The sequence below is a fragment of the Clostridium zeae genome (assembly GCF_017312485.1).
Taxonomy (GTDB): domain Bacteria; phylum Bacillota; class Clostridia; order Clostridiales; family Clostridiaceae; genus Clostridium_AR; species Clostridium_AR zeae.
This window is the reverse complement of record NZ_BMBA01000001.1, coordinates 1,787,817-1,903,159: the sequence shown is the minus strand read 5'-3', so window position 1 is coordinate 1,903,159 and position 115,343 is coordinate 1,787,817. Positions and strand designations below refer to the sequence as shown.

General features: G+C 30.7%; 104 protein-coding genes, 2 tRNA genes and 1 riboswitch. Of the genes, 85 read left to right on the top strand and 21 right to left on the bottom strand.

Going from position 1 to position 115,343, the window contains the following annotated elements:
* Positions 1-171: 171 nt before the first annotated feature.
* From recD2 to J3477_RS08685, 3 genes are read left to right on the top strand one after another with little or no spacing between them, the layout of a single operon-like run.
* Positions 172-2,406 (top strand): SF1B family DNA helicase RecD2, encoded by a 2,235-nt coding sequence (recD2, locus tag J3477_RS08695; RefSeq protein ID WP_206869377.1) that lies wholly within the window; start codon positions 172-174, stop codon positions 2,404-2,406.
* Between the two features lie 13 nt (positions 2,407-2,419).
* Complete coding sequence (locus J3477_RS08690; protein WP_206869376.1) at positions 2,420-3,448, top strand: hypothetical protein; 1,029 nt, start codon at positions 2,420-2,422, stop codon at positions 3,446-3,448.
* Positions 3,424-4,098, top strand: a complete 675-nt coding sequence (locus tag J3477_RS08685; RefSeq protein ID WP_206869374.1) for a ComF family protein — start codon at positions 3,424-3,426, stop codon at positions 4,096-4,098. Before J3477_RS08690 ends, J3477_RS08685 begins: the two co-directional genes overlap by 25 nt.
* A gap of 334 nt (positions 4,099-4,432) precedes the next feature.
* Here the strand turns inward: J3477_RS08685 and J3477_RS08680 are convergent, their stop codons facing one another.
* A complete protein-coding gene (locus tag J3477_RS08680) occupies positions 4,433-4,756 on the bottom strand; it encodes a tyrosine-type recombinase/integrase (RefSeq protein WP_206869372.1) in 324 nt (107 codons plus the stop codon).
* Positions 4,757-4,864: 108 nt separating this feature from the next.
* Between J3477_RS08680 and J3477_RS08675 the strand changes: the two genes are divergently transcribed.
* The 15 genes from J3477_RS08675 to prfB all read left to right on the top strand — a co-directional run bounded on the left by J3477_RS08675 (position 4,865) and on the right by prfB (position 20,361).
* Positions 4,865-6,009, top strand: a protein-coding gene (locus J3477_RS08675; RefSeq protein ID WP_206869370.1) for an IS3 family transposase whose coding sequence is annotated in 2 segments (ribosomal slippage) — positions 4,865-5,123 and positions 5,123-6,009 — 1,146 coding nt in all. Because the reading frame shifts where the segments join, the coding sequence is not laid out codon by codon here.
* 45 nt (positions 6,010-6,054) lie between these two features.
* Positions 6,055-6,312 carry a hypothetical protein gene (locus tag J3477_RS08670; RefSeq protein WP_206869369.1) on the top strand — a complete coding sequence of 86 codons (258 nt, stop codon included), beginning with the start codon at positions 6,055-6,057 and terminating at the stop codon, positions 6,310-6,312.
* Positions 6,313-6,400: 88 nt separating this feature from the next.
* Positions 6,401-6,949 carry a serine O-acetyltransferase gene (locus tag J3477_RS08665; protein WP_206869368.1) on the top strand — a complete coding sequence of 183 codons (549 nt, stop codon included), beginning with the start codon at positions 6,401-6,403 and terminating at the stop codon, positions 6,947-6,949.
* Positions 6,950-7,034: 85 nt separating this feature from the next.
* On the top strand, positions 7,035-9,059 hold the full coding sequence (locus tag J3477_RS08660) for a phage tail spike protein (protein WP_206869367.1): 2,025 nt from the start codon (positions 7,035-7,037) through the stop codon (positions 9,057-9,059).
* 13 nt (positions 9,060-9,072) lie between these two features.
* Positions 9,073-9,330: a hypothetical protein gene (locus tag J3477_RS08655; RefSeq protein ID WP_206869366.1), complete on the top strand. Its 258-nt coding sequence runs from the start codon at positions 9,073-9,075 to the stop codon at positions 9,328-9,330.
* A 13-nt stretch (positions 9,331-9,343) separates the two neighbouring features.
* Entirely contained in the window at positions 9,344-9,610 is a 267-nt protein-coding gene (locus J3477_RS08650) for a hemolysin XhlA family protein (RefSeq protein ID WP_206869364.1), read from the top strand.
* Between the two features lie 14 nt (positions 9,611-9,624).
* Entirely contained in the window at positions 9,625-10,506 is an 882-nt protein-coding gene (locus J3477_RS08645; protein ID WP_206869363.1) for a lysozyme, read from the top strand.
* A gap of 70 nt (positions 10,507-10,576) precedes the next feature.
* Complete coding sequence (locus J3477_RS08640) at positions 10,577-10,888, top strand: hypothetical protein (protein WP_206869362.1); 312 nt, start codon at positions 10,577-10,579, stop codon at positions 10,886-10,888.
* A 570-nt stretch (positions 10,889-11,458) separates the two neighbouring features.
* Positions 11,459-12,808: a radical SAM/SPASM domain-containing protein gene (locus J3477_RS08635; protein WP_206869361.1), complete on the top strand. Its 1,350-nt coding sequence runs from the start codon at positions 11,459-11,461 to the stop codon at positions 12,806-12,808.
* Positions 12,809-12,830: 22 nt separating this feature from the next.
* Positions 12,831-14,015 (top strand): MFS transporter, encoded by a 1,185-nt coding sequence (locus tag J3477_RS08630; RefSeq protein ID WP_206869360.1) that lies wholly within the window; start codon positions 12,831-12,833, stop codon positions 14,013-14,015.
* A gap of 234 nt (positions 14,016-14,249) precedes the next feature.
* Positions 14,250-14,408 carry a hypothetical protein gene (locus J3477_RS08625; protein ID WP_206869359.1) on the top strand — a complete coding sequence of 53 codons (159 nt, stop codon included), beginning with the start codon at positions 14,250-14,252 and terminating at the stop codon, positions 14,406-14,408.
* 155 nt (positions 14,409-14,563) lie between these two features.
* Positions 14,564-14,794, top strand: coding sequence for a helix-turn-helix domain-containing protein (locus tag J3477_RS08620; RefSeq protein ID WP_206869358.1), 231 nt, complete (start codon positions 14,564-14,566; stop codon positions 14,792-14,794).
* 837 nt (positions 14,795-15,631) lie between these two features.
* Positions 15,632-16,174, top strand: a complete 543-nt coding sequence (gene hpf, locus J3477_RS08615) for a ribosome hibernation-promoting factor, HPF/YfiA family (protein ID WP_206869356.1) — start codon at positions 15,632-15,634, stop codon at positions 16,172-16,174.
* Between the two features lie 278 nt (positions 16,175-16,452).
* Positions 16,453-18,963, top strand: a complete 2,511-nt coding sequence (gene secA / locus J3477_RS08610; protein ID WP_206869355.1) for a preprotein translocase subunit SecA — start codon at positions 16,453-16,455, stop codon at positions 18,961-18,963.
* Between the two features lie 284 nt (positions 18,964-19,247).
* Positions 19,248-20,361, top strand: a protein-coding gene (gene prfB / locus J3477_RS08605) for a peptide chain release factor 2 (protein ID WP_206869354.1) whose coding sequence is annotated in 2 segments (ribosomal slippage) — positions 19,248-19,325 and positions 19,327-20,361 — 1,113 coding nt in all. Because the reading frame shifts where the segments join, the coding sequence is not laid out codon by codon here.
* Positions 20,362-20,434: 73 nt separating this feature from the next.
* Here prfB and J3477_RS08600 read toward each other — a convergent pair.
* The gene (locus tag J3477_RS08600; RefSeq protein WP_206869353.1) at positions 20,435-21,787 is read right to left on the bottom strand and encodes a M28 family metallopeptidase; all 1,353 of its coding nucleotides are present in this window, start codon (positions 21,785-21,787) and stop codon (positions 20,435-20,437) included.
* A 163-nt stretch (positions 21,788-21,950) separates the two neighbouring features.
* Here J3477_RS08600 and J3477_RS08595 point away from each other — a divergent pair, with 163 nt between their 5' ends.
* Both J3477_RS08595 and J3477_RS08590 read left to right on the top strand, forming a co-directional pair.
* Positions 21,951-24,110 (top strand): Tex family protein, encoded by a 2,160-nt coding sequence (locus tag J3477_RS08595; protein ID WP_206869352.1) that lies wholly within the window; start codon positions 21,951-21,953, stop codon positions 24,108-24,110.
* A 214-nt stretch (positions 24,111-24,324) separates the two neighbouring features.
* Positions 24,325-24,439, top strand: a riboswitch (FMN riboswitch).
* A gap of 116 nt (positions 24,440-24,555) precedes the next feature.
* Positions 24,556-25,152 (top strand): ECF transporter S component, encoded by a 597-nt coding sequence (locus J3477_RS08590; RefSeq protein WP_206869351.1) that lies wholly within the window; start codon positions 24,556-24,558, stop codon positions 25,150-25,152.
* Positions 25,153-25,229: 77 nt separating this feature from the next.
* Here J3477_RS08590 and J3477_RS08585 read toward each other — a convergent pair whose 3' ends face one another.
* The 3 genes from J3477_RS08585 to J3477_RS08575 all read right to left on the bottom strand — a co-directional run bounded on the left by J3477_RS08585 (position 25,230) and on the right by J3477_RS08575 (position 27,755).
* Positions 25,230-26,231 (bottom strand): sensor histidine kinase, encoded by a 1,002-nt coding sequence (locus J3477_RS08585; RefSeq protein WP_371876581.1) that lies wholly within the window; start codon positions 26,229-26,231, stop codon positions 25,230-25,232.
* A gap of 94 nt (positions 26,232-26,325) precedes the next feature.
* On the bottom strand, positions 26,326-27,018 hold the full coding sequence (locus J3477_RS08580; protein ID WP_206869349.1) for a response regulator transcription factor: 693 nt from the start codon (positions 27,016-27,018) through the stop codon (positions 26,326-26,328).
* Between the two features lie 20 nt (positions 27,019-27,038).
* Positions 27,039-27,755: a M15 family metallopeptidase gene (locus tag J3477_RS08575; RefSeq protein ID WP_206869347.1), complete on the bottom strand. Its 717-nt coding sequence runs from the start codon at positions 27,753-27,755 to the stop codon at positions 27,039-27,041.
* Positions 27,756-28,364: 609 nt separating this feature from the next.
* Between J3477_RS08575 and J3477_RS08570 the strand changes: the two genes are divergently transcribed.
* Together J3477_RS08570 and J3477_RS08565 are read left to right on the top strand one after the other, a co-directional pair.
* Positions 28,365-30,035, top strand: coding sequence for a 2-oxoacid:acceptor oxidoreductase subunit alpha (locus J3477_RS08570; RefSeq protein WP_206869345.1), 1,671 nt, complete (start codon positions 28,365-28,367; stop codon positions 30,033-30,035).
* Positions 30,036-30,038: 3 nt separating this feature from the next.
* Positions 30,039-30,902: a thiamine pyrophosphate-dependent enzyme gene (locus J3477_RS08565; protein ID WP_206869344.1), complete on the top strand. Its 864-nt coding sequence runs from the start codon at positions 30,039-30,041 to the stop codon at positions 30,900-30,902.
* Positions 30,903-30,997: 95 nt separating this feature from the next.
* On the opposite strand, the gene rimI is transcribed toward J3477_RS08565, so the two are convergent.
* From rimI to J3477_RS08545, 4 genes are all read right to left on the bottom strand, one after another.
* On the bottom strand, positions 30,998-31,438 hold the full coding sequence (rimI, locus tag J3477_RS08560) for a ribosomal protein S18-alanine N-acetyltransferase (protein WP_206869343.1): 441 nt from the start codon (positions 31,436-31,438) through the stop codon (positions 30,998-31,000).
* A complete protein-coding gene (tsaB, locus tag J3477_RS08555; RefSeq protein ID WP_206869342.1) occupies positions 31,438-32,139 on the bottom strand; it encodes a tRNA (adenosine(37)-N6)-threonylcarbamoyltransferase complex dimerization subunit type 1 TsaB in 702 nt (233 codons plus the stop codon). The genes rimI and tsaB overlap by 1 nt, the downstream gene beginning before the upstream one ends.
* A complete protein-coding gene (gene tsaE / locus J3477_RS08550; RefSeq protein WP_206869341.1) occupies positions 32,136-32,597 on the bottom strand; it encodes a tRNA (adenosine(37)-N6)-threonylcarbamoyltransferase complex ATPase subunit type 1 TsaE in 462 nt (153 codons plus the stop codon). Before tsaE ends, tsaB begins: the two co-directional genes overlap by 4 nt.
* Positions 32,598-32,678: 81 nt before the next feature.
* Complete coding sequence (locus J3477_RS08545) at positions 32,679-33,914, bottom strand: HD-GYP domain-containing protein (protein ID WP_206869340.1); 1,236 nt, start codon at positions 33,912-33,914, stop codon at positions 32,679-32,681.
* Between the two features lie 140 nt (positions 33,915-34,054).
* Between J3477_RS08545 and J3477_RS08540 the strand changes: the two genes are divergently transcribed.
* From J3477_RS08540 to J3477_RS08450, 19 genes are all read left to right on the top strand, one after another.
* Positions 34,055-34,978: a metal ABC transporter substrate-binding protein gene (locus J3477_RS08540; protein WP_206869338.1), complete on the top strand. Its 924-nt coding sequence runs from the start codon at positions 34,055-34,057 to the stop codon at positions 34,976-34,978.
* Between the two features lie 302 nt (positions 34,979-35,280).
* Positions 35,281-35,901 (top strand): CBS domain-containing protein, encoded by a 621-nt coding sequence (locus J3477_RS08535; RefSeq protein WP_206869337.1) that lies wholly within the window; start codon positions 35,281-35,283, stop codon positions 35,899-35,901.
* A gap of 334 nt (positions 35,902-36,235) precedes the next feature.
* Positions 36,236-36,311 (top strand) — tRNA-Trp (locus J3477_RS08530).
* A gap of 842 nt (positions 36,312-37,153) precedes the next feature.
* Positions 37,154-38,077 (top strand): ABC transporter permease, encoded by a 924-nt coding sequence (locus tag J3477_RS08525; RefSeq protein ID WP_206869336.1) that lies wholly within the window; start codon positions 37,154-37,156, stop codon positions 38,075-38,077.
* Positions 38,078-38,092: 15 nt separating this feature from the next.
* On the top strand, positions 38,093-39,010 hold the full coding sequence (locus tag J3477_RS08520) for an ABC transporter permease (protein ID WP_206869335.1): 918 nt from the start codon (positions 38,093-38,095) through the stop codon (positions 39,008-39,010).
* Positions 39,011-39,023: 13 nt separating this feature from the next.
* On the top strand, positions 39,024-40,064 hold the full coding sequence (locus J3477_RS08515; protein WP_206869334.1) for an ABC transporter ATP-binding protein: 1,041 nt from the start codon (positions 39,024-39,026) through the stop codon (positions 40,062-40,064).
* 9 nt (positions 40,065-40,073) lie between these two features.
* Positions 40,074-41,048 carry an ABC transporter ATP-binding protein gene (locus J3477_RS08510; protein ID WP_206869333.1) on the top strand — a complete coding sequence of 325 codons (975 nt, stop codon included), beginning with the start codon at positions 40,074-40,076 and terminating at the stop codon, positions 41,046-41,048.
* A gap of 65 nt (positions 41,049-41,113) precedes the next feature.
* The gene (locus J3477_RS08505; RefSeq protein WP_206869332.1) at positions 41,114-42,772 is read left to right on the top strand and encodes a peptide ABC transporter substrate-binding protein; all 1,659 of its coding nucleotides are present in this window, start codon (positions 41,114-41,116) and stop codon (positions 42,770-42,772) included.
* A 187-nt stretch (positions 42,773-42,959) separates the two neighbouring features.
* Positions 42,960-43,035 (top strand) — tRNA-Trp (locus J3477_RS08500).
* A gap of 529 nt (positions 43,036-43,564) precedes the next feature.
* Positions 43,565-43,960, top strand: a complete 396-nt coding sequence (locus J3477_RS08495; RefSeq protein WP_206869331.1) for a hypothetical protein — start codon at positions 43,565-43,567, stop codon at positions 43,958-43,960.
* A 184-nt stretch (positions 43,961-44,144) separates the two neighbouring features.
* Entirely contained in the window at positions 44,145-44,342 is a 198-nt protein-coding gene (locus J3477_RS08490; protein ID WP_183278684.1) for an alpha/beta-type small acid-soluble spore protein, read from the top strand.
* 279 nt (positions 44,343-44,621) lie between these two features.
* Positions 44,622-44,840, top strand: coding sequence for a hypothetical protein (locus J3477_RS08485; protein ID WP_206869330.1), 219 nt, complete (start codon positions 44,622-44,624; stop codon positions 44,838-44,840).
* A 102-nt stretch (positions 44,841-44,942) separates the two neighbouring features.
* The gene (locus tag J3477_RS08480) at positions 44,943-46,082 is read left to right on the top strand and encodes a metallophosphoesterase family protein (protein ID WP_206869328.1); all 1,140 of its coding nucleotides are present in this window, start codon (positions 44,943-44,945) and stop codon (positions 46,080-46,082) included.
* Positions 46,072-48,849 (top strand): ATP-binding protein, encoded by a 2,778-nt coding sequence (locus J3477_RS08475; RefSeq protein ID WP_206869326.1) that lies wholly within the window; start codon positions 46,072-46,074, stop codon positions 48,847-48,849. The genes J3477_RS08480 and J3477_RS08475 overlap by 11 nt, the downstream gene beginning before the upstream one ends.
* 307 nt (positions 48,850-49,156) lie before the next feature.
* Positions 49,157-50,038, top strand: coding sequence for a metal ABC transporter solute-binding protein, Zn/Mn family (locus J3477_RS08470; protein ID WP_371876592.1), 882 nt, complete (start codon positions 49,157-49,159; stop codon positions 50,036-50,038).
* A 669-nt stretch (positions 50,039-50,707) separates the two neighbouring features.
* A complete protein-coding gene (locus J3477_RS08465; RefSeq protein ID WP_206869322.1) occupies positions 50,708-52,498 on the top strand; it encodes a MutS-related protein in 1,791 nt (596 codons plus the stop codon).
* A 223-nt stretch (positions 52,499-52,721) separates the two neighbouring features.
* Positions 52,722-53,678, top strand: a complete 957-nt coding sequence (locus tag J3477_RS08460; RefSeq protein ID WP_206869320.1) for a M28 family peptidase — start codon at positions 52,722-52,724, stop codon at positions 53,676-53,678.
* Positions 53,679-53,772: 94 nt separating this feature from the next.
* Positions 53,773-55,203 (top strand): transcriptional repressor LexA, encoded by a 1,431-nt coding sequence (gene lexA / locus J3477_RS08455; protein ID WP_206869318.1) that lies wholly within the window; start codon positions 53,773-53,775, stop codon positions 55,201-55,203.
* Between the two features lie 153 nt (positions 55,204-55,356).
* Positions 55,357-56,256: a 3'-5' exonuclease gene (locus J3477_RS08450; protein ID WP_206869315.1), complete on the top strand. Its 900-nt coding sequence runs from the start codon at positions 55,357-55,359 to the stop codon at positions 56,254-56,256.
* A 113-nt stretch (positions 56,257-56,369) separates the two neighbouring features.
* On the opposite strand, the gene J3477_RS08445 is transcribed toward J3477_RS08450, so the two are convergent.
* Positions 56,370-56,831, bottom strand: a complete 462-nt coding sequence (locus tag J3477_RS08445; protein ID WP_206869313.1) for a CAP domain-containing protein — start codon at positions 56,829-56,831, stop codon at positions 56,370-56,372.
* Positions 56,832-57,066: 235 nt separating this feature from the next.
* Here J3477_RS08445 and J3477_RS08440 point away from each other — a divergent pair, with 235 nt between their 5' ends.
* From J3477_RS08440 to J3477_RS08420, 5 genes are all read left to right on the top strand, one after another.
* Positions 57,067-57,480, top strand: a complete 414-nt coding sequence (locus J3477_RS08440; RefSeq protein ID WP_183278674.1) for a CBS domain-containing protein — start codon at positions 57,067-57,069, stop codon at positions 57,478-57,480.
* Positions 57,481-57,755: 275 nt separating this feature from the next.
* Positions 57,756-58,517 (top strand): peroxide stress protein YaaA, encoded by a 762-nt coding sequence (gene yaaA, locus J3477_RS08435; protein WP_206869311.1) that lies wholly within the window; start codon positions 57,756-57,758, stop codon positions 58,515-58,517.
* 327 nt (positions 58,518-58,844) lie between these two features.
* Positions 58,845-59,114, top strand: a complete 270-nt coding sequence (locus J3477_RS08430) for a metal-sensing transcriptional repressor (protein WP_183278672.1) — start codon at positions 58,845-58,847, stop codon at positions 59,112-59,114.
* A 10-nt stretch (positions 59,115-59,124) separates the two neighbouring features.
* Positions 59,125-61,563, top strand: a complete 2,439-nt coding sequence (locus tag J3477_RS08425) for a heavy metal translocating P-type ATPase (protein ID WP_206869309.1) — start codon at positions 59,125-59,127, stop codon at positions 61,561-61,563.
* A 91-nt stretch (positions 61,564-61,654) separates the two neighbouring features.
* The gene (locus J3477_RS08420; protein WP_206869308.1) at positions 61,655-61,852 is read left to right on the top strand and encodes a heavy-metal-associated domain-containing protein; all 198 of its coding nucleotides are present in this window, start codon (positions 61,655-61,657) and stop codon (positions 61,850-61,852) included.
* A 35-nt stretch (positions 61,853-61,887) separates the two neighbouring features.
* Here the strand turns inward: J3477_RS08420 and J3477_RS08415 are convergent, their stop codons facing one another.
* The 4 genes from J3477_RS08415 to J3477_RS08400 all read right to left on the bottom strand — a co-directional run bounded on the left by J3477_RS08415 (position 61,888) and on the right by J3477_RS08400 (position 65,063).
* Positions 61,888-62,889: a hypothetical protein gene (locus tag J3477_RS08415; protein ID WP_206869307.1), complete on the bottom strand. Its 1,002-nt coding sequence runs from the start codon at positions 62,887-62,889 to the stop codon at positions 61,888-61,890.
* Between the two features lie 186 nt (positions 62,890-63,075).
* Positions 63,076-63,735 (bottom strand): DUF1292 domain-containing protein, encoded by a 660-nt coding sequence (locus tag J3477_RS08410; protein ID WP_206869306.1) that lies wholly within the window; start codon positions 63,733-63,735, stop codon positions 63,076-63,078.
* Positions 63,736-63,759: 24 nt separating this feature from the next.
* On the bottom strand, positions 63,760-64,410 hold the full coding sequence (locus tag J3477_RS08405; protein ID WP_206869305.1) for a PspA/IM30 family protein: 651 nt from the start codon (positions 64,408-64,410) through the stop codon (positions 63,760-63,762).
* A 14-nt stretch (positions 64,411-64,424) separates the two neighbouring features.
* Positions 64,425-65,063, bottom strand: a complete 639-nt coding sequence (locus J3477_RS08400; RefSeq protein ID WP_206869304.1) for a hypothetical protein — start codon at positions 65,061-65,063, stop codon at positions 64,425-64,427.
* 738 nt (positions 65,064-65,801) lie between these two features.
* Here J3477_RS08400 and rpsA point away from each other — a divergent pair.
* Both rpsA and J3477_RS08390 read left to right on the top strand, forming a co-directional pair.
* Positions 65,802-66,962 carry a 30S ribosomal protein S1 gene (gene rpsA / locus J3477_RS08395; protein ID WP_206869303.1) on the top strand — a complete coding sequence of 387 codons (1,161 nt, stop codon included), beginning with the start codon at positions 65,802-65,804 and terminating at the stop codon, positions 66,960-66,962.
* 18 nt (positions 66,963-66,980) lie between these two features.
* Positions 66,981-67,487 carry a tetratricopeptide repeat protein gene (locus J3477_RS08390; RefSeq protein WP_206869301.1) on the top strand — a complete coding sequence of 169 codons (507 nt, stop codon included), beginning with the start codon at positions 66,981-66,983 and terminating at the stop codon, positions 67,485-67,487.
* Positions 67,488-67,533: 46 nt separating this feature from the next.
* Here the strand turns inward: J3477_RS08390 and pyk are convergent, their stop codons facing one another.
* Positions 67,534-68,952, bottom strand: coding sequence for a pyruvate kinase (gene pyk / locus J3477_RS08385; RefSeq protein ID WP_206869299.1), 1,419 nt, complete (start codon positions 68,950-68,952; stop codon positions 67,534-67,536).
* A 480-nt stretch (positions 68,953-69,432) separates the two neighbouring features.
* On the opposite strand from pyk, the gene J3477_RS08380 reads away from it, so the two are divergent.
* Complete coding sequence (locus J3477_RS08380) at positions 69,433-70,890, top strand: aminoacyl-histidine dipeptidase (RefSeq protein ID WP_206869297.1); 1,458 nt, start codon at positions 69,433-69,435, stop codon at positions 70,888-70,890.
* 355 nt (positions 70,891-71,245) lie between these two features.
* Positions 71,246-71,878, top strand: a complete 633-nt coding sequence (locus J3477_RS08375) for a C40 family peptidase (RefSeq protein ID WP_206869296.1) — start codon at positions 71,246-71,248, stop codon at positions 71,876-71,878.
* A 163-nt stretch (positions 71,879-72,041) separates the two neighbouring features.
* Here J3477_RS08375 and J3477_RS08370 read toward each other — a convergent pair whose 3' ends face one another.
* Entirely contained in the window at positions 72,042-72,875 is an 834-nt protein-coding gene (locus tag J3477_RS08370; protein WP_206869293.1) for a helix-turn-helix domain-containing protein, read from the bottom strand.
* Positions 72,876-73,113: 238 nt separating this feature from the next.
* On the opposite strand from J3477_RS08370, the gene J3477_RS08365 reads away from it, so the two are divergent.
* The 30 genes from J3477_RS08365 to J3477_RS08220 all read left to right on the top strand — a co-directional run bounded on the left by J3477_RS08365 (position 73,114) and on the right by J3477_RS08220 (position 102,958).
* Positions 73,114-74,856, top strand: a complete 1,743-nt coding sequence (locus tag J3477_RS08365; RefSeq protein ID WP_206869291.1) for an ABC transporter ATP-binding protein — start codon at positions 73,114-73,116, stop codon at positions 74,854-74,856.
* The gene (locus J3477_RS08360; protein ID WP_206869290.1) at positions 74,856-76,637 is read left to right on the top strand and encodes an ABC transporter ATP-binding protein; all 1,782 of its coding nucleotides are present in this window, start codon (positions 74,856-74,858) and stop codon (positions 76,635-76,637) included. Before J3477_RS08365 ends, J3477_RS08360 begins: the two co-directional genes overlap by 1 nt.
* Before the next feature lie 492 nt (positions 76,638-77,129).
* Positions 77,130-77,825: an SPOR domain-containing protein gene (locus J3477_RS08355; protein ID WP_206869289.1), complete on the top strand. Its 696-nt coding sequence runs from the start codon at positions 77,130-77,132 to the stop codon at positions 77,823-77,825.
* 423 nt (positions 77,826-78,248) lie between these two features.
* A complete protein-coding gene (locus tag J3477_RS08350) occupies positions 78,249-78,509 on the top strand; it encodes a DUF4321 domain-containing protein (protein ID WP_206869288.1) in 261 nt (86 codons plus the stop codon).
* Between the two features lie 11 nt (positions 78,510-78,520).
* Complete coding sequence (locus J3477_RS08345) at positions 78,521-79,090, top strand: Maf-like protein (RefSeq protein ID WP_206869287.1); 570 nt, start codon at positions 78,521-78,523, stop codon at positions 79,088-79,090.
* Positions 79,091-79,222: 132 nt separating this feature from the next.
* Positions 79,223-79,909, top strand: a complete 687-nt coding sequence (gene radC, locus J3477_RS08340; RefSeq protein ID WP_206869286.1) for a RadC family protein — start codon at positions 79,223-79,225, stop codon at positions 79,907-79,909.
* Positions 79,910-79,928: 19 nt separating this feature from the next.
* Positions 79,929-80,948 carry a rod shape-determining protein gene (locus J3477_RS08335; protein WP_206869285.1) on the top strand — a complete coding sequence of 340 codons (1,020 nt, stop codon included), beginning with the start codon at positions 79,929-79,931 and terminating at the stop codon, positions 80,946-80,948.
* A gap of 1 nt (position 80,949) precedes the next feature.
* Positions 80,950-81,804, top strand: a complete 855-nt coding sequence (gene mreC, locus J3477_RS08330) for a rod shape-determining protein MreC (RefSeq protein WP_206869284.1) — start codon at positions 80,950-80,952, stop codon at positions 81,802-81,804.
* A gap of 13 nt (positions 81,805-81,817) precedes the next feature.
* Complete coding sequence (mreD, locus tag J3477_RS08325) at positions 81,818-82,318, top strand: rod shape-determining protein MreD (RefSeq protein ID WP_206869283.1); 501 nt, start codon at positions 81,818-81,820, stop codon at positions 82,316-82,318.
* Positions 82,319-82,330: 12 nt separating this feature from the next.
* On the top strand, positions 82,331-85,174 hold the full coding sequence (locus J3477_RS08320) for a penicillin-binding transpeptidase domain-containing protein (protein WP_228731234.1): 2,844 nt from the start codon (positions 82,331-82,333) through the stop codon (positions 85,172-85,174).
* 278 nt (positions 85,175-85,452) lie between these two features.
* Positions 85,453-86,097 carry a septum site-determining protein MinC gene (gene minC / locus J3477_RS08315; protein WP_206869281.1) on the top strand — a complete coding sequence of 215 codons (645 nt, stop codon included), beginning with the start codon at positions 85,453-85,455 and terminating at the stop codon, positions 86,095-86,097.
* Positions 86,098-86,101: 4 nt separating this feature from the next.
* Entirely contained in the window at positions 86,102-86,899 is a 798-nt protein-coding gene (gene minD, locus J3477_RS08310; protein WP_206869279.1) for a septum site-determining protein MinD, read from the top strand.
* A gap of 12 nt (positions 86,900-86,911) precedes the next feature.
* A complete protein-coding gene (minE, locus tag J3477_RS08305) occupies positions 86,912-87,178 on the top strand; it encodes a cell division topological specificity factor MinE (RefSeq protein ID WP_206869277.1) in 267 nt (88 codons plus the stop codon).
* A 191-nt stretch (positions 87,179-87,369) separates the two neighbouring features.
* Positions 87,370-88,494 (top strand): rod shape-determining protein RodA, encoded by a 1,125-nt coding sequence (gene rodA, locus J3477_RS08300; protein ID WP_206869276.1) that lies wholly within the window; start codon positions 87,370-87,372, stop codon positions 88,492-88,494.
* Between the two features lie 15 nt (positions 88,495-88,509).
* Positions 88,510-88,872, top strand: coding sequence for a methylglyoxal synthase (mgsA, locus tag J3477_RS08295; RefSeq protein WP_206869275.1), 363 nt, complete (start codon positions 88,510-88,512; stop codon positions 88,870-88,872).
* Between the two features lie 264 nt (positions 88,873-89,136).
* On the top strand, positions 89,137-89,949 hold the full coding sequence (locus tag J3477_RS08290) for a M23 family metallopeptidase (RefSeq protein ID WP_206869274.1): 813 nt from the start codon (positions 89,137-89,139) through the stop codon (positions 89,947-89,949).
* 23 nt (positions 89,950-89,972) lie between these two features.
* Complete coding sequence (locus J3477_RS08285) at positions 89,973-90,833, top strand: M50 family metallopeptidase (protein ID WP_206869273.1); 861 nt, start codon at positions 89,973-89,975, stop codon at positions 90,831-90,833.
* 333 nt (positions 90,834-91,166) lie between these two features.
* Positions 91,167-93,020, top strand: coding sequence for a TIGR03960 family B12-binding radical SAM protein (locus tag J3477_RS08280; protein WP_206869272.1), 1,854 nt, complete (start codon positions 91,167-91,169; stop codon positions 93,018-93,020).
* The gene (locus J3477_RS08275) at positions 93,004-93,705 is read left to right on the top strand and encodes a TIGR03936 family radical SAM-associated protein (protein ID WP_206869702.1); all 702 of its coding nucleotides are present in this window, start codon (positions 93,004-93,006) and stop codon (positions 93,703-93,705) included. Before J3477_RS08280 ends, J3477_RS08275 begins: the two co-directional genes overlap by 17 nt.
* A gap of 16 nt (positions 93,706-93,721) precedes the next feature.
* A complete protein-coding gene (locus tag J3477_RS08270) occupies positions 93,722-95,155 on the top strand; it encodes an Rne/Rng family ribonuclease (RefSeq protein ID WP_206869271.1) in 1,434 nt (477 codons plus the stop codon).
* Positions 95,156-95,740: 585 nt separating this feature from the next.
* Positions 95,741-96,052 (top strand): 50S ribosomal protein L21, encoded by a 312-nt coding sequence (gene rplU / locus J3477_RS08265; protein WP_183278640.1) that lies wholly within the window; start codon positions 95,741-95,743, stop codon positions 96,050-96,052.
* A 1-nt stretch (position 96,053) separates the two neighbouring features.
* The gene (locus tag J3477_RS08260) at positions 96,054-96,425 is read left to right on the top strand and encodes a ribosomal-processing cysteine protease Prp (protein WP_206869269.1); all 372 of its coding nucleotides are present in this window, start codon (positions 96,054-96,056) and stop codon (positions 96,423-96,425) included.
* Between the two features lie 4 nt (positions 96,426-96,429).
* On the top strand, positions 96,430-96,729 hold the full coding sequence (rpmA, locus tag J3477_RS08255) for a 50S ribosomal protein L27 (protein ID WP_200269452.1): 300 nt from the start codon (positions 96,430-96,432) through the stop codon (positions 96,727-96,729).
* Positions 96,730-96,935: 206 nt separating this feature from the next.
* Positions 96,936-98,222 carry a GTPase ObgE gene (obgE, locus tag J3477_RS08250; RefSeq protein ID WP_206869268.1) on the top strand — a complete coding sequence of 429 codons (1,287 nt, stop codon included), beginning with the start codon at positions 96,936-96,938 and terminating at the stop codon, positions 98,220-98,222.
* A gap of 164 nt (positions 98,223-98,386) precedes the next feature.
* Complete coding sequence (gene yhbY / locus J3477_RS08245; RefSeq protein WP_206869267.1) at positions 98,387-98,689, top strand: ribosome assembly RNA-binding protein YhbY; 303 nt, start codon at positions 98,387-98,389, stop codon at positions 98,687-98,689.
* 6 nt (positions 98,690-98,695) lie between these two features.
* A complete protein-coding gene (gene nadD, locus J3477_RS08240; RefSeq protein ID WP_206869266.1) occupies positions 98,696-99,301 on the top strand; it encodes a nicotinate-nucleotide adenylyltransferase in 606 nt (201 codons plus the stop codon).
* A gap of 257 nt (positions 99,302-99,558) precedes the next feature.
* A complete protein-coding gene (yqeK, locus tag J3477_RS08235; RefSeq protein WP_206869264.1) occupies positions 99,559-100,149 on the top strand; it encodes a bis(5'-nucleosyl)-tetraphosphatase (symmetrical) YqeK in 591 nt (196 codons plus the stop codon).
* A gap of 222 nt (positions 100,150-100,371) precedes the next feature.
* Positions 100,372-101,598, top strand: coding sequence for an LCP family protein (locus J3477_RS08230; protein ID WP_206869262.1), 1,227 nt, complete (start codon positions 100,372-100,374; stop codon positions 101,596-101,598).
* 13 nt (positions 101,599-101,611) lie between these two features.
* On the top strand, positions 101,612-101,992 hold the full coding sequence (locus J3477_RS08225) for a RidA family protein (RefSeq protein WP_206869260.1): 381 nt from the start codon (positions 101,612-101,614) through the stop codon (positions 101,990-101,992).
* Positions 101,993-102,001: 9 nt separating this feature from the next.
* Entirely contained in the window at positions 102,002-102,958 is a 957-nt protein-coding gene (locus J3477_RS08220; protein ID WP_206869258.1) for an RluA family pseudouridine synthase, read from the top strand.
* A gap of 56 nt (positions 102,959-103,014) precedes the next feature.
* Here the strand turns inward: J3477_RS08220 and J3477_RS08215 are convergent, their stop codons facing one another.
* On the bottom strand, positions 103,015-104,316 hold the full coding sequence (locus tag J3477_RS08215) for a D-alanyl-D-alanine carboxypeptidase family protein (protein WP_206869257.1): 1,302 nt from the start codon (positions 104,314-104,316) through the stop codon (positions 103,015-103,017).
* Between the two features lie 148 nt (positions 104,317-104,464).
* Here J3477_RS08215 and J3477_RS08210 point away from each other — a divergent pair, with 148 nt between their 5' ends.
* Both J3477_RS08210 and J3477_RS08205 read left to right on the top strand, forming a co-directional pair.
* Positions 104,465-105,133: a ComEA family DNA-binding protein gene (locus tag J3477_RS08210; RefSeq protein ID WP_206869255.1), complete on the top strand. Its 669-nt coding sequence runs from the start codon at positions 104,465-104,467 to the stop codon at positions 105,131-105,133.
* A 153-nt stretch (positions 105,134-105,286) separates the two neighbouring features.
* On the top strand, positions 105,287-105,490 hold the full coding sequence (locus tag J3477_RS08205; RefSeq protein ID WP_371876579.1) for a DUF350 domain-containing protein: 204 nt from the start codon (positions 105,287-105,289) through the stop codon (positions 105,488-105,490).
* A gap of 156 nt (positions 105,491-105,646) precedes the next feature.
* Here J3477_RS08205 and pgmB read toward each other — a convergent pair whose 3' ends face one another.
* Positions 105,647-106,291, bottom strand: a complete 645-nt coding sequence (gene pgmB, locus J3477_RS08200) for a beta-phosphoglucomutase (RefSeq protein ID WP_206869253.1) — start codon at positions 106,289-106,291, stop codon at positions 105,647-105,649.
* A gap of 458 nt (positions 106,292-106,749) precedes the next feature.
* Here pgmB and J3477_RS08195 point away from each other — a divergent pair, with 458 nt between their 5' ends.
* The gene (locus J3477_RS08195) at positions 106,750-107,757 is read left to right on the top strand and encodes a LacI family DNA-binding transcriptional regulator (RefSeq protein WP_206869251.1); all 1,008 of its coding nucleotides are present in this window, start codon (positions 106,750-106,752) and stop codon (positions 107,755-107,757) included.
* Positions 107,758-108,089: 332 nt separating this feature from the next.
* Here the strand turns inward: J3477_RS08195 and glgP are convergent, their stop codons facing one another.
* Both glgP and J3477_RS08185 read right to left on the bottom strand, forming a co-directional pair.
* Positions 108,090-109,709, bottom strand: a complete 1,620-nt coding sequence (gene glgP / locus J3477_RS08190) for an alpha-glucan family phosphorylase (RefSeq protein WP_206869249.1) — start codon at positions 109,707-109,709, stop codon at positions 108,090-108,092.
* A 22-nt stretch (positions 109,710-109,731) separates the two neighbouring features.
* A complete protein-coding gene (locus J3477_RS08185; protein ID WP_206869248.1) occupies positions 109,732-112,026 on the bottom strand; it encodes a family 65 glycosyl hydrolase domain-containing protein in 2,295 nt (764 codons plus the stop codon).
* Positions 112,027-112,460: 434 nt separating this feature from the next.
* Between J3477_RS08185 and J3477_RS08180 the strand changes: the two genes are divergently transcribed.
* The gene (locus J3477_RS08180) at positions 112,461-112,952 is read left to right on the top strand and encodes a hypothetical protein (RefSeq protein WP_206869247.1); all 492 of its coding nucleotides are present in this window, start codon (positions 112,461-112,463) and stop codon (positions 112,950-112,952) included.
* Between the two features lie 122 nt (positions 112,953-113,074).
* Here the strand turns inward: J3477_RS08180 and J3477_RS08175 are convergent, their stop codons facing one another.
* Complete coding sequence (locus tag J3477_RS08175) at positions 113,075-113,821, bottom strand: TSUP family transporter (protein ID WP_206869246.1); 747 nt, start codon at positions 113,819-113,821, stop codon at positions 113,075-113,077.
* Positions 113,822-113,937: 116 nt separating this feature from the next.
* On the opposite strand from J3477_RS08175, the gene J3477_RS08170 reads away from it, so the two are divergent.
* The gene (locus J3477_RS08170) at positions 113,938-115,173 is read left to right on the top strand and encodes an MFS transporter (RefSeq protein ID WP_206869245.1); all 1,236 of its coding nucleotides are present in this window, start codon (positions 113,938-113,940) and stop codon (positions 115,171-115,173) included.
* Positions 115,174-115,343 lie beyond the last annotated feature (170 nt).

Here is a 115,343-nt window from a genome sequence, read left to right as displayed (position 1 = left end):
TAAACATATTTTTTATATTAGTCAAAAATCATTAACCTTTAATGCCTTGAAAGCATACATTTAGAAAGGCAACAATATTTACAAGTGAAATTATTCTGTAAATATTTAAATATTGTATGTTGTGATATAATCTATAATAGAATATTGTGAAATAAAACTAGGAGAGATAAAATGGAAGTTATAAGAGGTATTGTTGATACAATAGTTTATAAAAATGATGAGAATGGATATGTTGTAGCTAAAATAAAAACAGATAAGACCATTATAACTATTGTAGGAGTAATCCCTTATATTGGAGAAGGCCAAAATCTAGAAATGAAAGGTAATTGGGTTTTACATCAACAATTCGGAAGACAGTTTAAGGTTGAGGAATGTGATGAAATAATACCTAACACTGTAGAAGCAATAGAAAAGTATTTGGCATCAGGCTTAATTTACGGAATAGGTCCAATTACTGCTAAGAAAATTGTCGGCAGGTTCGGTGAAAAAACTTTGGAAATAATGGATAGTGATATTGAACGTCTTGGAGAGATAGAAGGAATAGGATCAAAAAAATTAGAGCTTATAATTGAATCTTATGTATCTCAAAGGGAACTTAAGAATATAATGATTTTCTTTCAAGCACATGGGGTTACAACGAATCAATGTATAAAGATTTATAAGAGATTTGGAGGGAGCTCAATAAATATTGTTAAGGAAAATCCTTATGTTTTATGTGAAGAGATAACTGGAATAGGCTTTAAAACATCCGACAAGATTGCAAGATCCTTAGGTGTTGAAGTTGACTCACCATTTAGGATACAGAGCGGTCTTAAATATGTTATTAATGATTTTTGTGCTAATGGTAATACATTTATGCCTAAAGAGTTGTTAATTAAAGAATCCTCTGAAGTACTTACAGTAGATAAAAGTGTAATAGAAAAAAATATATATGACAGCTCACTGGATGGTAAGATAAAAATAGATAGAATAAATGATATAGAAGCTGTATTTAACTTATATTATTATTATTGTGAATTAGGTATAACAAATAGGATACTAACGCTGGCAATAAGTAATTTCCAAAATATTAATCTAGATTTAGGATTTGAGATTGATACTTTTGAAAGCAAAAATGATATAAGCTTTGCTAAATCTCAAAAAGATGCAATAGTTGGTGCTTTCACTAATGGGATTGAAATTATCACAGGTGGTCCAGGAACTGGTAAAACAACAATAATAAAATGTATAATAGAAATGTATGAAAAAGCTGGAATGAGGGTAATGCTCGGAGCTCCAACAGGAAGAGCTGCTAAGAGAATGACTGAATCTACTGGCAGAGAAGCTAAAACAATACACAGATTATTAGAGATGGGAGTAAGTGATGATGAGGATGTTTCTATGTTCTCAAAAGATGAAGGCTCTCCTCTTGAGGCAGATGTTGTTATAGTAGATGAAGCCTCTATGATTGATATAGTTCTCATGAATAACCTTTTAAAAGCTATAAAGGTTGGAACAAGAGTTATTATAGTTGGAGATATTGACCAGCTTCCTTCAGTTGGTCCAGGGAATGTTCTTGCGGATCTTATAGAAAGCGAATTTACTAAGGTTGTGAGATTGAAGGAAATATTTAGGCAGGGTAGGGAAAGCTTGATTGTTACTAATGCTCATAGAATAAATGAGGGTGAAATGCCATTATTAAATGAAAAGGATAAAGATTTTTTCTTTATAAAAGAATCAGAAATAGATTCGATACTTATGACTGTTATTGATTTAATAAATACAAGACTACCTAAGTTTAATAAAAAGTGGGATAAGTTAAAGCAAATTCAAATTTTGTCTCCAATGAAGAAAGGGGTACTCGGTATAACGAACTTAAATAATAAGCTTCAGGAAATCCTGAATCCAAAGAGTAAGGATAAGAAAGAAAAACAAATGAAAGATATTATTTTTAGAGTTGGAGATAAAGTAATGCAAACTAAAAATAATTATTCATTGAAATGGACTAGAATAAGCGGATTTGGAGAGAATGAAGGTGTAGGCGTTTTTAACGGCGATATGGGGTTTATTGACTCCATTGATGAAGAAAATAGATCCTTAAGTGTCATATTTGAAGATGAAAGAAAAATTATTTATGATTACATATTTCTTGACGAGTTAGATTTAGCATATGCAATAACTATACATAAAAGTCAAGGAAGTGAATTTCCAGTTGTTATAATACCTTCCTATATGGGGTCACCGCTACTTATGAACAGAAACTTACTTTATACTGGTATAACAAGAGCAAAAGAGCTAGTGGTTGTTGTTGGCGGGATAAAGGCACTTAAATATATGGTTGACAATACTAGAAGTAATGAAAGATATTCTTCATTAAAGTGGAGAATTAAAGATATTATATCTAATGATGCATTTATGTCTGAATAAGTGAGGAGTTAATATGGTTAATATTGAAATGGATAAAAGATATATTGAATTAAATCATTCAGTTAATAAAATAAACGATTGGTATGAGAAAGATGAATGTAGACTGTTAAATATAATCACTGTACCTTATAATACTTCGAGAATATTTAGAGAGCTTGTAAAAAATATCTTATCTAATAATAAAAAAATACTTTATGTAACTCAAGATGGTGATGTAAATGAAGATATAGTAAAATACCTCAAGTTGTCCTTTGGATTTAAAAGCTATTCTATTATAAGAAATGGAAGTTATCATAGCAATACCTATCTTCATTTTATAAGCTATGAAAACATTAGATTTATAGAAGAAGATTACGAATTAATTATTTACGATGATATAACTAGTTTCTCTAGACAAGGAAAATTAGAGATACAAAATTCGGTTGATTTTTTATATAAAAGATCAAATAAAGTTATTGTATATAGCACAGAAGCTGTTTTTATTAATTGTCCTTATATACAGCTTGGAAATTGCTTTAGAATGACCCCTTTTGTTGAACCTAGAATTATAACCACAAGGATTGATTTAAACAAGGATATCCCTTATCTTTTATATGATTATTTAAAGTGGTTTAAAGACAATAATAGGAAGGTACTAATTCATACACCTTCAAAAGAGAAAACAGAAATAGTATATAATTATTACAATAATATACTAAAAGTTTCTTCAAGAATGAAATTGGTTAAAGTAACAGATAGTAGTGAAATAAAAACTATAGAGAAATTACATGAAGTAAAAGACAAACCTGTTATGGTTATAACTAATCTAATAGTACAGCAATTTGAGGAATTAGATAATATTGATGTAATAATTTATTTTGCTGATGATAAATTTTTCGATTATAAAAAAATAGTATACCTTTGTGGTAAAGTAGGTAAAGTAAGAGGTGCTCAAGGAGAGGTTATACTTCTAGCAAATGAAGTTTCTGCTCAAATGGAGTATGCAAAAGATTTGGCAAGGGAGTTTAATAAAGCTGCGTGGGAAAAGGGATTACTAAAATAATTAAATATATATTAGATTGTGTGCTAGAAGTGATTTATCCTCATTCTAATAAGTGTTTGTGTTGTGAATTAGATACTGATACTGAATCTATTTGTGATAGATGTTTAAATAATGTAGCTTATATATGTGGAGAATATTATTTAGACAAAGAAAATAAAGTTAAGTGTCGTAGTGCTGCTTATTATTCCGGCAGCATTAAAGAACTCATAATTAATTTAAAATACTCAGCTGATTTTGAAAGTGCAGAATTTTTAGCTCAAATTCTTCATAAAAAAATGAAAGAAGAGCATATAAGTGGAGATTTAATTACCTATGTTCCAATATCTAAAGCTTCATCAAAAAAGAGAGGATTTAACCAATGCAGAGCTATAGGAAAAGAATTATCAAATCTTAGTGGAATTAGATTGGTTAATACTTTAAAAAGATCAAAAGAGGTAAAGGAACAAAAAAGATTATCTATTGAGGAAAGAATTGAAAATATGATCGGAGTATTTGAAACTAAAACACCTAAAGATATAGAAAATAAAACTATTATATTAATAGATGATGTGATTACAACGGGTTCAACACTTATGAGTTGTAGAGATACGCTTATAAAGGCTGGAGCTGGAGATGTAATACTCTTGACTGTTGCAAAAAGTAATATATAATAGATAACAGGGGCTAGGTTTGTGGTTGAAAGTCGATGCCAGTCGCAGGCGAAACGATCCACGTAAGTTGAACAAAAGGTTTAATGAGCATGGTGCGGCTTAGAGGTAAGTCCTGCCAGTAAAACTGAGAGAATGAGTAGTGAGAGGTTGAGTCCGGGTAGCAAAAGTTCCAGCAGGCGAGTGTGGGGTCAAAGACCAGGTCAACTAGCGTTCTAAATGCACCAACGGTGCGCATTAGCAGTCTTTTAAAGGCTGCTTTTTATTTTGCATCTCAATGCGATTAGCCACCAATTAACCACCTAGATAATATAATACTATAAGAAACTATAACAATCTAAGTGGTAGGTACGTTAATTCTGTAGTTTTCTAAAACCTTTTTAGTATTTTCCTTATTAACATGAGTATAAATCTTATGTGTGACTTCAGAACCTTTCTTATGCCCTACTATTGTTTGCGTAATAGCTTCTGGAACGCCATCAAGTGCCATTTGAGTTATAAATGTATGTCTAGTAACATGGAAAGGTCTATAGGGCAATTTGAGCGCTTTTAGAGCGTCTGTCCAATGTCTTAATACATATCTCTTTCCTAATGGGCCTCCAAGGGCTGCAGTAAAGATTAAGTCATGTTCATTATTATAACTATCCCCTGATTTAATCATGTTCTGAACTGCTCCCTGTCAAGTAGACAGTGAAAATATTAAAATTTTGGACGTGGTACAATAAAGTAGACACAAAGTTAAGAAAAAATAGTGAAAGGTGGCTGCTTTATGAGACGTTCATATGATAAACAATTTAAGATTGCAGCGGTAAAATTAGTTTTGGATGATGACATGTCTGTCGCTGAAGCTGCAGAAGCTTTAAACATCCACTACAATTCCCTGTACCGTTGGATCAGTGAATACGAAGAATATGGAGAGAGTGCATTCCCAGGTCACGGGACTGCACTCTATTCTTATCAGTATGAGATAAAAAAGCTTAGACAAGAGAATGAAGGACTTAAAAATGAATTAGATATGCTAAAAAAATACCAGGCCTTCTTGAAGCGAAAGAACAAATAAGATTTCAATACATAAAAGACAATGAACATCACATAAACATCAAGAAGGCCTGCAAAGCATTGGGAGTTTCAAGATCAGGCTACTATAAATATCTAGATCACAAACCTTCCAAGCGTGATCTTGAGAATTCAGCTTTGAAGGAAATTATTAAAGAAATATTCGATGAGCATAAAGGACGTTACGGTTCTATACGCATTAGAAAAGTTCTTAATGAGCGCGGAATTTATGCTAATAGGAAGCGGATATCCAGGCTAATGCGTGAAATGAATTTATGCCCGAAAGGTACCAGGTATAACTACAAAAAATATAATCTCAGAAATAGAGGCGAAGAAAGACCTAACTTGTTAAATCAGATGTTCTTAACAGATGCCAAAAACAAGATCTGGGTTGGTGACATTACATATATTCCTACTAAGAAAGGTACTCTATATCTTTCTGTATTTGTAGACCTCTTCTCTAGAAAAGTTGTTGGGTGGTCAATGGGTAACAGAATGAAAGATAATTTAGTAATTGAGGCATTTTTACAAGCTTATGGAAAGGAGCGCCCCGAGACTGGGCTGATTGTCCATACCGATCAAGGTTCTCAGTATACTGGCGGCAATTTTAGAGCTATTCTCTCAAAGCATGGAGCTAAACACAGTAATAGTCGAAAAGGAAATCCTTATGATAATGCAGTAATGGAGTCTTTTTACAGAACAATAAAAAGAGAGCTCATTCAAGGAGCACACTATGCGACACCTGAACAAGCTCAAAAAGAAATCTTTAAATACATTGAATTGTATTACAACACAAAAAGAATGCATTCTTCATTGGGATATCTCTCTCCATCCCAATTTGAGAAACAAAATTCATAAATTCCTCTTAACTTTATGTCTACAAAACCTTGACAAGTCCAATATATGTATGGAATACCATCGTGGTCAGTGGATGGAGTAGTCTTCCCTAGTACAAGTGTATTTATGGCTTCTACTACAAATTTTACTTCAATTGCAGCTGGTTATATAAACGGTTCAACGCTTGCCTACGAACCCGTTATAGTTCCCTACTTAGCTGGTAATCCAAGAAAAATAAGATTCTTTAATAGAAGTACTGGAACAATGGTAACAACACCTGATACAAGTATGAATTTTATGCTTACTATTTCGACACTAAGATAAAATACAATAACTATTTCTATTAAATGGATATATTTTACTTTTGTTTATGATATAATTTATAAAAAAGCATTTAGGGGTTATTGAGATTATGGTTGAACTTTTAAAATCGGACTATTCAGCATGTCTACGCAGAAAAATACCCTTCTTTCTATTATTAATATATAGAATTGGAAATAGTGTGGTATATAGCAAGATTCCCAAGCCTATAAAAAAGTTGGTAATTTTAATATTAAAAGTCATACAGAAGATATTTTCGGACATATTATTTCACACTGAGTTGCCTTTTGGAGCCAAGATAGGTAAGGGGCTGAGAATTAACCATCCGTATGGAATAATATTGAGTGAGTTTGCTAAAATAGGGGATAACTGTACAATCTTTCATCAAGTAACGATAGGTATGAATGAGGGAAATAGAAAAATAAACGATGGTGTTCCGCAGATTGGTAATAATGTTTACATAGGATGCGGTGCAAAGATAATAGGTGGAATAACTATAGGAGATAATGTAAAAATAGGTGCCAATGCAGTGGTTACTAAAAACATACCAAGTAATTGCACAGTTGTAGGAAACCCTGCGATTATTATTGACAAGTGTAAAGAAAATAGTGTAAGTGAATTAAAAGTCTATTCTATATAACATTAAAAAATAAATAATGCGACTCAAAAGGAGCTTAGAGAAAATTCCCTAAGTTCTTTTATTTTACCTAAAAGAAGGTGATAATTTGATAACTGTACATGATAGATTAATAACAGATTTTGATAATAACGGGCTTGCTATTTTAACGAACGTTATGAAAGCAGAAGTTGAAGAAATAATAAATAGTGACTATAAACTTACTTTAGTATATCCTTTAGCAGATAAAAAGGCTCAATATTTGGTCAAAGATAACATTATTAAAGTGCCTACACCGCTTGGAACTGATTTGTTTAGAATATACAAGACTAGAAAATCACTTCAAGACAGTAATAACATTGAGTGCTTATGTAGGCATATAAGTTACGATTTAGAAAGAAATTTCATGGAAGACGTACGACCTACCAATTTAAATGGGTATAATGCGTTAAACTGGTTAAAAAACAATACTGCTTTTCCTTGTAATTTCTCATTTTCTAGTGATATTCAGACTTTAAACACTGCCTATTATGTTAGAAAGAACCTATTAGAAGCTATAATGAGCACTGATGATAATTCATTTCTTAGTGTTTGGGGCGGAGAGTTAGAAAGAAGAAATTTCAACTTTAATGTACTAACTCAATTAGGCTCTGATAGAGGATTTAAGATAAGCCAAGGTAAAAACATGACAGGCATTGAAGAAAGTATAGAAGGTACAGAAGTCACAAGAGTAATGACGACAGGGCGTGACGATAACGACCAACCTTTATTGATTCCTGAAAAGTATGTTGATTCTCCATTAATCAATAATTATATAAGTCCTAGCATTAAAACTGTTGATTTTCCTAATATAAAGGTATCTAGAGAAGATGCACAAACAGACTATCCTAACAATGAAGCTGTTTATGAAGAGCTTAGGAGACAGGTTAATCTTATGTATTCAGAGCAGCATATAGACAGGCCAAGCGTAAACTATACAGTAGATTTTGCAGATTTAAGCAGAACAGACTTATATAAGGATTTAAGTATACTTCAACAACTTTATATTGGGGATATATGTTCAATTTATAGCAACAAATTAAAGCTTGATTTAAAAGCTAGATTAAGATCATACGCTTATGATTGTATTCTTAAGAAATACACTAAATTAGAACTAGGTGACTACACTAAAAGGGATTATGCTGTATCTAATATCCTAAACAATAAAATAATAACTGTAGCTACTGATAATTATGTAATAGGAAATAAGCTCAAACAAGCTTTAGGAGGTCATGTAATTAAACGTGAGGGCGAAATTCTTATATGTGATACTGATAATATAGCTACAGCTGCAAAGGTATGGAGATGGAACTTGAACGGACTAGGATACAGTTCTACTGGCTATAATGGGGATTTTCCTGTGGCTATTACAATGGATGGTGAAATAGTCGCTAATTTTATTAAAACGGGTGAATTAGATGCATCTTTAATAAAGGTTGGAGTGCTAAAGTCAGAAAACGAAATTACATGGATAAATATGAATGATGGAACATTTAATTTTGCAAATAAATTTAAGTTTGATGGATCCCAGTTTTTCTTTGATGGTGATTTAATAACCGACTTAGATGGTTCTGTAATTACTGGAAGGATTAAGAGTGTTGATGGAACAGTAGATATAGATTTATCCAATGGTGGGTTTAGAATAGGTGGCAGGTCAGGAGATACAGCAATTCACACAAATTCATATTCTAGATGGAGTCATTCAAATGGAACTTACTCTCAATCTGATGCAGAAGGATTCTTTAATATACAAGGAAATCAAAAACGAGGATATCATTTCTTAAGTTTAGCAGCACCAGGAGCAGGAACGCAAAGTACAGGAGCAAGGGTTCAACTACCAGATCAGTTTAAAGGCAAGGATTTTGATATTGCTATTTCACTAAGTAAGATAATGGCTCCTGGTAGTGTATTCCCTAACACTATCGATTTGTTTACAGATACAAAATTTGGAGTTGCTTATTGCTATATAATAAATAAGAACATTCAAGATGGTTGGTTTGAATATGCATCTTGGGGATTTTGGGATTACATTCAAGATAACGTTTTACATACAGCATTTGTTCCACTGGAATGCTCATATGTAGTAACAGCCTAGAGGAGGGGTTAAAATGACACTTGATGAATTTAATAAAAAAATGACATTATATTATTCTAAAGAAACAGGCGAAATTAAATCTTACTGTTTAGGGCCACAAACAATGGATTATTTCAATGTAAATAAAGAAGAGTTTTCAAAGATTTGGGATTACAAGGTATTTGACAGAGACGATTATGTTATTAATAATAAAGAAAAATTTGTTGTAGATTTAGAAACAAACCAATTAAAAATTAAACAGGATGCACTACCAAAGTATCCAGTTGCATAGGAAGGAGATATATATGGAAAATGTTTTCGATCAAGAACTTTGGGAAGAAAAACACAAAAATTTGAGTGAAAAGGTTGAATCCCATGGAGATGCTTTAAAGGAACATGAACACAAAATTAATAAACTTGTAGCTGAGAGTGTAGAGTTAAAGACAGATTTAAAAAATTTATGTAAACAACTAGAAGGGTTAACCACAACAATGAAGTGGTTTATAGGACTAATGGTAGGAAGCTTTGTAGCTTTCTTTTTTTATGCGGTTCAACACAATATATTTAAATAATGGAGGGATTTTTTATGAGTAATGCAAAAGTAGCAGGGGATTTTCTTTACACAAGAGATGTTAACGGAAACGTGGAGCAAGGCCATCATGTAGATGAAGGAGACAGGATAACCGTAACAGATATCAGCTATTTGAAGCAGTTAGTGAGATGTACTTATCCAACACCTTCAGGAGATCGAGAAGCTTTTGTAAAGAATGCTTGTATAGTCTATGATAATGACCATAAGTTAAAGGTTCCTTACAGAGTTGTATTTGATATAAATTCAGGTGCAGCGATAGGAAGTGTTCAAGATGAATACGTCACTATACTTCAGGATTTAGGCAGTAAGTACAATGTTGCATATGATACAGATAAAGGACCTAACACTAAGTCAGGTGTTATATGGAAGTGGGACTTACCAAAACCTCAAGAAACAACACAAGTTAATCCTAATCTAGTATCTGATGCGTTAGTTAATTTTGTTAAGAGCTATGAGGGATTCGTGGATCATAACTACGATGATGGAACTGGTGTCCAAACTATAGGATATGGAACCACTGATGATGATAAAGTAGCACTAGGACGTTGCACTGAAGAACAAGCTACTGAATGGCTTAAACAAGAAATAAATAATAAGGCAAGCAGAATAAAAGCAGATCTTGATAGTAAAGGCGTACAGCTCAAGCAAAATGAGTTCGATGCATTATCTAGCTTTTCATATAATTGTGGAGTTAAAGCCCTTTTAGAGGACTCAAATCTTTATAAGAGGATTTGCTCAGGTGTAAGAGATGAAAGCCTTAGAGAAAACTTTACTGCTTGGTGCAATGCTAATGGAAAGAAGTTACAGGGCTTACTGAATAGAAGAAACGAAGAATGTGATATGTTTCTAAATGCTGATTATATAAGAAATCTATAAGATTAGAGTACCTTAATAGGTACTCTTTTTAATTACTAAAAAATAATAAAATATATGGAGGGATTTTATAATGGAATATATAATAAATTTATTATGGCAGTGGAGATTTGTAATAGTTTTAATCATAGCAATAGGAGTTTATGCAACGTTTGAGTGGAGTAACTTTAAATCTATATGTTATGGTTTAATGCTACAAGCTAAGAGATACGCTAAAGATGAGGTCTTAAAGTCAGGTGATGAGCAAGTTGAATGGATAGTAAATAAGGCTTATCAATTCCTACCTATTCGGTTAACTATATTTATTTCTAAGGATTTAATGAGAAAAATTGTGCAGTATCTATATTCAAAATTGAAAGACTATCTAGATGATGGACAAGTTTAAAACAGTATAAAATAGCTATAAACCTAGAGAAAAATAGAAATTTCTCTAGGTTTTTTTATTTTTATAGAAAAATTGACAAAATTTTAACGATAAAACGGTTCTGTGAGTCTAATAATTAAAGGTATGACATACTACTAATCTCACTTTTTCGTACGATATAATAAAGATTAAAATAATTAGTTTCAGCGTAGTGATATATAAGGTAAATAACAGAATTTTAGATAAAAGTATACAAAGTATTAAAAAGGATTTTATTGTGTAAAATGAATCTAAAAAAATGTTTCGTGGTAACATTATAATAATTTAAATGATAAAAAAACACTATTTTTAATATATTTTCTATAAATTTACAAGGGTTAAATTTGATATATTGACATAAAAAAGCAAATAAGTTATTATTTACACATAAAGGGGGTGAAAGTTATGTCAAAGAGAACTATAAAAATACTTGAATCAGCATCATTTGCAAAGGGTGATGGATGGATTATGAATCCATAGTACTAAAAATAAAGGATCGAATTATCGATCCTTTTTATTTAATTAATAGAATAATTTAATAGAGGTGTAATTATGCATGCTTTAAAAGAAAATATATTATTGAGATTAGAGTACTTTGGTGGAATATTAATAAATAAAGATAATTTTAGTAGATATCAATTAAATAGCTCTGAAGCAATATTCTTAAGGGCTTTGGAGAAAGTAGGAGATATAGAGAAGGCTGCAGTAATTCATGATGATATAATTAATAATAAAGATTATGATATTGATAAATTTTTAAAAATGGGAGTTATAGAAGAAGAAAAATCTATTAAGGACAAATTTGATATTAATATCCAGAAGGTAATAGAAACTATAAAACAAGATTACAGCGAGATAAGAAAACATAAATTTTTATCGGCACCATTAGAATTAACTATTTATCCTACATTAAAATGTAATCTTAACTGTAAATTTTGTTTTTTACAAAATAAAATTTCAAATGAAATCACTTGTGAAAAATGGATTGAAACAATTTCACAAGCAAAAGAAATGGGTGTGCTAAGTATTTCAATACTTGGTGGAGAACCAGCGCTTTATAAGAATATAGATGAATTACTCAATGCCATTGAATCAATAGGTATAAAAACAACAATAACAACTAATGGGTCAAAACTTAAAGATAGTACAAAAGAGATATTATTAAAGTCTAAATTCATCACGCCTGTAATATCACTTCAATGTTTAAGTGAAAAGAATAAATATTTAATGGGTCTAGAATATACTGATTCATTAGAAACAATTGAATTCTTTCTTAGAAATAATAAGCCAGTTAGGATAAATAGTGTTTATTCTATTCAGACCATCGAAGAATTTTATGAGATGATAGACTATGTTGCCGTAAAAAATATAGATAGGTATTCTATTGCTACATACGTAAAGAGTAATGAAAACAATGATATAAAAGTAAATCGAACATTATTAGATTCTAGGGTTCTTAGTGAGAAATTAGAACAATACATTGAAGATAAATATGGAGATAAAAAAATTAATTTCCTTGTGGAAGGTTGTTTAATATATTCCGCTTACCCTGAAATAATAGATGAAATCTCTGGATTATCAGAATTTGATAAATTGTATTATGGCTGTAGGGCTAGCAAATCTAAACTTGAAATATATTCAAATGGAGACATATATCCATGTATATGTTTTGAAAATTTAATGAAACCAACTAGTAATATATTGGAGAAAAGTTTAAGTTATATATGGAGAAATGATTCGAATTTTAATATAATGAGGAATGATAATACGTCAGCACCAACTTGCATAAAGTGCGGATTTAATATATTTTGCAATGGAGGATGTCCAGCTACTAAGCAGAAATTATATGGCAAGAAATACAATGAATTTAAGGATCCTAATTGTTGTATTCCAAGTATATAATGAAGTATATGGATTTAAATAAATGATGGACAATGAGTTGAGAAAAAACAAGTTTTTTTATAAGTCGTATATTATTTCAAAACAATCTCTTTTTATATGGACGGTATTTTTAATTTACTTAAAGCAAAAAGGGTTAAGTTATACTGAGATTATGATGCTAAATTCTATTAGTGCTGTTATTACTTTTATTTTAGAAATTCCATCAGGAATATTAGCTGATAGATTTAGTAGAAGAAAACTTTTGTTATATGGAGAAATTTTTAAAGTATTGAGTTTAATAATAGTTTTATGCACAAACAATTTTTTTGTTTTAATATTTAATGCTATTTTCTCTGGTGTTGGTGATGCCGTAATTTCAGGAAGTGATGAAGCATTAATATATGATTCGTTTTTAAAAGATGGAAAAGAAGAATTTTATAAAGAATATATTTCTGTTGTTCAAATGTGGGCATTTAGGTTTTCAGCTTTAGCAACACTTGTGGCAGGCTTTTTATATGGAATTAATTATAATTTACCAATTATATTATCCATAATATTGCAGCTAATAGCGATAATATTTGTATTTCAATTAAAGGATACTAATAATATCATTAGATCAAATAATGATATTAAAGATGAATTAAATATTCAGTTGAAAAATATAAAATTTTTGATAAACAATAAATCTATAATAAAATTATTTTTTGTATATATAATAATGATGATTATAATATCAAATATAAATTATACTTCACAGACATTTTTACCAAGCATTGGATTGAATTATAGTTATATCGGGATAATTTTCTTTTTCTTTAATATAATAGCTTCGTTTGGTGCAAAATATGCGGCTAAAGTTAATTTGAAAAGTAATTATATTATACTTGGGTATTGTATAATCCTAATTGGTTTATGTTTTTCAAACTTATATTTAGCCTTAGTATTGTTATCTATTTCTAGGTTCATAAATGGAATGGTTTGGCCAATTCTGAATTCAGATATAAATAAAAGGTTAGATACGGAAAATAGAGCAACGATGCTATCTTATAAAAGTTTGTTAATACAACTCTCTTTTATTATATTCGATCCTTTAGTAGGAATTGCATTGGATTTAATTGGGATGAGATACACGTACGCTCTGATGGGGATATTAGCATTTATTGTTTTATTAGTTGTAATAGTGTTTAGGAAGTATTTATATAATAAAAATAAAACTATAATTAGTTAAAAAGTAAATATATGTATTTTAAGCTTAGAGAGGTCAATCTTCCTTCTAGGCTTTTGATTTTACACTAAACTTTTTAAGAGTATCCCCTATCAATTAAATATACGTAAGTAGACTAACGTTACACAGTATTATAACTTCAAGTATGTGAGAGGCTAAGATTAATATAATTTATGATAATATTAAAGAATGTGAGGATATAAGTTTATAGTTGATAAATTAAGAGGGGGTATTCTATTGCCTAGTTACTATAAGAAAATTGACGTAGAGGAACAAATGTTGTTTGATAGTGAGATAGCTAGAGATATAAAAAGTAAGAATGAAACAAAAGAAAACACAAATGTTAATAATAAAAACTTAATTTCTAAAGGACCAGATCCTGAGCCTTGGGGTTAAAAATTTTAAAAAACAGCAAGTTAGAAGCATATATCTACTCCTAACTTGCTGTTTTTATAACGTAATTCGTTATTTTATATCAAAATACGCTTTAAAATCTCGAAAAGCGTTACAATATCACTAATATCGATATAGAGTATAGAGGTGGTATTAAAATGGTGAAAATACATCTTTCAAAGCTTTTAGGTGAAAGAAAGTGGTCACAGGCAGATTTGGTTAGAATGACAGGTATAAGACCTAACACCATAAGTGAAATATATAACGAATTAGTAGATAGAATAAATTTAGAACGTATGGATTTATTTTGTGAAGCATTAGAGTGCGACATAGATGATTTACTAGAGTATGTGCCTAATAGAAGAAGAAGAGTAAAGCCACTAGATTAATTAAAAATGATGTATCTTAAACTAAAGATAAGGTGAGAAATTAATAGGTGGTTAATTATCCACCTATTAACCACCTAGTAAAAATATAAGTAAATTTGCTAGGACAAGCTATAAGCAAAAAGCTTAAGAAATAAGCCATGTACAGGACTCTAGAGTATTCTACTAATAGTATCGCTACAAAAGGCGAGTGTGGGGTCAAAGACCAGGTCAACTAGCTTTAAAGTAGGTATTAGCATTTATATGTTGATGCCTACTTTTATTTTTGTTTTAATTTTGGTGTTAAGTTATTGGATTCCTAGCTCAACTACTAATTTATTCATCCTAAAAGTTATAGATGCGTGATTTTCGGATAAATATAAATTAAGCTTTACCACAGGTATCCTATAGTATGGAGATATATTGAGATATAACTTATACATAAACTAATTCATATTTAGAAAGTTGCACTAAAATTCATATTTTTCTCAAAAATTTAATATATGAACATCATTAAAAAGGTGAATAAAATATAACTAGATATAATATAAATCAATAATCACATATATAACAATAGAAATGAATAAAATCGAAATAATGTACAAGCATGCGATAATTGGAGAATAACAAAGGAATATACGATTAAATTGATTAAATTTTCTGTAAATTCAAATAATTATACTTGTTATTATTTGAGTAACTGTGTAAAATTAAATTAACAAATACAACATTAACAAAGGTTAAGGAAATTTAAATTTGTATATAAGTATCTATAATCATAAATATAATCTTATATATAAGTAAATACTTTAAAAAGTAATAAAAAAACATAACCTTTTAATTAGGAGAGGGGCTGACCATATGAAAGTTACAGTATTAGCAAAAAACATAGTATTAACAGATCCTTTAAAGGAAGCGGTTGAGAGGAAAATTTCAAAACTTGAGAAATATTTTACTCCGAATGTGGAAGCCAAAGCGACATTAAGTGTACAAAAAAATAGACAAATTATAGAGGTTACAATTCCTTTTAATGGTGCTATATTAAGAGGAGAAGAAGCCACAGATGACATGTATAAATCAATTGATTTAGTACAAGAAAAAATTGAAAGACAAATAAGAAAGCAAAAAACAAAGCTTTCTAGAAGATATAATAATGCAGAATCAGTAAGATATATTAACTTTGATAATGTGCCTAATGTTGATTCTGAAGATGATGAAGCACAAATAGTTAAGACAAAGAAATTTGGTATTAAACCAATGGGAGCTGAAGAGGCGGTTTTGCAAATGGAACTTATAGGACATAATTTCTTCGTTTTCCAAGATGCAGACACTAACCAAGTAAATGTAGTCTATAAGAGAAAAGATGGAAATTATGGATTAATAGAACCCGAGTATGAATACTAAAATTAACAATAACATGGGCTGACTGTAATAGTCAGCCCATTAAATATTTGACTACAATATCAGTTATAGTATAAAATGTAGAAAAACTTCCACTATAATAGTGATTTAAATAAGAGTTATTATAAAAAATAACTAAATGTTTTTAAAATGTTTACAATATTAGCTAGAATATGGTTTAATTTTACTATAAATACCCGTATCAATTATTGAAAAGGTATGTAAATAAGTGATATAATTTAAAGAGTTATGAAAATATACAGAAGTGTGAGGAAAAGAACATGGGGATACTTACTAAGGTTTTTGGGTCTTATAGCGAAAGGGAAGTAAAAAGAATTATTCCTATCGTTGATAAAATAGAAACTTTTGATAATGCAATGCAAGCATTAACAGATGAACAGCTAAGAGGAAAAACAGAAGAATTTAAAAATAGATATAAAAACGGAGAAGGTTTAGATAGTCTACTACCAGAAGCTTTCGCTGTAGTTAGAGAAGCATCTTTTAGACTACATTCAGAGAAGCATTATAGAGAACAGCTTATAGGGGGGATAGTTCTTCATCAAGGAAGAATTTCAGAAATGAAAACTGGTGAAGGTAAAACTTTATGTGCTACTTTACCTGCGTACTTGAATGCTATCTCAGGAAAAGGTGTTCACATAGTTACTGTCAATGATTATCTTGCAAGAAGAGATATGGAGTGGATGGGAGAAATATATCAATTCTTGGGTCTTACTACAGGAGTAATACTACACGATCTTGACAATGATCAAAGAAGAGCAGCTTATAATGCTGACATAACATATGGAACTAATAATGAGTTTGGATTTGATTATCTAAGAGATAATATGGTTATATACAAAGAGGAGAAGGTTCAGAGAGAATTAAGTTTCGCTATAGTTGATGAAGTTGACTCCATACTTATAGATGAGGCTAGAACTCCACTTATTATATCTGGAGCTGGTGAAAAATCAACTGATTTCTATAAGATCGCTGATTTCTTTGTAAAAAGACTATTTAAGGAAAAGCATTTTACTGTAGATGAAAAAGCTCATTCAGTAATGCTTACAGAAGAGGGAATAAAAGAAGCAGAACTTGCTTTTGGTGTTGAAAACTATGCCGATGCTGAAAACATGGAACTACAACATCATATTACTCAAGCTTTAAAAGGAAATTACTTAATGAGATTAGATAAAGATTACATGGTTAAAGATGGAGAAGTAATCATAGTTGATGAATTCACTGGAAGACTTATGGAAGGTAGAAGATACTCTGATGGTCTACACCAAGCTATAGAAGCTAAAGAAGGTGTTAAAGTAGAAAGAGAATCTAAAACTTTGGCAACTATTACATTCCAAAATTACTTCAGAATGTATAAAAAACTTTCAGGTATGACTGGTACTGCATTAACTGAAGAAAATGAATTTAGAGAAATTTATGGATTAGATGTTATTGTAATTCCTACACATAGACCTATAAAGAGATCGGATAATCCAGATGTAGTTTATAAGACAGTAGCTGGAAAGTTTAATGCTATTGCCGAGGAAATACAAGAAACAAATAAGACTGGTCAACCGATGCTAGTTGGTACTACAAGCATTGAAAAATCAGAAGCACTTTCTGCTCTTCTTAAGAGAAAAGGTGTAAAACATCAGGTGCTTAATGCAAAGTACCATGAGCAAGAAGCAGAAATAGTTACTCATGCTGGTGAAAAGGGAATGGTAACTATAGCTACTAATATGGCTGGTAGAGGTACAGATATAAAGCTTGGAGAAGGTGTAGTTGAGCTTGGCGGTCTTAAGATTATTGGTACAGAAAGACATGAATCTAGAAGAATAGATAACCAGCTTAGAGGACGTTCAGGTCGTCAAGGAGACCCAGGATCGTCAAGATTCTACATATCATTAGAAGATGACCTTATGAGAATATTTGGTTCAGATAGATTACAAGGTGTAGTAGAAAAACTTGGCTTATCAGATGAGGATGCCATTGAAAGTAAGATGGTCTCAAAATCTATAGAAAACGCTCAAAAGAAAGTTGAAGGTAACAACTTTGATGTAAGAAAGACTTTGCTTGGTTATGATGATGTTATGAATAAGCAAAGAGAAGTAATATATAAGCAAAGAGCTCAAGTTCTTGAGGGAGAAACTCTAAGACAACAAGTTCAAGATATGATAAGAGAAGTTGTATATGCATCAGTTGATTCCCATATATCTGGTGAAGAAGAAACTTTTGATGATGAAGTAAAACAATTAATAAGCTACATGGAAGATTTATATATACCACAAGGAATGTTTGAACCTAAAGATTTAGAGGTTTTATCAAATGATGAAATGAAAGAAAAACTTCTAAACTTAGCAAATGACATATATAGAGAAAAAGAACAACACTTTGGTGAAGAGCAGATGAGAGAAGTTGAAAGAGTTATACTTCTTAGAGTTGTTGATACAAAGTGGATGGATCATATTGATAATATGGATCATTTAAAACAAGGTATAGGACTAAGAGCATATAAGCAACAAGACCCAGTTCAGGCTTATCAATTTGAAGGAAGCAATATGTTCGATGAAATGATCGAAAACATAAAAGTTGATACAGTAAAGCTTCTATTCCATGTTCAAATGGAACATACACCTGAAAGAGAAAGAGTAGTTGAAGAAACAACAACAAATCTTGTTGATGACTCAATAAAGAAACAACCAACAAAAAAAGAAGCTAAGGTTGGAAGAAATGATCTATGTCCTTGCGGAAGTGGTAAGAAATACAAAAACTGCTGCGGAAGAGAAGTAGTTTAATATTATAAAAATCTAATATTAGCCAAAGCAGCCGATATCTATCGGCTGTTTTTCCTTTTTCCTCTCAATAAATAGACTTAATGCGGTAGTGACTAAATTTAAATGTTCCTACAGGAGATGCTATATTAATTCTTTACGAAACTCATTGAAGCATCGGATGTAGGAATATTTAAAGTTTAAAAAGCATTAAATGTTTTTATCCACTTGTTAGTTGTTTGATGTTGTAAAATTATTATATAATGATATACTATAACTTAGTTTAATAAAGTAGGGGTGATTTGTATATGATGCTTGAATTAGAAAATCAACTTTTAAAGTTGAATGAGTTTAAAAATATACTTAAGGAAATGGGGGCTTCACTTTGACATCCCAGAATTAATGAAGAAGTCAAGTGAGCTTGAATTTACAATGCAAGAAAAGGATTTTTGGGAAGATGTTAATAAAGCACAAAAGATAACTCAGGAATCTAAAACTTTAAAAGATAAAATCAGTAGATACAACTCCTTATGTGAAAGAGTGGATGATATAGAAGTTCTTGCTGAATTAATTGACGAGGATGATCATAGTACTGCAGATGAGATCATAAGTGAAATAAAGAAGTTAGATGATGATATAGATATATTTAGAATAGAAATTATGCTTTCAGGAGAATACGACAGGAATGATGCTTTATTGACTTTACATACTGGTGTAGGAGGTACCGATGCCAATGATTGGACTGAGATGCTTCTAAGAATGTATACCAGATGGTGTGAAAAGAAGGGATATAAGCTAGATACCTTAGATTATTTGGCTGGAGATGAAGCTGGCGTAAAGAGTGTTACGTTAAGAGTGAAAGGTGAATTTGCTTATGGATATTTGAAAACTGAAAAAGGTATACATAGGCTTGTTAGAATATCTCCTTTCAATGCTAATGGAAAAAGACAAACTTCTTTTGCTTCTGTAGAAGTAATTCCAGAACTTACAAAAGATCAGGATATAGACATAAATCCAGTTGATTTAAGAGTAGACACTTATAGAGCAAGTGGAGCTGGTGGACAGCATGTTAATAAAACTGAATCTGCTGTAAGAATAACTCACATACCTACCGGTATAGTAGTTCAATGCCAAAATGAAAGAAGTCAGCATTCAAATAGAGAAGCTGCTATGAATATGCTTAAATCTAAGCTTATTGAACTTAAGGAAAGAGCTCATAAAGAAAAAATAGAAGATTTAACTGGTGAATTAAAAGACATGGGATGGGGAAGCCAGATAAGAAGCTACGTTTTTCATCCGTACTCAATGGTAAAGGACCATAGAACTGGTACAGAGACTTCAAATGTAAATGGTGTTATGGATGGCGATATAGATATGTTTATAACTTCTGTATTAAGGGGAGAAAGCAAGAACACAAACTAAAGCAGTGAGGAAAGTTATTTTCTTATTAATTTTTTTAAAGGCAAGTAGTCATTAATGATTACTTGCCTTTAATCTATTCAACTTTAATTCTATTTTTCTTAGGTATTAGTAATGATAGAAATAGTGCCAAAGAAACACAATAACCCACTATATAAAAGTTTTTATTATAAATTTTTAAAATGTATTGATTACTATAGCAATATTTTATGATTTGATTCCAAGAAGCTTTGTAGTCCCTTTCAATCGATGTCTTATCTATAAAATCGGAGGTATCATTAGGAGTATGAATTTTTGATAAATCAGAATCACATATTGTAATGCTATCAATTCCAGCACTGTTGAAGCTTGCATGATCAGAGGCATTTTTAGCCTCAGTATTAAAATCAATCTTATTAGATTTACAGTAATCTTGTAAACTGCTAGATGTAATACTCCTATTAGAATTTTCGCCAGTCATTATAGTCATAGGAATGTTTTTTGATCCACCAATCATATCGAAGTTTATAGAATTACCATTCTTAAGGAGAATGTAATTTTTATCAACGAATGATTTTGAACCCAATAAGCCCAATTCTTCTGCATTGAAAGAAACAAAGATGATATCTCTTTCAGGCGGAAACATAGATGATAGAACACGAGCTAATTCTAACATAAATGATGTTCCGGAAGCATTGTCCAAAGCTCCTCTATAGATATTTCCAGATAGATCTTCGCCTAAATGATCATAATGTGAGGATAGTATAAGTGGTGGTAATTTTGAATTAGTACCTCTAATTACACCTGCAACATTATAAAGAGTTGTGTCTTCAACTTTATAAGGAATGGAACAATCTATTGTGTAGCCTTTTTTATTATAGGTTAGTAGATCATCATATACTTTTGAACTAATATAAATATACATTTCTGATGATGACTTCGAGATAAATGAACTTCTAAAGCTGAAATTATCTGTGGAGACTATAAAAATAAAACTTTTATTAGCTTGGACGATTTCTATGGCTGAAGGATATATTCTAAAATCGTCATTTGGATTTACTGTTACATGGTTTGTCCTATAATTTAGAAAACTATCTTTAAAGTCAATTCCGTATTCGTAATTCTTTATTAGAGATTTTTCTTTGTTATAAACTCTAAGGAAAGGGACACCATCAACTTTTATTGGTGTATTAGCATTAAAAGCCTCATAATAATCTTTAGTTAGAGGAGAAAGCTTGTACTTTATAAAAGAATTCTTTATGTATTCTCCTGCCAGTTTATTACCTAAAGTTCCGGAAAGTCTTCCTTTCATTGTGTCTGAGGACAAATAATTTATACTTTCTATAACTTTATTTGAATCAAAGAATTTCAATTTATTAGAATACATAAATGAAATGTTGGAAAGTAGGATACATATGGTTAATAATAGTGATATTAAGTTTCTTGTCATATCAAGCTCCTTAAAATTAGTATCAGTTAATTCTATGAGAATAAAAAGAAGGATATTCAATTTAAATATTGAAATAATATAGAAAGACATTAAAAATTAACCATACATCTTTTTAATAGTAAAGAGAATGGTAAAATAAGATCACATACTAGGGGAGGTAAATATGAACAACATTAATGTAACTTTAGCTAAAGAGCTTAATATAAGCATAGAACAAGTAGAGAATGTAATAAAACTGCTTGATGAAGGAAACACTGTGCCTTTTATATCAAGATATAGAAAAGAAATAACAGGTGGATTATCTGATGATATATTAAGAAAGTTTTTTGAAAGACTCAACTATTTAAGAAATTTACTTGATAAAAAAAATGATGTAATTAGATTGATTGAGGAGCAAGGAAAGCTAACTGAAGAACTTAGAAATCAAATAATGAATTCAAATACCTTAACTGAGGTTGAAGATATCTATAGACCTTATAAACCTAAAAAGAGAACAAGAGCTACTATAGCTGTTGAAAAAGGATTGAAACCACTTGCAGAGAGCATATTAGAAGGTAATTTTACAGGTAATATATTAGAGGAAGCTGGAAAGTATGTTAGTGAAGATAAAGGGGTTGCATCTACTGATGAAGCTCTTCAAGGTGCGATGGATGTAATTAGTGAAATAATATCTGATGATGCTGATTATAGAAAGTGGATAAGAGATATAGTAAAGAATGAAGGTATAATTGAAACTAAAGGAAATACATCAGAATCATCTCCATATGAGATGTATTATGAATACAAAGAAGCTGTAAAGACTATTCCGTCACATAGAATATTAGCTATAAATAGAGGTGAAAAGGAAAAGTTCTTAGCAGTTAAGATTTTAGTAAATGAAGATAAAATATTGAATTATTTGATGAGAAGAACTTTAAAGAATAATTCTATTACAGATAGGTATATTGAACTTTCAGCGAAAGATAGTTTTAAAAGGTTAATATTTCCGTCAATAGAAAGAGAAATAAGAAGTGAACTTACAGATATAGGTGAGCAAGGTGCTATAGATATATTCAAAGCTAATTTAAAAGCTCTGCTTATGCAAGCGCCGATAAAGAATAAGATTATTATGGGATATGACCCTGGCTTTAGAACTGGTTGTAAAATTGCTATTCTTGATGATACGGGAAAGTTCCTAGATAAAGCTACAGTTTTTCCAACAGTACCTAGAAATGATGTAGATGGAACAATAAGAGTTTTGAAAGAGCTTATATATAAATATAACGTAGAGGTAATATCTTTAGGAAATGGTACTGCATCTAGAGAATCAGAAGAAGTAATAGCAAAACTTATAGCTGAAGTTAAGAAAGAAACAGGAAAAGAACTATTTTATGTTATAGTTTCTGAAGCTGGTGCATCAGTATACTCTGCGTCTGAACTTGCTACTAAAGAGTATCCTGACTTAGACGTTACAGTTAGAGGTGCTATATCTATAGGTAGAAGGTTGCAAGATCCACTAGCAGAGCTTGTAAAAATTGATCCTAAAGCTATAGGGGTAGGTCAGTATCAGCATGATGTTACTCAAAAGAAATTAGATGAATCTCTTACTGGAATTGTTGAAGACTGTGTTAATAATGTAGGCGTAGATTTGAATATAGCAACTCCATCATTATTGAGTTATATATCGGGAATAAATCCATCTATAGCAAATAATATTGTAGCTTTTAGAGAAGAAAATGGAAGATTCACAAGTAGAAAACAGCTTTTAAAAGTTAAAAGATTGGGGCAAAAAGCCTATGAGCAATGTGCTGGTTTCTTAAGAGTTATGGAAAGTAAAGAACCATTAGATAACACTTCGGTACATCCTGAATCGTATGAAGTGGCAAGGAAGCTTATTGAAAGACTTGGTTATAATAATGATGATTTAAGAAATGGTAATCTAAGAGACATAGATGAAAAACTTAAAGAATTCAACTTAGTAGAACTAGCAAAAGAATTGTCAGTAGGCTTACCTACCCTTAAGGATATAACAAAAGAGATAAAGAAACCAGGTAGAGATCCTAGAGAGGAATTACCTAAGCCAATATTTAAGTCTGGAGTAATAGATATAAAAGATTTAAAGCCAGGAATGATGCTTATGGGAACAGTTAGAAATGTATCAGACTTTGGTGCGTTTGTAGATATAGGTGTGCATCAAGATGGATTAGTGCATAAAAGTCAAATGGCAGATAGATTTGTAAAACACCCATTAGACGTTGTTAAGGTAGGAGATGTAGTAGAAGTAAGGATATTAGAAGTTGATGAGAAGAGAAAGAGGATTTCATTATCAATGAAGAAAGAGTAATTTAAAAATTTTTATAAAACCACATTTATTTAGTAATGAGCATAAATATTTTTATGACAAAGCGCTATATTTTTTTGAAGTATAGCGCTTTAATTATAAAAGCAAGACAAATATAATATTATGAAATTGTATACAAAAATTTTCTTATTTTTTTTTCTATAATACATATTGTCAAAATAAAAACAAAGTTATATAATGAGTACATAAAAATTAATATTATCTTCAGGGCGGGGCGTGATTCCCCACCGGCGGTAAAGCCCGCGAGCCGAGAGGCATGATTCGGTTAAATTCCGAAGCCGACAGTAAAGTCTGGATGAAAGAAGGTAAAAGAGTAAAGTTAGTCTATTCAGCCCTGGTGACTTTTATTTCATCAGGGTTTTTTATGTTTATTTAGATTAATTTTAGTCTTGAGCCCCAGAGGATATAACTTTTGGGAGGGTTTACGATGAAACAAACAAATCAAACAACATCAAAATTAAATGTGCAAATTAAGATTGCACTACTAGGAACTATTTCGTTTTTATTAATGTTTTTAGAATTTCCGATATTACCAGCTGCACCATTTCTAAAAATAGATTTTAGTGATCTGCCAGCATTATTAGGAACATTTGCTTTAGGACCAGTAGCAGGAATTGCTATTGAACTTATTAAAAATATTCTTGTTGTATTGATAAAAGGTACTAGTACTGCAGGGATAGGTGAGTTTGCTAATTTTGTAATAGGAGTAGTATGGGTAATTGTTGCTGGGGTAATATACAAAAGGATGAGAACAATAAAAGGTGCTATACTTGGATTATCTTTGGGAACTATTGCATTAACTATAGCTGGACTTTTGGGTAACTATTATGTATTCTTACCATTGTACAATAAAATTGTACCTGTATTAAGTCCTGAAATTATAAATTACCTTGTTACTATAATTCTTCCTTTTAATCTAATAAAGGGAGTAGGCGTATCTGTAGTTACTTTAGCATTATATAAGAAAGTATCACCGATTTTATATAATGAAACAGCTTTAAATGCTAAGAAGATAACTAATTAATAAAATAATGCTTTAAATATAATAAAACAGAATGATATATATCATTCTGTTTTACTTTTCACTGATTTAATATTAATCTATTTTATAGGCAGTTTTACTTCAAATATAGTCTTTTCGTCATTGCTATAAGCTGAGATACTACCTTGATGAAGTTCTATGATGCTTTTGGTTATTGCTAGTCCAAGCCCAGAACCAGCTATTTTGCTATTTCGTGATTTTTCTACTCTATAAAATCTGTCAAATATATATGGTAAATCAATTGTTGATATTGATTGGCCATAATTTATTATTTGGACTATTGCCATATCTTTTTCAACTTTTGTTGTTATATCGACATAATGGCCATCTTGCCCGTACTTAATGGCGTTAGATAATAAATTTTCAAAGGCTCTAACCAATTTTCCTGCATCAGCATTTACAGTGAGTTTATCTTCTGAAAAAGTAACTCTAGACTTCATATTTGCATTCTTAAATTGGTATTCAAAGTAGGCAACTACTTGGCCTAAGAGATCAACTAAATTAATATCAGATTTATCTAGGTTGATAGTATTATTCTGCATTTTAGTAAGCTCAAACAAATCATTAATAAGTATATTTAAATCTTTTGCCTTTTCATAGGCTATGTTAGTGTAATATCTAAGTTCTACTTCATCTTTGTAATTATCTCTATCAATTATCTCTAAATAACCTATTATTGAAGTTAAAGGCGTTCTTAAATCATGAGAAACATTAGTTATTAAATCAGTTTTTGTTTGCTGAGCTCTTCTTTCTTCCACGGTTATATTTTTTAGTTGTCTGGAAATATTATTTATATTATCTACTAAGCTTTTTATATCACCATTTGATTTAACCTCTATTGATCTATCTAAATCGCCATTTGCCATTGTTTCAGTTTCATTAATGATAGCAACTAAGCTTTTAGTTTTTCTAAATGTTATAAGTAAATATATGAGTATAAAAACAAGTGAACCAAAAATCATGGCTGTATTATTTCCAAAAGCTCTATATCTAATAAAAACCCATATATTCCAAAGGTATCCGGAATTATTATTATAATAGATGTTTTCGTATGAATACATTACTATTTTCCTGATTATAAGATAAATAATATATGTAAGTAGTATAGAAATGAATATATCAACTAAGGGAAATAACCAATGTTTATAGAATCTTCTATTTTTCAATTTTATAACCAACTCCCCATACAGTATGAATTATTTTATTACCTTCCATATGTTGCTCCAGTTTATCTCTAATTCTGCTCATATGTACCATTACGGTATTATTAGACTGATAATATGTTTCCTTCCATACTCTTTGAAAAATATCTTCAGCACTAAAAACTCTACCTCTATTTGTAGCTAATAAATAGAGAATTTCAAACTCTCTTGCTGTAAGATCTATGTCTTTATCATCTACAGTAACCTTATGCTTATTTTTATTTATTATCATTGACTCTATCCTTATAATCTCATCTGAAGCCTGAATTCTAGTATTTAAAAAATATGCTCTTCTAAATAATGCTCTTATTCTAACTGTAAGTTCTAAATGATTAAACGGCTTACACACATAATCATCTGCACCAGTCATAATTCCTTGTATTTTATCCATATCTTCTGCTTTTGCGCTTAGCATAAGAATTGGAATATTATACTTTTCCCTTGTTCTTCTACAAACTTCTAAGCCATCCATCTTTGGCATCATTATATCTAAAACCATTAGGTGGATATCTTCCTTATCCAATATTTCTAATGCTTCTTCTCCACAACTTGCTTTAAATACATTATAGCCTTCATTCAAAAGGTTTATTTCTAATAAATCTCTTATTTCTTTTTCATCATCAACTACAAGAATATTATTATTCATTTTCTTCTCCAACTTTATAATTATTTTGCTAAATATTCTTCTAACGTAATCTTATTATCATAGATATATTTAGCAGCATTTTTTCCAACATATCTAATATGCCAAGGTTCATATTCTATACCAGTTATATTTTTCTTACCATATGGATATCTTATAATAAAACCAAATCTATAGCAATTCTTTGCAAGCCAATCTGCCTCTTTCGTTCCTTTTACAAAATACTTTCCCTGATTTGTTATATCAATGCATAGTCCTGTCTGATGTTCACTATACCCTGGTTTAGCTACGTATGCATCTGCAAGTTTTTCTCCTTCTGATAATACTCGATTGTTGTAAGTATTCTCTTGTGTTTTATATGATCTATATCCTGAGTTTCCTAGTAATATTATTCCGTCTTTTTTAGCTTCGGATACTAACTGCTCTAGTGGTTTCGCCACAATTCCTGCTACATGATTTTCTTCATTGCTTACACCAGAGGTAAATTTTATGTTTGGTATAATTAAATCCTTTGGTATATAAGATTGTTCGAGACCATGTTCTTCATTTACTAATAATAGTTGAGATTTAATATCTGTATCATTTTGATCGTCTTTATAGGTATTATTACCACTAACTGATTGAGTCTTTTCATTTGAATCAGAAATAATTCCTTTAAAGTCTGGTATGTACTTTATTAAATATAAAAATCCGCAAATTATAATGATAAATGTTAAAACACTTTTTAATCCATTTTTCATATTGGCAACACTCCTTTATGAATGTACCACTTCGTAATAAAACTTATTATTTTTAAATTCTCTCACCAGAAGCCATGAGAGTTTAAAAATAGATTTCGAGTTGAAGTGGTACATCTTTATCATAAGTGCATTGTATAAGATAGACTTTACAACAATTATAAAAATTTCTTAAGAAATCTTAAGTTTTGGACATATTCCACCTTTAATAGGAAACCTATTTTCAAAACTTCTCTAGGTTCTAAGAGGAGAAGTTGAAAATAAAATTTAATTAAGAAGTGGTTCGTTTATATTTACTTTTTTGTTAAAAAAGAAAATATAAATACTGACATAATAGCTACGTGAACCAGAATAGATTTTAAAGTGTGCTATAAATATGGAGGAGTGTATTAGTTAGTATAGTAGATGGATAAATAGTTAAATAAACATTAATAAGTAATAATTTAATAACGTAAGAAAATTAAAGAATAGTGAAAGTATTTTCTTTTAAGAGGACTTGATAATTAATTTTAATTGATAATGATTATTTACAAATAATTTGATTAGGACTATTATTAAATCAGACAGAAACAATCGGAATTTAAAGATTGTTTTATAAGAGAGGTGTTTTAATTGAAGCTTAATATACTAATAGGAGGAAGCGCTGGACAAGGAATGGATACAGTTAGCGTGTTCCTTGAAAAAGCTCTGAAAAAAGGTGGATTTTATGTTTTCTCAAATAAAGACTATATGTCTAGAGTAAGAGGTGGACATAACTTCACACAAATAAGATTCGGAGATGAACCAATATATTCTCATGATGCAAAATTAGACTTGATACTTGCATTAGATAGAGATACAGTAGAAATTCATAAGGATAAATTAAATAAAGATGGAATAATAATAGCGGATGAAGCTATACAGTATGATGATAAAAGATTAATCAGACTTCCGTTACTAAAGACTGCTAAAGATGTAGGACTGTCAAAGGCTTTTACTTTTGTTGCGGCAGGAGCAATCTTAAAGCATTTTGGAGTAAAAGGAGATTTTGAAGAATTTATAGCTAAGAAACTTGCTGAACCTATAAGGAATAAAAATATAGAAGCCTTCAAAAAAGGTGGAGCTTTAGTTGATGAGAGATTTGATATCGTAGGTAAAGACTTATCTAATCATCTTATCATAAACGGAAATGATGCAATTGGGTTAGGTGCGTTAATTGGTGGTTTATCTTTCTATTCAGCATATCCTATGACTCCAGCTACAAGTGTAATGACATATCTTTCGAAAAAATCATTGCAGGCTGGTATAGTAGTTGAACAAGCTGAAGATGAAATAAGTGCAATAAATATGGCTATTGGAGCATCATATGCAGGGGCTAGAGCTATGACTGGTTCCTCTGGTGGTGGAGTAGCACTAATGGTTGAGGCGTTTGGATTAGCAGGAATAACTGAAACTCCATTAGTAGTAATTGACTCACAAAGACCAGGGCCAGCAACAGGACTACCAACAAGGACAGAACAAAGTGATTTAAGTTTTCTACTAACTGCATCACAAGGAGAATTTCCGAGAGTGGTTCTAAGTGTAAGAAATGCTGAAGATGCATTCTATCAAACTTTTAGAGCACTTAATATAGCAGATAAGTACCAAACTTTAGTAATACTATTAACAGATCAATATCTTGCAGATTCTAATGTGACAATACCTAGATTTGCTCTTGAAGATTTAAAAATTGAAAGACATATTTGGGATGGTGCTGGCTTAGATGAAGAATATAAGAGGTACAAAGTAACTGAATCAGGAATTTCACCAAGGCTAATACCTGGTAAAGTTAAAGGTCAAGTGGTTCTAGTGGACAGTGATGAACATACTGAGTACTCACATATAACAGAAGAGGCCGAAGTAAGAAATGCTCAGATGGAAAAGAGAATGAGGAAACTTGACTTGCTAATAAAAGAAGATTTACAAGAGCCGGATTATTTTGGTGGAGAAGATATAGATGTGCTCTTAGTAGGTTGGGGATCAACTTATGGAGCAATTAAAGAGGCAACTGAATTACTAAACAATTCTGGAGTTAAGGTTGGGACACTTTCATTTGGCGATATATATCCTTTACCAGAAAAACTTTTAAGAAAATATAGTGATAAAGCTAAAAAGATAATAAATGTAGAGCAAAACTTTACGGGTCAATTAGGTAAACTTATAACACAAGAAACTGGTATTTTAATGGATGATAGTATTTTGAAATATGATGGACGTCAGATAACTTCAGATGAAATAGTTTCAAGACTATCTGGGGAGGTTTAGGATATGTTAGAATTAAAATTATATCAAAGTAATGATGAAAATACATGGTGCCCAGGTTGTGGTAATTTTTCTATACTTGATGGTATAAAAGAAGCGGTGGCTGAACTTAATATAGCTCCAGAAAAACTAATGATGGTTTCTGGTATTGGTCAAGCTGCGAAAACACCACATTATATAAGGGCAAATGGCTTTAATGGGCTTCATGGTAGAGCACTTCCTCCAGCACAAGCTATAAAAATGGTTAATCCAGAGTTAAAAGTTATAGTTACTTCTGGTGATGGAGATGCCTATGGAGAAGGTGGAAATCACTTTGTTCATAATATAAGAAGAAACCTAGATTTTGTTCAGTTGGTTCATGATAATCAGATATATGGTCTTACAAAGGGGCAAGGATCTCCAACAACTGCAAGAGGGCAAAAAACTTCTATGCAGTTTGAAGGAGTGATATCTGAACCGTTAAATCCTCTAGCTTTGGCAATTTCAGCTGGTGCTACTTTTGTTGCAAGAAGTTTTTCAGGAGATAAGGAACACTTAAAGAGTATGATTAAGGCAGCTGTAAATCACAAGGGATATGCACTAATTGATATAATGCAGCCTTGTGTAAGCTTTAATAAAATAAATACTTTTAAGTGGTATAAGGATAGGGTTTATTATTTGGATGAAAACTATGATTCAAGTGATAAAGGTGCAGCAATAATTAAAGCTATGGAGTTTGGAGATGGAGGGATACCTTTAGGAATACTTTATAAGGAAGAAGGTAAACCTACATTTCATGATCTACACCCAGTACTAAGTGCAGGGAAGGTAATGGTTGATAGAAAATGGACTCCTTTAGATGGGGAAAAGTTTGTAGAAGAATTTATGTAATATAAGATATAAAAAATAGGACCTATAATTAATATTTTTCATTAATTATAGGTCTTTCATTATTGTAGAAAAAAGTCAGCTTAGCGATTTTTTTATTACCATCTTTTCCACATAAGAAGAGCATCTTCGCCATTATCTTCATAGTATTTCTTTCTTATACCTTCTTCGACAAAACCATATTTTGAATAAAGTTTTTGAGCGGCTATGTTGGATACTCTTACCTCTAAAGTCATAGCTATTACTTTTTTTTCATTGCATGTAGTTATCATCTTATGTAATATCTCATCTCCAACACCTTGATTTCTATAATCAGGGTGAACTGCTATATTAGTTATGTGGCCTTCATCGATTATTATCCACATTCCACCATAACCAATTACTTGGTCATCAAGTTTCGCAACAAGATATGTTGCAAAGCTATTTTCTAATTCCTGCTCAAAGGACCTGCGACTCCAAGGATGTGGAAAAGAAAGTTTGCTAATTTCCAAAACAGAATCAATATCGTCTATATTCATAGATTCTATATTTGTATCCATTAATCTAACCCCATTTTTTTATCATATTCTCTTTCGGCTTGTGATTTTCTAAGATAAAAAGGAGCGGTGTCTTTTTCATCACAAATACCTTGCTCTAGTAAATTTATTCCTAATAATCCTAAAGTAGAAGCCCTAGCATAATTAAGATGATGAGGTGAAAATACAGCATTGGTAAGAGCTGATTTTAAAGTTTCAAGATGCTTCTCAGTTCCGTCTCCTACAAAGAGTACAGAATCAGATTCTTCTTTAAATCTATTTATAAGCTCATCAATGGAAAGAATCATGTAATCAGTCAATCTTTCTAACTTTCCTGAAACATTTTTATATAAAGCAGTATATACGTTTCCTCTTAAAGCATCCATAATCGGGCATATTATTCCATTATGAGTAATTACATTATATGCAAGTCCATCTAGATTAGAAATAGATATTGTAGGTTTTTTACTTCCTAAACTCAGCCCTTTAATGGTTGCCATACCTATTCTAAGTCCAGTAAAAGAACCAGGTCCTTTAGAAACTACATATCCATCAATATCATTGATGCTTAAGTTACTAAGCTTTAGTATTGAATCAATCATAGTCATAAGTATTTCAGAATGCTGTTTTTTATCCGTGATATTTATTTCACTCACTACTGAACTACTTGAAACCAGAGCTACAGTAGCACTGCTTGAAGATGAATCTACTGAAAGAACTATCATATACTTAACTCCTTAAGATAATCATATCTATTTCCAAAATATTTTATTGTTACTTTTCTTAAATTCTCTTCCTTTTCAGGAAGTTTAGAGAGCTTTATATGAACAAATTGATCAGGTATAAGCTCTTCTATGTAATTAGCCCATTCTATAACACTTACTCCATTTCCAAATATATATTCATCAAAGCCTATTTCATATATTTCATCAGGATCAGATACTCTATATACATCAAAATGGAATAAAGATAATCTACCGCTATGATATTCATTAACGATATTAAAAGTAGGACTAGTTATGTGTTCTTGAACATTAAGACCTTCAGCGATACCTTTAGTTATATGAGTCTTACCTGTACCTAAATCGCCTGTAAGACAAAAAATATCACCAGGATTACACATAGAACCTATTTTTCTCCCTAGCTCAATAGTATTATCAACAGAATTAATTATAAATTCCATAATAATCTCCTTTCGAGAATAAAACCTTTTACTTTTATTATTCTAACCAATAATTTATAAAAAGAAAAGGTAATCTAACGATTACCCAAGAGCATTTTTTAAATTTTCTACTGCAATCTTGCAAATTGAGCCATCTTCAACCATGGTATCAAGGATGCAAAATGCCATATCGTTATTCATTCCTTTACGGTAAGGCCTGTCTTCAGTAAGAGCTTGATATATATCGCAAACTGCCATGACCCTACATTCTTCAGATAGTAAATCTCCACTTATCCCTCTAGGATATCCATTTCCGTTTAGTTTTTCGTGGTGATTAGAAGCCCAATTACTTATTTCCTCTATACCATCCATTGAATCTAATATTAATCTAGTAAAATAAGCATGAGATTTTATTCTTGAAAATTCATCCCCATCTAATGGGCCATTTTTGTCTAAAATTTTTGATGGTATAGCAAGCTTCCCAATATCGTGAAAAAGCCCAGCAAGCTTCATTTTTAAGCATTTTTCATCATCATAACCAATATGCTTAGAAACCATATATGCGAGTTCAGCAATACCACGTGAATGCCTAGCAGTAAATTCACTTTTAGCATCTATCATATCAGCAAATATTTCACCTATGTTTATCAATTCTTGCATGTTTAGTTTTATATCTATAGGTGGAATAAGGTGATGTAAGACCAAATCTAGATATCTATTGTTTTCAAGGTTTAACCAAAATTCATCAGCAGAACTAATTTTAAGAAAGGCTCCATAGATATCCTGTGAAAAAATCCTGTTAACATTATCTAAAATTAAGCCTTTAATTTTGTCTTTTTGTTCAAAATATGGAGCGTGGGTATTGTACTCTGAGTCTATTATATCACTCATTCTAAGTATCTGACTAATTATAGGTATCTCATTTTCTTTTTTTTGAAACACTCCATTTCCGTCCCAGTGCTCGTGATGATAAAGTATTGCGTCTGAAAGGTAACATATCTTTGGGATATGTTTTACGATATTTGAACCTTCTAGACAATGAATACTAATTATTTCGTCAACTGAATAATTTTTATATAATACATTTCCATAGCCTATGTCATGTAACAATGAACACATATATAGATCTTTATAAGTATCTTCATCTAGCTGCAAGGCATTTCCAAGTTCTAAAGCTATATATGCAGCTCGTTTTGAATGATATGTATAATCATCAAATACGATGTCTTGGATTGTTACCCCATTTAAATTTTCTCTAACAACCTTTTCAACGGACTTCTCCGCTAGAGATACTGTTATTGATAAAGCAGGTATTATAGTATCGATTGAAACTTGCATAATGCTTACCTCGTTAAGAAAAATGTCGAATATTATTTTATCATAATTTGACAATAATGTCATTAAGAAAGTAACATTAATATTTGAATTTATATTAAATTAGATATAAAATAAAGAATAGATAAAAGCGAGGTGGCGTAATGAAAAGATTTGATATGAAAAAGTTCACTTTTGTATTGATAGGTATCAATATAATTTTTTTCATATTTATAAGTACGTATTATAGGCCAAAGGTAGTTAATACAATAAATGATGATGTAGAACAAAGAGATACATATTTAAATATAATAACTACAAATAAATTTATTTATTCTGCAACTAAACAACTTGTAAAAGATAAACATAATGTAACATATATGTTTAACAATAATTTTGATAGTATGAACTTTAAGTTTACAAATGATTCTTTGGATAATGTTTCAAAATATGATCTACTTTTATATATGGGATCTAGTTCTGAGCCTTGGATAAATGATTTTATAAATGGGCTAAAAAAAGGAAAAGTAGGTATAGTTAATCTTTCTAGAGGAACTAAGACGTTGAATTATATAAAGTCTCAAACCATAGCTGGGTACGATATAAAAATAAATCCTTATTATTGGTTAAGTCCTGACGAATATAAAATTATGCTTTATAACATAAAAAGTTCAATTCAAGATAAAGACCCGAAAAACAGGGATTTTTATGAAGATAATTATGATGAGATGATATCAGAACTAGATAAAGAGAGTAAAGATGTTAAGGATACCGTAAATGTTCTAAGTGGATATACTATATATACAACAGATGAAGACTTAGATTATCTTACAAAGTATTTAGGTATCGATGTTATAAAACTCACTGATTTAACTAAAATTGAGGATTATAAAAAGATGCTTGGTGAATCAGCAAGTAAAACTTTAATATTATATAGCGATCAAGCAAAATTTAATGAGTTTAGTAGTAAGATAAACGGAACCTCCTATTATCAAATGCAGATTAAAATACCTGAATATGATGATCAATATAGATATTATTTAGAAAATATAAGTTTGAAATTTAAGGGATTAAATAAAAAGTTATAAGTATTTTTATATACTTATAGCTTTTTTTATTGGCTGTTATTGAACAAGTATTATTTATATGACAGTTATGAATTTTTTATAATTTGAGAAGAATAATAGTAAAGCATATAAAGTTATTAGTGAATTTGACTAGTGCTTTTTCAATAAATAATGCTAAATTTTACGTATTATATATAAAACATGGCATTATATAATAAAATGAAAGAATTTTTTTAATTATTGGATAATTTTAAAAAATAATATATAATTACCATAATAAATGGCTTATAATATATATATAAGGAAATCGAGGGGGAGAGACTATGCTAGTAAAAACTATAATATTGCCAAAAAAAGATTTAATAACAGTCACATCTGATACAACAATAGGAAGAGCCTTAGAGATAATGGACCAAAACAAGTTTTTATCAATTCCTGTTGTTGATGGAGAATACTTTAAGGGTTCAATAGCACAAGATATTATTTATAAGTTTTATTTTGAGAAAGGTGCTGATAAGAAGAGTTTATTGGAGGATTTTTCAGTATCTCACCTATTAAGAAAAAGCATACCTAAGATAAATCTTTATGAAGAAGTTGAAAAAGCAGTAGGCTTACTAGAAGAAACTCATGTTTCCTTTGTTGCAGTAGTTGATGAGTTTGATAAATTTGTAGGGATTTTAACTCATCATGCGGTGTTTGAACAATATACTAACGTATTTGGACTTAACAAAGGTGAGAGAATGGCAGTAACTGCTTATGACGTACCAGGACAAATATCAAGGTTATCAAAGATACTTACAGAAAATCAAGCTGATATAGTCAGTTTTGTTGTAATAGATCCAAAAAGTGTTACAGATGTAAGAGAGATAGTTGTAAGAATGAAGACTAAGAATTTAGATATAATTAAAGATAAAGTTAAGGCTGCTGGGTTTAAAGTAGTTTAGTAAATGATTTACTTCTTCTGATATTAAATCTAAATTTACGGCTCTTGAGAGTACAGTATAGAATCTTAAATAAATTAATAGTATAAATCAAAAAATTAAAGATAACTGATTCTTAAAAGGTATCGTATAATATAAATGAATTATTATAAGATACCTTTTAAATATTTATGAATATTATTAAAAATATATTTATTGTAATAATATTACTTAATATAAATATGGTGTTTTAACATCACCAAATATAAATTTAATAATAAAGTAGTTAATCTATAAAAATAAGTACAAAAAAATGTTGCGTTATCTTAAAGAATGTTATATAATCATATTTGTTCGAAGGGGTATAGCTCAACTGGTAGAGTGGCGGTCTCCAAAACCGTAGGTTATGGGTTCGATCCCTATTGCCCCTGCCAAAAGACTAGTAGAATTAGTTTTCTACTAGTCTTTTTATGTATTTATAAAAGATTTTAATTATTTAAGATATAATTTAACTCAAAAGATAGCTGTTATTTAAATAGAAAATTATGTGGATAAGTGTGAATACACCCTAATATACAGATGAATTACCAGATTGAAGTTGCTTTTATCAATTTGGCAATTTATCTTTTTTTTGTTTTGAGTAAAGATAAATTATGAAAAACTTATAAATTACAAATAAATAAAGTGAAAAAGATAAATACATATAATTGAAATGTTTAAGCAATTATTTTAATTTAAATAAATTTATGTTATAAATTTTTTAGCGATAAACAAATTCTTTGATGTTTGTACTAATTTTAATCCATTATATGGATAAAGTTCTCGCGATGGAATTAATAAATATATCATAAAAATAAAAATTGTTAATTTTAAATTTATATACTAATTAATTATCAGTTTAATAAATTTGGTGTAAATCTAGCAAATTTAATTACTTGGTAGCTGATATAAATTATAAAATTGGAAAAAAATTGCCTTTGAAAATGTTTACTTACTGTAAAATTAGATAGCTTATAGTAAAAGAATAAAAAAATACATGCCAAAATTAACATTTAATAATAAATTCAAAAAACTATTTACAAAATGATAATTTGTAACTATAATTTTTTATATAAACTTAAGAAAAATAACAAGGAACGAGGAGATGTTAGTCGGGGGGACAAGTGATACAAAATAATAGTTAATTATTTGTATTGAAAGAGTAGAATTTTAGCACATAATAGAGATTTAGTTAGAAATTAGCATTTGTAAACATATTTAAAGGGGGACTTAAAAAATGTTTAAATACACATTAAAGAGAATTGTGATAAGTTTACTTACTATATTTATAGTAATAACAGCAACTTTCTTTTTAATCAGAGCAATACCAGGGGGACCATTTACTGGAGAAAAAAAATTACCACCATCTATACTTGAGAACTTAAATAAGAAGTTTGGGTTAGATAAACCTATGTCTCAACAATACACTACATATGTTAGTAGTATTGTAACAAAAGGTGATTTAGGACCTTCCATGATGTATGAAGGAACAACTGTTAATGATATCATCAAGAAGTTTTTCCCGGTTTCAGCAAGATTAGGATTAGCCTCAGTTATATTTTCATTAATATTCGGAGTACTACTAGGTATACTTTCAGCATTAAAGGAAAACAAGTGGCAGGATAGAGCTGCAATGGTTGTATCAACTATAGGTGTAACAGTGCCAAGCTTTGTAATGGCTACTTTGTTAACTTATGTTTTTGCAATACAATTAAAATTATTTCCAGCAATAGGCTTGAAGACAGCGTCTTCATATGTTTTACCTACTATAGCATTAGGTGGTTACTCAATGGCTTTCGTATCTAGATTATCAAGATCAAGCTTAGTTGAAGTTCTAAGACAAGATTTTATAAGAGTTGCAAAAGCAAAGGGATTACCACAAAGAGTTGTAATAGTTAAACATGCGCTTAGAAATTCGCTTATTCCAATAATTACTTATGTAGGACCACTTTTAGCGTCAGTACTTACAGGAAGCTTTGTAGTTGAATCTATTTTCGGTATTCCTGGACTAGGAAGAGAATTTGTTACAAGTATTAGTAATAGAGATTACACTGAAATAATGGGATTAACAATTTTCTATTGTGCATTCCTAGTAGTATGTAATTTAGTTGTTGATATTTTATATGGATTTGTAGATCCTAGAATTAAAATACAAGATTAGTGGAGGCGTGGAATAATGGAATTTACAAAGGATCTATTTGAATTAGTTCCAGATAATGAGAAAGATAAAGAAGGTGTCGCAAGACCTTCTATGACATATTTGCAAGATGCTTGGAGAAGACTTAAGCAAAATAAGTTAGCCTTATTAGGACTAGGTGTTATTATACTTATGACTTTGGCAGCTATTTTTATTCCGATGTTTTCACACTATGATTATTCTACACAGGATTTTAGCATAGCTAATAAAGGACCAAGTGCAGCTCACATTTTCGGAACTGATAAGTTCGGAAGAGATATTTTCACTAGAGTAGCATATGGAGCTAGAATTTCTCTTACAGTTGCTTTTGTAGCAAGTGCTCTAAACGTGTTAATAGGAATAATATACGGTGGTGTATCAGGATACTTTGGTGGCTGGGTAGATATGATAATGATGAGAATAGTAGACATACTAAACTCAATACCTATGCTTATATATGTAATACTTATAAGTGTTGCTTTAGGTTCAAGAGATATAAAGGGTATAATTATTGCCATGACTATCTCAATGTGGACAACAATGGCAAGAATAGTTAGAGGACAAATCTTAACTTTAAAAGAACAAGAATTTGTACTTGCAGCTAAAACACTTGGAGTTAAGCCGTTTGCAATAATATTTAGACATCTTATACCAAATAGTATGGGTTCGATAATAGTAACATTGACTTTAGCAATTCCAGAAGCTATTTTTACTGAATCATTCCTTAGCTTTGTAGGGGTAGGTATATCTGCACCTAAAGCATCATGGGGTACTCTAGCTTCAGAGGCAGTTGAAATGATGAGAACTCATCCATCACAATTATTAATTCCTTCTTTAGCAATTTGTATAACAGTTTTTGCGTTTAATATGCTTGGCGATGGTTTAAGAGATGCCTTAGACCCTAAGATGAGAAAGTAGGAGGAAAACATAAATGCATGAAAGAATACTTGAAATAGATAATTTACAGACTTCTTTCTACACACATGTCGGAGAAGTTAAGGCGGTTAGAGGGGTATCTTTTCATTTAAACAAAGGAGAAGTACTTGGAATCGTTGGTGAATCTGGTAGTGGTAAAAGTATCACTATGATGAGCATTATGAGACTACTTGCCGAAAGCGGAAAAGTAAAAGGTGGAAAAGTAGTTTTTAATGGAGAAGAAATAAGTAACTTTACAGATAAACAAATGGAAAAAATCAGAGGAAATGAAATGAGTATGATCTTCCAAGATCCTATGACTTCATTAAACCCAGTATTAACTGTAGGCGATCAGCTTATGGAACCATTGAAGAAACATTTAAAGATTACTGGTGAAGAAGCTAGAAAAAAAGCAGTTGAAATGTTAAGTTTAGTAGGTATTCCAAGTCCAGAGAAAAGACTTAAGCAATACCCACATGAATTTTCAGGTGGTATGAGACAAAGAGTTATGATAGCTATGTCTCTTATATGTAATCCTAAACTTATAATAGCTGACGAACCAACTACAGCTTTAGATGTTACAATTCAAGCTCAAATACTTGAATTACTTAAAGAATTAAAGGATAAGCTAAATACATCAATTATAATAATAACTCACGATTTGGGAGTTGTTGCTGATATTTGTAACAGAATAAATGTAATGTATGGTGGAGTAGTAGTAGAAAGCGGAACTACACATGACATTTTCTACAAATCAAGACATCCATATACATGGGGCCTTTTAAATAGCGTTCCTAATCCAAAGTTAAATACTAAAGAAAGATTAAAACCTATAGAAGGTACACCACCAGATTTACTAAATCCTCCTAAGGGTTGTCCTTTTGCTCCAAGATGTGAGCATGCAATGAAAGTTTGTATGGAAGCTATGCCTGAGAAATTTAATATATCAGAGAATCATTATTCAGCTTGTTGGTTAAACCATCCGATGGCACCAAAGGTTGAAAGAAGGTTACCTGATGAAGCAGTAGAAGAGTCTCCAAAAGGCACAGGGAGGTAATTAGACAAAATGGAAGATAAAATTTTATTAGAAGTTAAGAATTTAAAGAAATATTTCCCGATAAAAAAGGGCATACTAGGTACACAAGTGTCTAATGTTAAAGCAGTAGATGATGTATCTTTTAGCATAAAAAAAGGTGAAACACTAGGATTTGTAGGAGAATCTGGTTGTGGTAAGACTACAACTGGTAGAACAATCATAAAACTATATGAACCAACTGAAGGTCAAATAATTTATGATGGTAAGGACATAGCTAAGCTAAGTCCAGGTCAAATGCGTCCTCTAAGAAAGAAGATGCAGATGATATTCCAAGATCCATATGCATCACTTGATCCAAGAATGACTGTAGGAGATATAATAGGTGAAGCTATTGATGCTCAAAGATTACTTGGCAAAGGTGAAAAAAATGATAAGATAACTTATCTTTTAAAGAAAGTTGGCCTTAATGGGGATCATGGATCAAGATATCCACATGAATTCTCAGGTGGACAAAGACAAAGAATTGGTATAGCTAGAGCTTTAGCAGTTGACCCAGAGTTCATAGTTTGTGATGAACCTATATCAGCTCTAGACGTTTCAATACAGGCACAGGTTGTAAATATGCTTGAAGATCTACAGCATGATTTAGGATTAACATATTTATTTATTGCTCATGATTTATCTATGGTTAAGCATATTTCTAACAGAATTGGGGTAATGTATTTAGGTCATCTAGTTGAAATTGGAGAGAGTAATGAGTTGTATAGCAAGCCATTACATCCATATACTCAAGCTTTATTATCAGCGATACCTATACCAGATCCAGATATGGCAAGCAAAAATAGAAGAATCGTATTGCAAGGAGAAACTCCTTCACCAATAGATCCACCAGTTGGATGTAGATTCAAAGATAGATGTAAATATGCTAAGCCTATTTGTTCACAGGTGACACCTTTATTAAAAGAAGTAGGTAAAGACCATTCAGTTGCCTGTCATTTATATTAATTTTATTTTAGGTATAAATTTGTTTAAATAAATTATACAATTTTCCATTATAAGGGGGTACAATAATGTTAAAAAGAAACAAAATGAAAGTTCTTTCATTAATTCTTGCTACTTTAGTAGTAGGAACAACTTTTGTAGGCTGTGGCAAAAAAGATGATGCATCTTCTACAGCAAAGGTTGATCAGGTTGTAAAGTATAACCTTGGGGCTCAACCAAAAACAATAGATCCAGGTCTAAACAACTCTGTTGAAGGCGGTATTGTTGATGTTAATGCGTTTGAAGGTTTAGAAAACGTTGATGCTAACAATAAAGTTAATCCAGGAGTTGCTGAAAAATATGATGTTTCAAGCGACGGAACTAAGTATACTTTCCATTTAAGAAAAGATGCAAAATGGTCAGATGGAAAAGGTGTTACTGCTAATGATTTCTATTATGCTTGGACTAGAGCTTTAGCTCCAGAAACTGCATCAGATTATGCTTACCAATTATATTACATCAAAAATGGTGAAGCATATAATGGTGGAAAAGCTAAAGTTACAGATGTAGGAATAAAAGTAGTTGACGATTATACACTAGAAGTTACACTTGAAGCTCCAACAGCTTACTTCTTAGCTTTAACAGCATTCCCAACTTACTTCCCAGTAAGAAAAGATATCGTTGAAGCTAATAAAGAAGGATGGGCTACTGATGCAAAGACATTTGTATCTAACGGACCATACAAAATGTCTGAATATGCTCAAAAAGATCATATGACATTCGTTAAGAACGATAACTATTGGGATAAATCAAACGTTAAGCTTGATAAAATCCAATACACATTATTAGATAATGAAACATCTGCATTAAATGCTTTCGAATCTGGTGAAATAGATGCTACAGATTTATTACCAGCAGAACAAAAGCAAAGCTTAATCAAAGATGGTAAAGCTAAAGTTTATCCATACCTTGGAACATACTACTATGCAATAAATGTTTCAAGCAAGAACGTTTCTGCTGATGTTGCTAAAGCTTTAAACAATGTTAGTGTAAGAAAAGCACTTAGCTTGGCAATTGATAGAACTGCAATAGTTGAAAATGTTACAAAGGGTGGAGAACAACCTGCTACATCATATGTTCCAAAGGGAATAGTTGATAGTTCTGGTAAGGAATTTAAGAACAAGGATTACCTAAAGACTACTGCTGATGTTGAAGGTGCTAAGAAGTTACTTGCTGATGCTGGATACCCAGATGGAAAGAACTTCCCTAAACTTGAAATTAAGTACAACACAGGACAAGGACATCAAAACATCGCTCAAGCTATACAAGAAATGTGGAAGAAGAACTTAGGAATCGACGTTACACTAGTTAACGAAGAAAGAAAAGTTCAATTAGATGACTTAACAAAGCATAACTTCATGGTATGTAGAACATCATGGATTGCTGACTACAATGATCCAATGACATTCTTAGATATGTTCTATACTAACGGTGGAAATAATAACCCTGGTTACACTAATGCAGAATATGACAAGTTAGTTGATTCTGCTAAGAAGGGTACTGATGCTGCAAAGAGAACAGATGACCTTCATAAAGTAGAAGATATATTAATGAATGATATGCCAATAATACCAATATACTACTACACTAACGTTCTTGCACTTAAGAGCAATATAACTGATTTACAAAAATCTCCATTAGGATTTGTGTACTTCAGAAACACTGTAGTAGAAGCTGCTTCTAAATAAGATTATTATCACTTGCTTATAGTATGAGATAATATATAAAGTGGTAGCATCTTTAGCTGTTAATTTAGCCAAAGATGCTACCTTTTAATATGAAGCTACTTAAATATTCGTAATTTATGAAAATTCACAGCAAAGTATTGCGAATGTCTCCTGAATATGATATTATATCTTTTGTAAGTGTTATTATAGGGGTATAGCTCAACTGGTAGAGTGGCGGTCTCCAAAACCGTAGGTTGTGGGTTCGATCCCTACTGCCCCTGCCAATATGATAAACGAAGCTTGCAAAGATAATCCGCGAATATTCTTTTGGATATTCGTGGATTTTTCTTGTATTTAGTTAATAACTTTCAAAAATATTATTACATTAGTTATGATGTATTGATGTATCACTTCATAATAAAATTTATATTTTCAAATTCTCCTCTCAGAACCTAAAGAGTTTAGAAAATAGATTTAAGATTGAAGTAGTACATCTATATTGAAGAAATTATTATATTTCTGCATCAAAACGTATGACTATAATCTTAAATTGTTTTATTAGATTTTATAATTTATACTTCAGTAAAATTTTATTACGACGATAATATAGTTAATAATAAAATTTACAACATATAGAAAATATAGTATAATTATGTTTGCTGTGAAAATTTGTAATTGGTATTATTTAATATATTATTACAGTAAATCTAAATAAGAAAATAATAGATCAATGAATTTTATAATCTTATAAATTTGTATTAAGTATAAATAAAATTTAAAAAGGCTCTTAAGTATTAAATTTGGGGTGGGAAAATGTACTATTATTTTAAGTATTATAAGAAAAAAGGGATTATAAGGAATATCATTAAAGGCTATATAGGAAATGAAGAATTAACATATATGATAAAAGAGTACATAGATGTTATACAAACAATGAATACTCATAATAAGATATTAGTAATGGATGTTTCTGATTTAGAACTTGTAAAATCAGAAGTGAGTGATACATATTGTGAATTTTTAAGAAATACATCTAAAGAAGAATGGACAATTAATATAATAATAATGCCTAAATCTATAATAGGAAGCTACCAGATAAAGAAGTTTATTAAGAACTCAGGCATAAATCCAATTTTAGTTAATAATAGCAGAGAAGCTATAAATGTAATAAAGAACTATAAAGGTAGCACATACCAAAATTGCATTTAATTCAATAGTCTATTAATACTGTTTATGGTTAACATAATAGTGTAAGCCAAAAAGGTTTACTGCTAATGTATCGTTTAAGCTGAAGCAAATTTTAAGTATATTGCTGTAAGCAAAAGATTTGAAGTTTAATTTAGCATATTTCGGTACAGAAGAAACCATATCAAAACCAAAGGAGGAATGTTATATGTCAAGATCAAGAACGTTAGTTCCAGAAGCGAAACAAGGATTATCTAAGTTTAAATTTGAAGTAGCAAGAGAACTAGGAGTTCCATTAGGTGATTATAATGGAGATCTAACATCAAAACAATGTGGTTCCGTAGGTGGAGAAATGGTAAAAAGAATGGTAGAGGAATTCGAAGGACACATGACAACTAATCACTAGTCATAGTGTGATGCATTTGGTAGGTTAAATCTTAGTTATGTAATCTGACCATTAAGGGAGGAGTTACTATGAGTAATGATGTACCACCAGATAGTAGATTCTAATACCTGGGCACAAGAAATTGTGCCCTTTTATTCTTTAGAAAATTAGCAGATTTTTTATTAGTTCTTCTTAAATTAAATAACAATATGCTACTCTTAATTTTGCATGTTTTTCAATAGAGATTTGATAATAGAATTTCTTTGCGATGAAGAGAAGCTTTACAAGGAGGAATAACTGATGGATTGGAAAAAAGGTATAGTTACTTTTGATGATGGTTCAAGTTATGATGGAGAATTTTTAATAAACGAAGAAGGACAGATTTACAACATAAAAGTATTTAAGGATGGCAAAGCAATAAAAGAAGTTAATGCAGAGGAATTTGCTACTAGTTTAGGTAAAAGTGTAGAGGATGTTTACCCATATAAAGCGACTTTTGGGCAAAATATTTATAAATAGCAAAGTTATAAGTAAAAAGAGGCTTAGCCTCTTTTTTTTGATTTATTTTTATGCTAAAATGAGAACAAAAGTTCGTTTTGAAAATTATAAATGGAGGATACTATGGATAAGGTAAAAATATTGCACTGTAGCGACTTGCATTTTGATACTCCCTTTACAGACTTATCTAGTGATATAGCAGAGCAAAGAAAGGAAGAGCTTCAGGATACATTTAGTTCCATAATTGAATTAGCAAGTAATGAGAATGTAGATGCGATTTTATTAGCAGGTGATATTTTTGATAATTTACGTGTGAGAAAGAGCACCTTGGATTTATTGAGAAAAAAGCTTGAAGGTATTCCCAAGATAGAAGTGTTTATAGCACCTGGAAATCATGATCCTAATAATGATAGATCTTTTTATAGCATGATAAACTGGCCTAATAATGTTCATATATTTGGCGCTGGTTTTACAAGGCATAAGCTAGAAGGAAAAAATGTTGTTGTGTACGGAGCTGGTTTTACAGGTAATTATGTGAAAAGGTCTATGCTGAGAGAGTTTAAAGTTAATAACGAGGATGACGGCTTAATAAAGTTAATGGTGCTTCACGGAGAAGTGGAGAACGGAAATAATTTAAATGAATATAATCCAATAACTAGTGAAGATATAGAGAACTCATCTATGAGCTATATAGCTTTAGGTCATAGACACCAATTTTCTCAAATTAAAAGAGCAGGTAATACCTTATATGCTTATTGTGGCTGCCCAGAAGGAAGAGGTTTTGATGAGTTAGGTGAAAAAGGAATTATATTAGGGGAAGTTGGACAGAATTTCAATAGTCTTAAGTTTATTCCGATGAATAAAAGAACATATTTGGTGGTGCATGTTAATATAAATGATGCAATGAATTATGAGGATATTAAAGAAAAGATATTAGAGGTAGTGAATGAAGAAAGTAGAGCTAAGGATTTATATAAAATCATACTAACAGGAGAAATTCATGAAGATTTTAATATAGATTTAGAAGTATTGCTCAACAAGATAGGAGAACATTTCTATTTTATTAAGTTGGAAGATTCAACAAAAATAAAAATAGATATATCGGAGGTTATTGAAGAGCACTCTGTAAAAGGTATATTTGCAAAGAAGATAATGGAAAAGATAGATGAATGTACTGAGGATGAGAAATCTATATATGAATTAGCATTAAAGATTGGTATACAAAGTCTTTCTGAAGGAGAGATTAGACTAAATGATAATTAAGAAGATAGATATTAAGAATTTTGGTAAAGTAAGAAATAAGGAGATTAACTTTACCGAGGGCTTTAACATAGTGTATGGACATAACGAGTCAGGGAAAAGTACTATCCAAACCTTCATAAAAGCATGCTTTTACGGAATGAATAGTAAGAGAGTAAAAGATGTTAGAGAAAATGAAAGACTTAGATACCTTAATTTAAATGATAATAAAGCAGAAGGTGAAATTTATTTTGAATATAATTCTGATAATTATATAATAAGCAGAACTTTTGGAAGTACAAAAAAAGAAGATACAATACAAACTATTGATTGTATAACTGGTGAGGAAATTCCGTACCTTAACATAGATAATGTGGGGAAAAATATATTTGATGTCAATTCTGCAGCATTCGAGAATACTCTTTTTATTAAACAACTAAGTGGTGAAGTGAAAAATTCAAAAGAAGATGATATTTTACATAAAATATCTAATTCATTTCAAACAGGAAACGAAAATATATCTTATCAAAAAGCTAAAGATACACTAGAACAGTATAAAAAGTCCCTGGTAACCCAAAGAAAAGGTGGGAAGCTTGATTTGCTTAAAGTAAGGTTAGATAGCTTATTGGATGAGAGAAATAATGCTATAAGATTAGCTGAAGCAAACTTGAACAATGAAAAAAACTATTTAGAAGTTAAAGCCAAGAGAGATGAGCTTGAAATCACTATTAAAAAGCTTGAAATTTATAAAAAACATTTAAAAAGGTTAAAACTAAAAGAAGAGTATGGTGAAATAACGGATTATCTAAGGAAAAGTCAAGAATTAAAAAAGAGAAAAGAAGAATATGAATACAATTTGAGTTCTAGCAATGGTGTAATTGATTATTATTTTTTAGATGGTCTACAAGAAGACGTAACAGGAGTATTTAATCTTCTAGACATAAATAATCAAAGGCAAGAAGAAGAAAAACAGTTTCTTGAAGAACTTGAAGAAAAGAATAACTACTTAAGCGTATATGAGAACTTTGGAGAATTTGATTTAAATATTGATGAAAAGCTTATTAAAGTTTCAATAGAACAGAAGCTTATTGAAGAGAAGATATCTATGATATTGGATACAAATGAAGAGATAGCTAAAATAGAGAATGAAATAGAAGAAAAGATAAATAATCTAAGAGCTTATAAAACTATAAGCGAGCACAGAGAAGAAGTAGATAGGCTACTGTTAAATTATGAAGAAGATTTGAAGAAAATTAAGTTTTTAATTGATAGAAAATCAAAAATGAAAGTGGAAGAAAGCCAAATTGAAAGGTTAAGAGTTAAAAATAAAACCATGAACACTGTTTCATTAGTGTTGAGCATATGTGCTGTATTTTCAGTTTTGGCTGCGGTAATAAGTTTTTTACCCATAAACCTTGGTTTGATAATAGCCTTTATATTATTCATAATTAGTGGAATGATGTTTATTTCATCTAGCAAAAATAAATATTATATTAAGCAAGGCTTAATTAATTTAGAAGAACAAAATGTCATAAGTACTTTAACAGAATCGCTTAAACAATATGAGGAGCAATTAAACAGATATTTTGATGTTACAGGAAGCACTGATCATATAAGCTTTAAAAAATATTTGAATACCTTTGATATTTTTAATAATCAAATAGAAATTCTTAATGCAAGGATTAGCGAAAAGCAAAATAGCATTAAAAATATGAATCTCTATGAATTAGAAGATAGTGCAATAAAAAATGAGAAGGTTATTAATTCTGTTCTATCAATTACAAAGAGTAGAGATATTGAAGAGTTTGTGAAGAATATAAAGCAATATAGGATTATTACTCAGGAAAAGGAAGAAATAGATAATAGGATATTATCAATAAGGAAAAACCTTGATTATCTTCAAAACGATATAAAGATAAAGAAGGATACCATTTATAGTAGATTAAAAACACTTGGATTAGAACATTTAGAGCTTGAAGATATTCCTGAAGAAATAAAGAATATGAGATATAAGCTTCAGCAGCGTGAAGAGATTATGGTAAGGCTGAATTCAATTGAGGAAACCTATAAGCTACTTTTAAAAGATAGAGATATACAAGCTATAGAAGATGAAGTGAAACAAATAATTAATGAGACTAATGAATTTTCATATGAAAATGAGGATGAGATAGAAAATGATATTCGCTCAAAGCAACAAGAACTTCTCAATATAGAAAAAGAGATGAAAGACATAGAATATAGCATAAAAAACATATTTTTGACAACGAGAAGACTTGATATAATTGAAGAAGACATAGAATCAATTAAAGAACAGATAAAAGACGGTGAGAAGACTGTAAGAGCAATTGAGGTCGCTCAAGCTATCATGGATGAATCTTTCAAGGAGATACAAAAAAGCTTTGGACCAGTGTTAAATGAGAAAGTTACGGCTATTTTAAGTAAAATCACTAAGGGAAAGTATTCAGATGTGAAAATAAATGAAACTTTTGAGATCACCGTAAAACAAAGTAACGATGGAAGATATTTAAAGGCTGAATATTTAAGTAATGGCGCTTGGGACCAAGCTTATATTTCTTTGAGACTTGCTTTAATTGATATGATATTTGAAGATAAAAATGTACCTATAATCTTAGATGATGCATTTGTACAATATGATGATGAAAGACTTGAAAATATACTTAATTATTTATATGAAATATCAGATGTGAGACAAATAATATTATTTACTTGTCAGAAAAGAGAATTAGATATAGCTGACACAAAGGATGGAATAAATATAATTAGTCTTTAGTTTAAAAAAGTTTTTTTATTGTAAAAGAAAATATAAAATTTTTATGGCCTTTAAACCTATATATTTTAACTGCTTTAGAAGTTTTTTAGTCTATACAATAAAAAACAAGAATTATTCGCCTGCCAGATTTTCCTCATTTATATTCGGAAAGGCAGATGCGCAAAAAAACTCATTGAAGAAAAGCGCTTCAGTGAGTTTTTTGATGTATTTTACAACCTAATATTGACAATACTTTTTATAGATTGTATACTTTTAAAGGTAATGCAAATCATTTGCAAAAAGGAGTGTCAATATGAATATTAGAAGGTTGGGTTTAAAGATAGCAACTATACTTTCATCTCTATTACTGGTTACTAGTTTTGTAGGATGCACTAAAAGCACAGGAAAAACCGATAGTGATAAACTAAAAGTTACCGTTTCAATAAATCCTTTAAAAGAATTTGCAGAGGCAATAGGTAAAGACAAGATAGATGTAAATGTAATGGTTCCAGAAGGGATGGAGCCCCATGATTTTGAACCTAAGAGTAAAGATCTTGTAGAGCTAAACAAATCAAGTGTATTTGTATATAATGGCTTTGGCATGGAAGAATGGTTAGATAAGGTTGAAGAGACCATAGAGGATAAAAATAAAATTCAGCTAATTGATAGTTCAAAGGGTATAGAACAAATAAAAACTGATGGAAAAGTTGATCCCCATATATGGCTAAGTTTGAAAAACGCTGAAACTCAGTCTTATAACATAAAAGAAGCTTTAGTTAAGGCTGATGGTAAGAATAAAGATTTTTATGAAAAGAACTACAAGGAATTCACTGATAAACTTGAAAAACTTTATCAGGAGAATAAAACAAAATTCAGTGAGTTGAAGACAAAAGATTTTGTTACTGGTCACGAGGCATTTGGATATTTATGCAGAGATTTTGGCCTTACACAAATGAGTGTAGAAGATGTATTTGCGGAAGGAGAAATAACTCCACAAAAACTAAAGGAGCTTGTAGAGTTCTGTAGATCTAATAGCATAAAGACCGTCTTTTCAGAGCAGCTAGCAAGTCCTAAGGTGTCACAGACATTGGCAAATGAGGTAGGAGCTAAAATTCAAACAATCTACACTATAGAAAGCAAAGAAGACAATAAAGATTACTATGAAAGTATGAAAGATAACTTAGATAAGATATACAATAGCTTAAAATAATAAGATACAGTTAAAGCACGATATTGAAATTAATTGGTTATTCATCCGATGCTTTAATGAGCTTACGCAAAGAATTAATATGATTTTGTCATATTCCATGGCTAAAACTGTAAACTCACTACGTTCGAACAGTACAGTTTTACTTTTTAATAATCAATACTTTTTATAAATCTTTCATATCTTAAATTTAAGAAAATAAAAAGGCTATCTGATTAAAAAGTAAAAAGTAAAAATATATCGCCTGCCAGAATTTCTTCACATACGTTCAGAAAAGGCAGATGCGTGAAAAAATCGCTAATAAAGAACGATTAGCGATTTTTTAGAGCCATTTCATCTGAAAAAATCATTTAATTCTAATTGCTCGCTCATATAACATCTACTGCATAATCACTTAATTTCAATATTATTCTTAAAAATAAATAATAATATAACATAGATGTATTATTTTAATAATTAAATTTGTAATTTGCCGTATCTATTAAAAAATAGTTAGTAGGTGAAAGTAGTTTAATTATGAAATGATACATCTTTATATTTTTATTGTAAAAGAGGATATAAAATCTTTATGGTCGGTAAATATAGATTGTTAACTTATAATCTTAAAGATTGTTTTTATTACAAAATATGTTAAAATCATATATAGTGCAAACATAACTTAGGAGGTGCTGGATGGATAAGAGTTTTTATGAAAATAGAAAAAGTGAAGGTGAAAAAATATATAAAGAGATTGCTAATAAATGCAATGTGGTAAGCTTTTTGAGGCTTGTTACTTTTATGATTTTTATAGCTGCATGTTTTTTTATATATTATACCGGAAAAAGCTATTTAACATATGGTATGTTGATTATATCAATAGGTCTTTTTATATACTTTGTATATTTGCATTCAAAGAAATTAGAGGAAAAGGTTAGAAGAGAAAAGTATATTGAGATAAATGAAGAAGCTATACAAAGAATAGATGGAGGATGGAAGAGTTTTCAGGATACTGGATCGGAATTTATGAATATAAAACATCCTTTTGTAAATGATTTAGATATATTTGGTGATCATTCGTTATTTCAATGGATAAACACAACAAAAACTTCTTATGGAAGAAAGAAACTGGCTTCATTATTATCATTAAATGAACTTCCGAATAGAGAAGAGATTTATGAGAGACAGCAAGCAGTTAAGGAACTAGGACGAAATATAGATTTTAGACAAAAGCTTCTGATTGAAGGTAGTCTTAAAGATTCAGCATTAGGAGATACTGAAAATTTTATACAATGGTGTAAAGGAAAAAATGACAACATTTTAGGCAGTTTTATGAAGATTGCAATGATATTACTTCCAGTAGTTTTTTTATCAGTAACATTTTTGTACTTCTTCACAGACTATATAATATCAATATTTCCTGTATCTATAGGTATACTTAACTTTTTAGTGTTAAAGCTTGGCACAAAAGAAAGAAATGAAGCTTTAGATATAGTTTATGAGCTCAAGAGCAGTATATATACTTATTTTAATATGATTAAGATAGTGGAGGATGAAAGCTTTGATTCAAATAAGCTAATAAAAATAAAATCAATGCTTATTAATGATAAGTTTAACTTTACTGAGGAAATGAAAGAATTAAATTCTATTGCCAACAAGATTGCAGACAGAAAAAACATGATATATATAATAATAAATGTGGCCTTACTTTGGGATTATCATTTGCTAACAAGGCTAGAATATTGGAGAAGAAAAAATAGTGAGAGATTAGAGCAGTGGCTTGAAGCATTAGGAGAAATTGAAGCTCTATGCTCTATAGCAAATATAAGCGGAGATAACCCGAATTGGACTTATGGAGAGATAACAGAGGATTTATCACTGGAAGGAGAAAATATCAGTCATCCATTATTAGGAGAAAGAGCTGTAGCTAACAGTTTTTCCCTTAATAATAACAATAGAATTATGCTTGTTACTGGATCAAATATGTCTGGAAAGAGTACTTTTCTCAGAACAATAGGTATTAATACTATTTTTACATATGTAGGAGCTCCAGTTAATGGAACTGCATATAAGTGTCCAATACTTAATATATATACCTGCATGAGAATAGGAGATAATCTTGAAGAGAATATATCTTCATTTTATGCAGAAATACTGAGAATAAAAACTCTAATAAATGCTACTGATAATGGCGAAAGAGTATTGTTTATGTTAGATGAAATTTTTAGAGGAACAAACTCAAAGGATAGACATACAGGGGCTGAAATTTTAATTAATCAGCTTAGTGAAAAAACTGCTATAGGACTTGTATCTACACATGATTTAGAGTTATGTGATCTTGAAGAAAACAATAAGAAAGTTATAAATTATAATTTTAGAGAACACTATGAAAATAATGAAATTAAGTTTGATTATAAGTTAAGAAAAGGGAAGTCTACTACAAGAAATGCTATTTATCTTATGAAGATGGCTGGAATCAATATCTAGATGTTGACAGTAGCATTAGGGTAGAGTAAAATTATACCGATAAAACTCCAAAATGTTATATTTATTTCCTTTGAATAAAACATACACTTTGGAGTTTTATTATTTAGATAGAATACTTTATACTTAATTTACTTTTTGAACTAGTGATGGTTCTAGAGAGAGTTTGAAAATATAAATTTGAATATGAAGTGGTATATCAATAAAATAGTGAGTATGGTGGAGTATGAAGAGAAAAGTAAATTGGGTAGTTATTTTAGTCTTATTATTATTTGCGTTGGCCTCCACAACTTATGGGTGGAAAAGCTCGCCGAAGGTTACTGTTAATGGAGATGAAAGTGTGGCTAAGACCCTGAAGGATAATGTAAATGTATTCTGTAAAGATATTGGTCCAAGAGATTATAATAATTATGATAATCTAGAAAAGAGTAAGCAGTACATAATAAGTAAATTTAAATCAATGGGATACAATATAGGGATACAAGATTATCAAATAGGGGACAAAACATTTTCTAATATTGTTGCTACAAAAGATTGTTTAAATAAGAATAAGAATAGTAAAACAGTTATAATAGGTGCTCACTATGATTCAACCTTGGGTTCCGCAGATGGTGGAGCATCAGGAATATCAGCTCTGATTACATTAGCTGATTTATATAAGAATACTAATGCATATCACAATGTAAGATTTGTAGCTTTTGTAAATGGAGAAAAAGTATTTGCAAAGACTGATCAAATGGGTAGTAAGATATATGCTGACTATATAAAACAACAAAATGAAAATATTGAAGGTGTAATAGTCCTAGATTCAATAGGTTATTACTCAGATAAACCTTTATCACAAAGATATCCTTTTATGGGCCCTTCAATGCCTAATAAGGCTAATTTCTTAGCAATAGTAGGCAACTCTGATTCAAAAGCTTTAGCTGACAATGTTACTAGTTATTTTAATGACAGTTCATGGCTTCCGGTTAAAAATATAAACAAGGATTTTTTAATTGGTTATGGAGTAAAAGATAGTTACTCATTTTCAAAGAACGGATTTAAAACAATTCTTTTGACAGATACTTCAATATATAGATTTGAAGACATAAATAGAGCAGATGATAAAGTGGAAGATATAGATTTTAGCTATATGAGTGAGATAGTAAAAAATCTAAAGGAGTATTTAATAAGTTACTAAAATAGTATATAATTATTATATTACATTAAATTATATTGAATAAAATTTTGAGTTCAATATAATTTTTTTCTTTTATATGTACGGAGGTAAACAAATGAATTTTGAGGGAAATCAGAATAGATACATAAATTCTAAGCATCTCGGTGTACAAGTAGTAAAAGGTTATTTACATACAGGAAAAACTTCAGCAGCATTGCATAGGACTGTAAATCTGAAAAACAATTATTGTTTATATAGAAGTGATAAAATCGCCTTTATTACAACCAATAATAACAATAAAATGCTTGTTCAGTCTTTTTACGAAGCAACAGTGAAAAAGAATAAACCTAGCAGTATTACCTTATTTTCACTTATAGAAAAAGAGGTTGAGTTTTTTTCTTTAGATGAATTAATTGATCTGTACTTTGAATTATATATTGAAAGTAGTGGAACTAGTTTCAAAGATATAACAGAATCAGATAAGCTTTTAATATTAAGAGAGGTTTTAGAAGTTAACGAAAATAGTATAAATAAAATTAGAACAATAAAAAACAGTTCTATATATTTTATACTTGATGAAATACAATGGATAAAGGCAAGTATGCTATCAAAGGACGAGTATGCTGAGGTTAACAGAAAGGGCAGAGTGAAAGCTGTAAGAAAAAATTCTTCAGCAAGAGAATTGCTTTATAGTTTGAATCTACAGTATCAAAGTAGAATGAAAGAGCTATATTTTATTGATAAATATGATAAAGCTAAGTATGCAAAGCTAATGGTTGAAAAAGATAATGATAAATACATACATATACTTCTAGATAATTGTGAGAACTTAACTAGAGGAGAGCTTAATTTTATTAAAGCGCTATATGATAAAAAAGATTATTCTTCTTTTACATATCTTATAAATACAATTGAAAGTTCAGAAAGATATGCATGGCTTAAAAATGGAATAAAGTTAAACTACATGAATGACTTTGATGCATTTAAAAATTATAGATTTGCTAGCAGCTCAGTGAAAAAGTTAGATAATTATGCATTAGAAAGATTTACGTATGTTAACCTTAAACATAAGAGTGAACATACATTTATGATAGACGGAGCATCTACTAGTAATGAAATAATAATTGATTATAATGATAAGCAAGAAGTTATTAAGGAAGATGATCTTGTTGAAGTACCTATGTATAGTGACATTGCTGCCGGTGAACCTATACCGATGAATGGTGAACAGGAAAGCAACTTTTATATTCCATACAATTGGATTAGAGGAAAGAAAGATAACTTCATACTTCATGTAAAAGGTGATAGTATGAAGAATGCTAATATTAATGATGGGGATTTTGTTGTTATTAGAAGACAACAATCTGCAAATCATAATGATATAGTAGCTGCAGAGATAGAGGGTAGTGCTACACTAAAGAGGCTAAATTTGAAAAATGAAATTCCATACCTTATGCCTGAAAATCCAAAATACCAGCCGATTTCTCTTGAAAATAAAGATGCATCTATTTTAGGCATTGCAATCGGAGTAATAAAGCAAGCATAAATCAGACCTATGGTCTGATTTTTTCTTTTACTTGTATTTGTGGATATGAATAATCAAGGTGTATATTTTTTTTATCAAAGAAATAAATAAAAGTGAAATAAATAACTATTTATGGCATAATTATAATAAGAGATATGATGAGGGGATGAGGCAATGGGGTATGTTATACTAGATTTGGAATTTAATAATCTAAAAAATATAACTAAATATTATCCTAATTTTTATAGTCTTTATGAAGAATTTAAGGAGCCTAAGTTAGAAAATGAGATAATTGAGGTTGGAGCAGTAAAGCTTGATAAAATGATGAATTGTGTAAGTCAATTTAAAACATACGTAAAGCCTAGTGCTTTAAAGGTACTAAACCCTAAGATCACTGAAATTACAGGAATAACTAATGATAATTTAAGTTTGGGAATAACTTTTAGTGAGGCTATGGACAAACTTAAGGAATTCGTAGAGGATGATTCTATAATATGTTCTTGGGCTAAGGATGATATAGCTGAAATATTTAGAAATGCATTTTACTACAATTATAATGATGTAAGTTGGTTAAAAGAATACCTAGATATACAAGAGTATGTAACTAAAATTCTTGGACATAAAAAAGCATTAAGTTTAAAGAACGCTTTAGAGGAATTAAAAATAAAAGTGGATGAAAGTAAACTACATGATGCATTAAATGATGCGGTGTATACATCTGAAGTATTTAAAAGACTTTTTAATAATAGGATAGTAAAAGGTTATATAGTAAAAGATGTTTATAACATGCCTGCAATCATGATAAAGGATCTTCAAAACTATAAAATAGATATTTCTAAATTAGATTATAAATGTCCAAAGTGTAAAACTAATATAAATGTGGAAAAACCTTTGAAACTTTTTAATTGGAGATTTATGGGGATTGGTAAATGCCCAAAATGTAATACAAAAGTTTTGCAAGAGGTTATTGTTAAAAAGACTATAAGTGGGGATGAAATTTATAATAATGTGAACAGTGTATTGAATGATATTGAGTATACTGATTATTATTATAAATTTGATAAGGCAAACTAAATTTTAGGTTTGCCTTTTTTATTGTTTAGGAAATTATAATTCAATGAGATCTGTGAATAATTATTCGTAACAGACTTAAAACATGATATAAATTAAAGCTTTTATTAATGCCATTAGTTATATTTAAATGCAAAACTACATGTTATAGTTTGATTATCAGCTATCACATAAAAACCTATTTTACTTATATTAGGGTTTAATAGGTATCCTTTATAATCCTCAATTAATGCTTGAGTTAGCATAGTACTATTAATAGAATATTGATTAGTTAATCTTTGCTTGTAAATGCAATAATTTATATCAGGGTTAGAGTGAGATTGATATAAATCATTTTCATAAGGTTTGAAGTTATTAAGGTAAACTTGAGCTGAATTACTGAGCTCGCTATCTATAGAAAACTTTGGTAAGGAATAAGATGATCTAATGGTATTTATATTATCTAAACATTTAGTTTTGTAAAGTTCTATGTAGTTACTTTCAGTAGAATAATATGGTTTTGTATCAGCCATACAAGAATGAGAAAATATATTTAAAGATATAATAAGTGAAAAATAGAAACATAAAAATTTTTTCATAAAACCACTCCCATACTTATTGTTCCATTTAAGGAATAAAATATACTGAGGTTAGTTTTATTAATATATATTGCTTTGACAAGACTTAGTTTGACACCAAATTGATATAAATTAGTAGTAATATTTATGTTGTTGATAAAGTTTAAATTAATATAAATGTAATAACATTTGCACAATAGATATGTTAAAATGATTAAGAGAGATTAATAAAAATTTTGTTTGGGAAGGGTAACATATGAATATTGCATTTTTTCTAACACCTAAAAATGAAGTTATTTACGAGAACACCGATGCAACCATGAGACAGGTAATGGAAAGAATGGAGCATCATGGATATACAGCGATTCCTCTTATTGATAGAAATGGAAAGTATGTTGGAACGCTGACAGAAGGGGATCTTCTGTGGAAACTAAAGAATACTCCAGATTTAAATTTTAAAAATACTAATGGAGTGAAAGTTAAGGAAATATATAGAAGAGTTAATCATAAGAGTGTATCAATAAATTCAGATATAGAAAGTATAATTTCCTTATCTATCTCACAAAACTTTGTTCCTGTGGTAGATGACAATGGTACTTTTATAGGAATAATAAAAAGAAGTGACATAATAAACTATTGTTATAATACATTAAAAAGCACAATTGCGTAAAAAAGTTTAATTTTATAATAAGTTTAAAAGCTATCGGCAAAGATAGCTTTTTTTATTTTAGCCTTTATTTTTTATGAATCTATAATTCACTTAGATCTTTAGATAATTAAAATGTATAACCATTTTTGCTAATTTGTGATAATTATTATCATTTAACGTAATTTATGTTATAATTATAAAAATAATAAATTATTAGGTACTTATAAAGATATTAATTATTTTAAAGATATAAAAAATATGAAGAAAACTAATTAAGATGTACATGAGGTGAAGAGATGCTGATGATAATATCTCCAGCGAAAACACTGGATTTTAGTAATAAAAATCAAGAATTAGGATTAAATAGACCAAGGTTTTTAAAATATGCAAAAATTCTAATAGAAGAGTTAAAAAAGAATTCTCCAGATGATATTAGCAGGTTGATGAAAATTAATTTATCACTGGCAGAAATAAATCATACTAGATATCTGCAATGGACGAAAGAAATAAGTGATATAGACAAACATGCAGTTCTAGCTTTTAAAGGAGAGGTATATAGGGGATTGAGTGCAGGAGATATGTCATTGGATCAACTAGAATTTGCTGATAAGCACTTAAGGATACTATCAGGGTTATATGGAATCCTTAAGCCTTTGGATGGAATAAAACCTTACAGACTAGAAATGGGCATAAAGTTAAAACATGATGATCATAAAAATCTTTATAGCTTTTGGGGAGATAAAATAGCAGAGGATATTAATGGCGAACTAGATAAGCATGGTGAAAGGTTTTTGATAAACTTAGCCTCAGAAGAGTACTATAAAGCAGTTAAAGAATACATTAAGCATCCCGTAATTAATATAACATTTAAAGATCGAAAAAGGGGTGTGTATAAGATAATACCTATATATGCTAAGAGGGCAAGAGGGCTTATGGCTAGATATGTGATAGAAAATAAAATTGATACTGTGGATGAGTTAAAAGAGTTTGAGATGGAGGACTACATATACTCAGAATACATGTCCTCAGAAAAAAACTTGGTATTTTTAAGGGGATAGTGTATATAAGAGATACAAGCAATTAGAACTAATTATAATATACTCTAAATAAAGGGTTTTTAGGAGCATGAAAATAGATTTTTGAGTTGAAGGGTTTCAGCTATAAAGAGTTTCTGTATAGAAACTCTTTATAAGTTTTATAATAAATTGATACATTTATTTATCCATAAGCTTATTTATAGCTACTGTTAGAGCTGTAATATAATAATAAATTTTTAATACAAGTTTTTAATTAATAAAAAATATTAACAGTGTATTGACAAAAGCAAAATGAAGGAATATTATATAATCAAGACACCCCCCATAGGGGGTGGGTGGAGGTGCGATATGAATGAGGAAAAGAAAAAAGCTCTTCAAGCTTTAAAAACCTGCAAAGGACAAATTGAAGGTATTATAAAAATGATTGAAGAAGACAGATATTGTATAGATATATCTAACCAAATGATAGCAGCTCAAGGGCTTCTTAAAAGAGCTAATAAGTTAGTTTTAAAGCAACACATGACGCTCTGTGTTAAAGCTGCAATAAAAAGAGAATACGATGCAGAAGAAAAAATAGATGAGGTATTGGGTATCTTAGATAAATTAATGGATAAATAAGGAGGCAATAATGATAAGTAAAACTTTAAAAATAGAAGGTATGACCTGTGCAGCTTGCGTTAGAAGAGTTGAGAAAGCAATAACAAAGCTAGAAGGCGTTAATGAAGCTGCAGTTAATTTGGCTACAGAAACTCTTAGGGTATCTTTTGAAGAAGATAAATTATCTCTAAATGATGTTGAAGCAGCTGTTGATAAAGCAGGGTATAAAGCTATTTCTACAGTGAAGTCTGCTAAGGTTAAAGTTGAAGGAATGACTTGTGCTGCATGTGTTAGCAGAGTGGAGAGATTTGTAAAAAAGGTTTCTGGCGTAGAAAAAGCAGAGGTTAACTTGGCAACAGAAACTTTGACGGTAGCTTTTGACTCAGATGTTATAAGGCTTTCTGATATAAAAAAGGCAGTTGAAAAAGCCGGATATAAAGCTGTGGAAGATGACAAAGAAGATGAGCATAGAGATAGGAAGCTACAAGAGATTCAATCTATGAAAAGAAGACTCATAATATCAGCAGTCTTTACAGTGCCGTTGCTTTTGATAGCCATGGGACATATGCTTGGAATGCCACTGCCTGTATTCATAGATCCGCATCATCATCCACTTAGCTTCGGTATAGTTCAGTTAATACTTGCCACAATAGTTATTGTAACAGGAATAAAGTTCTTTAAAGTCGGATTTAAAAATCTTATACAGCTTAGTCCAAATATGGATACGCTTATAGCTGTTGGAACTTCTGCAGCATACATTTATGGACTGTTTGCAATATATAAGATAAGCCAAGGATATATGGAATATACTATGGATTTATATTTTGAATCTGCGGGTACGATCTTGACTTTAATAACATTAGGTAAATACTTAGAGGCAATAACTAAAGGAAAAACTTCAGAGGCAATAAAAAAACTAATGGGATTAACCCCTAAGACAGCTACTATTCTTAAAGATGGAGTTGAAAAAGTCATATCTATAGATGAAGTAGAGGTTGGGGACATAATTATAGTTAAGCCAGGAGAAAAACTTCCTGTGGATGGAAGCATAGTAGAAGGGCTTACTTCTATAGATGAATCAATGCTTACTGGAGAAAGTATTCCTGTTGAGAAGACAATAGGGGACAGCGTATATGGTGCAAGTATTAATAAAAACGGAATGATAAAATACAAGGCTACAAAAGTCGGTAAAGATACAGCCCTAGCTCAAATTATAAAACTTGTTGAAGATGCTCAAGGGTCTAAAGCACCAATAGCTAAAATGGCTGATATAATATCGGGATATTTTGTTCCAGTAGTTATAGGTTTAGCGCTGATTTCAAGTATTACATGGGCGCTTCTTGGTCAAGGAACAATATTCTCACTTACTATATTTATCTCGGTTTTAGTCATTGCTTGCCCTTGTGCATTAGGACTTGCTACTCCTACAGCTATAATGGTTGGAACAGGTAAGGGTGCAGAATATGGTGTGCTTATAAAAAGTGGAGAGGCTTTAGAAACAAGTTATAAGATAAATACTGTTGTATTTGATAAAACAGGAACGATAACAGAAGGAAAGCCGAAGGTTACTGATATAGTAACAGTTAATATAGAAGAAGATCAGCTATTAACCTATGCTGCTTCAGCAGAAAAAGGTTCAGAACATCCTTTAGGTGAGGCAATAGTAACAGAGGCTGAAGATAGAGGTCTTGAATTCAAGGCAATTGAAAGCTTTAAAGCTATACCAGGAAAAGGTATAAGAGTAACCATTGATGGAAGATCAATACTACTTGGAAATAAGAAGCTATTTAATGATGAAAATATTGATATTGATGTATTAGAAGATAATGCAAATGTACTTTCTGAACAAGGAAAAACACCTATGTTTTTATCAATAGACGGGCAAATATCTGGTATTGTTGCTGTAGCTGATACGGTTAAATCAAATAGTAAAGATGCTGTAAAGGCATTGCATAAGATGGGAATTGAAGTAGTAATGCTAACTGGGGATAATAAAAATACCGCTGAGGCTATTGCTAAGGAAGTTGGAATAGATAGGGTTGTAGCAGAAGTAATGCCTGAAGATAAATCAAATAAGATAAAAGAAATTCAAGGTGAGGGCAAAAAGGTTGCAATGGTTGGTGATGGAATAAATGATGCTCCTGCACTAGCTGCTGCAGATGTTGGTATTGCAATTGGTTCTGGTACAGATGTAGCTATAGAATCTGCTGATGTAGTCTTAATGAGAAGTGATATTTTAGATGTTATAACAGCAATAGATTTAAGTAAGAAGACTATAAGAAATATAAAACAAAATCTTTTTTGGGCTTTTGGGTACAATACATTAGGCATACCAGTAGCGATGGGGATTTTATATGCCTTTGGTGGACCACTTCTAAACCCTATGTTAGCAGCATTTGCAATGAGTTTTAGTTCGGTTTCAGTACTTCTAAATGCACTAAGACTTAAGAGCTTTAAGCCAATAGTTTAGTAAATTAATTTGCTAGAGAGAAGCTGCGGTGAATACTTTTCTCTAGCAAGATTTAAAAAATAATATATTTATATAAAAGGAGAGATGTACCATGAGTAAAAACGTAAAAATAGAAGGAATGTCATGCATGCATTGTGTAAAGCATGTTGAAAATGCTTTATCTGCATTAGAAGGGGTAGAAAGCTTCAAGGTTGAAGTTGGATCAGCTGTAGTTGAAGGAAATGTATCTGATGAGGCATTAAAGAATGCTATCGAAGAAGAAGGATACGATGTTGTATCAATAGCATAATAAAAATAAGTCTATAAAATATATATTTTTACTTTTTATTTTATAGATCTTTTTATTAAGCGGATAATTATAAGTAAGATTATTATTGCAAATAATATCTTGAATACGCTGCTTACTACGCTAGATGGTGAACTATACCCTAAGAAAGGTCTGCTGTAACCAGAATAACTGCTTCGTCCAAACAATGGCACGGATACAGAGGAGTTTTTTGATCCATTGTTATATTGGGACTCAGGAGAGTTTGAGCTGCTTGAAGTACTATTTGATGAATTTGAAGTACTGCTTGAACCAGGATTTGCGTTTGAAAAAGTTCCTGATTTGTAATTACTAGTTGACGATTTAGATTCATCGTTTGTTTTTGAAGACGATGAGTCTGAATTGTTGGTTGAGTCAGGTTTTGTACTTGAAAAGGATCCCGATTTGTAATCGCTAGTTGACGATTTAGATCCGTTGTTTGTTTTTGAAGATGATGAGTTTGAACTGCTGTTTGAATCAGGTTTTGTGTTTGAAAGAGATCCTGATTTGTAATCACTAGTTGATGATTTGGATCCGTTGTTTGTTTTCGAAGATGATGAATTCGAACTGCTATTTGAGTCGGTCTCTGTACTTGAAGGAGATCCGGGTTTGTAATCACTAGCTGATGACTTTGATTCACTGTTTGTCTTTGAAGAAGATGAGTCTGAACTATTTTTTGAATCAGGTTTTGTGTTTGAAAATGATCCGGATTTGTAATCACTAGCTGATGATTTTGATCCACTGGTTATTTTCGAAGGTGATGAGCTTGAACTACTACTTGAACTTGACTTGCTTCCACTTGAAAAGGAACCAGATTTAAATCCACTGGTTGATGATTTAGATGAACTAGAGGATGCAGAAGACTTTCCGCCATTTGAGGCAGCATAAACTGTTTTATTATTACTGAATCCACCAAAGGTATTAATACCGTCAATAGTATAGCTAGAAAGAATAAATATAAGTGTGAGGATTAATCCAAATAAAAAGCGCTTTTTATTTTGAGTTATGATAAACACCTCCAATTTTTAGCCATAGTTTAACCACCTTTCTCTGTATATTTTAGATTTTGAGAGAAAGGTGGCTATTTAAAATTCATAACTCTGTTTATAGATTTCATTTTTAAAATTTATATTTTCAAAATCTCTCTCAGGATCTATCAGAATCCATAAAAAAGTTTTAAATCTAAGGATCTAGTATTAGAAACTATCTTAAAGGTCAGCACCTTCGAAAGTTTCAACTATGAAATCAAATTCAGCAGGATCTGATATTTCACCATAATTATCTTCTGATATTCCAGGATAGTAATATAGTATAAACTTGTCGTCTTTATCAAAGATATTTTGTATTATAATATATTGTCTATCTAATTCACAATCTTGAAGGGTTGCTAATACGTTGTATTTTGTACTTCTACCAGTATTATTGTTAGTAAGATCTAATGTAAAGTTCTTATGGTAGGTAACATTTATCTTTTCATGATCACAGCTCTTTATGAAAGAATTATGCCTACAGCCGCTACAGCTGTTAAAGCTACATTCTTTTACACAGTTTAGACAAGCACAATTAGAACAATTTTTAAGTTGTACAAAATCTTCAAGATGATCATTTTTAAAAGAGGTAAGCAAGCCTTCATATTTATTTCCCTTGAAAAGTCCACCTACAAAAGAAGTAGTTTTATTTTCATTTTCAGCTGCATTTAAGAGTTCTATATATTTTTTTAATACATCTCTTTTAACATTATATTTTCTTATTTTTAAGGTTTTTTCTGAAAGGAATGGAGCAACATTGTCAAGCCCGTAGCTTATATCAACATATACCTTACCCCATACCTCTTTTTCTGATTTTACAAATTCTAAGTCCTTGCTCATCTCATTCACCTTTATAATTTAATATTAAGAATTTTTATATTTTGCAAGTTCTGCATCTAAATCTGTGGTGCCTAAAGCTTCAAATTCATTTTCTAAAGAATCTACTTGTCTCAAATCACCAAGACCTTCAGCAAGAGATTCTTTTCTTTGAATCTTTCTTTCAATATCATCAACAGATATTGTATTTGTCTTAGTTTGAACATTTGCAAGTATCTCATTTACTTGCTTTGAAGCTTCAGCATTACTATATCTAGCAGCTGCTTCATCTCTGTAACTTCTAGTTTTTTGTATTTCATCTTCAAGAGCTCTAAGATTTTTCTTGATTAATTCAGCTTTTGCTGAAGCATCTGTATAGCTTGTTTTTAATGATTCATATTTTTTATCAGCATCAAGTTTTCTTTGAAGAGCTCTCTTAGCTAAATCTTCATTACCTTTGGCAAGAGCTAATTTAACTTTTTCATCATATTCTTCAGATTCTTTTTTAGCTATTACCATTTTCTTTTCTATTTCATGAACATTACCTAATATTTGAGCAGATGAAAGCTTTGCTTTATTTAAGTTTTCTTCCATGTCTCTTACCTTCTGATCTAAAAGTAGTATTGGATCCTCCATATTATCTAATGTGTCATTTACCTTTGCTTTAAACATATTTGATATTCTTGAAAAAACTCCCATGATTTTTCCTCCTATTATCTTCTTCTCATATATTTTTTTATTAAATGGATAATTATAAGTAGTATTATTATTGTAAATAATATCTTGAATACGCTGCCTACCACACTAAATGGTGAACTATATCCAAAGAATGGGCTGCTATAGCCAGAGTAACTGCTTCTTCCAAAGAAAGGTATCGGTATTGGTATATAGGATTTTTTAGATCCGCTATTATACTGAGACCCAGAGGAGGTTGAACTACCTGGACTACTGCTTGATGAACCTGAACTGCTGCTTGAGTCTGGCTTTGAGTTTGAAAAGGATCCTGATTTGTAACCGCTAGTTGATGATTTTGATCCACTGCTTGTGCTCGAAGGCGATGAACTCGAACTACTGCTTGAACTAGAGCTGCTACTTGAACTTGATTTACTTCCGCTTGAAAAGGATCCTGATTTATAACTGCTAGAAGATTTAGATGAACTAAAAGAACTAGAAGATTTAAAGCTCGAAGATTTTCCACCTTTTGAAGCTGCATAAACAGTCTTATTATTGCTAAATCCACCAAAAGCATTTATACCATCTATGGTATAGCTTGAAAAAATAAATACAAATGTGAGGATCAACCCAAACAAAAAGCGCTTTTTATTTTGGTTTATGATAAACACCTCCAACATATCGCCCTGCGATGTTTTTATTATATGGTATTATAAACTATATTTCAACATATAAAATAACTCATATTATATTGTGGAATACCATTTATGTTTTCTTATCCAGTTGTTTCTCGGTATTTCTCAATATATCTCTCATTTACTTCTTGTATCATTGATTGCAAGAGTTAATTTATAACTCTTTATGTGTTTTTGTAAAAAATCAAAATAAGTAATCATAATTCATTGCATGCATTAGAAAATTTTTATTGTTTGTAGAAAATAAGCCTGTACTAATATATAATATTTCTTAATAGTCCAAGGATTGTAATTGGAATTTAAGAATATATATGCGTATAAAGGGCATTGCTAAAGTTTTGAAGACAAATAAATTAGTCTTATTGTGAAAACATTTATAGTCCTAGCTAATAAGATTAATATTTAATTAATTTAGATATATAATATTGTGTAATAAGATTATACCATAGAGAACTATAATAATTATAAAATATTTGAAGTTTTTGGCAAAGTAAATTTTGGTCTAGTTTACATCTTGTTTAAAAAGTTTTACTTATGTAAAATTATAGATAGGGAGCTGTAATATAGTAATTAATTATTTAAAATATAATCGTCTACATTTTCTTTTATGTAATTTGAAAATAATAATTGTAGTCTGATTGTATTTTTAGTAGTTAAGCTGCAATATGTAAATCTCATAATAAATTAATGAACTAATATCATTAATACTAAGGAGTGTGTATTATGGAAAAAGATTTAACGCAAGAAATGTCAATGGGAGCAATGATGGATAATTATGATTTTAAAAGAATCCATTCTGGAGACATTATAAAGGGTAAGATTATAAATGTTACTAAGGATGAGGTTTTTGTAAATATTAACTATTTTGCTGATGGAATAATTTCCCGTAATGAAGTTACTGAGGAAGCTGATGTTGATCTATCTGAATTGTTAAAGGTAGATGATGAAATAGATGTAATGATACTAAGTGCTGATGATGGAGAAGGTAATGTAGTATTATCAAAGAAGAGAGCAGATGAGATTAAGGTTTGGGATGACATAAAAGAAGCCTTTGAAAGTAAGAAAGTTATAGAGGTTAAGGTAAAAGAACAAGTTAAAGGTGGATTTATAGCATCATATAAAGGAATAAGAGTTTTTATTCCAGGTTCTCAAGGAGCTTTTGAATGGAGGGATAGCTTTAATCAATTTGCTAATAGTGTAGTAGAAGTTGCTATTATTGAGTTTGATGAAGATAAAAAGAAAGTTGTTGCGTCAAGAAGAGTAATTGAGACAGACGAAAGAGAAAAGAAGAAAGAAAAGATATGGAAGTCTCTAAGTGTAGGTCAAAAAATAACTGGTAAAGTTGTTAGACTTGCAAAGTTTGGCGCTTTCGTAGATTTAGGTGGTATAGAAGGACTTATACACGTATCTGATCTTTCATGGAAGAGAATAAATGATCCATCTGAAGTAGTTTCACTAGGAGATGAAGTAGAAGTATTTATTCAAGAAGTAGATCAAAAGAAGAACAGAGTATCTCTTGCGCTTAAAGATGTATCTACTAACCCTTGGGCAAACATAAAAGCAAGATATAAAACTAATGATGTTGTACAAGGAAAAGTTGTGAAATTTATGAACTTCGGTGCTTTTGTAGAATTAGAACCAGGTGTAGAAGGACTTGTTCATATTGCGGAGATATCAGAAGAAAATATAGCAAAACCTTCAGATGCATTAAATCTTAATGATATGATAAAAGTAAAAATATTAGATATAGATGAAAATAATCACAGAATAAGCCTCAGCGTGAAAGAAGCCTCAGAGAAATCAAAAGAATACTTACAATACAATGATAGTGCAGAAGGTGCTAGTTTAGGAGAACTTTTTGGAGACTTATTTAAGAATCTTTAAAATTAGTTCGGAGGAATAATGGAAAATAAAAGCTCAAAGCCATTTTATCTTCAGTCTGAAAAAAATAATTTAAAAGTTAAAATTACAATAGGGTTAATACTTTTGGTATTAGCTCTAATTACCCCACCTTTATTTTTAATTGTTATTATTTATATGGTATATATAGCTTTTCAAATAAAGAAAAATAAAAGTGAAGAAGTAATGAAGTTTGAAGAGATACTTAAATTGTATTCTATTGAAAGCTATAATCAGTGCATTATTGAATGTAATGATTATAATTACAAAGATAATTTAAAAGTACATATAATAAAAGCGCTATGTTTATATGAAAATAAAAATTATCAAGAATTTATCAATATAATAAAGCAGATAAATGGAAATAAGCTTAATGATGATATAGATATACTTTTGAAACTTGCTCAAAGCTATGAATATACTGGGCAGACAGCTGAAGCTAAAATGACATATAAAAAACTGCTTAAATATCAACCTAACAGTCAGTTTCTTAAAGATAAAATTGAGTAAAAATAAGACAGTGGAAATCCACTGTCTTTTTTCAATTCATAGAAAATCATAATTTTTCTATCTTAAGCATATTTGTACCACCAGTGTGAGCTGTAGGCATTCCAGCAGCTACTATTATGTTTTCACCTGTTGTAGCGATACCAACCTCAATAGCAGCGTTTTTAGCTTCATTTATTATTTCATCTGTAGTACTAAATTCTCTACAAATTTTAGGGATAACACCAAAATTTAAAGATAGATGTCTTCTTACACTATCATTAGGGGTTATAGCAACTATTGGACAGCTTGGTCTGTATTTAGATAATAATCTTGCAGTAGCTCCACTTTGAGTAGCTGCAACAATAGCCTTAGTAGGGAATTTAAGAGCCGTTTTAGCTGCAGAGTAGCTTATTGCGTCACCAAAAGCAGAAAGACTTGGTTCTTTAAGTCTTCTCATAAGATGGCCATAATCTAAGTTTGCTTCAGTTTCTTTGGCTATTCTAGACATAGTGCTAGCAGCTTCAATTGGGTAATTACCAGAGGCACTTTCTCCACTAAGCATTATTGCATCTGTACCATCAAATATTGCATTACAGATATCGCATGCTTCAGCTCTTGTAGGTCTAGAATTTCTTATCATTGAATCAAGCATTTGTGTAGCAGTAATAACTATCTTTCCAGCTTCGTTACATTTTCTGATAATAGATTTTTGTATTATAGGCACTTTTTCTATAGGAATTTCTACTCCCATATCACCTCTAGCTACCATAATTCCATCGGAAACTTCAATTATAGAATCTATGTTATCAACACCTTCTTGACTTTCAATTTTAGATATTATCCTAATGTCTGCACCACCATGATCATCAAGAAGAGAACGTATTTCTGCTACATCTGAAGCTTTTCTTACAAATGAAGCAGCAACAAAATCAACACCCATTTCACAACCGAATTTTAAATCTTCTTTGTCTTTGTCAGTTATTCCAGGGAGTTTTATGTTTACATTAGGTACATTAACACCTTTATGGTTTTTCATAGTTCCACCAACTACTACTGTACAGATAATATCTTTTCCTTCTACTTTATCTACTCTGAATTCTAATAATCCATCATCTACGAGAATAGTTCCACCTGGTTTTATATCTTCATATAGAACATCATAGGAAATAGAACATTTTGTTTCATCTCCAAGAATTTCACCACCACAACTAAATATGAAATTATTACCTTCTTTAAGGGTAGCCTCATTATTAGCAAAGTTATGAGTTCTTATCTTTGGACCTTTTATATCCATTAGGATAGCAGTAGAGGAATTAAGTTCATTTCTTAATTTTTTAATTAGATCTATTTTAATTTTATGATCTTCATGGGTTCCGTGAGAAAAGTTTAATCTTGCCGCACTCATCCCGATTTCAATAAATTTTTTTAATATTTCTTCGTTATCACTTGCAGGTCCAATTGTAAAAATCATTTTTGTTTTTTGCATATAAACACCTCACAAATTTATTTTATATAAAGATGTACTTGTTTAATTACAATACTGAGTTCATGACTCTTCTGACTTACGAGAAGAGATTTTGAAAATGTAAGTTTAATTATAACGGAGTACATCTATAATATTCCCAGTATGAACAATTTAAATTAGGTCATTTTTCAATAACTTATTGAAATTAATATGTATATCTAGTGTATGTTTTAGTGACATTAATAAAGTAAGTACATAATTTAATAAAATACTTTAATTTCAACTGTAATTTTAAAGATGTATTAGCATTGAGAGCATTATTAATAAAAAATGATAATTATAAAATGAGAAAATTCTAAAAGTTAAAATTGCTTAGGGGTTAAAGAATATGTATTTACAGGATTAATATGCTATATTATAAATATAGATAAAACACTTTTAAAGTGATTATAGTATTATTTTACCATACAATTTAAATATTGAAAGGAAGATGTAATAAATATGGGAGTTTTATCACACTTAGAGCCAAAAGATGTATTTTGTTATTTTGAGGAAATTTCTCAGATTCCTAGGGGATCAGGAAATGAAAAAGAGATAAGTGATTACTTAGTTAACTTTGCTAAGAGTCATGGATTAGATGTTGTCCAAGATTCTAGCTTGAATGTAATAATAAAGAAGCCGGGGACAAAAGGCTATGAAAATGCTCCAACTGTTATAATTCAAGGCCATATGGATATGGTTTGTGAAAAAAATAAAGGAACTGAGCACGATTTTGAAAAAGATCCTCTTAAGCTAAGAATAGATGGAGATAATGTATTTGCAACAGGTACAACTCTAGGAGCAGATAATGGAATAGCTGTAGCGTATGCTTTAGCAATATTGAGCTCAAAAGACATAGTTCATCCACCACTTGAAGTTCTTGTAACTTCAGATGAAGAAGCTGGAATGGGAGGAGCTATGAATTTGAGCCCTGAACATATAAGCGGTAAGATACTTTTAAACTTAGATTCTGAAGAAGAAGGCTTCTTACTTGTAAGCTGTGCTGGTGGAATAAGAAACAAGGCAGTTTTGAACATAGAATGGGAAGCTGTACAGAATGGCGTTTCAAAGGCTGAAGTAAGAGTAAGAGGTCTTAAGGGCGGACATTCAGGAATGGAAATAAACAAGGAAAGAGGAAATTCCAATAAGATAATGGGAAGAGTACTTAAGAGCATCCTTGAAGAAGTTGATTTTAACTTGGTATCAACTAACGGTGGTTCAAAAAATAATGCAATACCTAGAGAGCATGATTCTTTAATTGTATTCCCAAGCGATAAATTGGAAGTTATTAAAGAAAAGATAAACACTTGGAATCAAATATTAAGCAATGAATTTAAGGCAGCAGATCAAGATGTTAATATAGAATTTGAATTGGTTGATGTAGCTGTAGAAAAGGTGTTTTCTAAGCATACTACAAGGAAAGCTGTGGAATTATTATACCTTTTACCAAACGGCATAGATACTATGAGTATGGATATTCCAGGCCTTGTTCAAAGCTCTACAAATTTAGGGGTTGTTACTACTTCTGATATATCGGTAGAGTATGATAGTGCTACAAGAAGTTCTGTTGGATCGTTAAAAGATGAAGTGATAGCAAGAACTAAAACTATTGCAGAACTTATAGGAGCAGAATTCGTGACATCAGCTGATTATCCAGAATGGCAGTACAATCCAGAATCTAAAATAAGAACAATATGTCAAGAAGTATATAAGACAATGACAGGAAAAGAGCCAGAAATACTAGCAATTCATGCTGGATTAGAATGTGGTTTGTTTACTGAAAGACTAGGAGCAGATATAGATATGATATCTTTTGGTCCTAACCTATATGATGTTCATACTCCAAACGAGCATATGAGTATAACTTCTGTAAAAAATATATGGGATTATTTACTGAATGTATTAAAAGAAATAAAGTAAAAATACTATAAAATTTAATATGAGAAAAATAAGTGGCCATGAAAGAAAATAAAACTTCTTAATGGCCATTTATTTTTTTGATTATATAAATTTGGCGCTTATTGCTAAATTAATAAAAATATTAGTGGAAAGTTATAAATAAGCTGGTAAAGTGAAGTTTTATTAGTAAAAATAAAAATGTTTATGAATATTTCATAAATATTTTATTAAATTCCTTGACCTACCATACAAAAGTTTACTATAATGTAAAGGTAGTTACAAAGTGGTGACAAACAAATTTGTATATATGAATGAAAAGGTTAACATTAGAAAAAAGAGACTTAGGGGATAATTAAGTATGAGAGGGGAGAACATAATGAGGAAAGGACTTAAGATTATAGCAGCAGGCTTTATTTGCTCAACTTTAGCGTTTGGACTAGCCTCATCTAGGGAAGCGAAAGCAGACACAACGGCTAAGAGTGAACAAGGGATTGTTTTAAAGACAGCTGAACTAAAGAGCAACAATAAAACAATTATAGCACCGAAGAGCGAAGACAGTAGTGATTCAAAATCTAAAAGCAAGTCATCTGGAAGTAGCAAATCAAGTGGAAATACAAATGCTTCAAGAGGAGGCACTTCAACCGCAGGTGGCGGTGCAGTTTCAATTGCATACCAATACTTAGGTAGACCTTATGTATTTGGTGCAGCTGGGCCAAGAGCTTTTGATTGTTCTGGTCTTACACAATATGTTTATGCTAAGCTTGGTGTAAGCTTGCCACATTATACTGGTGCTCAGTATGCTATGGGTACTTCAGTATCTAAAGGAAATCTTAGTCCAGGAGACCTAGTGTTCTTCAATACTTATGGTCCAATAAGCCATGTTGGAATATATATAGGCGGTGGAGATTTTATACATGCTCCATCATCAGGAAAAAATGTAACTGTAAGTTCTTTAAGTGAATCTTATTATTCTAGCAGGTATGCTGGAGCAAGAAGAATAAAGAATTAGAATTATTAGGAATAAGTAAATCCTGTGCTTAAAAGCACAGGATTTTTTACTTTATAGAAAAGTATAAAATTACAATGAATTCCAAGTAATTTCAACTAACGCTAGATTAAAGACCATGCATGATTGAAGTATTAAATTCAATTATATGCATGGTCTTATAATATTAACTAACTTTTGAAGGCGAAACGCCATAGTACTTCTTAAATAATTTGCTAAAGTAATATGCATCCTCATAACCAACGCTTTTAGCCGCTAGTTTTACTGGTAACCTTTCCATCTCTAACAGTGCTTTAGCTTTTTCCAATCTTATTTTTATCAAGTAATTTATAGGAGAATCACCGGTTTCTTCTTTAAAGATCTTAGAGATATATACCGGACTTAAGTACATGTTTTTAGCTATTTTATCTAAAGATATCTCATTCATGTAGTTTTCGTTCATAAAATCTATTATTGACTTTACTAAGTTTTGCTTATCAGTTGATTCGAAAGAATATTTCACTGTATTTTTTACGCTTTCCTTAAAATGAGTTTCCCTAAGAAGTATAACTAAAAGTTTCATAACTAGAGCCTTTAGCACTAAATCGTATCCAAGTGCATTATTTTTCTGTTCTTCGATTATATCAGTACAACAATTAAAAAATTCTTCTGCGTGCTTCTTTAACCTTATTACAGGAGAATTGTCTTTGGTTAAGATAAAGTTTTTCTTAAAACCTTCCAATCGGAAGTTAGTTATGCCAATATGAAGTTCATGTAGATCTGATTCATCAGTTATAAATTCTTTATGATACACACCTGGGTTAAAAAGAAGTATGTCACCTTTATTTATCAGCATACTTTCTTTTTCTATATTATATTCAACAAATCCATCGATAATAATGCTTAGCTCAATAAAGTCATGACTATGATATTGAGTCTCCATGGCCCCTCTATTCACAGCATTAAAAACATATAAGATTTGAGGATTGAAGGACTGAGCACTTATACCTGTGTAACACATTTTATCACCCCTAACAATAGTACATTATAAATATACATCAGTATAAGAATATACATCAATAGTTTAAGAAATTACATTTATATTTTTTAATATTTAAGCAATAATTTATCTGTAATAAAAGTAAGGGTGTACTAGTTTAATTTATTTTATTTTCAAAGCATAAATAAAATCTTTTAGAACGAAATAGGCATATTGAGTCTAATATAAATAGTACATCAATTAAGGAAGGGGAGAAAAAATGGGTAGTCTAAAATGGATATGGGGTTATATGAAAAGGTACAAGTTGAAGTATTTTATCGCACTATTTATGGTCTTAATTGCATCAGCACTTAACATGATAAATCCATTTCTTTCAGGTAAGATTGTAGATCAAGTAATTGGTGGTGGTGACAAAAAGATTCTTATATCAATACTGTTAATGATGATTGGAGTTTCTATAATAAAGGCAATTGACAGATATATTTTTCAGATGATTTTCGAGCTTGTTTCTCAAGACGTGATATTTAAGATACGAGAAGATTTATACAAAAAACTCTTAAAGATGGATTTTGAGTACTACAACAATACTCGAACTGGTGATTTAATGGCACGTATGACTGGTGATACAGATGCTATAAGACATTTTGTAGCTTGGGTTGTATACAACGTATTTGAAAACCTGACTTTATTTATTTTTGCTGTGATTATGATGTTTACTGTAAATGTAAGACTAACAATAGCACTAATACTTATAACTCCTATTATAGGATTTTTAGCAACAAGGATGACAAAAGAAGTTGGCCCTACCTTCTATGCCATAAGAGAAAGTTTTTCAAAGCTTAATTCGGTAGTTCAAGAAAATATAAGTGGAAACAGAGTGGTAAAGGCTTTTGCTAAAGAGCGATATGAGATTGAAAAGTTTGATAAAGCTAATGTTGATTATAAAGTTAAAAATTTGAAATCCGCTAAGATTTGGGAGAAGTATCTTCCAGTTTTGGATTCACTTGCTGGTGTATTATCTGTGATAATGATGTTAGTAGGTGGGATTATGGTTGCACATGGCACTATGACCATGGGGGATTTAGTTGTGTTTAATGGGTTTATATGGGCACTGAACAACCCTATGCGTATGGCTGGATGGCTTATAAATGATTTTGAAAGATACGTAGCATCAACCTATAAGATAAGGGATTTATTAAATGCAGAGGTAAAAATCAAAAGTCAAAAGGAGAAACAAATTGTTAATGGGATAAGAGGAGATATAAAGTTTGAAAATGTAAGCTTCAGTTATGAAAATGAAGAGATACTTAATGATATATCCTTTGAGATAAAGTCAGGACAAACAATTGGTATACTTGGACCTACAGGAGCTGGTAAATCAACTCTAGTTAATTTAATCTGCAGATTCTATGATGTTACGAAAGGAAAAATAGAAATTGACGGAGTAGATATTAGAAAACTTGATATTATTAAGCTTCGAGATAGGATAGCAGTTGCAATGCAAGATATATTCCTTTTTTCTGACACTATAGAGGGAAATATAGCTTATGGAAGACCTGAAGCTACTTTTGAGCAGGTTCAAAGAGTTGCAAATGTAGCTGGTGCCCATGAGTTTATAGTGAACATGCCAGAAGGCTACGACACAATAATTGGTGAGAGAGGAGTTGGACTTTCTGGAGGTCAAAAGCAGAGAATAGCTTTGGCAAGAGCATTACTGAAAAATCCTTCAATATTGATATTAGATGATACTACTTCAAGTGTAGACATGGAGACAGAATTAAAGATACACAAGGAACTGAGATCAATTTATGAGAATAGAACTAATTTTATTATAGCTCATAGAATTTCCTCTGTAAAAAATGCAGACCTTATTTTGGTTCTAGATGATGGTAAGGTAATAGAAAGAGGAACTCATGAGGAATTGCTAAAGAAGAGAGGCTACTATTATAGTGTTTATGCAAACCAGTTCGGAGATTTTGATGTAGTAAGGGGGGCTGTGTAATGGCTAGAAATAAATTTGATGTTGATGAAGAGCTTGAGAGCAGTTTTAGTTTAGAACATCTAAAAAGGCTTTTAACATATATAAAACCTTATAAAAAAGACATAACTATAACTGTTTCACTTATGTTCTTAGCAAATATGGCAAGTTTACTAGGTCCATATTTAATTAAGGTAGCAATGGATGATAAGATACCTAATAAAGATATAAGAGGACTTGCAATATTAGCGATTATATTTCTTTTAACCTTGATGATAACTGGTGTATGCATGAAGTATAGAATAAGATCAATGTCTATGATTGGCCAAAATGTACTTAGAAAAATGAGATTAGATTTATTCTCCAATCTTCAAAGACTTCCTTTTAGTTACTATGACAATAGGCCACATGGAAAGATCTTAGTAAGAGTGGTTAATTATATTAATTCCTTAAGTGACTTACTATCAAACGGATTAATAAATCTTATTACAGATACACTTAGTTTATTTATGGCAATTGGTTTTATGCTTGCCATAGATGTAAAGCTTACTTTAATTAGTATAGTAGGAATACCAGTGCTTTTACTTGTAGTTATGGTTCTTAAAAAGGCTCAAAGAAAAGCCTATCAGATTTTAAGCAGTAAGCAATCAAATATGAATGCATATATACATGAAAGTATAAATGGTATAAAGGTTACGCAGTCTTTTGCTAGAGAAGAAGAGAATTTAAGAATATTTAGAGAAGTATGTGATAATTATAGAACTTCGTGGTTGAAAGCTGTAAGTATACAATTCCTGCTTTGGCCATCAGTAGAAATAATTTCTACACTAACTGTATCATTAATATATATAGCAGGTATATATTACTTGTCAGCAGAGGTGTCAGTAGGTGTATTAGTTGCCTTCGTTGGGTATGTGTGGAGATTTTGGAATCCAATTTTAAACATAGGTAATTTTTATAATTCTATAATAACAGCAATGGCATATCTTGAAAGAATATTTGAGGCTATGGATGAAAAACCTGTAGTTACTGATTTAGCAGGTGCTAGGGAGATGAAAACAATAAAAGGTGATGTAGAGTTTAGAAATATAACCTTTGAATATGAAGATAACAAGCCTATACTAAAAGACATAAACTTCAATGTGAAAGCAGGGGAGACTGTTGCACTAGTTGGACCTACAGGAGCTGGGAAGACCACAATAGTTAATTTATTAAGTAGATTTTATAATATAGAAAATGGAACAGTACTAATAGATGAAACAGATATAAGCACTGTAACTCTAAACTCTTTAAGAAAGCAAATGGGAGTCATGCTTCAAGATTCTTTTATATTTTCTGGAACAATAATGGATAACATAAGATATGGTAAGCTTGATGCAACAGATGAAGAGGTTATAGAAGCCGCTAAAATTGTGAGGGCCCATGATTTTATATGTCAGCTTAAGGATGGATATGAAACAGAAGTTAATGAAAGAGGTACACGACTATCTGTTGGACAAAGACAACTTATTTCCTTTGCAAGAGCTCTTCTTGCAGATCCAAAGGTATTAATACTAGACGAAGCAACCTCGAGTATAGATACTAAAACAGAAATCTTGCTTCAAGAAGGATTAGACAATTTACTAAAAGGTAGAACATCTTTTATCATTGCTCATAGATTATCTACTATAAAAAATTCATCTCAGATAATGTATATAGATAAAGGTGTAATATTGGAACAAGGCACTCATAATGAGTTAATTAACTGTAAAGGAGCTTACTTTAAGTTATATAATTCTCAATTTGATATATTAAATGCTGTGTAATAGTGAGTTATGGTTTTGGTGAAATAACATTTAATATATATAATTATCAAAACATTTATATAGGGTTTCTATGTCGAAACTTAATTTATACTTGTTCGAAAATCATAGTTTGTTAGGGTTTTCTGGTGTGTATAAATTAATGGTTGACATAGGAACCCTATAAGTATAGTAAAAATAAACAATTAATTAATAAATGCATCTCTGTGATAAAGTTGATCAAAATAAAATAAATCTTCGAACTTTTTATCTAAAGCTATACATAAAACAAGAGCAAGTTTACTTGGCAAAATTACAATAATACTTGTCGTTTAAAAGTTACACTCTGCACGTACCACTAACCTTTAGAACATTAGATCGAAAATACAAGTAATTAATTTCGCTATATACAAATACTAAAAAATAAAAAACATAGTCATAACTTGAGACATTTATAAATACAAATATTTATAAGTACAATTATTCTTAGGAATAAAAAATAGCGAGGTGAAGGAAATGAAATACACAAGATACGATCTAAATAAGAGACAGACGAATGGTGGAAAAGTGATGGTTTTTTTAGTAATAGTGGTAGTTGTAGCATTAACCTTAGGAACTGCACTGGCGAAAATAATATTTAATAAAACCCCTGATGCTGCGAATAGCCCTAAGACTAACACCACTGAACAGGTGGGAAATACAAACAAAGAAGATACTACAGTTTTTTCATTAGTTCAATGTGGATATTATTCGAAAAAAGAAAATGCAGATGACAATAAGAATAAACTAAAAGATAAGTATAATTCTTTTACTTTAAAAGATAATGATAGATTTAGAGTAGGAGTTTTGATTGGTAAGACTGATGAAGCTGATAAGCTTTCAAAGGACCTTACAGCAGCTGGTGTAACTAACCTAAAAGTGAATTTTGAAATAAGTAATAAGGAGCTGTGCTCAAAAGAATTAGCAGAAATGGTAAGTGGATATCTTCAAGTAATCCATACCCTAGAAGGTAAAGATACTAAGAGTGTTAAGACTGATGAATTTAAAAAATGGACAAACAGTCTTCAAGAAGATAGTAAGAGTGAGTATTTTAGCATATTTCAAACTTTGAAAAAAAGTATAAACGATTTGCCAGCTGAAATGAGTAAAGATAATATTGAAAGTTCATATGGAACAATATTTACAGCACTTAGTAACTTTAAAGTGAAATAGAAAAAATTATTATATGTATATGCCACTTCATTATGAAATACGCATTTAAAAAGAGTTCGTAAGATATTATGAATTTTTAGATGTGCTTTCTTAATGGAGTGGTATATTTTTGTTTTTTGTTTAACGAATAAATAGAGTTAAAATTCGGTTTAATCAAATATTTAGTACAAACTTTTTCATTTAAGAAAAGCTGTTAATAGAATGTTTAAAATAATAGTGAAAAGAAGTCGATTACATACAAGAATTTTAATATTTTCTTAACCATATTTAAGACAAAATATAAGATAATAAACCATGAGCGGAGGGCTTTTTCACTTAATTTACCAATATTATAAAAAAACTTTAAAAAAAAACAAATACCCTTGTTATAACATTTATTAAATGATAAACTATAAAAGATGTAAAAATAAGGTGGGGGTAGCAATGAAGGCAGGTTCTAAAAACGTTGGTATACTTATATTTTTTATCTTTTTAGGCTTATTGTTAGGAAGTCTAGCTGGAGAAATTTTAGGTGATAAATTTAGTTCGGTAAAGTTTTTAAAGACTTCATATTCTATTGGTACGCCTACGCCAGTTGCACTAGATTTGAAAGTATTTCTTTTAACAATCGGTATGAGTATAAAAATAAATATTCTATCAATTATTGGAGTTATATTGGCAATAATACTATATAAAAGGTATTAGGATGTGATAATTTGAATTTTATATTAGCTTCGGCTTCTGATAGGAGAAAAGAACTTCTCAGTAGATTGGTTAAAGAGTACGAGGTTATACCATCTTCTTTTGATGAAGATTCCATCGCATTTACAGGGGATGTAGGTAAATATGTTAAAGAATTATCTCTTGGTAAAGCAGAATATATAAGAAACGACATAAAAAAACCTAGTATAATAATTGCTGCTGATACAGTTGTAAGTTTAGAAGACAAGGTTTTGGGGAAACCTAAAGATAAGGGAGATGCCTTTAAGATGTTAAAATCTTTAAGTGGCAAAACTCATCAGGTATATTCTGGAATCACAGTGATCAATACTGAAAATAATAAGTTAATATCAGATTACGTATGTACTGATGTTACATTTTCTGTATTATCAAAAGAAGAAATAGATGAGTACATAAATACCGATGAACCTATGGATAAAGCAGGTTCTTACGGAATCCAAGGCTTTGGAGGTGTTTTCGTAGAGAAAATAAACGGCTGCTATTATAGTGTAGTTGGGTTACCTCTAAACAAGTTAAAAAACATTTTGAGAGATATTGTTAAATAAATTGGGCATGGGGAAGGATATTAAGATAAAGCTTATCGATTATAAAACTATTTTTAATTCTTCTATAACATTTAGAAAATTCGAAGATATGTTTTAATATTCAGTTGATGTAGCGATAAAGGAGTTTATTATATGAACGTAAATCTTAAAATATCAGATATCCCTAAAAATGAAAGACCTCAGGAAAAGCTAATAAGACAAGGATCGAGCGCATTATCAAATCATGAGTTACTTGCATTAATACTTAGAACTGGTACTTCTAATGAAAATGTACTGGGACTTAGTATGAGAATTCTTCAAGAACTAGATGGAATTAATGGGCTTCTAAATACGTCTCCAGAAGAACTTATGAAAATCAAAGGGATAAAAGAGGTTAAAGCGACGCAGATAATGGCGTTATGCGAACTTTTTAAGAGGTTTAGAAGTTTTAAAGCTGGTGAAGAAATTCGAATAAGTGACCCTAAAAGTGCAGCTATGATTGTTATGAATGAAATAGCTCATTTAAAACAAGAGGTGCTCATGCTTATGATGCTCAATACTAAAAATGCCATTATTTCTATAAAAGAAGTGTTTAAAGGCAGTTTAAATTCATCAATAGTACATCCGAGAGAAATCTTTCTAGAAGCTATAAAGAAAAGTGCAGCTTCAATAATAATGTGTCATAATCATCCTTCAGGAGATCCTACTCCAAGTAAAGAGGATGTTAATATAACCTTGCGCATAAAAGAATGTGGCAAGATTGTAGGAATAGACTTATTAGATCATATAATTATAGGTGGTCAAAAGTTTATAAGTTTAAAAGAACAAGGAATAATCTAAAACTGAAAGGGGAATAAACATGGGATTGTTTGGAATGAATAAAGATATGGGGATAGATTTAGGTACTGCGAATACCTTAGTATACGTTAAAGGAAAAGGCATAGTTTTAAGAGAACCTTCAGTTGTAGCAATTAACAATATGACTAAGAAGCCATTAGCTGTTGGATCAGAAGCTAAACAAATGATAGGTAGAACTCCAGGAAACATAGTTGCTATTAGACCTTTAAAGGATGGGGTTATAGCAGATTTTGATATAACACAAACGATGCTTAAAAAGTTTATTGACATGATAACAAATAAAAGCGCTTTCGCAAGTCCAAGAATAATAGTATGCTTTCCTTCAGGAGTTACAGAAGTTGAAAGAAGAGCTATAGAGGAATCAACTAAACAAGCTGGAGCAAGAGAAGTTGTTCTTATGGAAGAACCAATGGCAGCAGCTATAGGAGCAGGTCTTCCAGTTGATGAACCAACAGGAAGCATGATAGTTGATATAGGTGGAGGTACAACTGAAGTTGCAGTAGTTTCACTTGGAGGTATAGTAACTTCTAAATCTTTAAGAGTTGCTGGAGATGAGTTAGATCAAGCTATAATAAGCTATATAAAGAGAGAATATAACTTAATGATAGGTGAAAGAACTGCTGAAAATATAAAGATGGAAATAGGTTCAGCATTTAGAAATGATGATGAAGAAGAAAAGACAATGCCAATCAAAGGAAGAGATTTGATTACAGGTCTTCCAAAGACTATTGATGTAACTGAAACACAAATAAGAGAGGCTTTAAAAGAACCAGTTTCTGCAATTATAGAAGCGATTAAAACTACTCTTGAAAAGACACCACCTGAACTTGCAGCAGATATAATGGATAAAGGTATAATGCTTGCTGGTGGAGGAGCTCTACTTCAAGGATTAGATGCTTTAATAAATCATGAAACTCATATGCCTGTACATATAGCTGAATCTCCACTTGACTGTGTTGCTTTAGGAGCAGGTAAAGCTCTAGATAAATTTGATATAATCGCAAAGCAACAAAGAGGATAAAATGAGACTTCTTAGAAATAAACTGGCAGTAACTATTATAGTGCTGTCAGTTAGCTTTTTAGCTATAATTATTTACAGTGTTAAAAGAGATTCGAGCAATCCTATTGTAAGTGGAGCAGGCACTGCACTTAATCCTATACAAAAAGCAGCTTATACCTTAGCAGATAAGGCTAAAGGTGGACTAGATTTCTTTGTTAACTTCTCTGCAGTTAAAAAGGAAAATGAAGAGCTTAAGCAAAAAAATATAGAACTTGAAAATGAATTGATAGAATACGGAAAATTAAAAGGCGAAAATGATAGCTTAAGAAAAGCACTTGGTTTTAAGGATCAAAAATCTAGTTACACATATGTTGGTGTATATATAGTGGCAAAACCAGATTTTGGCACTCTTAATGGGTATATAATAAGTAAGGGAACTAATGCTGGAATTGCGAAAGATATGATTGTTATTGCACCAGAAGGGTTAGTTGGAAAAGTAGTAGAAGCTAATTCGACTTGGTCAAAGGTACAGACTCTTACTAATTTAAACTTTGCAGCTCATGCAAAAGTAGATAAATCTGATATTTCAGGAATAGTTAGAGGATACAAAAACAGTGATAACGAACCGTTAGCAGTTTTAGACTTACTTCCAATAAATTCTCAGATAAATAAAGGAGATATAATAACAACTACGGGGCTTGGTGGCATGTATCCAAAGGATCTAAAAATAGGAACAGTGGTCTCTGTAGAAGAAGATAAAGTTAAAGTGAATAAAAGTGCTATAATAAAACCTTTTGTGGACTTTAATAAGCTAGAAGAATTGTACGTAGTAATACCACCAGATGGAAATAAAGAAGAGATAAAATATAAGGACTAAGGGGGACGAATAGGTGAAAAGAGTTGTGCTGGCAATTATATGCCTGATTTTATTAATTCTTGATAACAGTATTGTCCCTTTCTTTTCAATATTTAATGGAGCTCCAAGTCTATTATTATGCTTTGTAATTTGCTTTTCCATAATAAACGGAAGATGGGAAGCAACTATAATTGGAGCTTTTAGTGGACTGTTACAGGATATTTTTTTCTATAAGTATTATGGAATTAATGCTTTAGCTAATCTATTATTGTGCATTTTAGCAGCTGTTATCGGTGAAAATATATTTAAAAACAGGAAGTTCATTCCTGTTTTGTCAACATTTTGTCTATCGATAATCAAGTTATTATTTGTTATGATTGTATTGTATTTAGCTAAGGTTAAAATGTCTTTGGGATATTCTATGCTTATTTCAGCAGTGTACAATATGGTTATAGTTTTTTTAATATATAACAGAGTATATAGATTTTCAAATAAGAAGTATATGAAGGTTCAGTGGAAGTTCAATAAAGATTAATAGGTGATAATAATGAATAACGTTAAGAAGAAAAAGAAGACAGTGAATCGATATACAGTAGTAATAGTAATAATGTTTATTATATTTTCAGCTATAGTTGGAAGGCTGATATATTTACAAATTTTTAAGTATGATGATTATACGGACCGAGCAAATACTAGTTCAAGAAGATTAGTTACAGAAAAAGCTCCTAGAGGAAAGATATATGATTCTCAAGGTAATCTGTTAGCTACCAATAAACAGGTGTATACTTTAACATTTACTCAAACTGATGACTCATCTAAAAGTTTTTATACAACTATGAAGCAAGTATTTAAACTTTTAGATGAGAATAAAGATTCTCAGCAAGATACATTAAATCTTAAAATTAATGATAAAGGCGAACCTTATTTCGATTTTAATGTTTCGTCTGATGATAGTAAAAGAGCTTTAGAGATCAGATTCAAAAGAGATAGAGGTATGAATGATGATATAAAGAACAAACTGTTTAAGGGTAAGCAGGAGCTTACTGATGATGATGAAAGTAAAATAGATGAAGAGCTTGTAAAGATAAGCGCAAAAGATACCTTTTATTATATGGTTAAGTTTTATCAAATGTATGATATGCTGAATCCTACAGCTGATGAAAGAAAGACTTATAAAGGTTTAAGTGGACAAGAAATAACAGAAATGCTTTTAAAGAAATTTTCTATGAATGATATTAGAAGATATATGTTGGTTAAAGATGCTATAAAGATGCAGAGTTTTTCAGGCTTTAAGCCTGTTACTATAGCTGCAAACATAAAAAAAGATACAGCATCAATATTTTATCAAAAGTTAACTAGTCTTCCAGGAGTAGATGTGGCTCTAGAACCTATGAGGTACTATCCTTATGGGCAATATAATTTAGCTTCTAGCGTAATTGGCTACGTTGCATCAATAGATAGCAGTAAAAAAGACAGATACGAAGAAAGAGGCTATGACGTATCTACAGATGTCATAGGAAAATCAGGAATAGAATCTGCTTTTGAATCAGTGCTGAAAGGAAATACTGGAGGGACTACAATTAAGGTCGATTCCCAAGGTAGAAAAACAGAAGAGTTATTTGATCTTGAGCCAAGCCCTGGTGAGAATGTTCATTTAAGTATAGATAAGAACATTCAGTATTCTGCAGAAAAGGCACTTCAAGAAAGAATGGACTATGTTAAAACTCAGGTAAATGACCCTCAGTATAAGATATCAAAAAACTTTAATACTACAAGAGGTGCAGCTGTTGCTATAGAAGCAAAAACAGGAAGAGTTTTAGCAATGGTTAGTAATCCAGGATTTGATGCTAATATATTCTCAGAACCAGGAAAACTTACTCCGGAATTATCGAAGCAATTTTTCGCTCCTGATTATGAAGCATATGGAAAGATGATTGTATCGAAATACAACCTAAGCAAAAGTGTAGATGAGTTATTTCCAAAGGATGCCAATGGGAATAGGCAAGACAAATATGATTTATATCCTAAACCGTTTTATAACTATGCAACTATGGGATTAATACCTCCTGGATCAACTTTTAAGCCTTTAACATCACTTGCTGCTTTAGAAGAGGGTGTTGTTACCCCTAGTGAAACTTTATATGGTAAGAAATATTTTGATATACATCCAGATGTTTTTGGATCTTGGGCACCTGCTGATGAACATGAATATGGAATAGTTGATTTAAAGAGAGCTCTAGCTGTATCATGTAACTTCTACTATTATGAAATGGGATATAGAATGTATGTTAAAAATGGTTCAGATACTAAAGCTCTAGATAGTTTAGCAAAATACGCATGGCAGCTTGGTATGGGAACAGATCCTAAGAGCAATCAAAAAGGAAGCACTGGTATTGAAATAGGAGAAAACTTCGGACAAACATATAACTACGAATATTTCAAAAGCCAAACTTTATATTACTCAAGATTTGAATTAGTTGATGCTCTATCAAAAGGAGCTTATGGATCATATAGTTTTGTTCCTTTGGATATCCAAGCAAAAGATGATGACGATGATAAATTAAAAGAAACTAAACAACAGATAAAAGATTTAGTTATAAACTTTATTAAAGATAGTAGTGGTGGTAAATTAAGTTTTAATGATTTTAATACTAAATTGAAAAATTTATTGAACGATTTACAGAGTAATTCAAAAATATTTGATGATAGAATAAAGGCTTATAATGCTACAGGTAGAAAATATTCTCATGGAGCGGTTATAGATGCCATTGATCAATTCATATATGACAAGAATGGTGCTGTAAATACACCGGCAGAGCTTGTAAATGCATCGATAGGACAAGGTATAAACAACTTTAGCTTGGTTCAACTTGCTAGCTATATTTCTACAATTGCAAATGGAGGAACAAGATATAAGGTTCATCTTGTTGATCAGATAACTGATAATAGCGGGAAGGTAGTAAAAGAGTATAAGCCAGAAATTTTAGGTAAAATGAATATTAAGCCAGAAACTCTAAATGCTATAAAGCAAGGAATGTATATTGTTAACAATGGTACTGATGAAGGTACTGCCAGAGCTCACTTTGTAGGCTTCCCAATCCAGACTGCTGGTAAGACTGGAACTGCTACATACAATGCTAATGAGGAAGATTACGGAAGAAGTGACTACTCTGTGTATGTATCTTTTGCACCAGTAGATGATCCACAAATAGTGGTTGCTGTAGTTATGTATGATGGATATCAAGGTAATATGGGAGCACCAGTTGCAAGAGCTATATATGAAACTTATTTCAGAGATCAAATAAAGCAGCAGTACCCAAATTATCAGCCTATGTTCGACTATACTTTAAATCCTCCTTTGGAAGATTTTAAGGATGATAATGTAAAGTAAATAATAAAATAACAATAATATATCGCCTGCCAAATTTTCCTCATATGCATTCGGAAAGGCAGACGCGTTAAAAAAGCTCGCTGAAGAAGGTCGCTTCAGCGACTTTTTTTTACAAAAAAATATCTATTATATTAATATGTATTAAAATTTGTATTTAAATTGTAGAAAAAACTTTATATATCTTATGTAGATGATATAATTATTTTATAGATTTAAAAAGGGTTTTTATCAGTTGTTGTTGAATTAGAACATAAGAAGGGTAAGCTTTGGAGGTTTTTATGTTAGACGAGGGTATTTTTATAAAAGGAAACAGAGAAGGAATTATAGCCCTAATAAATATGGATAAGTTTAAAGATTTTGACGAAATGCTCGAAAGATTATTAGAGAGGCTAAATTCTGGTAAACAGTTTTATGTGGGAGCCACTCTGACTTTTATTGCCGATTTGAAACATATAAATGATAAGCAAATGAGAAGGTTAAAGGATGTTCTCTTTGATGAAATCATGATTAAGGATTGTATATTCCAAGAGAAGGAAGAAAAAGAAAGTAAGTCTTTTACTGGAGTATATGAAGGAAGAACTAAATTTATAAGGAAAACAGTAAGAGGTGGTCAAAGTATCAATTACCCGGGAAATATAGTTATTATAGGTGATATAAACAATGGTGCTGAAGTATCAGCAGCTGGAAATATAATAGTTTTGGGGAGTATAAAAGGTCAAGTGCATGCTGGAATCAATGGGAATAAAAAGTCAATTATTGCAGCGTTTATGCTTCAACCTGAAATTTTAAGCATAAGTAATTTGATTACAATATCTCCAGAAGGGGAGAAGCCTACATATCCAGAAGTAGCAAAGATTAAGGATGGGGAAATAGTTGTTGAGCCATACTTACCTAATAAATACATAAGTGCATGGAGGGATTAAGTAAATGGGAGTTTCAATAGTAATAACGTCAGGCAAAGGCGGAGTTGGAAAAACTACAACCACTGCCAATATAGGGACAGCTTTAGCAGCTTTAGGTAAAAGGGTAGTAGTGGTAGATGGGGATACAGGTCTTAGAAACTTAGATGTTCTTTTGGGATTAGAAAATAGAATAGTTTATACTATCATTGATGTAATAGAAAATAGATGTAGAACAAAGCAAGCATTAATAAAGGATAAGAGATTTTCAAATTTATTTTTGCTACCAACAGCTCAAACTAAAGATAAAAATGACATTAGCACACAGCAGATGTTAAAGCTTGTAAATGAGCTTAAAGAAGAATTTGATTATGTATTAATAGATTGTCCTGCTGGTATAGAACAAGGTTTTGAAAATGCAATAGTAGGAGCAGATAGAGCGGTTGTTGTTGTAAACCCTGAAATTACCTCTGTTAGAGATGCTGATAGAGTTATAGGTAAACTTGATGCTAAAGGTTTAGAAGATCATCAAGTGATAGTAAATAGATTAAATTATGAAATGACTCAAAGAGGAGATATGCTGGATGTACCAGATATAATTGAAACATTATCAGTAAAGCTTCTTGGGATTGTGCCTGATGATAAGACTATTACAGTTTCTACAAATAAGGGAGAACCAATAGTATTAGATGATAAAGCTTTTGCTGGACAAGCGTTTAGAAATATAGCAAGAAGAATAACTGGTGAAGAAGTACCACTTTTAGACTTGAGTAACGAGGTGGGCGGTTTCTTTAATTCTTTAAAAAGATTATTCAAAAAGAAATAGGAGGTGTTGTAAATGGATTTATTTAAAATGTTTTCTAATAAACCAACACCTAAGGACGTAGCAAAAGATAGATTGAAACTAATACTAATACATGATAGAGGAGACTTAGCACCTGAAGTCTTAGAAAATATAAAACAAGAAATTCTTGAAGTTATCTCAAAATACGTAGAAATCGATAGTGATGATATTGATATTACAATAACCAAAACTGGTGAAATGGATGGGGATTCTCCTGCCTTAGTAGCGAATATCCCTATAAAGAATGTAAGAGGAAGATAAATAAAGCAATAGAAGTTTAATATAATCCACATACTGTACAAATTATGACAGCTATGTGGATTGAATTTTGTAGTTTTTTTAACTATTTTGTAGTTTAGATTTTTAAATTTTTAAGATATAATATGTATATGCGCTTAGAACTTTTTTAACTAAAGATGTTTATTAAAAACTAAAGTTGTGGAGGTAGTACCATGCTTAAAAGGTTAAAGCTAGATACTAAACTTCTCAGAGAAATGGATTTTAGTATCCTTATTGCAACAATTTTAATAGTGTTATTTGGAATAGTTAATATCTATGCAGCTATGAAACCTGATGCTACTGATGCAAAGAAACAGCTTCTGTGGTTCGGAGTATCGCTGGTGGTTCTCTATTTTATATTACTTGTAGATTACAACATTCTTAGAGGATTTGCACCTATATTATATTGGGGATCAATAATTTTATTGATTTACACTAGGTTTATGGGGGCTACTATAAATGGCGCTAGAGGTTGGATAAAAGTTGGATCGCTATTTTCTATCCAAGCCTCAGAGTTAGCGAAGGTAGCTATTATATTTATGTTAGCTAAAAAGTTAGATGAGATGGAATTAAAGGTAAATAATCTGAAAAACTTTATGATTTTAGCAGCATATACATTAGTCCCTGTTGCCCTTATAGTAATTCAGCCTGATATGGGAATGACTATGGTTTGTTTCTTTATTGTACTCGGAATATTCTTCTGTGCGGGGCTAGATATGAAGATTATCTTAGGTGGATTAACTTCATTAGTTTTTGGAATTATTCTGTTGTGGAATTCTGGGCTTATTGAGCCTTATCAGAAAAGAAGGCTTATATCATTCTTAAATCCAGAAGCGGACGAGCTTGGATCCGGACTTCAATTAATGCAGTCAATGACAGGTATAGGATCAGGTGGATTTTTTGGCACTGGATTTAAGTTGTCTCAAGATTCAGCTACTAGTTATGTAGGTCAATTTGTTCCGGAAAAGCAAACAGATTTTATTTTTGCAGTAATTGGGGAACATTGGGGTACCATTGGTGGTATAATTCTACTTATACTTTATGGAGTTATAGTATATAGAACAATAAGAACAGCAAAGGTTTCTAAAGATGTTTTTGGGTCAATGATTTGTGTTGGTATGGCATCGTATTTTCTATTTGCAATATTACAAAATATTGGGATGACTATTGGGATCATGCCTATCACGGGAATAACTTTGCCGCTGGTTAGTTATGGTGGTAGTTCACTTTTGACAACTGTAATGTCTATAGCCTTAATTATAAATATTGGTATGAGAAAGAAAAAGATTAATTTTTAGGGGGAAAAGGGTATTATGAATATTTCGCTAATAGCACACGATGAGAAGAAAGATGATATGCTGGAATTTGTAAACAGGTACAAGCATATTTTTGAAAAGCATACTTTATATGCAACAGGAACTACAGGAAAGAGAATAACTGAAGAAACTGGACTTCCAGTACATAGATTTTTATCAGGACCTCTTGGTGGAGATCAACAAATAGGAAGTAAAATTGCTGAAGGGAATATGGATTTAGTTATATTTTTAAGAGATCCTTTGACTGCTCAGCCACATGAACCAGACGTTACGGCATTGATAAGATTATGTGATGTTCATCATATACCAGTTGCGACTAACGTAGGAAGTGCAGAAGTTTTTATGAAATCACTAAAATAAATAGATTTTTATAGAAGATAGAACACTACTTAGATTATAGGAGATAACTATGATTTAAGTAGTGTTTTGTTTTATTAGTACAGCAACTTTCTTATATACTTTTATCATATAATTCACCTATCGCAAATATATATAATATGAACTTGATATAAATTGAAGCAGTAGTATTTCTTGAATTAAAGATGTACTGCTTTAACTTGAAAATATAAAATTTATTAAGTGATTCAGCTATATATAAATATTTGTGAACGTGGGAGGAAAAGGATGGGAAAGTATAATAATGAATATGAGAGCTACTACGCAAAAATATTGCAAAGACAAAGGACGCAGAATCCATACGCTGCATATGGAGTGCAAGAAACTCATACTAACAAAAGAGAATACAGTGCGGGAGTAAACAATTTTAATGGAATTAATAAAAATATGGTTATAAACAGGATAACACAAGAGCTTATAGGGGTTTTGTGCTTAAGTGTTTTTGTTATTGTATGTAAAACTATGGTTACGCCTCAAACAACAGTGGCGTACAAGTATGCAAAAGATGTAATCAACAATAACCTTGATTATAATAAGTATTTAGATCCTAAAATAGTTTCATACATAAGCAATGTGAATTTTAAAGATACTACAAGCCTCAGGGATAACTTAGAAAATTATATCGAGACCTTTAAGTCCAATGTAACTGGAGAAAAAACACTGAAAGAAAAATCGAAAGAGAGTTTTGTAACACCTGTTAAAGGGAAAATAGATAGTGAACTCAGTGCAAAGCAAGCAGATAAATCAATAGTGATAGATATAAACGAGAATACAGAGGTAATAGCACCTAATGAAGGCACAGTAAAGAAGGTGGCTGATGAGAAAGATATTGGCAGCTACGTAATTATAGATCATGGAAATGGAATTGAGACAAAATGCTCTGGATTAAAAGAGATAGGTGTAAAAGAAGGCGAGAAGGTAGATAAAGGCCAATTTCTAGGCAAAAGCCAGAGTGTAAAAAATTTGAGTAAGGCATGTATTATATTTTCTTTGAGCTATATGGGAGAAAATAAAGACCCAAAGGAATATATGATATTTTAGTAGCAATTCTTTAGGAGAATTTAATGGTAAAAATAAGCAAGTGGCTAATTCCGCAAATACTTATATTTTTTATTTTAGGATTTAGATCTATGATATTTTTAGGTTTTTTATGGATAATATTCCATGAGATGACCCATTATATTGTAGCAAAGTGGATGAACCTAAGTATAGATAACTTTAAGATTCATCCCTTTGGAACCGCTTTAGAACTAAGTGATTTCGATGGATTAACTCATAAAGAAGAAATACTTCTTTCAATTTCGGGACCGGCTTTTAATTTTATTATGTTTGGTATATTATACATGGCCTACAAAGTAGTTCCTGCAGAGTTTATTAATAATTCCATGGAGATAAACTTAGTTTTGGGAATGTTCAATCTGCTTCCTGCATATCCGTTAGACGGATCAAAGGTTTTAAGAACGCTTTTGAGTTCTAGAATGTTCTATAAAAAAGCTCATATTATAACTTCATATATAAGCTATGGGGTAGGGATAATAGGGATTGGCATATTTATTTATTTATCTACAATACATATATTTAATCTTAGCGTATTACTTACATCATGCTTTATACTGTTTATAACATATAATGAAAAAAGAAAGGTAATGTATATCATTATGGGAGATATAATAAAGAAGAGAACGAGACTTGGGAAAAAGAAATATATAGATAATAAAACCATATCTGTTCACTTTAAATTAGGATTGATTAATGTATTAGGATTGGTAGATAAAAATAAGTTCAACACCTTTTATATACTAGATGATGAGCTAAGATTAAGAGATGTAATTCATGAAGATGAGCTTATTGAAGCACTTAAGACCCATGGTAATATAACATTAGAAGAGTACATAAATTATAAAAACAGTTGGATGAAAAAATAGTATTGGTTAATTAGTAATGGTATGATAAAATAATATGATGTAATTCTAAGAAGTATTTAATTATACTTCTTTTTTACTGTAAAGGAAGGTGTATAATTTTTATGCTAACCAAGCCTAGTAATTTCAATTTATTTGAATAGATTTTTTAGGTCATACAGTAAAAAAGAAAACTTATTCGCCTGCCAGAATTTCTTCACTACGTTTAGAAAAGGCAGATGCGCAAAAAAATCACTGAAGAAAATCGCTTCAGCGATTTTTTAATAGTTTAAGGTAATAGTTATTAAGTAATAAAGCTAAAATTATTATACAGTGAAAAATCTAGGAGGAAAAGTAATGGTTAGAATCACAGATGATATTTTATATAAAGTTGAGAAACCTGCTAGGTATGTTGGGGGAGAACTAAATCAGGTTGTAAAAGACCCTAAAGAAGTAGACATTAGATTTGCTTTTTGTTTCCCTGATGTATACGAAGTTGGTATGTCACATTTAGGTTCAAGAATACTATATCATACACTAAATGAGAGAAATGATACATATTGCGAAAGAGCTTACGCGCCTTGGCCAGATATGGAAAAAGAGCTTAGAAAAAATAATATTCCACTGTTTGCGCTTGAAACAAAAGATTCATTAAATGAGTTTGATATCCTTGGATTTACTCTTCAATATGAGATGAGTTATACAAATATACTAAACATGTTAAATCTATCTGGAATAACAATTAGAGCATCTGAAAGAAGAGAAGAGGAACCTATAATTATGGCAGGGGGACCTTGTGCTTATAACCCAGAATCTTTATATGATATTGTTGACTTCTTCGAAATAGGAGAAGGCGAGGACATGATGAATGATGTTCTTGATGTATATAAAAAATACAAGGGTAAAGGTAAGAAAAAAGAATTCCTTAGAGAGATATCTAAGATAAGAGGAATTTATGTTCCTTCTCTTTATGATGTTGAATATAACGAAGATAATACAATTAAATCCTTTAAACCTAAATATGAGGATGTGCCTGCTAAAGTTCAAAAGAGGGTTATAAATGATTTTGATAAGGTATCTTTTCCAGATAAGTTTATAGTACCTTATACTGAAATAGTGCATGATAGAGTTGTGCTTGAAGTATTTAGAGGGTGTACAAATGGTTGTAGGTTCTGTCAAGCTGGAATGATATATAGGCCAGTAAGAGAAAAATCAAGACAGACCCTATTAGAAAATGCAAGAAAGTTAGTTCAAGGTACTGGATATGACGAAATATCACTATCTTCATTAAGCACCTGCGACTATTCAGATATACAGGGATTGGTTACTGATTTAATAAATGAACATAGCGAAAAAAATGTTGGTGTTGCACTTCCTTCAATAAGAGTAGATGCATTTTCAGTTGATCTTATCAAGGAAATACAAAAAGTAAGGAAAAGTGGACTTACATTTGCTCCTGAAGCAGGATCACAAAGAATGAGAGATGTTATAAATAAAGGACTTACAGAAGAAAGAATACTTGAAGCTGCTAGAAGTGCCTTCGAATCAGGCTGGAGTACTTTAAAGTTATACTTCATGATAGGTCTTCCTTATGAAACTTTAGAGGATGTAAGAGAGATAGGAAGTCTTGCAGAAAAAATTACTGCAGAATATTTTAAGGTTCCTAAAAATGTTAGAAATAAAGGGCTTAGAGTAACAGTAAGTACTTCAATACTTGTTCCTAAACCATTTACACCATTCCAATGGGCTCCTATGGAGAAAATTGATTTAGTCTCAGAGAAGATATCGGCAGTTAGGGACTCTATAAAATCTAAAGCTATAATATATAACTATCATGCACAAAAAACTTCGTATATGGAAGCTCTATTTGCAAGAGGTGACAGAAAGCTTTGTGACGTGCTTGTAAAGGCATATGAAAAAGGTGCAAAGTTTGATGGATGGTCTGAGTACTTCAACTTCGAACTTTGGAAAGAAGCTTTAGAAGAATGCGGTATTGATGGAGATTTTTATTGTTATAGAGAAAGATCTTATGATGAAGTTTTACCTTGGGATTTCATTGATATTGGAATTAATAGGAAGTATTTGGAGATTGAAAATGACAAAGCTAAGAAAGCAGTAGTTACTCAAAATTGTAGAGTTGGATGTACAGGCTGCGGAATCGATGTGAACTTTAAAGAAGGGAAGTGTTTTGCTGGTGCGATATCTAATTAAATTTACTAAAGAGAGCGATATTAAATTTATTTCTCATCTTGATTTAATGAGAACTATACAAAGAGTAATAAGAAGAGCAGATCTTCCAATTGAATATTCAAAGGGATTTAACCCACATATGAATCTATCAATAGCTAATCCTTTGTCAGTAGGATTTTACTCTGAGGGAGATTATTTAGATATTGGACTTGTAGAAGACTTAACTATAGAGGAAGTAAAAGAAAGATTAAATGCAAATTCTGCAAAGGGAATAAGATTTTTAGAGGCTGTTAAGGTTATAAATAAAGAAAATGAGAAAAAAGTGCCACAAGCAATGGCTCTTATTGATGCAGCAAGATATATTGTTAAAATTAAATATAATGCTACAGAAAGCTCTATATTAGAAGTCGAAAAACTTATGGAACAGAATGAATGGGTTACACTTAAGAAAAGTAAAAACGGGGAAAAGATGGTTGACATAAAACCTATGGTAAAAGAAATTAAGTACTGGGTTAATGAAGATAAGCTTATACTTAATGCCTTAATTAGCTGTGGAAGCAGAGAACATCTTTCTCCAGAATTATTAGCAACCTACATAAGAAGCAATACTTCAAATTTTGAAGAAGAAGCCTTTATTGATATAAAAAGAGAGGAACTATATGCTCTTAAAGGTGAAAATTTAGTTCCACTCTATAAATGTATATAATATAAGGTAAAGTATTATGAGAGAACTTTTTATAGAAAGAAGAGAAAAGATTTTTAGGATTGCAATAAAGGAAAAAGGTAGCTTAACAGAATGCTTTGTAGAAGAAGAAAATAATGAGCCGCTTCCAGGAGAGGTGTATAAGGGAAATGTAAAAAATATAGTACCTGCTATCGGTAGTGCCTTTATAGATATTGGTCACGAAAAGAATGGATATTTACACTTTGATATGAGAAAAAATCCTTTGAAAAAAGGGCAAGATATAATTGTTGAAATCTTAAGTGAGAGTTTTGGCAGTAAAGGACCTAAAGTTGCAAGTCCTATAAGTCTACCTGGAAGATTTGTAGTAATAACTAGGGGAGATAAAGAGCTTCTTATATCTAAAAGAATAGAGGATCAGGATATTAGAGAAAGTCTAAAAAATACAATAGAAACAATTGAAGGCTTCTCTATAACCATAAGAACTAATGCTAAAGATGTATCATCTGATATCATAAAACAGGAAATATATAAACTTAAAGATACATATGAAGCTATCGAGAGAGAAGCTTTATATAGCTTGAAAAACAAAAAGCTTTATGGAGAAAACGCACTTCTCCACAAGGTTTTAAGAGATAATATAAATGGTGATACGTCAAAGATTATTGTAGATTCTATGGAAGATTATTTTGCGGTAAAAGACTATATAGCTGATGAAAAAAACATTCAATTAGTAATGCATAAAGAGATAAGAAGTTTATTTGACTATTACGGAATAGAAAAAGAAATACTTAATTTAAGAAACTCTAGAGTTAACTTAAAATGTGGTGGAAATATAGTTATTGATAAAACTGAAGCAATGTATGTAATTGATGTGAACTCAGCTAAAAATGTCAGTGGAAGAAATTTTTCTAAAACAGCTGAAGAGACAAATATTGAGGCTGCAAAGGAGATAGGAAGGCAGATTAGACTTAGAAATCTTAGCGGTATAATAGTAGTAGATTTTATTGATATGGATAATGCTCAAGCTAAGAATAAGGTATATGCTGCCATTAAGGAAAGTCTTGAGGGTGATAGTAGTAGAGCTAGAGTATATCAATTTACTGAGCTTAATCTTCTACAGATATCAAGAAGTAGAAGAGGGAAAAGTATTTACGATTATATAGAAGAGAACTGTGATATCTGTAATGGACATGGAAAAAGGCTGAAAGGTTCTTATATAAAGCATCTAATTAAAAATGATATTATAAGAGCTGAAGGTGAAGGTAGTATTAAAGACTTCTATATAGAGTTAAAAGATGTATATGAAGACTATGTCATAGGCGATAAAGTACAATTCCTGAAGGATATAGGAGCTCTAGATAAAAATATTTATGTTAAATTTATAGATTCAATAGATTACTACAAACTAGAACCTTTGCTATTCAAAAATCAAATTGATGCTGTAAGTAATTACAAACTTCAAATAGAGTAGATTAAAATTATTGAGTTGAAATTAAGTGGTTAGGCATCCAATGCTTTAATGAGCTTACGCAAAGAATTAATATGATTTTGTCATATTCCATGGCTAAAACTGTAAACTCACTACGTTCGAACAGTACAGTTTTTACTCTTTATTAATCACGCTTTCTTGTAAAACTTTCATATATAAAATTTAAGAAAGCAAAAAGGATATATATAGAGTAAAAAAGTGAGAATTTGTCGCCTGCCACAATTTCCTCACATACGTTCAGAAAAGGTAGATGCGCAAAAAAATCACTAATGAAGAGCAATTAGCGATTTTTTATGGACATTCCATCTGAAAAAATCATTTAATTCTAATAGCTCGCTCATATAGCATCTCCTGCATAACCACTTAATTTCAGTAATCTTTTTTTAATAAACAAATAACAATATTGAGATAAAAAAAGATACTAAACATTATATGTTTAGATAAAAATAACTTTACAAAATATGTCCGATATGGTAGAATGGCATTTGTGAACCGCACACATAAGGTTCCATAAACGATTGTACAATCGTACCTGAAGTGGCGAGACCGTAATGAGGAGGTGTTTTTATGTACGCAGTAGTTAAGACAGGTGGAAAACAATTCAGAGTTCAAGAAGGCGATGTTATATTCGTTGAAAAATTAGAAGCTGAAGTTGAAGCAACAGTTGAGTTAACAGAAGTTCTAGCAGTAGCTAAGGATGGTGAACTTAAGGTTGGTACACCAGTAGTAGAAGGTGCTAAAGTAGTAGCTAAGGTAGTTGCTCAAGGCAAGGCTAAGAAGATTATAGTTTTCAAGTACAAGAGAAAGAAAGACTATAGAAGAAAGAACGGCCACAGACAACCTTACACTAAGCTAGTTATCGAAAAAATAGAAGCTTAATATGATTAAGTTAGATATTTATACGACTAAGGACATAATAATTGGATTTAGGATACAAAATCATGCTCTTAGAGAAAGAGAAATGATTTTAGTTGGAGAAGCATATGACATGATATGTAATTCAGTATCTGTATTATCTCAAGGTGTACTTATAGGCTTGGACGAAGTACTTAAGCTTAATGTACCATACGAAATGGCGGATGGATATATTAAGTTAGATCTTAAAGAGCTTGATGAAGAAGAACTTCAAAAAGCACAGGTCTTATTAAAAACTTTTGAACTTAGCATAGACAGTATTTTATTATCCTTAGAGCAAAGTTTTGGAAAAAATAAAGCAGACCAATATATATATGTAAAAAAAGAGGAGGTGTAGTACTATGCTAATCATGAACCTTCAATTGTTCGCTCATAAAAAAGGAGTAGGTAGCTCCAAGAACGGTAGAGATTCTGAGTCAAAGAGACTTGGTGTTAAGTCAGCTGATGGACAATTTGTTCTTGCTGGAAACATACTTGTTAGACAAAGAGGAACAAAGATACATCCAGGTGCTAATGTAGGTAAAGGAAGCGATGATACTTTATTTGCAAAGATCGATGGAGTTGTTAAATTTGAAAGACTTGGAAGAGACAAGAAGAAAGCTTCTGTTTATCCAGTAGACATTCAAGAAATAGCTGAATAATCCTAGTTATAAAAGCACCCTTTTGTAAAAAGGGTGCTTTTCAAGTATTATGGATATGTATATTATTTGCATATAGAGGCTATCAATAATATATAAAGAGTACTTAAAATATAAATCAAATTTAGTTTGTACTTGTTTTAAAATACCTAATAATTGGGCATTTTAAAACAAGTACAAACAAAAGTATAAGGTAAGGTGATGAACTTATGTTTATAGATACGGCCAAAGTTTATGTAAAAAGCGGAGATGGTGGTAATGGATCTGTATCTTTTAGAAGAGAAAAATACATACCTCTTGGAGGCCCAGATGGTGGAGATGGCGGAAGAGGCGGAGATGTTATAATTGAAGTAGATACAGGTATAACAACACTTTTAGATTTTAAATATACGAGAAAGTTTATAGCAGAAAGAGGCGTGAATGGATCAGGCTCAAAATGCTATGGAAAAGATGGTGAAGATCTTATAATTAAGGTTCCTATGGGTACTTTAATTAGAGATGTTGAAACTCAAAAGATAATGGCAGACCTTTCTCACCCAGAGGATAAATATGTTATCGGCAGAGGTGGAAAAGGCGGTAAGGGAAATGCTAAATTTGCAACTCCTACGAGACAGGCGCCAAACTTTGCAGAACCTGGAATGCCAGGAGAAGAAAGATGGATAGAACTAGAATTAAAACTTTTAGCAGATGTAGGTTTACTTGGATTTCCTAATGTAGGAAAGTCAACTTTCTTATCAGTAGTAACTAAGGCTAAGCCAAAGATTGCTAACTATCATTTTACAACTTTAAAACCAAACCTAGGTGTTGTAAGTGTTCCTGGAATCGATGGTTTTGTAATGGCCGATATACCAGGTATAATCGAAGGAGCAGCTGAAGGTGTAGGTTTAGGTCTTGACTTCCTTAGACATATAGAAAGAACAAGACTTTTAGTTCACGTAGTAGATATCTCTGGAGTTGAAGGAAGAGATGCTATTGAAGATTTCATAAAGATAAATGAAGAACTTAAGAAATATAGTGTTAAGCTTTGGGATAGACCTCAAATAGTTGTTGCTAACAAAGCTGATATGTTATATGATGAAGAAGTTTTTGAAGATTTCAAGAAAAAGCTTAACGAAATGGGTTATGATAAAGTATTTAAGATGAGTGGTGCTACATATGAAGGTGTAGAAGCTGTAGTAAAAGAAGCTGCTAGAATGCTTAAGGAAATACCTATAACTGAATTAGAAATTAAAGAAGAAGATAAATTCATACCAGAAGAAAAGAGATTTACTTATGATATAAGAGTTGAAGAAGAAGATGGTATTAAAGTTTATATTGTAGAAGGAACTTTCGTAGAAAGACTTCTAAATTCTGTAAATGTTAATGAACCAGATTCTTTAAAATATTTCCATAAGGTTCTTAGAAATAAGGGCGTACTTGATGAATTAAGAACAATGGGAATAGAAGATGGTGATGTAGTAAGACTTAGAGATTTTGAATTCGAATACTTACTATAATTAAAAATACTTATCTTAAATATTGAATTAACTTTGATTCATATATTATAGAACAATTTGAGAAATGTTTATGATTTAAGGAGATATTGATAATATAAAAAATATCTCCTTTCAAAACATTTTTATTATTTAATATATATACTTAAACAAGGGAGGAAAATAAATTGATTACAACAAAACAGAGAGCATATCTTAGATCGCTAGCAAACGGTATAAGCCCTATATTTCAACTAGGCAAGAATGGTATTGAAGAACCATTTTTAAAGCAAATACGAGATGCGCTTGAAGCTAGAGAACTAATTAAAATAACTGTGTTAGAGAACAGTGGATACGGAACTAGAGAAGCTTCAGATGTTATATGTGAAGAAATAAGATGTGAAGGGATTCAAGCTATCGGAAATAAAATAGTTCTATTTAAACAATCACAAAAAAAGCCTAAAATAGAATTACCAAAAGGTGATAAATAGCATATTATGTCAAAGAAGATAGGAATACTCGGGGGAACCTTTGATCCTATTCATAATGGACATATATATATAGCTTATGAGGCTAAGCGTTTGTTAGATTTAGATGAAATTATTTTTGTGCCGAGCGGAAATCCACCACATAAAGATGAGAAGAATATAACGGATAGTCATTTAAGATACAAAATGGTTGATCTAGCTATAAGATGTTATGATGGTTTTGTGACAAGTGACTACGAAGTAAACAAGCAAGGTTTAAGCTATACATATGAGACATTGATGTATTTAAAAGATACTCTTAAAGAGGCAGAACTATATTTTATAACTGGTGCTGACTGCTTAATAGATCTTGAAAAATGGAAAAATGTTAATCTTATAATGGATAACTGTAATTTTGTAGTGTTTAATAGACCTGGATATACTAAGGAAGAACTCTATGATGAAAAAAGATTGGTAGAGAAAAAATATAATAAAGAAATTATATTTTTAGATCTTTTGCAACTAGATATTTCGTCTACTTGGATCAGGCAGAGAATCAGAGAAGGTTATAGGGTTGATTTTTTTGTACCTGATGAAGTTAGTAAAATCATTAGAGATAATAGGCTATATTTATAGATATAATATTTTATCCTAAATTTTTAACTGAAAAGTTGTATATTTAGGATTATTTTTTTCTCATAAAACATAGAAAGTAAAAGTGTACTATTTTTGAGCATATATAAATTAATAAAGATGTACCACTTCGAACCGAAATCTATTTTCAAAACTCCTCTGGGGTCTGAGAGGAGAATTTGAAAATATAACTTTTATTACGAAGTGATACATCCATAGTGGAGCTAGGAACGGTAGAAATTATAACTGGGGGGATTATTATGTGGTCATGTGAAGAAATTGATGAATATCTAAAACAAAACCTTACAGAAAGCAGATATAAACACACAATGGGCGTTGTATATACTGCTGAATTGTTAGCAGAAAAAAACGGTGAATCTAAAATAAGAGCAAAAATTGCTGCTTTAGTTCATGATTGTGCTAAGAATATGAAAATAGATGAACAATTTGAATTTTTAAAATCTAGAAATGTAGAATTAGATGAGATTACAATTAATTCACCTCAGATACTTCACGGAATTGTTGGTTCAATTGTGGCAAAAGAAGTTATGGGAATTAAAGATGAAGAAATATTAAGTGCAGTAAAACATCATACAACAGGAAAGAAAGCTATGACTTTATTAGAAAAGATAATATATATTGCTGATTATATTGAGCCTAATAGGAATTATAATGGTGTAGAAGAATTAAGACAGTTAACTTTTGACAACCTTGATCAAGGTGCTTTAAAAGGCTTTGATAACACTATAACTTATGTAATAAAGCTTGGGCAGATTGTGCATCCTTTAAGTATTGATGCGCGTAATGATTTGCTAATAAGAATAAAAAATCAAAAGCATAGATTAGTATAATAACTAATCTATGCTTTTGATTTTTTGAAGATTATTGGCATTTATAGATGAAATTTAAGGTTGCAAATACTTTGTAATTAATTTACAATGGAAAAAGATGTAAAATAATTAGCTTTATAAAAATCAATTTATTGAGATATAGGTCAAGCAGTTTTGGCAACAATTAAATATATGTGAATAAGTGGGTTTATAAAATATACTGTCAGCTTAGAGGGTGAGAAGATGAAATCAGAAAAATTAATCAATAATAAATTTAAAGCGAGTCTTTTGGGACTTTTAATATTATTAGTAATTATTTCATTGGGAACAGGAGCTTTTTTTTATAAGTACTTAGGGAAATTCAACAAAAATTATGATGGCAAAGCAGTTGAAAAAGATGTCTCTTTACCTACAAATATTTTGTTTCTTGGTATGGATATTGGAGATCCTAAGCAAAAGGATAATGATAGTATAAAAAGAACTGATACAATAATGTTAGTTCACTTAGTTCCAAAAGAGAAAAAAGCATATATAGTGTCAATTCCAAGGGATATGATGATAAAGATAAAGAATTCTAGTCAAAAGATAAATGCTGCCTTCTCTATAGGAGGGGACAGCGCTATAAAACAGGCAGTAGAAGACATTATGGATGTTCCGGTAGATTATCTTGTGAAGCTGAATTATGAGGGCTTTAGAAGCTTTGTAGATGCCATTGGTGGAGTAGAGATGACTATAGATAGGAATATGTACTATGATGATGCAGCTCAAAATCTCCACATAAATTTTAAAAAAGGAGAAACAGTACTTCTAAATGGCAAGAAAGCAGAAGAGTTTTTCAGATGGAGAAAAAATAATGATGGAACTGGATTAGTAAACGGAGATTTAGATAGAATAGATAACCAACATAAATTTATTGAAAAAGTAGTTGAGAAATGTACTTCAGTTGCTATAATACCAAAGTTAGGTAAGATACTAGATGTACTGCCACAGTATATAGAAACTGATATACCTCCAAAAACTTTGCTAGCCTTAGGAAAAGAAGGAATGAGCCTCAATAAAGAAAATGTAAAAATGTATACTTTAAAAGGAGTTCCAAGAACAATAGATAACATATCCTATCTTATTTATGATAAGGAAGCCAATAGTGATATAATTTCCTTGATATCAGGTCAAAAGGTTGCTGAGTCTAATGGTGGAGTTACTAAATCTTCTTTGAAGATAAAGATACTGAATGCAACAAAGGTTCAAGGACTTGCGTCGAAATGCATGAAGGACTTAGAAGCGAAAGGTTATAAAGGTATAGAGATAGGTAATACAAAAGAGGCAAATAAAAGTGAAGTTCAATTAAGTAATCAAAGCTTAAAAAATATAATTTCTAGTGATATAAATATAAACAAATTTTCAACTTTAGGAAAAAATGATGAAAATTTTGATATAATCATTATATTAGGTAAAGATTATAAAAATTAGAGGAGGATCAGAAATGAAAAATATAATTTCTACAGAAAATGCACCAAAAGCAATAGGACCATATAGTCAAGGAATAAGTATAGAAAATCTTGTTTTTACATCAGGACAAATACCACTTGATCCAGCTACTGGGGAACTTATTATTGAAATTAAAGCAGCTACTAAAAGATCGATGCTTAATGTCAAAGCAATACTAGAGCAAGCAGGAAGTTCTCTAGATAATATAATAAAAGCAACAATTTTCTTGAAGAATATTGATGACTTTAATTCAGTTAATGAAGTTTACGGAGAATTTTTTAAAGAAAATCCTCCAGCAAGAAGCTGTGTGGAAATTAGCAGATTACCTAAAGATGCCGTTATAGAGATAGAGGTTATAGCTTTTAAAAATAGATAGGAGAACTATATGAGCTACATAAGAGAAGTAGTTCCCAAAGAATATGAGGGAAGAAAAATAAGAGATTTTCTTAAAGAAAAGTTAGGATTATCTACTAGACTCGTAAGAGGAGCAGCTATTGACGGAAGAATTAAAGCAAATAATATAGTTGTCAGAATGAACTACGTATTAAAATTTAACGATAACATAGAAGTTAATGTTTCGAAAAATGAAAGCCAGAATATTGAACCAGAAAAAATGGATTTAAAGATAGTTTATGAGGACGAAGACATTATAGTAATAAATAAGGATCCATTTATGGTAGTTCATCCGACAAAAAGCCATCAGTCTGGTACTCTGGCAAATGGTGTAATATATTATTTTAATGAAACTCACCAAAACTGTATAGTTAGGTTAGTAAGCAGATTAGATATGAATACTTCGGGACTTATAATAATAGCAAAAAATCAATATGCTCATATGGCTTTATCAAAACAAAATGCAATGGATAAGGACAAAGAAGGAAATATAAAAGAGCATAGCAGGGATAATATAGAAATTGAAAAGAGATATATTGCTATAGTACATGGAAATCTAGAAGCTATAGAAGGAACTCTAGATCTTCCGATACATAGACCAGGACCAGAGTCTATAAAAAGAATTGTTGATGAGCAAGGTCAAAGAAGCATAACTCATTATAAGGTAATAGAAAGACTAAATGGAGCAGATGTTGTAGAGTGTAGCCTTGAGACCGGTAGAACTCATCAAATAAGAGTTCATTTAAGTCATATTGGACATCCGATTTTCGGTGATACTTTATACGGTAGTGAAGATGATGAGGAGTATATAAAAAGGCAAGCGTTACATGCATACAGATTAGATTTTCAAAGTCCTAGAAGTAAAAAGACTTTATCCCTTAGAGCTGATCTACCAGAAGATATGAAGGAACTTATTGATAGCATAAGCATTAAACATAATGATAAATAGAAATACCACCTTGTGTTTTTACAAGGTGGTATTTCTATTTATAATGTATATTTTTATTATTGAACTATATTGTTATATTTCTGTTTTATTATGGATTGTTTTTTCTTAAAATTTATGTATTTTCTTAAAGTTACCAAAAATATAGAGACAACAGCTATGGAAAGTGCTAATACAAAAGGCTTTATATTTTTATAAGCAGCAGATGATGGTAAAAGGCCTTTATATTCTCTATCTATGTTTGAAGCTAATTTTAAACCACATAGATCTTTTCCTTTTACAGTAATAGTGGAATCTAAAATCTCATCGCCTTGCTTAAAAGAAGCTTTTTCTAAATTAGCATCTTTTATTTGTATCTTAGGAGCTAAATAGCTTTTTATATCTGTTTCTGAAACATTTGGTTTATAATCATTTTTGTTTATCAAATAATACACGTCTTTTGTTGCTACAAGAGGGATATTAAGAGATTTAGTTACATTATAGTTTGCAACTTCATCACCCTTACTATAAAGCTTTATAGATTCATAATTATTGAAACCATAATCAAATAGCTTTATTGCATCTGGAAAATAGTTTTGCTTACTTTGAGAGTATAGCATTGACACGATTAATACGTGTCCATCTTTTTCAGCAGCACCTGTAAATGTATGCTTTGATAAAGTAGTGTACCCAGTTTTTCCAGCTAAAGCATACTTATATTCAAAATGAGAATTTTTTCTAATAAGTTCATCCTTTGTAGATACCCACTTTTCATTTCCATCTATATTGCTTGGTGGAAATTTATAAACTTGAGTTCTGCATATCTTGACGAAAGTAGGATTTTTTATAGCTTCTTTAAGCATTAAGGATAAATCGTGAGCAGTAGTTAAGTGTCCAGGTTCATATAAGCCACTAGGATTAACAAAGTTTGTATTAGTTGCACCTAATGCTTTTGCTCTTTCGTTCATCATCTTAACGAAGTTATCCATTGATCCGCCAACATGTTCTGCTAGAGCTTCTGCACAATCATTTGCAGATTCAAGTAATAATCCATGTAAAAGGTCATTAACTGTATATATTTCGCCTTCTTTTAATCCTATGGAAGTTCCTTCAGCTGTAGGCGGTACTTTACTTATGGTAACCTTATCATCTAGTTTCGCGTTTTCTAATGTAAGAAGTGCCGTCATTACCTTTGTAGTAGAAGCTGGTGCCATAGGCTTATTTTCATTTTTTCCATATATAATCTCACCAGTATTTACATCCATCAATACTGCAGCTTCAGATTCTACATCTGGTGGTGCGGTAGCTGCCTTAGCATTTATGTTTCCTGACATGAGCAGGCATAACGAAAATATAGTAAAAAAACTAAATATCTTTTTCATATGTGTCCCCCATATATGTATTTAACAAACATTAGTATATCAAATATATACAAATTCTGCTATATATTTTTGATTATATGTCAATAATTATAAAAGTATTGTGCATAAAAATATGTTTTTACAATTTTTGAATAGAGGTGATAATTCAATGAAGAAAAAGGAAAAAATTATTGGATCATTGATCATATTTGTGGTCTTAATTATATTTTTAGCTATAGGATATTTTAACACAACCAAAAAGAATTTAACACAGAAAGATATGGAAGCTATGTTTGTCGAAGTTAATAAGAGTGATACCAAACAAACTAGTGAGGATAAATCTGATAAAAAAGAAATAAACAGCACAAATAATACAAATAATAAAAAAGTTATAGTAGAAATAAAAGGTGAAGTAAAGAAACCAGATGTATATTATCTAGATGAAGGAAGTATAGTTAAAGATCTTATTCAGCAGGCTGGAGGATTAACTGAGAAGGGTGATATAACCGCAATAAACCAAGCAAAAAAACTCGTTAATAATGAATGTATTATTATAAACAATAAGGAGCAAATAAGTGCTAATGTAGTAAGTAAAGACATAAATAAAGAGGCTAGTGTTTCAGCTGTGGCAGGTGAGTCTGACAGTGTAATTAATATTAATACTGCTTCAAAGGATGAATTGGATAAGATTCCAGGAATAGGTGCTGTTACTGCTGAGAAAATTATAGAATATAGAGAAAAGAATAATGGATTTAAGAATATAGAGGATATAAAGAAAGTAGATAGGATAGGAGACAAGATGTTTGAAAAGATAAAAGATAAGATATCAGTTAACTAGATTAAAGTAATAAAGTTTATTGATTATTGTTTTGTAATTATAGATGAAGATATTCTTACTAGAATTTATAAAAGGCGATATTATAAAAAATCTTTACTATAGCATCCTATTATATGGTAAAATATTAGTAGTATATATAAAGGAGGGGTTATTGTGGAGGTTTTGGCCAATCTTGGATTAAGTTTATTATTTGGACTATTAGGAATAGTTATTATGGGAATTGGTTATTTAGTATTTGATAAATTAATTCCTGCGGATTTTAACAAGGAATTAGAAAATAAAAATACTGCAGTGGCTATAGTTATTGCTGGGATGTTAATAGGTGTAGCAATAATAGTATCGAAGGTAATAGCATAAAAATAGAGGAAACATTTAATCTTTAATACTTAAACATTCGTGGTTTATAACGAATGCCAATATAAGTACTAATAGAGTTTATATGTTTCCTCTTTAATTTGTATTCTTTAGAAATTTATAACTCAATTATATCTGTAGATAAATAAGAGTAAGAACTTAAAATTCCAATATAGTTAAATCAGCATCTTTGAGATTAGGAACAACCTTTGTAGCTTTTCCTAAGGTTTCCACAGAACCAATGCCTATAGATCTCATACCTGCTCTTATAGCAGCTTCTATTCCTGCTTCAGCATCTTCGAAAACAACACAAACTTTAGGGTCTAAATCCAATTCCTTTGCAGCTAATAAGAATACTTCAGGGTCAGGTTTAGCTTCAGAAACCTTATTTCCATCGATTATTGCATCAAAGTATTTTGTTAATTCTAGGTTGTCCAATATCATCATAGAATTCTTTGAAGCTGATCCTAGAGAAACCTTTATACCTTCAGATCTTATTGCTTGTAGGAAGTTTTCAACTCCAGGCAAAATTTCATCTTTATTCATTCTAGATATGTATTCTACATACCATTCATTCTTTTTTGCAGCCAAAGCTAGTTTTTCATCTTCACTTAAGGTAATCTTGCCTATAGAAAGAAGGATTTCTAAGGAAGCCATTCTGCTAACACCCTTTAATCTTTCGTTATCTTTTTCAGTGAAGTCAAATCCTAATTCATTAGCAAGTCTTTTCCAAGCTAAATAGTGATATTTAGCAGTGTCAACTATTACTCCATCTAAATCAAAAATACAACCTTTTACGTACATAAACTATTACCCCCATAATATTTAAACGTTTAACCCAATTATAAAATATCACAATATATTTTTCTATCATTATTGATGCATTGGTAGAAAGATTAGAAAAACATATAAAAAACTTAATAAAACTTTGTATTTAATATAGAGAAAAAATATAGTCTTAGGTTTTATTTATGAAATCTATTGAAATGAAAAATAATACTTAAAATTGTAAGTCTAAAATTGTAATTTAACGTGAACAATTCTCGCTTTTTATCATTATTGGTAGTATAATTGATAGTATGATCTTATATTTCATCATAAATTGATGTGAAATATAAGATTATTACTTTGAATTAAAGTTTTAACATACTGATAGTGTATATTTAATCGATTACTTAACAAATAAATATAATAATGAGATTGTCGGTTTTTATAAGATAAATAGGTATAAAAGTGGAATTTTTATTAGGGGGTATATTATAGTGAATGTAACAATAAAGGATGTAGCAAGAGAGGCAAACGTTTCACCATCAACTGTATCAAGAGTTTTAGCTGGAAATCCTAGAATAAGTGATGAAACTAAAGAGAAGGTAATGGAAACAGTAAAGAGGCTTAATTATCATCCTAATGTGATAGCAAGAAGCTTAGCAAACAACGTTACCAAAATTTTAGGACTTATATTACCAAGTGGAGAAGAAGATTTGTTTAGAAATCCTTTCTTCATTCAAGTTATGACAGGTATAAGTATATATGCTCAAAAGATGGGGTATTCAATAGTTTATACATTTAGCAAAAATGAAGAAGAAGAGATAGCTTTTTTAGCTAATTATATAAATAGTAAAATGGTAGATGGTATGCTATTACTTACTACAAGATCTGAAGATAAATGTGTAGAATATTTAAATGAAAGACAGTTCCCTTTTGTAATAGTAGGTAGACCAGAAACTTCATCAGATATATTATGGGTAGATAATGATAATAGAAGAGCCATGTATGATGTTACTAAAAGTCTTATAGATAAAGGTCACGATGATATAGCCTTTATTGGAGGACCTTCTGAGAGGACCATGTCTAAGGATAGACTTAGTGGTTATAAAGATGCTTTAATAGAGGCTAATATTAGCATTGATGAAAAATTAATCCTCCAGATGGATGACTTTACTGAAACTTATGGATATGAGGCTAGTTCTTCTATACTTCAGTATAGAAAACCTAGTGCAATAGTGACTACTGATGATTTGTTAGCCTTCGGGGTTTCAAAAAAACTTAAAGAAGAAAAAATAAAGGATGTATGGCTTGTAGGGTTCAATAATATACCTTTATCAGAATATCAAAATCCGCCACTGTCAACAGTAGATATCAATGCTAAGAAGTTAGGGTATTATGCTACAAAGTTATTGATTGATAGACTACAGCAAAAAGAGCAGGAATTAGATCATTATATTATAGAAACTAAGTTTATCGAAAGAGAATCAACTAATATAGGTTAATAGAAAATCGCTGAAGGAATACGCTTCAGCGATTTTTTGTGCATCTGCCTTTCCCAATGAATATGAGGAAAGTTACAGGCGAATAAATTATGTTTTTTCTATATGATATAAAGGACAATTCAAGTCAGTTGAAATTACTAGAGCTGACTGTTATAAGAGTTTTACATTTTTGTATACAAAAACAAAGGAAGTGCTAAAGAGCACTCCCTAATATTTTGTTAATGATATAATTAACTTTAAGTAAGATTATATAATGGATTTTAAGACTTTACAACGTGAATAATTTTCAATTGACTGAAATTATTCACGTTGTAGGGTTGCAAGTCTTTACATTATTTCTTTATATACATAAGATTGTAGTATTCATCAAGCATTCTCTTAACTGCAAATTGTTCTCTGCAGCTTACGATAGAAGCCTTCATCATTTGAAGCCATTTTTCTCTGTTTCCATAGTAAGTAGGGATGACTTCGTTTAGAAGAACATCGTATAATGCTTTTAAATCATGGTTATCAAGCTCTTCAAGTGTAGCAAAGTCACTAACTCCCTTACCATCACCAAACTGCCAGCCATTTACCCCGTGATCACAAGCTTCTGGCCACCAACCATCAAGGATAGAGAAATTAAGAACACCATTCATAGCGGCTTTCATGCCTGAAGTTCCTGAAGCTTCTAGAGGTCTTCTTGGGTTGTTAAGCCATACATCAGAACCTCTTGTAAGAGCTTTTCCAATAGTCATATCATAATTTTCTAAGAATACAACTGAATTTGGATACTTCTTAGTCATTTCAACTATAGTAGCAACTATTTTCTTTCCGTTATCATCTAAAGGATGAGCTTTTCCAGAGAATACTATTTGAAGTTTACCTTCTTTTAGTAATGGCTCTATAACTTCAGGATCAGTAAATATTAGATTACTTCTCTTATATGGAGCTGCTCTTCTTGAGAAACCTACAAGTAGTTTGTCAGCATCTAAGGTAACACCAGTTCTATCATTTACAAACTTTATAAGATCTCTCTTATTTTTCATATGAGTTTCCCATAAGTCGCCTTCGCCATTAGCAGCAGCAAGCATAGCTGAATCTACCCAAGTTGGAGTGTGAATAGCATTTGTTATTCCTATGATTTCAGGTCTTTCGCTTACACCTTCCCACATTTTGTTTGCAGTTTCCATGTGAAGTTGTGCTACACCATTAGCTATTCTTGACATTTTTAGAGCGCCTACAGTCATGTTGAATGGAGCTCCACCAAGACTTACAAGTTGTTCTACAGTTAATCCATTGTTAGCACCCATATACATTAATATATCAAGTGTATGAGATTCATTACCTTCAACTATTGGAGTGTGAGTTGTAAATACAACTTCTTCTCTTGTTACTTTTAAAGCTTCGTTGAAAGTAAGACCAGTTTCCATTTTTTCTCTTAGAAGTTCAAATCCTGCAAATAGAGCATGACCTTCATTGAAATGATAAACTTCAGCTTCATAACCTAAAGCTCTAAGAACTCTAACGCCACCTATACCAAGTACCATTTCTTGAGCTATTCTTTCTTCACCAAACCAGCCATAAAGCTGACCTGTTATCCATGTATCTGCATTTTCAGGTATATCAGTATCTAGAAGGTAAAGCGGGCATACACCAAATTCAACAACCTTCCATACTTTTATAGTAACATCTCTTTGTCTTATCTTTACCTTAACTTTTATACCTGTATCTTCAAGGCAATTATATTCTTGATTTGTGTAGCTATCATATGGCTGACCCTCTTCATTTATTCTTTGGTCAGTATAACCTTGCTTCCACTTTATACCTAGACCAACCATAGGGAAGTCATGATCCTTAACACCTTTCATGTAATCACCAGCTAGGATACCAAGACCTCCAGCATAAGTTTTAATTGATGCATCAAGACCATATTCCATACAAAAATATGCTACATTAGGTAATTTACTCATAAATAATCCTCCCATCTATACTTTAAACAGTTACTGTTGAACCATTTAATTCATATTCTTTATCAAAAACTTTTATAGTTACATTTGAGCCCTTTTCGTGATTGATGATAACATTATCTTTATTTACAGTAATGTTTAATAGGTTACCCCTAAACATTATTTTAAATGAGTATTCATTCCAAACTTCAGGAATAAATGGTGAGAAGTGAAGCATGTCATCTTTAACCTTCATTCCACCGAAACCATATATTATGGACATCCAAGTGCCTGCCATACTAGTTATATGAAGTCCATCATCAGTGTCATTGTTGTAGTTATCTAAATCAAGTCTAGAAGTTCTTAAATACATCTCATAAGTTTTATCGTAATCTCCTATTTCAGCAGCTATAATTGAGTGAACACATGGAGATAAAGATGATTCATGTACAGTTCTTGGTTCATAGAAAGCAAAGTTCTTTTTCTTTGTTTCTAAGTCATATCTATCATTTAAGAAGAATATGCCTTGAAGTACGTCAGCTTGTTTAATAAAGCAACTTCTAAGAATTCTATCCCATGACCACTTTTGGTTTAGTGGAAGATTTGATGGATCTAAATCTTTTACTAGGATTTGTTCCTTATCCATGTAGTTATCTTGTTGTGCAAAAACACCTAGTTCTTCAATCATTGGATAGTACATCTTTTCAGCTACTTCTTTCATTTTTGAAAGCTCAGCGTCAGTTATTCCTAATTTTTCAACAAGTGCTTTATGCTCTGCTGGGTACTGTTCTTTTAGGAAGTCATAAGTTTCTAATGCATAACCTATGTTCCAAGCTGCCATAGTATTTGTGTACCAGTTGTTATTTACATTATTTTCATATTCATTTGGACCAGTAACTCCAAGAATCATATACTTGTCCTTTTGAGGTACATAATTAGATCTTGAAACCCAGAATCTAGCTGTTTCAACTATTACGTCAAAACCATATTCAGCAAGGTATTTTTTATCACCAGTATATCTTACATAGTTGAAGATTCCGTAAGTGATAGCAGCATTTCTATGAATTTCTTCGAAGGTTATCTCCCATTCATTATGACATTCTTCACCTGTCATAGTTACCATTGGGTAAAGTGCTCCTTTAAGTCCAAGTTTAGCGGCATTTTCTTTAGCTTTATCTAGTTGATTGTATCTATATATAAGCAGTTGTCTTGCAATTTTTTCATCAGCAGTACTTAGGTAGAATGGTATGCAGTAAGCTTCAGTATCCCAGTAAGTACTTCCACCATATTTTTCACCAGTAAAGCCTTTTGGACCTATATTTAATCTTGAATCTTCACCAGTATAAGTTGCAGTCATGTGGAAGATATTAAATCTAATACCTTGTTGAGCTGCTACATCACCCTTTATAACTATATCGCTTTCATTCCAGTGATTATGCCATTTTTCACTGTGCTCAGCTAAAAGTTTTTCAAAACCAGCTGTTTTAGCTCTTTCAACAGCATCATAAGCCTTAGCTATAACAATTTCTTCTTCGTAGTATCTGTTGCTTGTAACACCTATATATTTGTATAATGTTGCAGTGCTATTTTTATTAACGTTCACAGAAATAGTATTTTCAACATATTTACTTTTTTCAGAAACTTCTGGACTTACGGTAACTTTACTATTATCTACGAAAATTTCATAAGACATTGCAGCAGTTACATAATAGTTTGTTTTCTTAGTCTGCATTGTAACGTCTCCATAGAATGCATCTGATTTTTGTGATATTTCATTCCAAAATACTTCATCATAGTTTGAATCTTCATTTACTATATTTCCATCAAGAAATGGAGTGAATTCTATATTACCTTCGTAATTTAAAGGAGTAACAGAGTAGGATATTGCTGCAACCTCTTTATCATTTAAACTTATGAATCTTTTAACTTCAATCTTAGTTTCTTTGCCATCATTAGAAACAGCAACAAAACTTCTTTCAAGAACACCATCTCTCATGTTAAGAGTTCTGTAAAAGTCTTTTACATCTTTTAATTTACCAATATCTAATGTTTCACCGTTTAACTTTACTCTTATGCCTATATAATTCACTGAGTTTAAAACCTTTGCAAAGTATTCAGGATATCCATTTTTCCACCAGCCAACTCTAGTTTTATCTGGATAATATACACCTGCAATATAGCTACCTTGAAGAGAATCACCTGTGAAATCTTCTTCGAAGTTTCCCCTCATACCCATGTAGCCGTTGCCTAAACTCATAAAACTCTCGTAGATTCTATTTTCTTCTGGATGAAATCCTTGTTCGATTATTTTCCACTGATCATGCAAAATATAATTTCTCATATTAATCCCCCATCTAAAATTTATTGAAGATATATCATTCCAATCTGGCAAATATCTTTAAATAACTCGTTATTAATGCTGAAAAAACTTAAAGATATATATTTTCGTGAAGTGATACATTTAAAAACTACATGCAAGCGATTGCACAAAATATTAAAAAAATATAAACCATGAATATGTTTACAATTATAATATATCATTTTATATTTACATAATCAATACATGAATTATAAAATATTTTCTATTGTAATAATTTCTAAATAGAACACAAAAATTATGTGATTTTTATTAAAGATAATATCGGATTATAAACATAATGTAGAGGAGTTTATTATTGATATTTAATTATTTTTACCCTCTGATACTTTTATAGTATTATTTCGTATATTATTATAGTTGAGTTTACGAAAGATGTTGATTGAGGAGGAGAATATTTGAATAAGAAAAACGTAGCTTTCATTATTATTATGTTTTTAATTATAGGATTTGTTTTTCATAACAATACCAGCGAGGTTTATAAGATAAATAAGGATAAAATAAGTGATATTAGATATATTTATGAAATAGATAAGAATAAAATGGCTGAATTTAATGTGACTAGCAGCATTAATAAAGATGATATAAATGATATCGTTGATTCTTTAAATAAAGGAGTACTAAAGCCTGATAGAGAGAATGTTGGAAAATATACTAAAGAGCATATAGAACTATTTATTTTAGGAGATAGACATCTCGGAGTGTACAAACAGAAGGATGGTAGATTTACGGTTATGTACTCTGCAAATCCTGGTTCAAACGATGAAAGAGACGAAAAGCAGATGACTATAGAGTCAGATGTTTTGAAAAGATATTTTATCAAATTTAAAGAAGTGTCTAAGAACTTGAAATCTGAGACTTGGGATATAAATGGGGATGTTTTAGATTAATAGTTTAACGGATATTTAAAGCCTCTCATTTTTTAGGTGAGAGGCTTTCTGTTTAACTAAAAATATAGAGGCTGTGTAACTAATAAATTCCTATTATAGGGACTTGTTATTATGAATATAAATTATAGTGAAAACAGCATCTTTACTGAAACTGCTAGTGACATTGTGACAAATATAGGCTTAATAAGCTTGGCGCCTTTTTTTAGAGCTAGCTTTGAACCTATAAGTGCACCTAATATCATAAAGAATGCAACTAAAATACCGTAAGTATAATTAATTTTTCCTTCAATAGCAAAAGTTATAAGAGATGCTATATTTGAAGTGAAATTTAAAATCTTGGAGTTACCGTTAGCTTCAACAAAATCAAGCTTAAATATTTTTATGAAACCGAAAATCAAAAATGAACCAGTTCCAGGACCAAAGAAGCCATCATAAAAACCTAAAGAAAATCCAAAGATAGTTCCAATTAAAATAAGATTTCTGGTCTTTCCTTTATAGTGACTTTCAAGCCCTAAGTTTTTAGAAAATAATGAATACACCCCAACCATTAATATGAGTATCATCACTAATGGAGTAAGAAAACTTTGATTGATTATTAGTACTGACTTAACTCCTAAAACTGCCCCGATGAAGGTAAAAGGTATTATGTACTTTAGCAAGGATAAATCTGCTTTTCCTTCTTTTATAAATCTAATAGAAGAAGTAAAGGATGCAGTAGTAGAAGAAAACTTATTAGTGCCAAGTGCTATATGCGGTGATAATCCGAAAATCATGTAAGCTGGCAGGCTGATAAGTCCTCCCCCTCCTGCAATGGAATCAACAAATGCTGCGATAAAACCTGAAATACAGAGTAAGATTAAATTAATCAATATAAATATCCCCCTTATGAACTATCCTTCAATTGAAAATACTATCATAATTTGCAATAATTTTAAATATGACGTTAAAATTATTTTATCGTAGGAATAGAAAGAAGGGATAGGCAATGAATAAGAGGGGGAGGTTAACTCTTGGGGCGTTAAAACATAGAGATTTCAGATTGTTTTTTATGGGATTCATAGTTTCACTTATAGGAACATGGATGCAAAATGCAGGACAGTCTTGGCTTGTAGTAACTTTAACTGATTCTGCTCTTAAACTAAGCTTTGTAAGTGCACTGCAATTTACTCCGGTTTTATTATTTTCACTATTTGCAGGTGCCTTGATAGATAATTATCCAAAAAAGAAAATATTACTTATCACTCAGTCAATAATGGGAGTACTAGCTTTTATATTAACCTTTTTAGTGTTTACTCATCAGATTCAATATTGGCATATTCTCGTTTTAGCTACTATTCTAGGGTGTTGTAATGCTGTAGACATGCCAGCGAGACAGTCTTTTATGATAGAACTTGTAGGAAAAGAAGATTTGATGAATGCAATTGCATTAAACTCTACTGTGTTTAATGCAGCAAGGATGGTTGGACCAGCAGTGGCAGGAATAATGATCAAATTCTTTGGATTTTTCATTTGCTTCCTATTAAATGCGCTTAGTTTTATACCTTTAGTGTATGGCATTTATATGATCTCTGCTAGTGGCGCACCAAAGCAAAATTCTGAGAAGAAAAATATAATGTCAGATATAAAGGAAGGACTGAAATATGTCTTCAATTCTAAAGAAATACTTTTTACAATATTGTTAGTGTTTTTTGTATCTACCTTTGCTATGAATTATAGCGTTCTAATACCACTACTCGCAAAACAAGTTCTGAATATGGACTCTGATGGATATGGATATCTTATGTCTGCAATGGGACTTGGATCAATGATCTCTGCTTTTACTGTTGCAACTAGAAGCAGAGGACCTAAAAGAAGGCTTATGTTTTTGGCAGGTGCTGTAATATCTATAATGTTAGTGTTTATAGGAGTATTTAAAGATTATGGAATATCTATAGTAACATTGTTTATTGCAGGGGTATTTAATGTATTATTTTCAACAACTGCCAACTCTACAATTCAATTAAAGTCGAAAAATGAATTTAGAGGAAGAGTAATGAGTGTTTATGCAATGGTGTTTGCAGGTGCAACGCCGCTAGGAAGCTTGTTTGAAGGCGCAATATCCAAATGGTTAAGCATAACTGATGCTTTTATAATATCTGGAGTAGCTACTCTAATTATAGGATTTATTATATATACCTTAGTTATGAAACAAGAAAAATCAAACAAAAGTCTAATTAGTTAATATCCCAAGTCTTCTAATAGGAATACTAGTAAATAAATAATAAATAACTACTTAATGTAAAAGGTTTCTTTGATAGATTGTTAATAATGTTCATAAATTAATAATATATTCTTAATAATTTAAAAAACTATTGCTTTAATTCAGAAAAGATATTATAGTTGTATCAATGG

What these genes read in the sequence shown, in the direction of transcription:
- J3477_RS08405 (WP_206869305.1), bottom strand. Translation starts at nt 64,410, where the DNA reads ATGGGAGTTTTTTCAAGAATATCAAATATGTTTAAAGCAAAGGTAAAT.
- J3477_RS08505 (WP_206869332.1), top strand. Translation starts at nt 41,114, where the DNA reads ATGTTAAAAAGAAACAAAATGAAAGTTCTTTCATTAATTCTTGCTACT.
- J3477_RS08525 (WP_206869336.1), top strand. Translation starts at nt 37,154, where the DNA reads ATGTTTAAATACACATTAAAGAGAATTGTGATAAGTTTACTTACTATA.
- J3477_RS08460 (WP_206869320.1), top strand. Translation starts at nt 52,722, where the DNA reads ATGAAGAGAAAAGTAAATTGGGTAGTTATTTTAGTCTTATTATTATTT.
- J3477_RS08590 (WP_206869351.1), top strand. Translation starts at nt 24,556, where the DNA reads ATGAAACAAACAAATCAAACAACATCAAAATTAAATGTGCAAATTAAG.
- J3477_RS08225 (WP_206869260.1), top strand. Translation starts at nt 101,612, where the DNA reads ATGAAAAATATAATTTCTACAGAAAATGCACCAAAAGCAATAGGACCA.
- J3477_RS08360 (WP_206869290.1), top strand. Translation starts at nt 74,856, where the DNA reads ATGGCTAGAAATAAATTTGATGTTGATGAAGAGCTTGAGAGCAGTTTT.
- rpsA (WP_206869303.1), top strand. Translation starts at nt 65,802, where the DNA reads ATGGAAAAAGATTTAACGCAAGAAATGTCAATGGGAGCAATGATGGAT.
- J3477_RS08635 (WP_206869361.1), top strand. Translation starts at nt 11,459, where the DNA reads ATGCATGCTTTAAAAGAAAATATATTATTGAGATTAGAGTACTTTGGT.
- glgP (WP_206869249.1), bottom strand. Translation starts at nt 109,709, where the DNA reads ATGAGTAAATTACCTAATGTAGCATATTTTTGTATGGAATATGGTCTT.
- J3477_RS08630 (WP_206869360.1), top strand. Translation starts at nt 12,831, where the DNA reads ATGATGGACAATGAGTTGAGAAAAAACAAGTTTTTTTATAAGTCGTAT.
- J3477_RS08575 (WP_206869347.1), bottom strand. Translation starts at nt 27,755, where the DNA reads ATGAAAAATGGATTAAAAAGTGTTTTAACATTTATCATTATAATTTGC.
- J3477_RS08335 (WP_206869285.1), top strand. Translation starts at nt 79,929, where the DNA reads ATGGGATTGTTTGGAATGAATAAAGATATGGGGATAGATTTAGGTACT.
- J3477_RS08170 (WP_206869245.1), top strand. Translation starts at nt 113,938, where the DNA reads ATGAATAAGAGGGGGAGGTTAACTCTTGGGGCGTTAAAACATAGAGAT.
- minE (WP_206869277.1), top strand. Translation starts at nt 86,912, where the DNA reads ATGGATTTATTTAAAATGTTTTCTAATAAACCAACACCTAAGGACGTA.
- rodA (WP_206869276.1), top strand. Translation starts at nt 87,370, where the DNA reads ATGCTTAAAAGGTTAAAGCTAGATACTAAACTTCTCAGAGAAATGGAT.
- J3477_RS08475 (WP_206869326.1), top strand. Translation starts at nt 46,072, where the DNA reads ATGATAATTAAGAAGATAGATATTAAGAATTTTGGTAAAGTAAGAAAT.
- J3477_RS08665 (WP_206869368.1), top strand. Translation starts at nt 6,401, where the DNA reads ATGGTTGAACTTTTAAAATCGGACTATTCAGCATGTCTACGCAGAAAA.
- J3477_RS08280 (WP_206869272.1), top strand. Translation starts at nt 91,167, where the DNA reads ATGGTTAGAATCACAGATGATATTTTATATAAAGTTGAGAAACCTGCT.
- J3477_RS08515 (WP_206869334.1), top strand. Translation starts at nt 39,024, where the DNA reads ATGCATGAAAGAATACTTGAAATAGATAATTTACAGACTTCTTTCTAC.
- rplU (WP_183278640.1), top strand. Translation starts at nt 95,741, where the DNA reads ATGTACGCAGTAGTTAAGACAGGTGGAAAACAATTCAGAGTTCAAGAA.
- J3477_RS08410 (WP_206869306.1), bottom strand. Translation starts at nt 63,735, where the DNA reads ATGAGCAAGGACTTAGAATTTGTAAAATCAGAAAAAGAGGTATGGGGT.
- J3477_RS08185 (WP_206869248.1), bottom strand. Translation starts at nt 112,026, where the DNA reads ATGAGAAATTATATTTTGCATGATCAGTGGAAAATAATCGAACAAGGA.
- J3477_RS08375 (WP_206869296.1), top strand. Translation starts at nt 71,246, where the DNA reads ATGAGGAAAGGACTTAAGATTATAGCAGCAGGCTTTATTTGCTCAACT.
- J3477_RS08510 (WP_206869333.1), top strand. Translation starts at nt 40,074, where the DNA reads ATGGAAGATAAAATTTTATTAGAAGTTAAGAATTTAAAGAAATATTTC.
- J3477_RS08565 (WP_206869344.1), top strand. Translation starts at nt 30,039, where the DNA reads ATGTTAGAATTAAAATTATATCAAAGTAATGATGAAAATACATGGTGC.
- J3477_RS08620 (WP_206869358.1), top strand. Translation starts at nt 14,564, where the DNA reads ATGGTGAAAATACATCTTTCAAAGCTTTTAGGTGAAAGAAAGTGGTCA.
- J3477_RS08420 (WP_206869308.1), top strand. Translation starts at nt 61,655, where the DNA reads ATGAGTAAAAACGTAAAAATAGAAGGAATGTCATGCATGCATTGTGTA.
- J3477_RS08480 (WP_206869328.1), top strand. Translation starts at nt 44,943, where the DNA reads ATGGATAAGGTAAAAATATTGCACTGTAGCGACTTGCATTTTGATACT.
- recD2 (WP_206869377.1), top strand. Translation starts at nt 172, where the DNA reads ATGGAAGTTATAAGAGGTATTGTTGATACAATAGTTTATAAAAATGAT.
- J3477_RS08650 (WP_206869364.1), top strand. Translation starts at nt 9,344, where the DNA reads ATGGAAAATGTTTTCGATCAAGAACTTTGGGAAGAAAAACACAAAAAT.
- rimI (WP_206869343.1), bottom strand. Translation starts at nt 31,438, where the DNA reads ATGGATACAAATATAGAATCTATGAATATAGACGATATTGATTCTGTT.
- minC (WP_206869281.1), top strand. Translation starts at nt 85,453, where the DNA reads ATGTTAGACGAGGGTATTTTTATAAAAGGAAACAGAGAAGGAATTATA.
- J3477_RS08645 (WP_206869363.1), top strand. Translation starts at nt 9,625, where the DNA reads ATGAGTAATGCAAAAGTAGCAGGGGATTTTCTTTACACAAGAGATGTT.
- J3477_RS08450 (WP_206869315.1), top strand. Translation starts at nt 55,357, where the DNA reads ATGGGGTATGTTATACTAGATTTGGAATTTAATAATCTAAAAAATATA.
- J3477_RS08640 (WP_206869362.1), top strand. Translation starts at nt 10,577, where the DNA reads ATGGAATATATAATAAATTTATTATGGCAGTGGAGATTTGTAATAGTT.
- J3477_RS08380 (WP_206869297.1), top strand. Translation starts at nt 69,433, where the DNA reads ATGGGAGTTTTATCACACTTAGAGCCAAAAGATGTATTTTGTTATTTT.
- J3477_RS08210 (WP_206869255.1), top strand. Translation starts at nt 104,465, where the DNA reads ATGAAGAAAAAGGAAAAAATTATTGGATCATTGATCATATTTGTGGTC.
- nadD (WP_206869266.1), top strand. Translation starts at nt 98,696, where the DNA reads ATGTCAAAGAAGATAGGAATACTCGGGGGAACCTTTGATCCTATTCAT.
- J3477_RS08580 (WP_206869349.1), bottom strand. Translation starts at nt 27,018, where the DNA reads ATGAATAATAATATTCTTGTAGTTGATGATGAAAAAGAAATAAGAGAT.
- J3477_RS08320 (WP_228731234.1), top strand. Translation starts at nt 82,331, where the DNA reads ATGAATAACGTTAAGAAGAAAAAGAAGACAGTGAATCGATATACAGTA.
- J3477_RS08365 (WP_206869291.1), top strand. Translation starts at nt 73,114, where the DNA reads ATGGGTAGTCTAAAATGGATATGGGGTTATATGAAAAGGTACAAGTTG.
- J3477_RS08585 (WP_371876581.1), bottom strand. Translation starts at nt 26,231, where the DNA reads ATGTATTCATACGAAAACATCTATTATAATAATAATTCCGGATACCTT.
- J3477_RS08285 (WP_206869273.1), top strand. Translation starts at nt 89,973, where the DNA reads ATGGTAAAAATAAGCAAGTGGCTAATTCCGCAAATACTTATATTTTTT.
- yqeK (WP_206869264.1), top strand. Translation starts at nt 99,559, where the DNA reads ATGTGGTCATGTGAAGAAATTGATGAATATCTAAAACAAAACCTTACA.
- J3477_RS08215 (WP_206869257.1), bottom strand. Translation starts at nt 104,316, where the DNA reads ATGAAAAAGATATTTAGTTTTTTTACTATATTTTCGTTATGCCTGCTC.
- tsaB (WP_206869342.1), bottom strand. Translation starts at nt 32,139, where the DNA reads ATGATAGTTCTTTCAGTAGATTCATCTTCAAGCAGTGCTACTGTAGCT.
- tsaE (WP_206869341.1), bottom strand. Translation starts at nt 32,597, where the DNA reads ATGGAATTTATAATTAATTCTGTTGATAATACTATTGAGCTAGGGAGA.
- obgE (WP_206869268.1), top strand. Translation starts at nt 96,936, where the DNA reads ATGTTTATAGATACGGCCAAAGTTTATGTAAAAAGCGGAGATGGTGGT.
- J3477_RS08595 (WP_206869352.1), top strand. Translation starts at nt 21,951, where the DNA reads ATGAACAACATTAATGTAACTTTAGCTAAAGAGCTTAATATAAGCATA.
- J3477_RS08540 (WP_206869338.1), top strand. Translation starts at nt 34,055, where the DNA reads ATGAAAAGATTTGATATGAAAAAGTTCACTTTTGTATTGATAGGTATC.
- J3477_RS08680 (WP_206869372.1), bottom strand. Translation starts at nt 4,756, where the DNA reads ATGATTAAATCAGGGGATAGTTATAATAATGAACATGACTTAATCTTT.
- mreC (WP_206869284.1), top strand. Translation starts at nt 80,950, where the DNA reads ATGAGACTTCTTAGAAATAAACTGGCAGTAACTATTATAGTGCTGTCA.
- J3477_RS08290 (WP_206869274.1), top strand. Translation starts at nt 89,137, where the DNA reads ATGGGAAAGTATAATAATGAATATGAGAGCTACTACGCAAAAATATTG.
- J3477_RS08465 (WP_206869322.1), top strand. Translation starts at nt 50,708, where the DNA reads ATGGATAAGAGTTTTTATGAAAATAGAAAAAGTGAAGGTGAAAAAATA.
- J3477_RS08545 (WP_206869340.1), bottom strand. Translation starts at nt 33,914, where the DNA reads ATGCAAGTTTCAATCGATACTATAATACCTGCTTTATCAATAACAGTA.
- J3477_RS08230 (WP_206869262.1), top strand. Translation starts at nt 100,372, where the DNA reads ATGAAATCAGAAAAATTAATCAATAATAAATTTAAAGCGAGTCTTTTG.
- J3477_RS08490 (WP_183278684.1), top strand. Translation starts at nt 44,145, where the DNA reads ATGTCAAGATCAAGAACGTTAGTTCCAGAAGCGAAACAAGGATTATCT.
- J3477_RS08520 (WP_206869335.1), top strand. Translation starts at nt 38,093, where the DNA reads ATGGAATTTACAAAGGATCTATTTGAATTAGTTCCAGATAATGAGAAA.
- pyk (WP_206869299.1), bottom strand. Translation starts at nt 68,952, where the DNA reads ATGCAAAAAACAAAAATGATTTTTACAATTGGACCTGCAAGTGATAAC.
- J3477_RS08485 (WP_206869330.1), top strand. Translation starts at nt 44,622, where the DNA reads ATGGATTGGAAAAAAGGTATAGTTACTTTTGATGATGGTTCAAGTTAT.
- hpf (WP_206869356.1), top strand. Translation starts at nt 15,632, where the DNA reads ATGAAAGTTACAGTATTAGCAAAAAACATAGTATTAACAGATCCTTTA.
- J3477_RS08355 (WP_206869289.1), top strand. Translation starts at nt 77,130, where the DNA reads ATGAAATACACAAGATACGATCTAAATAAGAGACAGACGAATGGTGGA.
- J3477_RS08260 (WP_206869269.1), top strand. Translation starts at nt 96,054, where the DNA reads ATGATTAAGTTAGATATTTATACGACTAAGGACATAATAATTGGATTT.
- J3477_RS08440 (WP_183278674.1), top strand. Translation starts at nt 57,067, where the DNA reads ATGAATATTGCATTTTTTCTAACACCTAAAAATGAAGTTATTTACGAG.
- pgmB (WP_206869253.1), bottom strand. Translation starts at nt 106,291, where the DNA reads ATGTACGTAAAAGGTTGTATTTTTGATTTAGATGGAGTAATAGTTGAC.
- rpmA (WP_200269452.1), top strand. Translation starts at nt 96,430, where the DNA reads ATGCTAATCATGAACCTTCAATTGTTCGCTCATAAAAAAGGAGTAGGT.
- J3477_RS08400 (WP_206869304.1), bottom strand. Translation starts at nt 65,063, where the DNA reads ATGTTGGAGGTGTTTATCATAAACCAAAATAAAAAGCGCTTTTTGTTT.
- minD (WP_206869279.1), top strand. Translation starts at nt 86,102, where the DNA reads ATGGGAGTTTCAATAGTAATAACGTCAGGCAAAGGCGGAGTTGGAAAA.
- J3477_RS08690 (WP_206869376.1), top strand. Translation starts at nt 2,420, where the DNA reads ATGGTTAATATTGAAATGGATAAAAGATATATTGAATTAAATCATTCA.
- J3477_RS08430 (WP_183278672.1), top strand. Translation starts at nt 58,845, where the DNA reads ATGAATGAGGAAAAGAAAAAAGCTCTTCAAGCTTTAAAAACCTGCAAA.
- J3477_RS08220 (WP_206869258.1), top strand. Translation starts at nt 102,002, where the DNA reads ATGAGCTACATAAGAGAAGTAGTTCCCAAAGAATATGAGGGAAGAAAA.
- yaaA (WP_206869311.1), top strand. Translation starts at nt 57,756, where the DNA reads ATGCTGATGATAATATCTCCAGCGAAAACACTGGATTTTAGTAATAAA.
- J3477_RS08390 (WP_206869301.1), top strand. Translation starts at nt 66,981, where the DNA reads ATGGAAAATAAAAGCTCAAAGCCATTTTATCTTCAGTCTGAAAAAAAT.
- secA (WP_206869355.1), top strand. Translation starts at nt 16,453, where the DNA reads ATGGGGATACTTACTAAGGTTTTTGGGTCTTATAGCGAAAGGGAAGTA.
- J3477_RS08370 (WP_206869293.1), bottom strand. Translation starts at nt 72,875, where the DNA reads ATGTGTTACACAGGTATAAGTGCTCAGTCCTTCAATCCTCAAATCTTA.
- J3477_RS08270 (WP_206869271.1), top strand. Translation starts at nt 93,722, where the DNA reads ATGAGAGAACTTTTTATAGAAAGAAGAGAAAAGATTTTTAGGATTGCA.
- J3477_RS08495 (WP_206869331.1), top strand. Translation starts at nt 43,565, where the DNA reads ATGTACTATTATTTTAAGTATTATAAGAAAAAAGGGATTATAAGGAAT.
- lexA (WP_206869318.1), top strand. Translation starts at nt 53,773, where the DNA reads ATGAATTTTGAGGGAAATCAGAATAGATACATAAATTCTAAGCATCTC.
- J3477_RS08445 (WP_206869313.1), bottom strand. Translation starts at nt 56,831, where the DNA reads ATGAAAAAATTTTTATGTTTCTATTTTTCACTTATTATATCTTTAAAT.
- J3477_RS08670 (WP_206869369.1), top strand. Translation starts at nt 6,055, where the DNA reads ATGTATGGAATACCATCGTGGTCAGTGGATGGAGTAGTCTTCCCTAGT.
- J3477_RS08350 (WP_206869288.1), top strand. Translation starts at nt 78,249, where the DNA reads ATGAAGGCAGGTTCTAAAAACGTTGGTATACTTATATTTTTTATCTTT.
- J3477_RS08600 (WP_206869353.1), bottom strand. Translation starts at nt 21,787, where the DNA reads ATGACAAGAAACTTAATATCACTATTATTAACCATATGTATCCTACTT.
- J3477_RS08425 (WP_206869309.1), top strand. Translation starts at nt 59,125, where the DNA reads ATGATAAGTAAAACTTTAAAAATAGAAGGTATGACCTGTGCAGCTTGC.
- J3477_RS08535 (WP_206869337.1), top strand. Translation starts at nt 35,281, where the DNA reads ATGCTAGTAAAAACTATAATATTGCCAAAAAAAGATTTAATAACAGTC.
- J3477_RS08655 (WP_206869366.1), top strand. Translation starts at nt 9,073, where the DNA reads ATGACACTTGATGAATTTAATAAAAAAATGACATTATATTATTCTAAA.
- radC (WP_206869286.1), top strand. Translation starts at nt 79,223, where the DNA reads ATGAACGTAAATCTTAAAATATCAGATATCCCTAAAAATGAAAGACCT.
- mgsA (WP_206869275.1), top strand. Translation starts at nt 88,510, where the DNA reads ATGAATATTTCGCTAATAGCACACGATGAGAAGAAAGATGATATGCTG.